Origin of the sequence: Paraflavitalea devenefica (assembly GCF_011759375.1) — a bacterium.
In the GTDB taxonomy this organism is placed as follows: domain Bacteria; phylum Bacteroidota; class Bacteroidia; order Chitinophagales; family Chitinophagaceae; genus Paraflavitalea; species Paraflavitalea devenefica.
Genome location: NZ_JAARML010000001.1, coordinates 807399 through 922741, shown reverse-complemented (window position 1 = coordinate 922741; position 115343 = coordinate 807399). Strand labels below are relative to the sequence as shown.

General features: G+C 45.0%; 107 protein-coding genes, 4 tRNA genes and 1 pseudogene (1 of these 112 only partly in view). 65 read left to right on the top strand and 47 right to left on the bottom strand.

The window, feature by feature from the left end; genetic code table 11:
- Positions 1-136: 136 nt before the first annotated feature.
- The 4 genes from tsaB to HB364_RS03665 all read left to right on the top strand — a co-directional run bounded on the left by tsaB (position 137) and on the right by HB364_RS03665 (position 3247).
- Positions 137-838: a tRNA (adenosine(37)-N6)-threonylcarbamoyltransferase complex dimerization subunit type 1 TsaB gene (tsaB, locus tag HB364_RS03680; RefSeq protein WP_167286534.1), complete on the top strand. Its 702-nt coding sequence runs from the start codon at positions 137-139 to the stop codon at positions 836-838.
- Between the two features lie 103 nt (positions 839-941).
- Positions 942-1289 carry an ArsR/SmtB family transcription factor gene (locus tag HB364_RS03675; RefSeq protein ID WP_119052909.1) on the top strand — a complete coding sequence of 116 codons (348 nt, stop codon included), beginning with the start codon at positions 942-944 and terminating at the stop codon, positions 1287-1289.
- Positions 1290-1379: 90 nt separating this feature from the next.
- The gene (locus HB364_RS03670; RefSeq protein WP_167286533.1) at positions 1380-2786 is read left to right on the top strand and encodes an MBL fold metallo-hydrolase; all 1407 of its coding nucleotides are present in this window, start codon (positions 1380-1382) and stop codon (positions 2784-2786) included.
- Between the two features lie 110 nt (positions 2787-2896).
- Positions 2897-3247: a hypothetical protein gene (locus tag HB364_RS03665; protein WP_167286532.1), complete on the top strand. Its 351-nt coding sequence runs from the start codon at positions 2897-2899 to the stop codon at positions 3245-3247.
- Positions 3248-3253: 6 nt separating this feature from the next.
- On the opposite strand, the gene HB364_RS03660 is transcribed toward HB364_RS03665, so the two are convergent.
- Positions 3254-4654, bottom strand: coding sequence for a clostripain-related cysteine peptidase (locus HB364_RS03660; protein WP_167286531.1), 1401 nt, complete (start codon positions 4652-4654; stop codon positions 3254-3256).
- On the opposite strand from HB364_RS03660, the pseudogene HB364_RS33630 reads away from it, so the two are divergent.
- Positions 4626-4826, top strand: a pseudogene (locus tag HB364_RS33630) (hypothetical protein); the annotation flags it as partial. The gene HB364_RS03660 and the pseudogene HB364_RS33630 overlap by 29 nt on opposite strands.
- A gap of 270 nt (positions 4827-5096) precedes the next feature.
- Complete coding sequence (locus HB364_RS33470) at positions 5097-7679, top strand: sensor histidine kinase (protein ID WP_317170667.1); 2583 nt, start codon at positions 5097-5099, stop codon at positions 7677-7679.
- On the opposite strand, the gene HB364_RS03650 is transcribed toward HB364_RS33470, so the two are convergent.
- The 11 genes from HB364_RS03650 to HB364_RS03600 form a co-directional block, all read right to left on the bottom strand.
- Positions 7676-8338 carry a response regulator transcription factor gene (locus HB364_RS03650; protein ID WP_167286529.1) on the bottom strand — a complete coding sequence of 221 codons (663 nt, stop codon included), beginning with the start codon at positions 8336-8338 and terminating at the stop codon, positions 7676-7678. The genes HB364_RS33470 and HB364_RS03650 overlap by 4 nt on opposite strands.
- 12 nt (positions 8339-8350) lie before the next feature.
- Positions 8351-9001: a sensor histidine kinase gene (locus tag HB364_RS03645; RefSeq protein ID WP_167286528.1), complete on the bottom strand. Its 651-nt coding sequence runs from the start codon at positions 8999-9001 to the stop codon at positions 8351-8353.
- 184 nt (positions 9002-9185) lie between these two features.
- Positions 9186-10001, bottom strand: coding sequence for a sensor histidine kinase (locus HB364_RS03640; RefSeq protein ID WP_167286527.1), 816 nt, complete (start codon positions 9999-10001; stop codon positions 9186-9188).
- Positions 9977-10648, bottom strand: a complete 672-nt coding sequence (locus HB364_RS03635; protein WP_167286526.1) for a hypothetical protein — start codon at positions 10646-10648, stop codon at positions 9977-9979. The genes HB364_RS03640 and HB364_RS03635 overlap by 25 nt, the downstream gene beginning before the upstream one ends.
- Before the next feature lie 16 nt (positions 10649-10664).
- Positions 10665-11198, bottom strand: coding sequence for a hypothetical protein (locus HB364_RS03630; RefSeq protein ID WP_167286525.1), 534 nt, complete (start codon positions 11196-11198; stop codon positions 10665-10667).
- 242 nt (positions 11199-11440) lie between these two features.
- A complete protein-coding gene (locus HB364_RS03625; RefSeq protein ID WP_167286524.1) occupies positions 11441-12337 on the bottom strand; it encodes a lysophospholipid acyltransferase family protein in 897 nt (298 codons plus the stop codon).
- A gap of 88 nt (positions 12338-12425) precedes the next feature.
- A complete protein-coding gene (locus tag HB364_RS03620) occupies positions 12426-13880 on the bottom strand; it encodes a RapZ C-terminal domain-containing protein (protein WP_167286523.1) in 1455 nt (484 codons plus the stop codon).
- 58 nt (positions 13881-13938) lie between these two features.
- Positions 13939-14664 carry a nucleotidyltransferase family protein gene (locus HB364_RS03615; protein ID WP_167286522.1) on the bottom strand — a complete coding sequence of 242 codons (726 nt, stop codon included), beginning with the start codon at positions 14662-14664 and terminating at the stop codon, positions 13939-13941.
- 15 nt (positions 14665-14679) lie between these two features.
- Positions 14680-16293, bottom strand: a complete 1614-nt coding sequence (gene nadB / locus HB364_RS03610) for an L-aspartate oxidase (RefSeq protein WP_167286521.1) — start codon at positions 16291-16293, stop codon at positions 14680-14682.
- Between the two features lie 56 nt (positions 16294-16349).
- The gene (locus HB364_RS03605) at positions 16350-17141 is read right to left on the bottom strand and encodes a hypothetical protein (protein WP_167286520.1); all 792 of its coding nucleotides are present in this window, start codon (positions 17139-17141) and stop codon (positions 16350-16352) included.
- Positions 17142-17171: 30 nt separating this feature from the next.
- On the bottom strand, positions 17172-18125 hold the full coding sequence (locus tag HB364_RS03600; RefSeq protein ID WP_167286519.1) for an aldose 1-epimerase: 954 nt from the start codon (positions 18123-18125) through the stop codon (positions 17172-17174).
- A gap of 41 nt (positions 18126-18166) precedes the next feature.
- On the opposite strand from HB364_RS03600, the gene galK reads away from it, so the two are divergent.
- The gene (gene galK / locus HB364_RS03595) at positions 18167-19312 is read left to right on the top strand and encodes a galactokinase (RefSeq protein WP_167286518.1); all 1146 of its coding nucleotides are present in this window, start codon (positions 18167-18169) and stop codon (positions 19310-19312) included.
- Between the two features lie 49 nt (positions 19313-19361).
- Here the strand turns inward: galK and HB364_RS03590 are convergent, their stop codons facing one another.
- From HB364_RS03590 to HB364_RS03520, 15 genes are all read right to left on the bottom strand, one after another.
- Complete coding sequence (locus tag HB364_RS03590) at positions 19362-19811, bottom strand: GyrI-like domain-containing protein (RefSeq protein ID WP_167286517.1); 450 nt, start codon at positions 19809-19811, stop codon at positions 19362-19364.
- A 66-nt stretch (positions 19812-19877) separates the two neighbouring features.
- Positions 19878-20825, bottom strand: a complete 948-nt coding sequence (locus tag HB364_RS03585) for a helix-turn-helix transcriptional regulator (RefSeq protein WP_167286516.1) — start codon at positions 20823-20825, stop codon at positions 19878-19880.
- Between the two features lie 20 nt (positions 20826-20845).
- Positions 20846-22864, bottom strand: a complete 2019-nt coding sequence (gene ispG / locus HB364_RS03580) for a (E)-4-hydroxy-3-methylbut-2-enyl-diphosphate synthase (protein WP_167286515.1) — start codon at positions 22862-22864, stop codon at positions 20846-20848.
- Positions 22865-23032: 168 nt separating this feature from the next.
- Positions 23033-24142 carry a Fic family protein gene (locus HB364_RS03575; protein ID WP_167286514.1) on the bottom strand — a complete coding sequence of 370 codons (1110 nt, stop codon included), beginning with the start codon at positions 24140-24142 and terminating at the stop codon, positions 23033-23035.
- Positions 24143-24287: 145 nt separating this feature from the next.
- The gene (locus HB364_RS03570; RefSeq protein WP_167286513.1) at positions 24288-24926 is read right to left on the bottom strand and encodes a tetratricopeptide repeat protein; all 639 of its coding nucleotides are present in this window, start codon (positions 24924-24926) and stop codon (positions 24288-24290) included.
- A complete protein-coding gene (locus HB364_RS03565) occupies positions 24923-25924 on the bottom strand; it encodes a VWA domain-containing protein (RefSeq protein WP_167286512.1) in 1002 nt (333 codons plus the stop codon). The genes HB364_RS03570 and HB364_RS03565 overlap by 4 nt, the downstream gene beginning before the upstream one ends.
- Before the next feature lie 40 nt (positions 25925-25964).
- A complete protein-coding gene (locus HB364_RS03560) occupies positions 25965-26786 on the bottom strand; it encodes a class D beta-lactamase (protein ID WP_167286511.1) in 822 nt (273 codons plus the stop codon).
- Between the two features lie 46 nt (positions 26787-26832).
- Positions 26833-28428 (bottom strand): alpha,alpha-trehalase TreF, encoded by a 1596-nt coding sequence (gene treF / locus HB364_RS03555; RefSeq protein WP_167286510.1) that lies wholly within the window; start codon positions 28426-28428, stop codon positions 26833-26835.
- A gap of 135 nt (positions 28429-28563) precedes the next feature.
- The gene (locus tag HB364_RS03550; RefSeq protein WP_167286509.1) at positions 28564-30117 is read right to left on the bottom strand and encodes a phosphatase PAP2 family protein; all 1554 of its coding nucleotides are present in this window, start codon (positions 30115-30117) and stop codon (positions 28564-28566) included.
- 1 nt (position 30118) lies between these two features.
- A complete protein-coding gene (locus HB364_RS03545) occupies positions 30119-31069 on the bottom strand; it encodes a hypothetical protein (RefSeq protein ID WP_167286508.1) in 951 nt (316 codons plus the stop codon).
- Positions 31070-31109: 40 nt separating this feature from the next.
- Positions 31110-32204: a transporter gene (locus HB364_RS03540; RefSeq protein ID WP_167286507.1), complete on the bottom strand. Its 1095-nt coding sequence runs from the start codon at positions 32202-32204 to the stop codon at positions 31110-31112.
- Positions 32205-32241: 37 nt separating this feature from the next.
- Positions 32242-33585, bottom strand: coding sequence for a vanadium-dependent haloperoxidase (locus tag HB364_RS03535; protein ID WP_167286506.1), 1344 nt, complete (start codon positions 33583-33585; stop codon positions 32242-32244).
- Positions 33586-33740: 155 nt separating this feature from the next.
- Positions 33741-34295 (bottom strand): hypothetical protein, encoded by a 555-nt coding sequence (locus tag HB364_RS03530; RefSeq protein WP_167286505.1) that lies wholly within the window; start codon positions 34293-34295, stop codon positions 33741-33743.
- A gap of 99 nt (positions 34296-34394) precedes the next feature.
- Positions 34395-36437, bottom strand: coding sequence for a glycosyl hydrolase family 95 catalytic domain-containing protein (locus HB364_RS03525; protein WP_246228305.1), 2043 nt, complete (start codon positions 36435-36437; stop codon positions 34395-34397).
- A 27-nt stretch (positions 36438-36464) separates the two neighbouring features.
- Positions 36465-37289: an amidohydrolase family protein gene (locus HB364_RS03520; RefSeq protein WP_167286504.1), complete on the bottom strand. Its 825-nt coding sequence runs from the start codon at positions 37287-37289 to the stop codon at positions 36465-36467.
- A 127-nt stretch (positions 37290-37416) separates the two neighbouring features.
- Between HB364_RS03520 and HB364_RS03515 the strand changes: the two genes are divergently transcribed.
- Positions 37417-40776 carry a methylmalonyl-CoA mutase family protein gene (locus HB364_RS03515; protein ID WP_167286503.1) on the top strand — a complete coding sequence of 1120 codons (3360 nt, stop codon included), beginning with the start codon at positions 37417-37419 and terminating at the stop codon, positions 40774-40776.
- A gap of 10 nt (positions 40777-40786) precedes the next feature.
- Here the strand turns inward: HB364_RS03515 and HB364_RS03510 are convergent, their stop codons facing one another.
- Positions 40787-41287, bottom strand: coding sequence for a DinB family protein (locus tag HB364_RS03510; RefSeq protein ID WP_167286502.1), 501 nt, complete (start codon positions 41285-41287; stop codon positions 40787-40789).
- A 329-nt stretch (positions 41288-41616) separates the two neighbouring features.
- On the opposite strand from HB364_RS03510, the gene HB364_RS03505 reads away from it, so the two are divergent.
- Positions 41617-41871 carry a KTSC domain-containing protein gene (locus HB364_RS03505; RefSeq protein WP_167286501.1) on the top strand — a complete coding sequence of 85 codons (255 nt, stop codon included), beginning with the start codon at positions 41617-41619 and terminating at the stop codon, positions 41869-41871.
- A 67-nt stretch (positions 41872-41938) separates the two neighbouring features.
- Here the strand turns inward: HB364_RS03505 and HB364_RS03500 are convergent, their stop codons facing one another.
- Positions 41939-42517, bottom strand: a complete 579-nt coding sequence (locus HB364_RS03500) for a type 1 glutamine amidotransferase domain-containing protein (protein WP_167286500.1) — start codon at positions 42515-42517, stop codon at positions 41939-41941.
- A gap of 435 nt (positions 42518-42952) precedes the next feature.
- Between HB364_RS03500 and HB364_RS03495 the strand changes: the two genes are divergently transcribed.
- The 4 genes from HB364_RS03495 to HB364_RS03480 all read left to right on the top strand — a co-directional run bounded on the left by HB364_RS03495 (position 42953) and on the right by HB364_RS03480 (position 49095).
- Positions 42953-45442: an outer membrane beta-barrel protein gene (locus tag HB364_RS03495; protein WP_167286499.1), complete on the top strand. Its 2490-nt coding sequence runs from the start codon at positions 42953-42955 to the stop codon at positions 45440-45442.
- A 177-nt stretch (positions 45443-45619) separates the two neighbouring features.
- Positions 45620-46837: a DEAD/DEAH box helicase gene (locus tag HB364_RS03490; protein ID WP_167286498.1), complete on the top strand. Its 1218-nt coding sequence runs from the start codon at positions 45620-45622 to the stop codon at positions 46835-46837.
- 39 nt (positions 46838-46876) lie between these two features.
- On the top strand, positions 46877-47713 hold the full coding sequence (locus HB364_RS03485) for an N-acetylmuramoyl-L-alanine amidase (protein WP_167286497.1): 837 nt from the start codon (positions 46877-46879) through the stop codon (positions 47711-47713).
- Positions 47710-49095 (top strand): deoxyguanosinetriphosphate triphosphohydrolase, encoded by a 1386-nt coding sequence (locus HB364_RS03480; RefSeq protein WP_167286496.1) that lies wholly within the window; start codon positions 47710-47712, stop codon positions 49093-49095. The genes HB364_RS03485 and HB364_RS03480 overlap by 4 nt, the downstream gene beginning before the upstream one ends.
- Before the next feature lie 6 nt (positions 49096-49101).
- On the opposite strand, the gene HB364_RS03475 is transcribed toward HB364_RS03480, so the two are convergent.
- From HB364_RS03475 to HB364_RS03465, 3 genes are read right to left on the bottom strand one after another with little or no spacing between them, the layout of a single operon-like run.
- Complete coding sequence (locus HB364_RS03475; RefSeq protein WP_167286495.1) at positions 49102-49314, bottom strand: hypothetical protein; 213 nt, start codon at positions 49312-49314, stop codon at positions 49102-49104.
- A 27-nt stretch (positions 49315-49341) separates the two neighbouring features.
- Positions 49342-49749, bottom strand: a complete 408-nt coding sequence (locus HB364_RS03470) for a hypothetical protein (protein WP_208419842.1) — start codon at positions 49747-49749, stop codon at positions 49342-49344.
- A 17-nt stretch (positions 49750-49766) separates the two neighbouring features.
- Positions 49767-50345, bottom strand: a complete 579-nt coding sequence (locus HB364_RS03465) for an RNA polymerase sigma factor (protein ID WP_167286494.1) — start codon at positions 50343-50345, stop codon at positions 49767-49769.
- A 161-nt stretch (positions 50346-50506) separates the two neighbouring features.
- Between HB364_RS03465 and HB364_RS03460 the strand changes: the two genes are divergently transcribed.
- Positions 50507-51439, top strand: coding sequence for a DUF72 domain-containing protein (locus HB364_RS03460; RefSeq protein ID WP_167286493.1), 933 nt, complete (start codon positions 50507-50509; stop codon positions 51437-51439).
- Positions 51440-51465: 26 nt separating this feature from the next.
- Here the strand turns inward: HB364_RS03460 and HB364_RS03455 are convergent, their stop codons facing one another.
- On the bottom strand, positions 51466-52740 hold the full coding sequence (locus tag HB364_RS03455; protein WP_167286492.1) for a Y-family DNA polymerase: 1275 nt from the start codon (positions 52738-52740) through the stop codon (positions 51466-51468).
- A 222-nt stretch (positions 52741-52962) separates the two neighbouring features.
- Positions 52963-53397: a LexA family protein gene (locus HB364_RS03450; protein WP_167286491.1), complete on the bottom strand. Its 435-nt coding sequence runs from the start codon at positions 53395-53397 to the stop codon at positions 52963-52965.
- A gap of 72 nt (positions 53398-53469) precedes the next feature.
- On the opposite strand from HB364_RS03450, the gene HB364_RS03445 reads away from it, so the two are divergent.
- The 3 genes from HB364_RS03445 (at position 53470) to HB364_RS03435 (ending at position 56012) form a co-directional block, all read left to right on the top strand.
- Positions 53470-54111 (top strand): 2'-5' RNA ligase family protein, encoded by a 642-nt coding sequence (locus HB364_RS03445; protein ID WP_167286490.1) that lies wholly within the window; start codon positions 53470-53472, stop codon positions 54109-54111.
- A 24-nt stretch (positions 54112-54135) separates the two neighbouring features.
- Positions 54136-54798, top strand: a complete 663-nt coding sequence (locus tag HB364_RS03440) for a 2'-5' RNA ligase family protein (protein ID WP_246228303.1) — start codon at positions 54136-54138, stop codon at positions 54796-54798.
- Between the two features lie 137 nt (positions 54799-54935).
- A complete protein-coding gene (locus tag HB364_RS03435) occupies positions 54936-56012 on the top strand; it encodes a PA0069 family radical SAM protein (protein ID WP_167286489.1) in 1077 nt (358 codons plus the stop codon).
- A gap of 11 nt (positions 56013-56023) precedes the next feature.
- Here HB364_RS03435 and HB364_RS03430 read toward each other — a convergent pair whose 3' ends face one another.
- Positions 56024-56287: a hypothetical protein gene (locus HB364_RS03430; RefSeq protein WP_167286488.1), complete on the bottom strand. Its 264-nt coding sequence runs from the start codon at positions 56285-56287 to the stop codon at positions 56024-56026.
- 258 nt (positions 56288-56545) lie between these two features.
- Here HB364_RS03430 and HB364_RS03425 point away from each other — a divergent pair, with 258 nt between their 5' ends.
- A complete protein-coding gene (locus HB364_RS03425) occupies positions 56546-57061 on the top strand; it encodes a hypothetical protein (protein ID WP_167286487.1) in 516 nt (171 codons plus the stop codon).
- A gap of 285 nt (positions 57062-57346) precedes the next feature.
- Here HB364_RS03425 and HB364_RS03420 read toward each other — a convergent pair whose 3' ends face one another.
- The gene (locus HB364_RS03420; protein ID WP_167286486.1) at positions 57347-57541 is read right to left on the bottom strand and encodes a hypothetical protein; all 195 of its coding nucleotides are present in this window, start codon (positions 57539-57541) and stop codon (positions 57347-57349) included.
- Between the two features lie 200 nt (positions 57542-57741).
- Between HB364_RS03420 and HB364_RS03415 the strand changes: the two genes are divergently transcribed.
- From HB364_RS03415 to HB364_RS33040, 9 genes are all read left to right on the top strand, one after another.
- On the top strand, positions 57742-58488 hold the full coding sequence (locus tag HB364_RS03415; protein WP_167286485.1) for a sensor histidine kinase: 747 nt from the start codon (positions 57742-57744) through the stop codon (positions 58486-58488).
- Positions 58489-58504: 16 nt separating this feature from the next.
- A complete protein-coding gene (locus tag HB364_RS03410) occupies positions 58505-59176 on the top strand; it encodes a response regulator transcription factor (protein WP_167286484.1) in 672 nt (223 codons plus the stop codon).
- 524 nt (positions 59177-59700) lie between these two features.
- A complete protein-coding gene (locus tag HB364_RS03405; RefSeq protein WP_167286483.1) occupies positions 59701-59838 on the top strand; it encodes a hypothetical protein in 138 nt (45 codons plus the stop codon).
- A gap of 75 nt (positions 59839-59913) precedes the next feature.
- Positions 59914-59986 (top strand) — tRNA-Ile (locus HB364_RS03400).
- A gap of 12 nt (positions 59987-59998) precedes the next feature.
- Positions 59999-60072: transfer RNA gene (locus HB364_RS03395), tRNA-Lys, on the top strand.
- A 238-nt stretch (positions 60073-60310) separates the two neighbouring features.
- Positions 60311-60381, top strand: a tRNA-Asn gene (locus tag HB364_RS03390).
- A 4-nt stretch (positions 60382-60385) separates the two neighbouring features.
- A tRNA-Phe gene (locus tag HB364_RS03385) sits at positions 60386-60457 on the top strand.
- An 87-nt stretch (positions 60458-60544) separates the two neighbouring features.
- Positions 60545-61789, top strand: coding sequence for an RtcB family protein (locus tag HB364_RS03380; RefSeq protein ID WP_246228301.1), 1245 nt, complete (start codon positions 60545-60547; stop codon positions 61787-61789).
- A gap of 3 nt (positions 61790-61792) precedes the next feature.
- On the top strand, positions 61793-61990 hold the full coding sequence (locus HB364_RS33040) for an RtcB family protein (protein ID WP_246228299.1): 198 nt from the start codon (positions 61793-61795) through the stop codon (positions 61988-61990).
- Between the two features lie 4 nt (positions 61991-61994).
- Here HB364_RS33040 and HB364_RS03375 read toward each other — a convergent pair whose 3' ends face one another.
- Positions 61995-63092, bottom strand: coding sequence for a metallophosphoesterase (locus HB364_RS03375; protein WP_167286482.1), 1098 nt, complete (start codon positions 63090-63092; stop codon positions 61995-61997).
- Positions 63093-63291: 199 nt separating this feature from the next.
- Here HB364_RS03375 and HB364_RS03370 point away from each other — a divergent pair, with 199 nt between their 5' ends.
- Positions 63292-63849 (top strand): hypothetical protein, encoded by a 558-nt coding sequence (locus tag HB364_RS03370; RefSeq protein WP_167286481.1) that lies wholly within the window; start codon positions 63292-63294, stop codon positions 63847-63849.
- Here HB364_RS03370 and HB364_RS33625 read toward each other — a convergent pair.
- Positions 63772-64368, bottom strand: a complete 597-nt coding sequence (locus HB364_RS33625) for an acyltransferase family protein (protein WP_167286480.1) — start codon at positions 64366-64368, stop codon at positions 63772-63774. The two genes, HB364_RS03370 and HB364_RS33625, sit on opposite strands and share 78 nt — an antisense overlap.
- A 12-nt stretch (positions 64369-64380) precedes the next feature.
- Entirely contained in the window at positions 64381-65721 is a 1341-nt protein-coding gene (locus tag HB364_RS03355) for an acyltransferase family protein (protein WP_246228297.1), read from the bottom strand.
- 718 nt (positions 65722-66439) lie between these two features.
- Here HB364_RS03355 and HB364_RS03350 point away from each other — a divergent pair.
- The 35 genes from HB364_RS03350 to HB364_RS03185 all read left to right on the top strand — a co-directional run bounded on the left by HB364_RS03350 (position 66440) and on the right by HB364_RS03185 (position 102103).
- The gene (locus tag HB364_RS03350) at positions 66440-66952 is read left to right on the top strand and encodes a UpxY family transcription antiterminator (protein ID WP_167286479.1); all 513 of its coding nucleotides are present in this window, start codon (positions 66440-66442) and stop codon (positions 66950-66952) included.
- A gap of 27 nt (positions 66953-66979) precedes the next feature.
- Positions 66980-67786, top strand: coding sequence for a polysaccharide biosynthesis/export family protein (locus HB364_RS03345; protein WP_167286478.1), 807 nt, complete (start codon positions 66980-66982; stop codon positions 67784-67786).
- A gap of 3 nt (positions 67787-67789) precedes the next feature.
- The gene (locus HB364_RS03340) at positions 67790-70174 is read left to right on the top strand and encodes a GumC family protein (RefSeq protein WP_167286477.1); all 2385 of its coding nucleotides are present in this window, start codon (positions 67790-67792) and stop codon (positions 70172-70174) included.
- A 50-nt stretch (positions 70175-70224) separates the two neighbouring features.
- Entirely contained in the window at positions 70225-71082 is an 858-nt protein-coding gene (locus HB364_RS03335; RefSeq protein ID WP_167286476.1) for an ABC transporter permease, read from the top strand.
- Positions 71083-71099: 17 nt separating this feature from the next.
- Positions 71100-72380, top strand: coding sequence for an ABC transporter ATP-binding protein (locus HB364_RS03330; RefSeq protein ID WP_167286475.1), 1281 nt, complete (start codon positions 71100-71102; stop codon positions 72378-72380).
- Positions 72381-72383: 3 nt separating this feature from the next.
- Positions 72384-73040, top strand: coding sequence for an acyltransferase (locus HB364_RS33465; RefSeq protein WP_167286474.1), 657 nt, complete (start codon positions 72384-72386; stop codon positions 73038-73040).
- On the top strand, positions 73031-74200 hold the full coding sequence (locus HB364_RS03320; protein WP_167286473.1) for an N-acetyl sugar amidotransferase: 1170 nt from the start codon (positions 73031-73033) through the stop codon (positions 74198-74200). The genes HB364_RS33465 and HB364_RS03320 overlap by 10 nt, the downstream gene beginning before the upstream one ends.
- A 5-nt stretch (positions 74201-74205) precedes the next feature.
- Positions 74206-75243, top strand: coding sequence for a glycosyltransferase family 2 protein (locus HB364_RS03315; RefSeq protein ID WP_167286472.1), 1038 nt, complete (start codon positions 74206-74208; stop codon positions 75241-75243).
- On the top strand, positions 75233-76204 hold the full coding sequence (locus tag HB364_RS03310; protein WP_167286471.1) for a glycosyltransferase family 2 protein: 972 nt from the start codon (positions 75233-75235) through the stop codon (positions 76202-76204). Before HB364_RS03315 ends, HB364_RS03310 begins: the two co-directional genes overlap by 11 nt.
- Positions 76205-76220: 16 nt before the next feature.
- Positions 76221-77060 carry a glycosyltransferase family 2 protein gene (locus HB364_RS03305; protein ID WP_167286470.1) on the top strand — a complete coding sequence of 280 codons (840 nt, stop codon included), beginning with the start codon at positions 76221-76223 and terminating at the stop codon, positions 77058-77060.
- The gene (locus HB364_RS03300) at positions 77050-77712 is read left to right on the top strand and encodes an acyltransferase (RefSeq protein ID WP_167286469.1); all 663 of its coding nucleotides are present in this window, start codon (positions 77050-77052) and stop codon (positions 77710-77712) included. The genes HB364_RS03305 and HB364_RS03300 overlap by 11 nt, the downstream gene beginning before the upstream one ends.
- The gene (locus HB364_RS03295; protein WP_167286468.1) at positions 77696-78721 is read left to right on the top strand and encodes an acyltransferase family protein; all 1026 of its coding nucleotides are present in this window, start codon (positions 77696-77698) and stop codon (positions 78719-78721) included. Before HB364_RS03300 ends, HB364_RS03295 begins: the two co-directional genes overlap by 17 nt.
- Before the next feature lie 212 nt (positions 78722-78933).
- Positions 78934-80079 (top strand): N-acetyl sugar amidotransferase, encoded by a 1146-nt coding sequence (locus HB364_RS03290; RefSeq protein WP_208419841.1) that lies wholly within the window; start codon positions 78934-78936, stop codon positions 80077-80079.
- Positions 80079-80696 (top strand): imidazole glycerol phosphate synthase subunit HisH, encoded by a 618-nt coding sequence (hisH, locus tag HB364_RS03285; protein ID WP_167286467.1) that lies wholly within the window; start codon positions 80079-80081, stop codon positions 80694-80696. The genes HB364_RS03290 and hisH overlap by 1 nt, the downstream gene beginning before the upstream one ends.
- The gene (locus HB364_RS03280) at positions 80693-81436 is read left to right on the top strand and encodes an AglZ/HisF2 family acetamidino modification protein (RefSeq protein ID WP_167286466.1); all 744 of its coding nucleotides are present in this window, start codon (positions 80693-80695) and stop codon (positions 81434-81436) included. The genes hisH and HB364_RS03280 overlap by 4 nt, the downstream gene beginning before the upstream one ends.
- A 16-nt stretch (positions 81437-81452) precedes the next feature.
- Positions 81453-82466: a Gfo/Idh/MocA family protein gene (locus tag HB364_RS03275; protein ID WP_167286465.1), complete on the top strand. Its 1014-nt coding sequence runs from the start codon at positions 81453-81455 to the stop codon at positions 82464-82466.
- Positions 82463-82930: an acyltransferase gene (locus HB364_RS03270; RefSeq protein ID WP_167286464.1), complete on the top strand. Its 468-nt coding sequence runs from the start codon at positions 82463-82465 to the stop codon at positions 82928-82930. The genes HB364_RS03275 and HB364_RS03270 overlap by 4 nt, the downstream gene beginning before the upstream one ends.
- 89 nt (positions 82931-83019) lie before the next feature.
- A complete protein-coding gene (locus HB364_RS03265; RefSeq protein WP_167286463.1) occupies positions 83020-83775 on the top strand; it encodes a class I SAM-dependent methyltransferase in 756 nt (251 codons plus the stop codon).
- A gap of 32 nt (positions 83776-83807) precedes the next feature.
- Positions 83808-84914 (top strand): DegT/DnrJ/EryC1/StrS family aminotransferase, encoded by a 1107-nt coding sequence (locus tag HB364_RS03260; protein ID WP_167286462.1) that lies wholly within the window; start codon positions 83808-83810, stop codon positions 84912-84914.
- 6 nt (positions 84915-84920) lie between these two features.
- On the top strand, positions 84921-86078 hold the full coding sequence (locus HB364_RS03255) for a glycosyltransferase family 1 protein (RefSeq protein WP_167286461.1): 1158 nt from the start codon (positions 84921-84923) through the stop codon (positions 86076-86078).
- The gene (locus HB364_RS03250) at positions 86075-87298 is read left to right on the top strand and encodes a glycosyltransferase family 4 protein (RefSeq protein WP_167286460.1); all 1224 of its coding nucleotides are present in this window, start codon (positions 86075-86077) and stop codon (positions 87296-87298) included. The genes HB364_RS03255 and HB364_RS03250 overlap by 4 nt, the downstream gene beginning before the upstream one ends.
- Entirely contained in the window at positions 87274-88602 is a 1329-nt protein-coding gene (locus tag HB364_RS03245; RefSeq protein WP_167286459.1) for a glycosyltransferase, read from the top strand. The genes HB364_RS03250 and HB364_RS03245 overlap by 25 nt, the downstream gene beginning before the upstream one ends.
- Entirely contained in the window at positions 88586-88909 is a 324-nt protein-coding gene (locus tag HB364_RS33620; RefSeq protein ID WP_394353203.1) for an acyltransferase family protein, read from the top strand. Before HB364_RS03245 ends, HB364_RS33620 begins: the two co-directional genes overlap by 17 nt.
- 186 nt (positions 88910-89095) lie before the next feature.
- On the top strand, positions 89096-89980 hold the full coding sequence (locus HB364_RS03240; RefSeq protein WP_167286458.1) for an FkbM family methyltransferase: 885 nt from the start codon (positions 89096-89098) through the stop codon (positions 89978-89980).
- A 16-nt stretch (positions 89981-89996) separates the two neighbouring features.
- On the top strand, positions 89997-91181 hold the full coding sequence (locus HB364_RS03235) for a glycosyltransferase family 4 protein (RefSeq protein WP_167286457.1): 1185 nt from the start codon (positions 89997-89999) through the stop codon (positions 91179-91181).
- A 27-nt stretch (positions 91182-91208) separates the two neighbouring features.
- On the top strand, positions 91209-92651 hold the full coding sequence (locus tag HB364_RS03230; protein ID WP_167286456.1) for a hypothetical protein: 1443 nt from the start codon (positions 91209-91211) through the stop codon (positions 92649-92651).
- Between the two features lie 42 nt (positions 92652-92693).
- Positions 92694-93719 carry a glycosyltransferase family 4 protein gene (locus HB364_RS03225; RefSeq protein ID WP_167286455.1) on the top strand — a complete coding sequence of 342 codons (1026 nt, stop codon included), beginning with the start codon at positions 92694-92696 and terminating at the stop codon, positions 93717-93719.
- Positions 93720-93979: 260 nt separating this feature from the next.
- Positions 93980-94819: a transglutaminase domain-containing protein gene (locus HB364_RS03220; protein ID WP_167286454.1), complete on the top strand. Its 840-nt coding sequence runs from the start codon at positions 93980-93982 to the stop codon at positions 94817-94819.
- Between the two features lie 48 nt (positions 94820-94867).
- Positions 94868-96727: an asparagine synthase (glutamine-hydrolyzing) gene (gene asnB / locus HB364_RS03215; protein WP_167286453.1), complete on the top strand. Its 1860-nt coding sequence runs from the start codon at positions 94868-94870 to the stop codon at positions 96725-96727.
- Positions 96728-96773: 46 nt separating this feature from the next.
- Positions 96774-97913 carry a glycosyltransferase gene (locus HB364_RS03210; protein WP_167286452.1) on the top strand — a complete coding sequence of 380 codons (1140 nt, stop codon included), beginning with the start codon at positions 96774-96776 and terminating at the stop codon, positions 97911-97913.
- Positions 97910-98479: a WcaF family extracellular polysaccharide biosynthesis acetyltransferase gene (locus HB364_RS03205; RefSeq protein WP_167286451.1), complete on the top strand. Its 570-nt coding sequence runs from the start codon at positions 97910-97912 to the stop codon at positions 98477-98479. The genes HB364_RS03210 and HB364_RS03205 overlap by 4 nt, the downstream gene beginning before the upstream one ends.
- The gene (locus HB364_RS03200) at positions 98476-99222 is read left to right on the top strand and encodes a glycosyltransferase family 2 protein (protein ID WP_167286450.1); all 747 of its coding nucleotides are present in this window, start codon (positions 98476-98478) and stop codon (positions 99220-99222) included. Before HB364_RS03205 ends, HB364_RS03200 begins: the two co-directional genes overlap by 4 nt.
- Positions 99223-99227: 5 nt before the next feature.
- Positions 99228-100343, top strand: coding sequence for a GDP-mannose 4,6-dehydratase (gmd, locus tag HB364_RS03195; RefSeq protein WP_167286449.1), 1116 nt, complete (start codon positions 99228-99230; stop codon positions 100341-100343).
- 39 nt (positions 100344-100382) lie between these two features.
- Entirely contained in the window at positions 100383-101318 is a 936-nt protein-coding gene (fcl, locus tag HB364_RS03190) for a GDP-L-fucose synthase (protein ID WP_167286448.1), read from the top strand.
- Positions 101319-101362: 44 nt separating this feature from the next.
- The gene (locus HB364_RS03185; RefSeq protein ID WP_167286447.1) at positions 101363-102103 is read left to right on the top strand and encodes a tyrosine-protein phosphatase; all 741 of its coding nucleotides are present in this window, start codon (positions 101363-101365) and stop codon (positions 102101-102103) included.
- Between the two features lie 7 nt (positions 102104-102110).
- Here HB364_RS03185 and hemL read toward each other — a convergent pair whose 3' ends face one another.
- Genes hemL through hemA form a run of 7 tightly spaced genes read right to left on the bottom strand, consistent with a single transcriptional unit; the run spans position 102111 to position 109504 of the window.
- Positions 102111-103400, bottom strand: coding sequence for a glutamate-1-semialdehyde 2,1-aminomutase (gene hemL / locus HB364_RS03180; protein ID WP_167286446.1), 1290 nt, complete (start codon positions 103398-103400; stop codon positions 102111-102113).
- Between the two features lie 49 nt (positions 103401-103449).
- Positions 103450-104424, bottom strand: coding sequence for a porphobilinogen synthase (hemB, locus tag HB364_RS03175; RefSeq protein ID WP_167286445.1), 975 nt, complete (start codon positions 104422-104424; stop codon positions 103450-103452).
- Between the two features lie 48 nt (positions 104425-104472).
- A complete protein-coding gene (gene hemF / locus HB364_RS03170) occupies positions 104473-105408 on the bottom strand; it encodes an oxygen-dependent coproporphyrinogen oxidase (RefSeq protein ID WP_167286444.1) in 936 nt (311 codons plus the stop codon).
- A 27-nt stretch (positions 105409-105435) separates the two neighbouring features.
- Positions 105436-106512, bottom strand: coding sequence for a uroporphyrinogen decarboxylase (hemE, locus tag HB364_RS03165; protein ID WP_246228295.1), 1077 nt, complete (start codon positions 106510-106512; stop codon positions 105436-105438).
- A gap of 16 nt (positions 106513-106528) precedes the next feature.
- Positions 106529-107263 carry a uroporphyrinogen-III synthase gene (locus HB364_RS03160; protein WP_167286443.1) on the bottom strand — a complete coding sequence of 245 codons (735 nt, stop codon included), beginning with the start codon at positions 107261-107263 and terminating at the stop codon, positions 106529-106531.
- Positions 107264-107266: 3 nt separating this feature from the next.
- Positions 107267-108253 (bottom strand): hydroxymethylbilane synthase, encoded by a 987-nt coding sequence (locus HB364_RS03155; RefSeq protein ID WP_167286442.1) that lies wholly within the window; start codon positions 108251-108253, stop codon positions 107267-107269.
- A gap of 9 nt (positions 108254-108262) precedes the next feature.
- On the bottom strand, positions 108263-109504 hold the full coding sequence (gene hemA / locus HB364_RS03150; RefSeq protein ID WP_167286441.1) for a glutamyl-tRNA reductase: 1242 nt from the start codon (positions 109502-109504) through the stop codon (positions 108263-108265).
- Between the two features lie 350 nt (positions 109505-109854).
- On the opposite strand from hemA, the gene hemH reads away from it, so the two are divergent.
- Both hemH and HB364_RS03140 read left to right on the top strand, forming a co-directional pair.
- Positions 109855-110880 (top strand): ferrochelatase, encoded by a 1026-nt coding sequence (gene hemH / locus HB364_RS03145; protein ID WP_167286440.1) that lies wholly within the window; start codon positions 109855-109857, stop codon positions 110878-110880.
- A 73-nt stretch (positions 110881-110953) separates the two neighbouring features.
- Positions 110954-111496, top strand: a complete 543-nt coding sequence (locus HB364_RS03140; protein WP_167286439.1) for a CopD family protein — start codon at positions 110954-110956, stop codon at positions 111494-111496.
- 496 nt (positions 111497-111992) lie between these two features.
- Here HB364_RS03140 and HB364_RS03135 read toward each other — a convergent pair whose 3' ends face one another.
- On the bottom strand, positions 111993-115343 hold the 3' portion of the coding sequence (locus tag HB364_RS03135) for a T9SS type B sorting domain-containing protein (protein ID WP_167286438.1). Its footprint extends 456 nt past the window's final position; 3351 of the gene's 3807 nt are visible here — the last part of the coding sequence; its start codon lies beyond the right edge, outside the window; it ends in the stop codon at positions 111993-111995.

The window sequence follows — 115343 nt, the reverse complement described above, 5'->3', positions numbered from 1 at the left end:
TTATTGATGACAAATGGGTATTATTCGCGACAATACCAACCCTTTCGATTGATTTTTATGTATTTATTATAGGACGGCATCATAGCAACAAACCGGGCATGCGATTGCCGTCAAACACCGACTATTCGCGTTAACAATGGGGCTTATATTGAATATTGATACAGCTACTGAAAATGCCAGTATTTGCGTGGCACGGGATGGCATGGCAATTGCGACTATGGTAAACCGTGAACAGAAGGACCATGCAGGATGGATCCAGCCGGCTATTGCCCGGTTGATGCAGGAGGCTGGTTTTGCGATGCAACAACTGCAAGCCGTGGCTGTTACAGAAGGCCCGGGTTCTTATACAGGCTTGCGTGTGGGGATGGCCACTGCTAAGGGATTGTGCTATGCGCTTCATATTCCGCTGATTACAGAAAGTACGCTAAAAGTGATAGCTTATGCAACGCGGGAGGCTATTGGGTTGTCAACGGGCGAACCTCATCTGTTGCCAACTTTGATCTGTCCTATGATTGATGCGCGCAGGATGGAAGTGTTCACTGCCGTCTATAATATGGACTTGGAGGCAGTTATTCCGGGTGGTGCGCGTATTTTAGACAATAATTCTTTTAACAAAGAGTTAGAGAATAATCGTTTAATTTTCTGCGGAAATGGCAGTGTTAAGTGGAAACCCCTATGTGGTAAGCATTCAAATGCAGTGTTTTATGAAGGGGATGGATATACGGCAGCTCACCTTGGATTGCTGTCTGAGCAAAGGTTTCAGCAGGAGATATGGGCAGACCTTGCGTATGCGGAACCCGCCTATCTCAAGGAATTCTACTCTCATATAAAAAATTGACCTAAGTGAAACTTTTATGGGTCTTTAATTCACATAGTATTTTTTTTCTTGTAAATTTGGCACTCGCTTATCCTATTAAATTTTTAAAAGCTCTGATGTGCACATGAACGTAACAAGCAACTACTCCATGGTGCTGAATGCAGACGGCGTACATGGGGATTCCGTAAAGGTTGACTTCCTAAACCTGAAAAAGGCCGCAATGATCCTGCGGGCGCTCAACCACAAGTTGCGCCAACAGATCCTAAAGCTCATAGATGAGCAAAAGCGCCTCACCGTCACTGAAATTTATGTTCGGCTCCGGCTGGAACAATCAGTAGCCTCACAACACCTGGCGATCTTACGCCGGGCTGGTATTGTGAAGACAGAGCGGGATGGCAAGTTCATCTATTATTCTGTGAACAGTGCCCGTGTGGCACACATCATGGAATGCGTAGAGGATCTGAATAGCTGATCATCCGGTTTAACCTTTTGATAATCTGCTTATAAAGCAGGACATGGCCTCCATGTTCTGCTTTTTGCTTTTTAGGGTTAACTTTGCTCCATGTTTATAAAACAATTATATACAGGCTGTTTAAGTGAAGCCGCCTATTACATTGAAAGTAATGGGGAAGCGGCTATTATTGATCCGCTGCGGGATATTGACGCTTACCTGGAGCTGGCAACAGAAAGAAAAGCTTCTATCAAATACATTTTTGAAACACATTTCCATGCCGACTTTGTAAGCGGGCACCTGGACCTGCAGAAGGCTACCGGGGCACCGATCGTATATGGCCCTGCCACGGAAACCAATTTCCCGATCCACCTGGCCAAGGATGGCGAGCTGTTCAGGTTAGGAGCCCTGACTATTGAGGTGTTACATACGCCGGGCCACACGGTGGAGTCTACCTGTTACCTGCTGCGTGATGAGCACGATATGCCACATGCGTTATTTACAGGCGACACGCTGTTTGTGGGTGATGTAGGTCGCCCCGACCTGAGCAGCGGTAACCTTACCAAAGAGGAACTGGCTTCTATGTTGTATGATTCCCTGCAACAAAAGGTTGCTACCCTGCCCGACTCCGTTATAGTATATCCCGCCCATGGCGCCGGCAGCAGTTGCGGTAAGAACTTGGGTCCGGAAACTTATAGTACGATCGGCGAGCAGAAACAAACGAATTATGCCTTACAGCCACAGACACGTGAAGATTTTATTAAGGCGGTAACAGATGGTCTGGGCCTGCCTCCTCAATATTTTCCGATCAATGCCCGCATTAATAAGGAAGGGTATGATAGCCTGGAAGGAATACTGAATAAAGGACTAACACCCCTTTCAATAGCAGCATTCAAGGAATGGATGCAGCAGGAAGAGGTAATTGTGTTGGATACACGCAAAGCGGCTGAGTTTACCCAGGGATTCGTTCCCGGTTCCATCAGCATTGGCCTGGAAGGGCGTTTTGCCGAATGGGCGGGTAGCTTGCTGCCTTTTGACAAACCAATTGTATTGGTTACGGAAGCCGGTCAGGAACAGGAAAGCGTAGTGCGCCTGGCGCGGGTAGGCTTTTCGCAGATGGAGGGCTACCTGGAAGGGGGGCTGGAAGCCTGGAAAGCTGCCGGCGAAGCCATTGACCTGATCATTGATGTGGAAGCCGATGAACTGGCCATGGACCTGCCCTTTGACAAAAACCTGGTAGTGGTAGATGTGCGCCGGGAAACAGAATTTGCCGACGGGCATGTGGCCGGCGCTGTGAATATTCCCCTGAATGAGATGACCGATCCCGGTTCGATGGCCAATATACAGGAGAACCAGAACCTGTATGTGCATTGCGCCGGTGGTTACCGCAGTGTGATCGCAGCCTCCCTGCTGAAGCGTCAGGGCATTCATAACCTGCGCAATGTAGTGGGTGGCTGGGGTGTTATCAAAGACCAGAAAGGGATTGATGTGGTGAAGGAGAATAGTGTGTTGAATTAAGGATAGGGGAAATACACCCATAAATATTCCGTTTTTATCTCCCCTGCCGGTATATGGTTAAACGCATACATTCGTCGTAAATAATTGTTTTAATCCTAAAAACATGTTTTATGACGAAAAGAGATACGACAACAGCGGGGATACCTTTTTTCCCTTCATCAAGCGCTGATACATTTTCCCTCGATATTACAAGAGTGGGGGTTACTTCTGTCCGTAAGGATCAGGGCGCCAGTGTTGCGGTAAAATTCGACATTGAGAAGACTAAGGTCCCTGCCGGAGGAGCCGGACCAGGTGACGAAGATCTTAAGATTGCAACATTTCCTTTAATCGAGGATGACAGTGGCGCTTTATTCATTGACCCTGCTAATATACGGATCAGGTTTACGCCCCCTCCTACAGTAGATGCGGGTACTGCTACTATTCAGATTGAGTTTGTTGTTCCTGGCGTAGAAATATCTTAATGAATTTTAAATGATGAAGGGGAAGTGATAGTATGTATCAATAAACTCGTCCCACGTGGAGTTGTCCAAAAACCTGTTCGTTACGCCTGCTTCTCTTTCAGGGAGATAAAAGGTATCCATAAATAGGCGTATAAATTGATCGGCTACACTTTCTCTTCTACTATTAGGAAAAAAGATGGAAAATCCCTGCGGGCATATTGAATCTCCTGCAGTGGGAACGCATAAGATAGGAGGATGCAGTTTTGCAACCACCACCTCTTTGGTATTTGTCACAAAGTTTATCAGATCATTCAACTTATCAATTAACTCCTGTTTACCGGCTGCTAACGGAAGAAGTGATTTGCAAAAATGGATCATGTCTATAATCCCAAAGGTAGGGCCCGACACTTTCCTGCATTTTAATCTTGCTGCTCTTATTAAGTTGTATAGTTCTTTTGATTTATGGTCTATAAAGTAAGTTGCAATGGTGTTTATTTTTGTATTTACCTGTTCGTATTGCTGCAGGTTATTTATTGATAAGGAAGCGGTATCAAATGCCTGGAGTGGGGTTTGATAGATATCTATAAATTGTCTTCTTATTACGGGGTCTTTATAGCGAAGATCAAAGTCGTTTACTATGCTGGTTGATAATGTTTCCATTGATAACGGATCGGCAGGAGTATCCTGGTGTAGTTTTTTGAACAACTTATTATAATCAGGCCCAAAGAAAAATTGAAAGTTCTCCGATCCGGCCAGGTAATTCACATTTTCACTAAGAAAATAACCAGTTTCCAGCATTTGCATATAGCAATTCATCGAATAGAACAGGTCAATTTTCTTGCCTGCGCTTCCGAATGTTTTACCAATCAGATCATTTAATACTTTTACAGTAAGTACTTTGAAAGACTCCTGGACTGCGTTAGCACTAAAGTTATTAAGGAATAAATTATTTCTGTTAAGATGCCTGGTAAAGTTTTCGTTTATCGTGTCAAATCCCATTTGTATTATCCCGCTGGAATGCATAAGATTTGTATGCCTTACCATGCCCGGAGGAATGTCGTTGTCTCTTAGGGTTCCTTCGCTGAAAAAACCGAACCCTGCACCATGCCCCCAGGTAATGAGAATATGGCGGTCGGAATCAGTTTTCAGGGAACAGGAACTAAAGAAGTCAGTCAGACAGGTCCCTTCTGTATGAAAGTCATTGGCGTCTACGCGGGGTTGCTGCACTATTTGGAGTTTCCCCTGCTGATCGGGGGTGGCCGTTAGAATATCTGCAAGCTTTTCTTCATGATAATACTTGAAAATATAATAATTTACAGTAGAAGTATCGGTTTGATCTTTTATTGCATTTAGCAATTCCTCAAAAGCTTGTTTATGACCATCCTGGAATTGGGCAATTATGGAAACAGTCCATTTAACGTTACTCATGAAAGTTAGTATATTAGGTTTAATTATTTTTTGGGAGGTGGTATTATCCTCCTATGCCTATGCGCAGGATCAGCAATTGGTAAGCTTTATAAAGATAGATAATATTAAGGGACTTTCCAGCCCTAATGTAAGGCGAATAATAAAGGATAAATATGGATTTGTCTGGATAGCTACTCAAGATGGGGTTAATCATTTTGATGGTTCTGGTTTTATTCAGTTTAATGGAAATTCAAGTGTGCGTGATCGTATCACAACCGGTACGGATTTTCATGATATAATAGCGGATGATGAAAGGAATACCATTTGGGCAGCCAGCTCGAATGGCGCAGTGAACGTAATTGATGTTGTTTCATGTAAGGTAATTAGGAAGTATGCTCTGCACCGGACCGTAAAGAGCGGACCTGCCTTGTGGTACAGGTGCATGTTCAAAAGGGGTAATTATGTGTTTATAGGAACCCAACAAGGGTTTGTTTTTCAAATTGACCTAACCACAGGCAATGTTGCGAGGTACTTTGATGTGACTTCTCTGATAGGGAAAAGAGCCATTATTGACAAGCTATATGTTGACAGTAATGACCGGGTTTGGGTGTTTGTCCGGCAGGAAGGTGTTTATTTATTAGATAGCAAGTCCGGGAGTTTAGCCAATGTTGTTTCTACGGATATTGTCAGGAAAGGGGATACGGCTGGTAATATTATTTATACCGCCGCTATGGAATACGATGGTGATAATATCCTTGTAGGTTCCAATTATGGAATTATGTGCCTGAGCATTATTAATCGTTCCCTTTCTGTAAACACTCCAATATTGAAAGAGATGCCCGGGTTCCTTTCCGGGTCAGAAACGTTTGCTTTAGAAAAAGACGGAACATTCTTATATATTTCAAATAGTAATGGCGTATTTAAGTATGATCCAGGACTGAAGAAATATACGAGAATTGTTGCCGCTTCCGGTTATGACGACAGGCATTGGTTTACTAATGTGTATAATCTTTTTTATGATAAAAATCAATTATGGCTGGGCAATCAGCAGGGGGTGGCCTGGGTAAGAAATTTAGGGTCGCCCTATATCGCTTACCGGTCTTCTTCTGATGGAACTAATGTAAAGATTGATCACTCTTACCAGTTATTTGCTTTAAGTGATTCTTCTGTTATTTCCTGTGCTTCAGATGGCTTGTACCGGGTGAATACGAATAATGGTAATATTACAATACTCGATAAAAGTCAGGCATATTACCAGGTAATTAAAATAAAGGACGGACCTGTTATTGCTTCAGGAGAAAAGAGGATGATGTGCTTTAAGGATGGTATTGCAAGAGAAGCTGTTTTGTGCTACCCCGAATTGAATAAACTTGATAACGATTTTATTATTGCTTCGATAGTTTACAAGGATTCTCTTGTGTTTATGGCCAGTGAAAATAAAAAGGGTATATATGTGTGGGATGTTAAAGGGGGACGTATAAAGGTAATTAATGACACAACTGCTCCTATAAGACTTAGAAACCTGAGTATTAACTCATTTTATATTGATGAGAACAACAAGCTGTGGATCATCGGCGATGATTTGATAAGTATATATGATTTTCAACGTGAAAAGATAGAATATAAATATATCAGGGACCCCATTACTATGGAACCGCTTAGTATTTTAATGGACCTGTGTCCCTATAAAGACAAGTATATTATGGCCGTGTACGGGTATGGAGTAGTGGTGATGAATAAAAAGTTTGGCATTGATTATACACTTTCATCTGCTGATGGTGTTTTGAATACCGGTTTGTATAAAACGTATGTATTGAATGATTCAATTGTTGTTTGTAGTAGTAACAACGGACTATATTTATGTAATTTACATAAACGAAAGGCGGTAAAGGTAAGCGAGATCGAAGGCCTTCATTCAAATAGTTTTGATGAAACAAGTGGGAGTAAGATTGGAACAAATATTTATCTGGGAGGATTAGGGGGATTTACGGGAATCAATAGTTTGAAGTATGAAAAGAATACTGAAAGACCTGCGTGCTATTTCTTAGATGTGAAGGTGAAAGCTGTTGAATATGTCCGCGATACTTTTGATCTATTTCTGAAAGAGATCACCGTACCACAAGACTATACACAACTTATTGTTGGTTTTTCCGGTCTGTATTTATCGGCCCCGGAAAAACAGACTTTTTTTTATAGGATAAAGGAACTACATAGTGAATGGTTAAGTCTTGGCAATCAAAACTCATTGTCGCTTACCGGTGTTTCGCCTGGTAAATATGTTCTTGAGGTGAAGTCTGTTAGTGAGGCTTTAACGGAATCTGAGCCTATCAGTCTTTCACTCATCTTCCTTCCCAAATGGTACCAAACCTGGTGGTTTAAAACGATGATCGCTCTGTTGCTGATGGGCATACTATACAGCCTGTACCGGTACCGGCTGGCGCAGATCAGGAAGGAGCAACAGATCCGGCAACGTATTGCCAGCGACCTGCACGATGACATTGGCAGCACCCTGAACAGCGTAAAGGTATTTACCAACCTGGCCCTGATGAAGCCGGAGAATAATATCACCTACCTGCAACAATTGAAGGAAGGCGTACAAAACGCTATCGTAGGCGTACGGGACATGGTATGGGTATTGGATGATAAACAGGATACCCTGGGGCACCTCCTGGAACGGATCGAACTGTTTATTAGTCCCCTGGCTTCCGCGCAGGACATTCGATTTGAAAAGACCCTGGATGCACCCCTGGCATATATCCTGCTCAAGAAAGAAGAAAAACGGAACCTCTACCTGATCATTAAGGAAGCCTTGAACAACAGCATTAAATATGCGTCAGCCACTACTTTGCAACTGATTGTTGAAAAGGTATCCCATGACAGGTATGTCATCACGATCCGGGACGATGGAAAAGGATTTGATATGGACCTGATCCAGAAAGGAAATGGATTGAATAACCTGCAGTACAGGGCCCAACAAATAAAATACGCTATTGAGATTGATAGTGTGCCCGGGAAAGGCACCACTATCATCCTTACCAGGCCCTAAACCTGGAAGATACCGTTGCGTATGGCATACAACACCAGCCCCACCCTTGTTTTGGCATTCAGCTTATCAAATAAAGCATCCCGGTAGCCATCAATGGTGCGGGGGCTCAGGTGCATTTTATCGGCAATTTCACGATAGGTGAGCTCCGTACAGGCCAGCTTCAGGAACTCTATCTCCCGGTCGTTAAGGGAAATAAGTGGTTTGATGCTGTAGTTATCATCTTCGAGGTTGTTGAGCGCATGGATCATTTTGCCAGTCACCATCTCCGAATAGTAATACCCTTTGCTGATAACAGAGTCCAGGGCGCATTTGAATTCCTTGGGTTCTGTTTCTTTGAGTATGTAGCCGCGGGCGCCGTTTTTCAACATGCGGATGATGGATTGCTCATTGTCATACATGGAAAGCGCCAGCACCCGCACGTCGGGATGGTGCTGTTTTAACCACAGGGTCGTTTCAAAACCATCCATTTCCGGCATATTAATGTCCATCAGTACCAGATCGGGCACCGTATTTTTTTTAAGCTGCTCAATGAAATGCCTGCCATTGTTTGCTTCCAGCAGCACAGCATAGCCGTCGAAGTTTTTTACCATACTGGCCAGTCCATTGCGTAGTAAGATATGATCGTCAATAAGCGCTACATGGGTTTTGGTCTCTTGCATAATAATGCCGGTTTAGTAGTTTGAAAATGGAAATATGATATGGATGGTCGTTTCATGGTTGCCGGGATGGTCAATATGCACACTGGCGCCAATGAGCGCCGAACGGTTATAGATCATTTGCAGGCGCGTATCTTCCAGGTTATCCTGCTGCTCTTCCGTGTGCTGCATGGTGTTGAATAGTTTGATGTTTAGTGTATCCGGTTGGCATTGGACCTGGATGGATATGAATGAATTGTTATCCTGCTCCAGGAAATACCTGATCCCCTCCTGCACCATCCGGAAAAGCATCAGCTCTTTTTCTTTATCCAATGCCCCTATATTACCGGTTACCGTTAATAACGGATCACCTGCCCTTTCTTTGGGCAGAAAGCCAAGTTCATGGTCCAGCGATTTGAGTAAGCCGATCCGGCTGACATGATCTGCATCAAGGTGTTTGGCCAGGTTGCGCAGGTCTTTAATCGCTTTGCCTATGAGTTGGTTACTGTTAAACGTTTTTTGAGCTACTTCTTCAGGCTTTGAAAAATCCAGGGTCCCTAAATGTAATTTAGCCAGACTTAGTATTTGGCCAATATTATCATGAATTTCCTGTACGATATTCTTTAGTGCCTGTTCTTGTATTTCAAGCTTCGTTTTGATAATCTCATGTTCGTGTATGATCCCCATTTCTTTTTCATTTGATACGAAAAGACGCTTGGTGTAATTTACTGAATTGGCTACAGGTTTGATCTATGTCATATAAAAACCGTGTTTTTTGGCGCGAAATACGAGAAAAACACCTTAGCTATAATAAGCTGAAATACGCGATGGTACAATGAACCTACATAGTTCCATGTAGAAGGGCTGATCATCAGCTATTGCCGGAGGCGCCTGCTGTGAGTGGCAGTACGAGGGTAACGGTGGTGCCGGCGCCCAGGGTGCTGGCGATGGTAAAATCGGCGCCGATAAGGTTGGCCCGCTTGTGCATGTTACGGATGCCCAGCCCAAATTTGCTGTTTTCCCCGGCATTGAGCGGGGTAAGGTCAAAGCCCGAACCATTATCATTGATGGATATACTAAAAGCATGCGGTTCATAGGTCAGTAAAACAAGGATGGAATTAGCCCTGGCGTGTTTAATGATGTTGTTAATGACTTCCTGGATGATGCGGAAGATGATGAGCTCTTTTTGGGCCTCCAGTTTAATGGGCAGGCCATTGGTTTGCAGGCTGGCTGTGAACTCCCCGCTTTTACGGATAAGCTCCAGTTCATAGCCTATGGCTTGAGTGAGGCCCATTTCTGAAACATAATCGGTGTTAAGGCTTTTGGAAATGTCGCGCAGGTCCTGGATGGCTTTCCCGATGAGCCCCTTGGAGTCATCAATTTTCTGCTGCAACTGATCGGGTTTGGCAATGTCCATGGTGCCCAGGTTGAGCTTGGCAAGACTTAATACCTGCCCTATATTATCATGAATTTCCTGTGAAATGGTTTGGAGGGTTTGCTCCTGTATTTCAAGCTGGGATTGCAGGAGGATCTGCTGAAACCCGGTTTGAAGGTCTTCCTTCTCTTTCAGGAAGCCCTGGTGCCGCTTCTGGTATATGACAATGAATATGATGATGAATGAGATGATCAGCAGCGTGAACAACGTGCCTAAAATAATAGCAATTATATCGTGTGAGAGGTTTGGCATCTGAATCCTGTTGAAAAGGCAATACACATGGGCACGAACATAATGTTATGAAAAGTCCATAATGATGAAACGTGTGGATCTTTGCTCAGGGTAAGGAACTTAAAACTAAGAAAAATAAAGAAGCACCCGGCATAGTATACAAAAAGTCCGCTCACAAACCAGAACGATCTCGTGGTAGTGATTTTGGCGATATCCGGTTTTTTCAATTTAGCATAGTAGTATAATATACACCAGGTACAAATGAACAAAGCGGTAAGGCTATAACTGTAGCTGTTAAATGCATTGTCCTGGCCATCAAAATAGATGAAGGCGAGTATGATGAGAGACAGGATGCCGATGATGATGCGGGCCTTGAGGTGATTGGCCGGCGAAATATAAGACTTCCATTTACTAAGGAAGTACAGGCTGAGCGTAATGAAAGAAAGAAGGCAATTGGTTTTGTACAGGTAGATGTTTGTAAGACCACAATTGCAATGCATGATGACCTTGGCCCAGGTATTCAGGCTTAACTGGATGAACAGGAAAATGACGATATAAATATGCTCCCCCAGCCGTTTTTCTTTGCGGAATAAGGCAAAGAAAAGCGCCGCCAGGGGAGCAATGATGTCCAAATGAATGGCAATGGTATGTAATAGATTTTTACTCAATCGGTTTACTGATCGGTTATCTTGTGGGAACGGGCTTCACACTGGGGGTAAATGCAGTAGCCTTTTTACCGGCTAATTTAGGTATTCTGGTCTTCCCCAGACAGTGAAAAGATAAAACAGGCTCCATTCCATCGTGGGTCATTTCTGCTTCAAGGTCTGCCAGTACCTGGTTCATCATTACGTCCTGCTCGTGTTCGTCTCTGCCTATCATTTCAAATTCGTTCTGATCCACCAAAGGCAACAGGTCGCTTTTTGCCATGGAGAACCTGGGCACCAGCTCCAGTTGGCTTGGTGTGATGGGAGGAGGAGTAAGATCGCACTTCCAGCCTGGAGGAACGGGACAGCCTTCTTCACCATCAGGCAGTATGTCCTGGCTGCGGATGGGTTCGCCTCCATCGTCATACGCCTGCACATAAATGTACATATACGCTTCTTTGTGTGGTTTTTTGATAAGGTTGACGAGCGAAAAAACAACTGTTGCACAACCGGGTCTGTTGATCAGTTTCAATAGCCGTTCGCGGTTAAATGCGTAAGTCAATGGAGTAGCCATAGATTGAAAATTTAAATGTGAATGAATGAAGTTGCTGCGCCGAAGGTAGTGGGCAAAGCATGCCTGCCGGTTCAGATAAAACACCGTTTTATTGGCCTTTATTCATCCTTTAAACAGGGAGTAAACACGGTAGAAATACCCGGTTTTCACCTTATATGGGGAGGGTGTTATACCGATTGAATATGTGCCGCAGAGTCCCCTGCGGGAGACTCTGCGGGGAATCTTAAATAGTTCGGGAAAGCTTATGGCAGCGGTTCCTGCCCGATCCACATTTTGCTGTATTCAGGTTTCCAGTCATGTTTCCATCTTCTATGGCTCCAGAGCCACATGTCGGGATGCTGGCGGATGGCTTTTTCGAGGAAGGCGATGTAGCGGCGGGTAAGTTCGCCTTCGGGCAGTTCGCGTGGATTGTCGGCCCCCACTTCGAGGTAGGCCCGGTAATAACCACGTTTTACCTTGTACAGTTGAACGAAAACGACCGGTATGTCCCCGACGCGGGCGCCGCTTTCCGGTCCCCGTACAAAAGGGGTAGGACGGCCAAAGAAGTTTAACCAGTAGGCTTTGGATACATCGCCCGGCGCCTGGTCGGCTACCAGCGCCAGCATGTATTGGGTATTGCGGTAGGGAACAATCGCATTGCGCATGTCGGTAGCAGGTAACATGACCGATCCTGTCCTGGTACGCAGGTGCCTGAACAGCCTTTCCATAGCCTTATTCTTAATAGGCATATACACTACTATAAAAGTATAGGAAGTGTAAAAGGGCATGACCACATTCGCGATCTCCCAGTTGAAATTATGGCCCAGGTGAAGCTGGCATTTACGGCCTTCCTGGTAAAAAGCCGGGAATGGGTCGCTGTCTAATTTGAGATGATTAGTAATAAATTGCCGGCTGGCAGAGAGTAGCTTAAGGGTTTCAATGAAGTTATCTGTAAAGTTCCGGTAGAATTTTTTGCCAATGGCCCTGCGCTCCTGTTCGGTTTTCTCCGGGAAGGCAATGCGCAGGTTATCCAGCACCACTTTTTTCCGGTAGCCAATCACATGCCATGTCAGTGCCGCCAGGAAGTCGGACAGCAGGTACAACACCGGCATGGGCAACAGCGATAACAGGTACAGCGGAATGTAAACGAGGTAATACATGTTTAACGCACTATAGTTCCTTAATAAACACGTAAAGCTATAAATGGTTGAATGTGTCAGTGGTGAATTGTGACTCACCACTTACTGCTCACCCGTTTATCCAATTCTTCGCATCCTGGATATGGTGCCTGAGCTGGATCTTTACTTTGAATTTGTTGCGCAGGTGGCGTGCCAGGGCATCTGCCGCATATACACTGCGGTGTTGTCCGCCTGTGCAGCCAAAGTTGATCATGAGGCTTTCGAAGCCACGGCGTATATAGTCTTCCACGACAATATCTACAATATCGAATACACTGTTGAGGTATTCGGGCATACGGGTCTGTTGTTCCAGGAAATCTTGCACCGGTTTATCACGCCCGGTCTGGGTCTTAAACTCTTCCAGCCGGCCCGGATTGAGGATGCCCCTGCAATCAAAAACAAACCCACCGCCATTCTCACTGGGATCCGGCGGTATGCCGCCTTTCTTGTAAGAGAAACTGCTGATATGTACTACCAATGGGGTTTCTTCTGTAGCAGTAAGCGGAGTAAAGCGTTCTATGATATCATCTCCCACACAGATCTCCAGCACTCTCCTGAATTCCGGGACAGCTATGCCGATGCTTTGGTTCTCGATAAACCATTGCAGGTTATAGAGCGCCTGCGGAATACTGGTGAGGAACTGGGCTTTGCGTTCAAACAAGCCACGGAAGCCGTAAGCACCCAATACCTGTAAGAGGCGTATCAGCACATAACCATTGTACTGGCTTTTGAAGATGGCCCTGTCGAGCGGCTGGCCAATGATGGATTCAAAAGAATCCATGTAGTCGTTCAGCAGACTGTCTTTCCAGTCATCTGGCAAGTTGGCGCGCGCCTGCCAGATCATACTGGCGGCATCATATTGCGGTGCTCCCCGCATACCTCCCTGGTAGTCTATAAAGTGAACAGTGTTATCGGGTTTTACGAGGATATTGCGACTTTGAAAGTCGCGGAACATAAAGTATTTGTATTCGGTAAAAGTGAGGTAGGTGCTCAGTGCTTCAAAATCATCAATGAGCTTCTGCTTGTCGTAAGGCTTGCGCAAAGCATCGAGGAAGTAATACTTAAAGTATAAGAGATCGGCCATGATCGCCTGCTTGCCAAACTCCTGGTTGGTAAGGCAGCGGGTATAGTCGAGTCCCTCATGCCCTTTTACCTGCAGCAGGGCCAGTTGATGCAGGCTGTTGCGGAAAAGCTCATACACAGCATCACACAATCCTTCTCCTTCCAGCCGGTTCAATAAAGAAATGTCTCCGAAATCTTCCTGCAGGTAAATGGTCTTATCCTCATTGATGGCCAGTATCTGGGGTACCGGCAATTCTTTTTCCCGGAAGTGCCTGGAGAAATAAAGGAAGGTTTCATTTTCCGGGATATTGTTGCCATAGGTAGCAATGAAAGTTTTGTTGCTGGTATGGATACGGAAGTAGCGCCTGTCGGAACCTGATTGTGGCAGTACTTCTACCCGGTCACAGGGTTGGCCGTTCAGGGAAGCATATAGGTCTTTGATGGATTCTATAATGGATTGCATGTAGGTTGGTATGGAAGGTAAAAATAATGTTTGCAGGAGCGATGACAAAATAAGTTACCTATGGAAACAGGTCTTCTGCGATGGCCACTGCTTCCGGTTTCCCGACATCAATGAATTTGGAATAGCTATGGTCAAAACCTTTGATGGTGTGCTCCCTGGCCAGTTGCAGGTATACATCCACAATGGAGAATTTGCCTTCCTGTGTGATCAAGGGGAAAAGGGCTGGCTCTATAATGTGAACACCGCTGAAAGCTTTGGGTATAAGGGGTGTAGCCGACCGGCTGATCTTTTCTTCCCCTGTTTTGGTATTGCGCCATCCGCACAAGGTATTGCATTCATCGAATAAAAAGTAACGGGAGGTAACCCGGTTAGTGATAGCCAGTGTAGCCAATGGCGCTTCCAGTTGATGAAAATGTATCATGGCTTCCAGGTCAAAGTCGGTGAGAATATCCACATTGATGATAACTACCGGCGTCTGGCCAAATAAGTGGGCTGCTTTTTTAAGACCGCCGCCGGTTTCCAATACGGCATCTGTTTCATCACTGATGGTGATCTGGCTGCCCCATCCTTTATTTTGCTGAATGGCCTGGGTGATCTGGCCGGCAAAATGATGCACATTCACTATGACCTTATCAATACCATATTGCTGCAGGTATTCAATGTTCCGTTGTAAAAGACTTTTGCCATTGATAACTGCCAATGCCTTGGGATGTTGGTCGGTCCATGGCTTGAACCGTGTGCCCAGCCCTGCGGCAAAGATCATCCCCTGCGTTATGGTATTCATAGTTGTATAACGTATTTACAGCACAATATTTTGTACCAACTCACTCTTTTGCGGGTAATCTGTATTGAAATGCAGGCCACGGCTTTCTTCCCGGAAGTTGGCGCATTTGACAATGAGGTAACTGACGGTGATCATATTGCGCAATTCACAAAGCTGTGGTGATAAGGTAGTGGTTTGGTACAGTGCTTCCGTTTCTTCCCACAGGAGGTCCAGCCTTTTCAGGGCGCGGGCCAAACGGGTATTGGTACGAACAATGCCCACATAATCACTCATGATCTGTTGTACCTCTTTCAGGCTTTGGGTAATAAGGATCATTTCTTTCGGCTTTGTGGTGCCGGCAGCATTCCAGTCGGGAACAGCCCCCCCCTGGCCCCCCCCGGTAGACTCTTTCGTTTGTAGTTTTTGCGTGGCATCCATGAAGCTGCGATGGGAGAATACCATGGCTTCCAGCAGTGAATTGCTGGCAAGGCGGTTGGCGCCATGCAATCCTGTACTGGCACATTCTCCGGCTGCATACAGGTTCTTGATGGAGGTGCGGCCCCATTCATCAGTTTTGATACCGCCACAGCTATAGTGGGCTGCAGGCGCTACGGGTATCAGGTGCTTTGTTACATCAATCCCAATGGATTTGCATTTTTCATAGATGTTGGGAAAGTGTTCTGTGAATTTCTCCAGGGGAATATGCCGCACATCGAGGTACACATGCTCGGTACCGGTGATCTTCATTTCACTATCTATGGCGCGGGCTACAATATCACGGGGAGCCAGGTCCTTCCGGCTGTCATAGCGTTCCATAAAGGCCTCGCCATTCTTATTGCGCAGGATACCGCCATCGCCGCGCACGGCTTCCGTGATGAGGAACGACTGGCCACGCACGCCGGGTTCATAGAGGGCGGTGGGATGGAATTGAATGAATTCCATGTTCTCAATACGGCCTTTGGCGCGGTATACCATGGCCACCCCATCGCCGGTGGCAATATAAGGATTGGTAGTGGAGCGATACACCTGCCCGTTGCCACCAGTGGCCAGCAAGGTAATGTTGGCCAGTATTTTTTCGATCTGGTTGGTTTCCCGGTTCAATACATACACACCATAGCATTCGATATCGGGGGTAGATTTGGTAATGAGGTAGCCAAGGTGGTGCTGGGTGATGAGGTCTACCACAAAGCAATGCTTGATCACTTCAATGTTCTTATAGCTGTTGAGGGCTTCCAGCAAGGCCCGTTCCATTTCACGGCCGGTTACATCTTTGTGGTGAAGGATACGGAATTCGCTGTGACCACCTTCTTTACCCAGTTTATAATCGCCATCCGCTTCCTTGTCGAAGCGTGCGCCCCAGTCAATGATCTCGCGGATGCGGTCTACCCCTTCTTTCACGACTATTTCCACCACGGCTTTATTACAAAGTCCGTCTCCGGCAACCAGCGTGTCTTCAATATGTTTATCGAAACTATCTTTTTCAAAATCAGTAACTCCTGCAATGCCTCCCTGGGCGTACTTGGTATTGGTTTCATCGGCCTGCGTTTTGGTGATCACCAATACTTTTTTATCCGGGAATTGCTGGGCGGCTTTCAACGCAAAAGTGAGGCCGGCAATACCGGAGCCTATTACTAAGAAATCTGTTTGCATATTGTGCGGTTAGAATCGCCAAAATTATGGAAAAGGGAGAAGTCCGAAGCCTGATCTCAATATTCCAGTGTGTAAGAAAATTTGTCCGGGGTTTCCAGCAATTCCAGCAGGTTATACCGCATGGTAGCGGTTTTCTTGTCCGCAGATAATGTGATGAGGGGATTATCTGCTTTCTTTACCGGGCGGGGCAGTTTAATGGTAGTGGTATATAAGATCTCCATGCCGGAGGTGCTGAGTTGTTTTATCTGGGCCATCTCCGGGCGTGCGGTGAGGGCTTTGAATTTCTCGTTGTTTATTTTTTTGCTGATCAGCCCGTTCTTAACAGTCACGTCGTAGATATTGGCAATGTCCTGCATGTCGGGCTCTTTGGCTTCATCTATGATCAGCGAGGTATCAGTTGCCGGATTTTTATCGCCGCCAAAAAACCTTTTAAATACGTCGGCCAATCCGGCGCCGCTGTTACCTTGTCCGGCCATCAGCTTCTGTAGGTTATCATAGCCTGAATAAGGAAAGTTCAGGTCCATTTTGAAGAGCTTCCGCTTAATGTCCATCTGCATCTTCATGGTGCCGTTGGCCATCAGTGCTTTTTGTTCTGCAGTCATGTCCTTGGCAGAGTCCAGCATATCTTTCAGGCGGATGACCGTATCAATGCCTTTATCCAGACCTTCCTTACTCAGTTCTTCTTCTCCTGCAAACGATTGCATCATTTCAAGAAGCTGGCCCATGTCCATTTTGGTAAGATAGGTGCCGCTGCCATCTTCATTGATCACGATCTCTTCATTCACTTCATAACAGCTTACCAGGAAACCGAGCAGCACAAGGACAAGGATATACCTCAGGCATTTCATAATCACTATTTTGGGGGCAAAATACTCGTTTTATTCCACACTCAACTGGTACCGTACGTTAAAAGTAGCCGTCTGGCCGGGTTCCAGCAAAGTTAGGCCCATACCGTTGTTAAAGCAATCCGGCGCACCGCTGAGGTTCTCAATGGCAATGCTTTTACGGTGGCCGGGGGTATAGATCTGCAGGTAGCTATAATTATCATCGGGATACAATGATAAAGTAAGTCCGTTGTGCGGATTGCGCAGGATACAGGAGGAAGCATCTGGCTGTATATCCAGCATAAAACAATTATCCAATTCCCGGCTGCCAAGCAGGGCAGGCTCTCTGAAAGCGATATTGGGCAGCAGCTTTCCGGTCGGGATCAGGTAGTTATCAAACTCCAGCATGGCAGGGCCGTTGAACTGCAATTCATAGTCATCGATAGAACCGCCCAGGGTAAAGTAAGGATGCCAGCCGTCGGCAATGGGAAGGTTCCCTTCTTCCCTGCTCCTGACGATGGTTTGTAGCTGTAGTAGCCAGCCGGGATAAAGGGTATAGCGCACCTCACAACTGTAATTGAAGGGATAACCCGGATCTTCGGCGTGGTAATGATAATACAGGGTGGCTGAAGCAAACTGATCATTGGCCGCCTGGTGCAGTAACCCGAATGGTTTATCGGCCAAAAGCCCATGAATGGCGGTACCATCCATGAATTTCCGGCTGAACGCAAAGTCCTGGCCTGCAAAATTGTATTTACCGCCGGCGATACGACATACAAAAGGAGAAAGCTTGGCGCTTTTGTAGGAGGTGGTAAGTCCCTGCTCAATATCCGGCTTACCGGAATAGTTGTCAACGACATTAAAGCTTTTTCCCTGAAGGGGAATTTCAAAGGCATGCAGGAGGGCCCCATAATCAGGTAAAATAGCTACCATTGCTCCTGTTGCATTATCTTGCAGCCGCAATAACGATAGGTCGTTGATCTTGTCATTGTCAATAGCAAAACGCATACTCCAGTTAATAGAAAACTAAAATTAATTTTTTTGTAGATATGGTCGCAGAACAATTACGCCGGCAATTCCAGGAGAGATATAATAAGAACCCGATGATTATTGCCGCTCCGGGCCGTGTGAACCTGATAGGAGAGCATACAGATTATAATGAAGGTTTTGTATTGCCTGCCGCAGTAGACAAAAAGATGTATGTGGCGATGGCAGAGAATAATTCAGGTACTATTCATGTATATGCCAACCAGTTTAATGAAACCCATTCCTTTTCCCTCGAAGGCATACAGCCGGTGGATGGCTGGGTGAATTATTTACTGGGGGTAACATATCATATCCAGGACCGGGGGAAAACCATCCGTGGGGTGGATGTGATCATTGATGGTGATGTGCCCGTGGGAGCCGGTATGAGCTCTTCCGCCGCCCTGACCTCAGCCTATGGGTTTGCCTTGAATGAAATATTTGGCCTCGGCTTCAGCCGGATGGACCTGGCTTTTATCGGACAAAAAACAGAGCACACTTTTGTGGGTGTGAAGTGCGGTATTATGGATCAGTTTGCCAGCCTGCACGGTAAGAAAGGGCATGTAATGAAACTGGACTGCCGCAGCCTGGAGTATGAATATATCCCGTTCGATTTCCCGGATTATAAGATCGTATTGGTAAATAGCATGGTAAGCCATTCACTGGCAGGCTCTGAATACAATGTACGGAGGCAGCAATGTGAAGAAGGCGTGGCCATCCTTAAAAAGCATTACCCGGACATCAATTCTCTGCGTGATGTGAGCATAGAGGTATTGAGCTTACATAAACAGGAACTGCCTGCTATTGTGTATGACCGCTGCTGGTATGTGGTGAGTGAAAAGGAGCGCCTGACAAAAGGTTGTGCTGCTTTACAAAAAGGCGACCTGACCACTTTTGGCCAGATGATGAATGCCACGCACCAGGGCCTCAGCAAACAATACAGTGTAAGTTGTACGGAGCTGGACTTCCTGGCCGAGCGTGCCGGTTTTATTGAAGGAGTAGCTGGCTCACGGATGATGGGTGGCGGCTTCGGCGGCTGCACCATCAATATTGTAAAGAGTGAAGCTGTAACCGATTTTACCAATAAGATACAGCAGTCCTTCAACCAGTTGTTCAAAGTGGTGCCGCATGTGTATGTAACACAGATTGAAGACGGCGCTAAAGCGATATAAGAAGAGGGAGCGGTTAAGCTCCCTTTTTTCATAGCTATCGTTAACATATTTAGAGCACGCCCATTTGTACCTGGGTCACATTGTATTCCGGCTGCTGAAAGTCAATATTGAGGTACACTTCCCTGCATTCCTCATTCATGGGTATTTTATTGGCGTCAATATGCTGCATGATCTCCTGGTAGGTGTTGGTCAGGGAGCTCCAGGTGCCTTCGTGGGTATGGGTCACTGCCTTAAAAGGTTGTAATTGTTTGATAGCGAAGCGGGAAGATTCAAGATGCCCCTGGATGGGAATGGCAATATCGAGCGTGAAAACGGTATCCGGCTTGCCATCGGCGCCATGATAGATCCAGATGGGGGCGCCGCTGATGAGTACATTGTGCTGAACAGCTTCCGCATATAGCTCCTTTACAACGTTTCCTACGAACTGGCTTAATTGTGGTATCGTGGTCTGATGCCGGCTATACAGAATGGTGACCGGGGGATGTGTTTTGACATACATAAGAGGTTGATTTGTTTATACAAAGCAACTATCGGGTAGTGACAGCCCTATGTCAGTAGGGAAAAATTATTGATAATGGTCCTTCATTTCGGCGCAGAACTGCTGCATCATGGTTTGGAGGGAGGCAGGGGATTCGACCCTGACGGTATTGGTATACATGAGCAGCCAGCGGCCAAAGCCATTGAGCGAGGAAGTTACAAAGTGCATACGCACAAAACCGGCTTCTTCCTCTTCCCGTACGAAGCCGTGCCAGTATTTCTGGCTGCCGAGGTATTTTACCACGTCTTTATCAAAACGGACCACCACTTCCTGCAGGTCCGATTCATGGGTCATGGTTTCGATATATTCTTTTAAGGAAGGGTGCGCATCAATGTCAAATTGTTCATCCTTTATCTGCAGCCGTTTAATACGGCTTACCCGGAAATCGCGGTAACCATTCCGTAAGCGGCACCAGCCAATGAGGTGCCAGTTGGCGCTGTAGTGGCATAAGCCGATGGGTTCGATAACACGCTCGCTCACCTGCTCATTATAGTTGGAATAATAGAGGATGAAAATAGCCCGCTTATCGGCGATGGCTTTTTGCAAGGCGGTGAGGTGCTGGCTGGGAGTTTCTTCTTCGGGTACACGGGAACGCAGTATTTCAATATGATCGGCCAGGATGTCCATCTGGTCTTTATCGGTACTGCGCAATACGGCCTTGATCTTGAAGAGGGCTGTTTCAAAGTGTTTTTTAACAGAGTCATCTGTCATGTGGGCCGCCAGTTTGCCGCCCAGCAATAAAGCGGCGGCTTCTTCCTGGGTAAACATGACGGGGGGAAGGCGGTAACCTTCCATGATGGTATAGCCACTGCCGGCTTCGCCAATAACCGGTACGCCGCTTTCATCAAGAGCTTTTACATCCCGATATACAGTACGCAGACTGATGTTGAAGCGGTCTGCAATTTCCTGGGCAGTAACCAGCCTCTTACTTTGCAGGTGCGTAAGGATGGCGTGCAGTCGGTCTATACGATTCAAGGCAATTTATTGTTTTTGGTTTATGGCTCTACCCATGCTTCATTATCTTTCAGCAGGTTGATCAGTTCTTCCACAGCGATATTACTGTCTACATTTCTTTTCACCACTTCTTTTCCTTTATACAAGGTGATCTTTCCTGGTCCGCTGCCTACGTAACCAAAATCGGCATCGGCCATTTCACCGGGGCCATTCACAATGCAACCCATAATGGCGATCTTAACACCTTTGAGGTGATTGGTAACCGAGCGGATCTTAGCGGTTGTTTCCTGCAGGTCGAATAACGTGCGGCCACAGGAAGGACAGGAAATGTACTCTGTTTTAGAGATCCTGGTACGGGTAGCCTGTAGAATAGAGAACGCGGTATTGTTGGTGAACTGGTAAAGGTCCTTCATAGGCAGATAGGTCCTGCCGGTAACCTGTATATTTTCCATTTGCGCTTTACTGCCATAACCCAGGCAGATACCATCGCCAAAACCTTCCAGTAATAAGGCGCCGGTTTCGGTAGCAAAGTGGATGAGGTGTTCATCGGGTGTTTGCCAATTGCTGTCCGTAATCAGCACTACCGGGTTTTTGATCTTCCGGGCTTGCAGTTCCATCATCATGCGGCGAACCGATTGCATGGCATTTTGATTGGTGCTGCTGAGGCAGAGCACTACTGTAGGATCATTGGCCAGTACATCGAGGTAAGTGTAATTGTTAACAGCGGTTGCATCATTAAAACAATCCACCATTACAAAGTTCAGGTGATCGCTTTTGCCGGTAGCTGCTGCATAACCGCTGTCGCCAAAAATGGGGAAGTATTTGGCTTTATCAGTGGCTTCCTCCCAGGTGGCGGGATAGGTGATCACTTTCAAGGTGCCGGGTAAGGCAAAGGGAACCATTTTATTACCGGTAAAAATATAGTCTGCCGCTGCATCACTGATATTCCATTTATCAGAAGGCTCATCATATAGGTAACCCACGCTCTGCAGACTTTCGGGGGTAATGGCCTCCAGCTTGCTCAGGTCGGCAATCACTACCGGTACATGCCTGGCTCCTATATTATCTACGGCAAAGGTTTCCCTTCTTTGGTATGCAAATGGGTTATACGTGATCTTTTCAGTAGAGGGAACTGTTGATGGTTGATTGCTCCGAAGGAGTCCTTTCGGACTGGTTGCCGGTTCGTATCTTTTCAGCAGGTCCTTACATACCGGTATTTCAAACTCAGGGTCTTCTGTGAGTGATACCCGGATGGTGTCGCCAATGCCATCTTCCAGCAAAGTACCGATGCCGATGGCCGATTTGATACGTCCGTCTTCCCCATCTCCTGCTTCGGTAACGCCCAGGTGCAGGGGATAACATTCATTAAACTCTGCCATCATGTTTTGTACCAGCAGGCGATACGCCTGTACCATTACCTGCGGATTACTGGCTTTCATGCTCAGGATGATCTGGTGGTACTGTTCATCGCGGGCAATGCGCAGGAATTCCATCGCACTCTCCACCATGCCAATAGGAGTATCGCCATAGCGGCTCATGATACGGTCGCTGAGTGAGCCATGGTTGGTGCCAATGCGCATGGCTGTTCCATATTCCTTACAGATCTTTACCAGGGGCGTGAACCTTTCCCGGATGCGTTCTATTTCTTCTGCATATTCCGCATCGGTATAGTCAATCTGCTCAAATTTCTTCTTGTCTACATAATTGCCGGGATTCACACGCACCTTTTCTATGATGCGGGCGGCGATCTCGGCGGCATTGGGCGTAAAGTGGATATCAGCTACCAGGGGAGTATGGTATCCTCTTTTATGCAGTTCATTTTTTATGTGGAGGAGATTTTCTGCTTCTTTTTTACTGGGAGCAGTGATGCGCACCAGTTCGGCGCCCGCTTCAATACAGCGAATGGATTGTTCCACGGTAGCGATGGTATTCATCGTATCGGTGGTTGTCATTGTTTGTACGCGGATAGGATGAAAATTACCGAGCAACAGGTGGCCGATCTTTACTTCACGGGTCGGGAGTCGCTTATATTCTGTCAATGATTCGCAGTAAAGCTGCATGTTCTAATGTAATTGAGTGGCAAAGGTACAAAGAAGCTGTTAGGTGTTAGCTATTAGCTTTTAGCAAAGAAACAATCACTATTTGATTGGAATTCAGCCAATAGCTTTCCGGAGTTACCTGGAAAGGATACCCAATCAGGTTGAGAAGACGCTTTAAATAATAGCCGATCAGACATTCTCTATATTTAGTGCATAGCTTGTGCTACGTCCCCCGGCATCTTCCTTAACCAAGATTCCTTTCTCAATCAGGTCTTGTATATCCCTGGAAGCAGTATCCTGTGATGCTTTAGTCATTTTCGCCCATTTGGTAGAGGTGAGTTTCCCCTCAAAACCATCAATTAATGCATTCAGTATTTTTTGCTGCCTGTCATTCAGAGAATAGGTTTTGAGATCTTCCCAAAGTTTGGCCCTGCGGATAACCTTTGCCAATGTTTCATCTGTTGCGCTCAACGCGCGATCAAGGCAATTCACGAACCACATAAGCCATTCGGTAATGTCCAAAGTGCCTTTCTGTGTATTTTCCAGCATATCGTAATAGGTTTTGCGTTCGTTCCTGATTTGTGCGGACATGCTGTAAAAGCGTTGTGAGGTTTGATCTGCCCTTGCCAGTTGCATATCTGTAATTGCGCGGGCAATCCGCCCGTTACCATCGGCAAAAGGGTGAATTGTTACAAACCACAAGTGGGCAACGGCAGCTTTGAGAATAGGGTCAAGGTCAATGTTTGAATTGAACCAGTCAAGAAACTTTTGCATTTCACTACCAACCAATTCGGAATCCGGTGCTTGAAAGTGGACTGTTTCCCGGCCTGCCGGGCCTGATACAACTTGCATCGGATCTTTTTTGTCGTTGATTCGCCATGCGCCAACGACAATTTTGAATATGCTGCTTCTCCCAGCCGGGAATAACGCCGCATGCCAGCCAAACAGCCGGTCATCGGTCAATGGCTTATCGTAATGTTGTGTTGCATCCAACATCATTTCAACAACACCTTCAACATGTCTGTCGGCTGGTATCAATCCGGCAATATTCATCCCCAGGCGCTGGGCAATGGATGATCGTACCTGATCGGGATTGAGGATTTCTCCTTCAATTTCGCTGGATTTCAAAACGTCTAAGGTGAGGGTTTGTAAGGTGGCTTCTGCTTGTAAATTAAAACCCATGCCCTCCATCCGGCCTATCAGTTTACCTTGCCGGTAACGGACTCCTAATAAAAGCCGTGAGACTTTTTCTTTTTCCCACTGAAAATCAGGCCATTTATCTAATTGATGGATATACATAGACTTAATCTCCGCATAATATGCGGTAAATATAGTATTAATCTCCGCAAGACCAATCAAAAGTCCGCAGAAAGTGCGGAGAATAAAGGAGCTAATCTCCGCAAACAAAAGGCATTGCGGGCAGCCAATAGCTAAAAGCTCCTCTTTACCAATCCTTTTCCGGCTGGGTGGTGGCGCGGGTGCGGTTTTGCTGCATTTTGCGCTGTACTTCCTGCTCCTTCTGTTCCAGCGACTTGAGGAATTGCTCTATTTTTTTCTTATCGAGGGTTTGCTTTGGCTTTGGCTGTTGTTTTTGTTGTTGCTTCTTCTGCTGCTGGTTCTGTTTGGGTTGCTGCTGCTCTTTCTGCTCGTTCTGTTTTTTCAGTTCAGATAAGGCTTTTTCCAGGTTGTACCGGGTATCCTTGTCGTTCGGGTTTAAACGCAACGCTTTTTTATAGGCATCAATGCTTTCCTGCAGTTTCTTTTGTTTGGATAAAGAAACGCCTTTATTGTAGGTGGATTTTTGTTTAAGCTCATTCGTAGTGGCAGTGCTCACGGCCGTGTCAAAATTCTTTTCCGATGCTGTAAAGTCTTCCTTGCGGAACTGTGCATTGCCCAGGTTATAATGGCTTACAGGATTGGCCGGGTTTTGTGTAGCTGCCTTTTCATATTCGGGCAAAGCCTTATCATATTTCCCTTCCTTGTACAGCTTATTGCCGGAGCGGATAGCCTTATTTTCTGTTTGCGCCTGCGCAACAACAGCAAAAGCTCCCAACCCTATGAATATGAAGAGGTGCTTGCTCATGCGGTTTTCCATTTACGTTCAGGATAAAAGAATTCCAATACCAGCAGCAGTAAGGCGGCGCCCAGGAACCAGGGGAAATAGTTCTTAAAGTTCTTGAAAGCGCTGTCGTCCATGGAGGTTTGCTCAATAGTGCCCAGTTGCTTTTTCATGGCGGTTACAGCAGCATCAATGTCTGTGAGCCTTACATATACGCCTTTTGTAGCGGCAGCCAGTTGCTGTAACTCAGTTTCATTCAACTTGGAAATGACGGTATTGCCGGCCTGGTCTTTTTTATAATCACCGGTAGCGGGATCGGGAATAGGTGCGCCATCCGGCGATCCGATACCAATGGTATTGATCATTACGCCATCATTGGCCATTTGCTGTGCCAGTGGCACAGAGCCCGGGTCATGATCTTCCCCGTCGGTGATCAGTATAATGGACTTGAATTTTCTTTCCTTGCTGTTGAAAGCGGTATTGCTCATGCGCAGGGCTTCTGTGATCACGGTGCCCTGCGTAGGCACTACATCGGGGCTGGCCTGTTGTACAAACATGCGGGCGGCGCTGTGATCGGTAGTGAGCGGCATCTGCATGTAAGCCCTGCCGGCAAATAATACCAGCGCAATGCGGTCGTCCGGTAACTGGTCCATGAGTTTATACACCAACTGGCGGGCCCTTTCCAGGCGGTTTGGCTTGATGTCATCCGCCAGCATGCTCTTGCTTACATCCATGGCCACCACGATATCTACGCCTTTGCGTTGTACCTGTTCCATAGCGCCTGGTTGCTGCAGGTTGGCGGCTGCCGCAATAATGGCGGCCAGCGATACGGCTACCAGTAAGAATTTGAACAGGAAGTTTTGGGGCGAATAGCTGCTGATCAGTTGGTGTACCAGCTTCTCATCCCCGATCTTTTTAACGGTCTTTTTCTTCCAGCGCAATACCCACCAGAATAAGGCAATGACCAGCGGGATGGCTGCCAGCCCAATAAGGTATTCAATATGTTGAAAACGAAGGTCCAAGGGATCAATTTAGGGATATTGAATCAATAATCAAACCAGATTATTTCTTGCCTTGCATAAAGCCATACTGCTTTAATATATCCTTCAAAATCTTAATACGGGCGGGCTTCATATCAAAATTGCGGTCGGGTGAATCCAGTTGCAGCACAAAAAAGTAAGGATGGGTATTTTCCTCTATCCATCCAACGATCCAGCCGATAGCATGGTTCTTTTCATCGAAGCCCCAGCCGGTTTTATAGCTCAGGGAATAATTGGCGTCTTTTTCCCACAGCATCATGTTTTTCACAATACGCTGGGAGCGGTGCTGAAAAGGAAGCTGGTCGAAATAGAGTTTCTTCACAATACCCAGTTCCTCATCGGCTGTTACTTTGGCCGAATTATCCAGCCAGAAGGTATCGAGGTTATTGCCAATGGTGAACTTACTATAGCGGCGGGCATAACCCAGGGTATCCAGCCATTTCTGCATCACGGGCTTGCCAATGCGGCGTGCCAGTTCCTGGTACCAGGGTGGGCAGGAGATACGGAAGGCATCATACATACTCATGTTCCTGTTGCATTCGGCACGCCTGCGCTCAATGCTGTCCCAGGCAATAACGGTGCTGCTGTCCAATACCTGGCCGGTTTCCAGGCCAATGAGGGAATTGATGATTTTAAAGGTAGAAGCCGGTAAATAAACACTGTCGGTAAAACGGGGCAGGTTGTATACGGTAAAGCTGCCTTGTCCATTGTCAAATAAACCAAAAGTGCCCTCTATTTTATGCTCATCGAAGTATTTCTTGAGGCTGTCATCAACAGTAACGTTATTGGGTGAGCAGGCAAAAAAGATTATTGGCAATAAAAGACAGATCATCCAACGGACCATGATTATGAAATTTATGCGAAGGTATTTGAAATGGCCGTTTAAACGATTATTTCGGTAAGCCATATTTGCTGATCAGCTTCAGCAATACGCCATTGGTCCAGCCAAAGCCATCCTGCCCGGCGTATTCACCGCCACCGGCTTCCAGTTTGGTATCAACGACATTGTATTTTTCCATCAGCTTGCCGGTACGTTGGAATACATCGATGTTCAGTTTCATCCAGCGGTCGGCAATATCCCTGGCCAGTTCCCGCTGACCGCTGCGATCAAGTCCCCAGATCGTCATCCATTGGAGGGGTGCCCACCCGTTGGGGGCATCCCACTGTTCACCGGTAGTATTGGCTGTGGTGGTAACACCGCCATCTTTCAGGAGCTTTTCTTTGATCACTTCACCAGCCCGGCGCGCCAGCAGGCTCATATAATCCGGCTTTTTGGTAAAGACGCAGAAGGGATACATACCTGCCGGTGATACGATGGTAGATTGTTTCCGGGTCCTGAAATTATAATCTGTATAAAAATTGAGTGTTCTGCTCCAGCAAAACTTGTCAATGGCTGCCAGTCGCCGGTCAGACTTTTTACGGAACAGGCTGGCAGTGCTGTCATCATGTTTTACCATAGCGCCTTTCGCAATCACCAGCTCCAGTTTGTAGAGCAGGGCATTCAGGTCAACGGGGATATAATGGGTTGTTTGAATAGTGGCAAGGCTTTTCTTATCGGCAAACCAGCGACTGCTGAAATCAATGCCACTTTCCGCGCCTGCCCGCAGGTGCTGGTACATCTCTGTTTTATTACGCTTTGATCTTTCGGCTGTTTCCACATCTTCGCGGTAGCTTTCCTGGCGGGGTGCGGGATTATCATCCCAGTAACGGTTCATGACCGTGCCGTTGGGCAACTTCACCACCCTTTTGGCAAACTGCCCGGGAGCCAGTTTATCAGCGCCTTCCATCCAGAAGCTGTATTCTTTTTGCAGGGCAGGCAGGAAGTCGGCATAGATGGAATCGCCTTTTACTTCGGCCAGCAATTCTACCATCAACGCAAAAAAAGGAGGCTGGGAACGGCTGAGGTAATAGGTCCTGTTGCCATTGGGGATATGGCCGTAGGTCTCTATGAGATAGGCAAAATTTTTCACCATATTTTCGATCATAGCTGTTTCTCCACTTTCTTTCAGGCCCAGCATGGTGAAATAGGAGTCCCAGTAATAGATCTCCCGGAAGCGTCCACCCGGTACTATGTAGGGATAAGGTAATGGCAATAAGGAAGTAGCCCCCTGGCCGCTCCCGGTGGGGGAGATGGTTACACTATCCGGCTGCCGGCGAAGTACACCCCAGAGGTTTTTGATGTGCATCACCACGTCTTTTTCGCGGGTAACATAATTGATCTGCGGCGTATGTGGTAATTCAAAATTCTCTTCTACAAACTTCTTCAGGTCAAGTTGCGGGCCTTTGCGCAGGCCGTAATCGTACATGATGTCTTTGGGAGCGCGTTTGGGAATACAGTCTACAAAAGTTTTTCCATCCGGAAATATCTTACTCATCTGCACCTGGTGGAATAAGTCGCCATAGATCTTATCGGGAGTGGCAGGCGACTGGGCAACAGCGGCCAATAAATACCCTATCAACGAAAAAAGTCCTATCGTTTTTTTCATACGCCGACCGGTTTGGATACTTCTAAATTAAGCATAATATCTGCCACATAAAAATGCGCCCCCGTGAAAACGGGGGCGGTGCCATTTATAACTACTATAGACTAAAGACGAAGTATTGTTGGTTGAATACAAAGTTTAATCACCTGCACCATCTGTTTTGGCGCGCTCTACAGCATAGTTCCCTACGTTTTTACCTACCTGCAGGCCCACTTCACAATCGGCCCGGTAGTGGATACCACCATACATGCGCGACAGGGATGCTTCCTTCGCCATGTCATTATAAGCAGTTGCTTTTTCAGGCACGATGTGCGCCAGGATGGCTGCGGCTGCCCCGCTGAAAGTGGAGTGGCCGGATATATAGGCCGGGAAATTGGGAACGCCGGTGAGCGTTTTTATCCGTGGGTCCAACTGGGAGGGGCGGGGATTAAAATAATAGAACTTGGTATCCCAGCATACAATGGCGGCGTCCATCAACGACATATTCAGCAAGGCCATATTGCGGGCCCAGCGCAGCTCACTGTAGTTCTTTTTAATAAAGTCTTCCGCGGCAATGGCATCCCAATGCCCGGCAGGGGTATAGGTACCTACCCCATCGGCCCAGAAATGAACAATGCGTATACGTTCACGGGTGGGATTGTTTACATATTCATAGATCTCTTTTGTTTCTTCCTTCATTTTGTCGCTGCCGGTTAATGGCGGTGGTCCGGGGCGCAGCGCAATACAAGTGAGTGAATCGAAGAGGAAAGCCTTTACTTTCCCAAAGATGGGCAGCATAGGAGGGCGTTTGGGCGTTTCCAGGCTATACCAGGGCGTTTCTCCTTTGGCAATGCAATCTGTTTCCAGTTGGGTCCAGTAGGCCTGGTTGCCGCCTGCAACACCGGCCCTGTCGCCCCTGGCACGGGTCACAAACTTTTGTGCTACTGCCCTGCCAAGCGCTTCACCGGCTTCTATATCACTACGCACGTTGGCGCCTGCGATAATGCGGGCCCGTTTGTGCTCTTCGGCTTTTTGCTGTATAAAATCCTGGTCGCCGGGAAACAACAGCTTCATCATTTCCACGGCAGCACCGGCTACTACTGCATCCTCTGAAGGGTACGATGGCAGGTCGCTTTGCGGTATCAGCACTTTCAATGTGGCATCTGTTTTATAAGGCGCCGGGCGGTTATACAGTTTTTTATAATGCCAGGCCGCTACCAGTGCATCGTATTGGGCGGCGCTCACATAAGCATACGCCCGGGATGCAAAAGGCGGGTTGGCAAAGGGAAATTGCGGATAAGCCAATGGGTTATTGGCATTGGGAACCGGGTAAGTGCCATCTTCATTTTGATAAGGCGGCAGGTTGTGTTTGGCTACCAGTTCGCGCAGGATCTCATTCCAGCGAAGCACAGCGCCTGCACTCCAGTATTTTACCAGGTCTTTTTCCCGATCGGTAAGATCGGCCTGCCAGGTTTTGATCTCATTGATCTGGGCAATGTAATCCGGTGTGGTAACAGCGGCCGGTACCGGTACCGCAATCTCTCCTGCCGTAGTAAGCAGGATGGGTTTCCAGGCGCCGCCATCAATATCTGTTTTGGCTGGTTGTAAGGGTGGCAGGTTATCCGTTCTGCCATCCACATCCTTGGAACAGGAGAGTGGTATGATAATACCAACAGCTATTATAACAATAGGGAAGAATAACAGCTTTTTCATGTCAGTTAGTTTTGGGAGATGAAGGTTTGACAGATGACTTCCTGCCTTTGAAATTGATGATGTAAAATATACCGCCATTCACACTGGTAGCCTGTCCCACATTCCTGCCGGCAATCGTATAATTGCCGCCACCAATGAAAGAAAGGCCGGGTACAGCGGCCAGTTCATATTTGAAATTGACGCCCAGCCTCGTGGCATTCATCTCATTGCTCGGGAAGGGCATATTGTTGCGGCTAATATCAAATCCTCCCAGTGTGGTCCAGTTGTCCACAACCGCTTCGGCAATAAGGTTGCCATGCCGGTAACCGCCTCTCAGATTGAAGGCTGCGGCATCGGGCATCTCTACCTCATTGGTAAGGTGCATTTCTGTGGTATAATAGGCCGTGCGGTCAATCTTAATATTGCTGCGTTGCACATAGGTGCCGGAGCCAGTCACGAAAAAGCGGCCGAACTGTTGATCGGCCATGGCGCGCAGGTAGATATTACGGCTGCGCAAACCGATAGACAACGGTAAGAAATCTGCTGTATAATTGGAAACCGGGAAAGAATAACCGCCAATGGCATACGCCGAAAAATCACCCTTGCTGATGACCATCCATTTTATGTACAGGCTCAGGTCCTGCACACCTTCCAGACCATGCAGGGTACCTGCAGAAGCTTTGGTGGAAACATAAGGCAAACTGAACAGTACATTGAGCTTATCGGTAATGCCATAATTACCCATTATCCCGATCATTTGGGTAGATACCCTGCCGAGGTTTTCATTATCCCGTTTCAAAGTACCTTCCCAATAATCTGTCCAGCTACTGTACCCATACATAAGGCCGGTACAGAAATTATTTTTCGTCATCATGATCCCATCTATATCCGTTTGCGACCTGGCCGGCGTATATAGCAATGCCAGGCAGCCAACAATGATACAGATGCGCTTGTAATAGTTCAGGCAGTTCATACAATGGTTTAAGCAGTTAAGTAATGGTTGGCTGTAATACTTACAGCTTGAAAGAACATCCTATGTTAATAGAGTAATCGGCAAAGGCGGCATCCCCCTGTGCATACACGCCGGTTATCCTTGTTCTTTGTTTGTCGGCATAACTTTGGGTGCGGTCGCGTTTCAGGGCTATGGGTACGGTAGCAAAGGCGCCGAATTTTTTAAATTGATAAGCGAGGCCTGGTTCTACAGAGAGCACATATCCCGGCCTTCTGAAGCCGCTGCTGCCACCGATCAGGTCTGTTGAGGGAACACATTCCATGCGTGCGCCGGCCGAAAAGCTGATCCCATCCAGTGATGCAATGACGCCGGCCCTGGCCATGTATTGATCGGGAACGCTCATCACGCTGCTGCCGTAAGTGATGGCAGTAGCCGAGGGTGTGCCACCGCGGGCGGTAGATACCCCATTCTGTTCCCTGGGATTGAAGAGGTAATAGAAGTTGCCATACACACCGATGTTCTCTGAAAAATTATAGTAGGCATTGACTTCTGTGGTGAACCCGGTACCACCGTCGCCCAATTGTATGGACTGGTCTACCGGTCCCAATATCTTTGTACTATCATTCTTCACAAAGAAATCCTGGTATTTATAATCACCGGTGGGCAGTTTAATACCAAGTCCCACCTGTATATTCCCCTTACGCGATTTGGCGGGATCAAGCAGCCAGTAATAACCGGTGAACCGGATATCCCCTACTCCAAAAGAACGTGTTTTATTGCGGGCATTTTTGCCGGCATTATTACCACCATGCTCATACAGTGAGGAGCGTACATTGGAAATGATGGGCATGTTCATGGCCAATGACCAGCGGCTGTTGAAATGACGCACCAGTGCCAGGTCCAGGCTATGCTGCCAGTTGATCACCTCGGTATTATGCTCCAATCTTTCTTTTTGCTCTTCTGTTCCTACAAAGTGGCGGAATGACCGGAAGTAACGGTAAGAGGTATTGAGCTGCCATCCTTTGTGGGCATCAGCAGTAGCATCCGGCTTCATACACATAGCTCCGGTGCTGCGAATGGCTACGCAGCCTTGTGCATTCGTACGCTCAGGAGCAATCATCAATACGATCATCAAAATGGCAAGAAACTTTCTCATACGCAGTGTGTTAAAAATTTACAGGTGTTATTGGTTGTTATTGGGCAGCAAGTTTGGTTTGCTGCTTGTCGGTTTGCAGTTTGGTCATTACATAATTGCCAAGCCGGATGCCCTGGTCTCTGGCTACTTCTATAGAGCGCCTGTAATGGATGCCCCCATAAAAGCGGCTGAGGCCCGCTTCATCAGCGGCTTGCCGTACGGATTGAAAATGGCGGTCGGGCCAGCCCCAGGCGCGTTCTGTAGAATCACGGAAAGCTATCGCCGTACCATATAAATGTTCCAGTACGGTGGCGGCAGCGCTGGATATCTCTGAGTGACCGCTGGTATATTCAGGGAAAGGAGGGGTTTGTAAAAAGGGTTTCCAGTTGGGATCAATGTATTGGTTGATGACTGATTCGGGTCGTATCAGGTTCCAGTTAAATTTGGCATCCCAGCAGGAAATAAAAGCATCCATCAATGCGAATGAAACGGTAGCATAGGTTTGTACCGTTTTGGCGAAATCAGTTTTTTTGTCTTTGCAAATAATGCCTACAATGCCCATCCAGTGGCCACCCGGTGTCATGGCCTTGGTGGCAAACATGGCATGGCCAACAATGTTTACTTTAAACCCATTACAATCCCAAAAGCTGGCAATGGCTTTTTGTTCATCGGTAAGGTTATTTACGGTATCATATACCTGCTTTGCCCAGTTGTAAAATTCGCTGGTGGAATCTTTACTGAAAGGAACAGGAGGCGGTGGGGCAAACTGGCTGGCGCTGTCTATGGCAATGGTGCGAATAGTACGCCAGTGCGGTTCTACAGCCTGGATATAGGCCGGCGGGGTAGGTATCCATTTCCCTTCTTCTTCAGGTACGGTGTATTTGGCTGCCGACCGGGTTTGGGCATAGTTGTCTTTCTTGCTCCAGGCTAGTATTGCTTTGGCCACGCTGAGGCCATAAGCTGTTGAATGCGCTTCCATTGAGTCGGGCATGCCATGCTCTTTGGCCAGCAGCTTGAGCGAGTTAACAATGCTGTCCATAGTGGCATTGGAAAAAGTGAGTGTTTTGCCCACTTCCATAAAAGCGATCATGGATGCATATGGATAATCAATCAGCTTGCCGGGTCCGGGGGCAGGAATATTTTGTAAACCCTTCAACTGTCCTTCGAGTGAAGCATAATTGCTGTCGCCCTTTGCCGTCACTTCATACGCTGCCAGGTGTGCATAAGCATATACCCTGCTGGCCACCGGCGGCGTAAATATGTTGAAGGTCATGATCTCTGTTACTTGTCCGGTGAGGTGGCTGTACAGGCTTGGGTCATGTAATACCTGTTGGTAATCATTCGCACGGTTACAGGATGCTGCTATCGTCAGCACTATAATGGCATGGATGATCTTGCGCATGAAAGAAACGGATAATTGTGAATGGCCGGATATTGCACGTAAGACATGAAACCTCCAACGTGAAATACCAGGACGTCAAAAAATAAACGCCGTACTAATAAAAGTGAAATGCGGTTTCGGGGCATAATGCTGCCCCAGGGGAAAAGGCGATCCCCTCAGGCCTCAGGAGGTTGCCCGGGCGTGGAAGTATAGCAGCCCGTTTTCAGGATGTCATTCGCATTGCGGTAATGCAATGGCTCATCTGATAGCGCGGTGAAATACCAGTCATTTTTCTGCGACCAGTATTCTGTAGAGAAACTATTAAAGGAAAAGGAATGGTTGTCAGATTTCTTATTCTGGGAGGGATGTTGCAGGTCGTTGACCAGTTTGAAAAAATCATCACGGGCTGTTTGCAGGCGCATCTTTTCCTCATTGGGCAGGCATAGTAAAACCAGTTGCCCCTCTTCCACCTTGCGTTTTACATATTTATAATGGATACCATTAATCTCTATTTCTCCATCTACCCGCTCGAAACCGGTCCAGTTGGTTTGATAGGGCAGGTTTAGGGTAACCCGCAATTCAATCAGGCTCGACTCATCATAATCAGCCTGGTCAAGACGTGCTTCCAGTTCAATATCAGCTCGTTGTTGTAGTAAATCGGCCAGGATGCGGTAGCCGAACCAATTGAAGAAAAGGATTCCCAGTAGTAGTATGGCAGCAATTCTTTTCAAAGCAGTCATTAGTGTTCTGTATACACAATATAAGAAATTTACTAATAGAATAAATAAATTATTTGTGTGTGAACAGCTATCGGAGCAATGGCCTGGAGCTTACCTGACTACAAATGTTTTCTTTTCCATGCCTACTCCTGTAATAGTGAGGCGTTTCCACTGTGCAGGCAATTTTGACTTTACCTGGATGATGCCTTTGGGTGTAATATCCAGTCCGCCAAAGCCCATCAGCATGCACTGGATCATACCGCCGGCGCCTGTAGCGAAGTAAGGATTGGTGCCTCCTTTCGTTTCTGCAATGACCCGGAAAGGCGGATTAAGATTGGGCAGGTACGCCTCTTTGAAAACGGTGTAAGCTTTTTCTCCATCGCCCAGCCTTGCATACAGCAGGGCAAAAACAGCCTGGGTCATAGCCGGTGTGCCCTGGTCAGGAATGCGGGTTTCATAATAGGTCAGGTCTTTGCGGACCTGTTGGGGATCAGTGATCTCTTTAAGTGGATAGGCCAGTAAATTCACATCAGCCTGCTTAATGCCCTCTCCCTTATAAGCAGCATGCTCTCTGGTAACGCCATCTTCCATCTTTAAAATAGGGATATTCGCGGCCACCTGCATCCAGTCAGCGTCGGGCGTAAGCCCCAATATTTTGGCGGCTTCTGTGGCATATTGCAGGTTGGCTTTGGCGGCTGCATTGGTAAATGCGTTGTTGTCTACATTCTCCGCCCATTCATCGGCAGCCACTACATTTTTGATATCATACCGGCCGGGACCATTACGCTCTACGCGGCTTGCCCAAAAGTCGGCCGTGGCCGAAAGCAGTGGCCAGCCTGTGGTACGCAGCCAGTTTTTATCCTGTGTTACTGCATAATAATTCCAGGCGGCAATGGCTACATCGGCTGTAATATGATGTTCAAACGGCCCGCTCAATGCCCATACCGGTGTTTCTTCCACACCGGTGCCGGCACTTTCCCAGGGAAACATGGCGCCCTTATAGCCATGGGCAAAAGCATTGCGCCTGGCTGCTTCGAGGCGCTGGAAGCGGTATTCTACCATGGACCGGGCGATTTCAGGATGCAGCACCAGCAAAGCCGGGTACATCCATAATTCTGTATCCCAGAATACATGTCCATTGTAACCCAGGCCACTTAACCCCATCGGTGAAGGAGATAAAGCTGTTCCGGCACGGCTGAAAGAATAGAGGTGGTACAACATGCTGTGTACATCCTGTTGACTTTGCGGGTCGCCTTCAATGGTAATATCGCTCTTCCACAGATCGTCCCAGGCTTTGTGGTGGAATTGCAGCAGGCGATCCCTTCCTTCCAACCGTGCAAAGATGGTAAGCCGTTCTGCTTCATTCAGCGGATCATCATGATGTGCGGAAGTAATAGAACTGCCGGCAATGGAGAACCGGTAGGACTGGCCGGCTTGTAAAGTGCGGCTGAATTTCATCAGGTGCATATTGTTATCCCACATCTCATGGATCACCCGGGGTTCCTGTCCATGTGGCTCAGTAAACAGGAAGGTATTGGAGGCGCATAGTTGCAGTTTGCCGGTAGGACTTTGCGCGGTAGAAGTGAGCAGACTGACTACCACATGCGGCCGGTCTATTTCATTATAATAATTCTGTACGTCCTTTAAAGCATCCGGCGCTTCCATTACACTGGCCGCGCCTAATGTAATGTTTTGCTTCGCGATCACCGTGATGTCCATCAATACCGTAAAAGGTAAATGCCGTAAAGAATAATACGTGTAAGAAATGGAAGCCTTATCGCCATAATCAAAAGAGGTGGTAAAGCCGGCATGCCGCAGATCGAGCTCCTGCCTCCTATTCGAAACTCCCTTGCTGCCTAACCGCTGGCCGTCAATATCCAGGTACATATTCAGCAGGTTAAAGCTGCGCAGGAAATTACTTACCCGCCCCCTGCCATACAGGTCATACGCCCCGGCCAGCACTACATCTTTTACTTTGAAAGGTTCCGGCGATGATACTACGCCGATCATGCCATTGGCTACTGTGATACCATAATAATCGGCCGGATTAATATTCGCAGCACTCACCTTCCAGGGGTCTTGCCCCTGCATATACTTTGGAAAGATCAATACAATACATAGCAGGCACCGGCAACAAAGCAATCGTATTGACATGGTAAAAGATTTTCGCAAAACACACAGCTACAGATCATAGAACCTCACCGCATTCAACCCAAACACTTTCTCCTTCTCCTCCTCCTGGAAACGCTCCATGTATTTCTCCAACAGGCTCTTCCACTGCACATAAATGCCACTCACCAGTATCACCGGCCAGTCGCTGCCAAATACGAGGCGATCGGTACCAAATGCTTCAAACACCACATCGAGGTAAGGATAAAATTCAGCCGCGCTCCAGGTTTTCCAGGCTGCTTCTGTAAACAGTCCGGATAGTTTACAATACACATTTGGCTGTTGTGCTATCTCCTTCATCAGCACCTTCCATTCATCTATCTTCTTATGCCTGATATCGGGTTTGGCACAGTGGTCTATAATCAGTTTTTGATCGGGAAACTTCGATACAAATTCAATAGCCGGCTTCAACTGGCTATGATAGATCAATACATCATACGTATAGTTGTACGACTGCAAGGCCCGTACGCCACGCTGGAAATTGGGCCGTAACAGAAAGTCATCCGGCTCTGCCTGTACTACATGGCGGTAGCCCCTGATGCTGGTATACTGGGTAAAATGTGCCAGGCGTTCAGTAATATTATCGGCCTGCAGGTCAATCCATCCCACCACACCCTTGATAATAGGGTGGGTTTTGGCCAGCTCTGCCAGGAACCTTGTTTCTACTTCTTCCTGACTGGCTTGTACGGCTACTACGCCATCCACGCCATTTCTTTTCAGGGTGGATGCCAGGTGTTCCGGCAGGTAATCCTGTTGCAGGACCTTCATATCATCGGTGATCCAGGCATCTCTTTGCTTGTCGAACTTCCAGAAATGGACGTGTGCATCTATAACCATGGGCAAGTATCATTTATACGCCTAAGCTACTCCTTTTTAACCGTTTAGGAAACCAAATTATGAAAAGCTAACACTCATTAGCTTTTTGATTTAACTTCGCCCCTGGATCGCAATTACTACCATTGATATGAGCTTCACCAATAACACAGTTCGCATTGTAACAGCAGCCTCCCTGTTTGACGGGCACGATGCTGCTATCAATATTATGCGCCGCATTATGCAGGCCAAAGGCGCTGAGATCATTCACCTTGGTCATAACCGTTCCGTGGCTGAGATCGTAGAATGTGCCATTGAAGAAGATGCCCAGGGTATTGCCATTACGAGCTACCAGGGCGGGCACGTAGAATTCTTCAAGTACATGAAGGACCTGCTGGAGGAGAATGGCTGCGGACACATTAAAATATTCGGTGGTGGTGGAGGCACCATCCTGCCCCAGGAAATAGAAGAGCTGCACCACTACGGCATCACCAAGATCTATAGTCCCGATGATGGCAGGAAGCTGGGCCTTGAAGGGATGATAGAAGAAGTAATAAAACTGTGTGATTTCCCTGTCAATGGCAATCCCACCAATTTCAATACGGAGCTTAAGCTGGGTGAGTGGAAAGATATCCGGCGTATAGCCAGGAGTATTTCTAATGTAGAGAACAGTAAAAACAATAACGGAGAAGTTGCTACACCCGCAACGGCGAACCCGCCAGTTTTAGGCATCACTGGCACCGGCGGCGCCGGTAAATCATCTGTTACCGATGAAATTGTACGCCGCTACCTGAATGCGTTTACTGATAAAACCATTGCTGTTATTTCTGTTGACCCTTCGCGCAAGAAAACCGGTGGCGCTTTGCTGGGCGATCGTATCCGCATGAACAGCATCCATTCTCCCCGCGCCTATATGCGCTCCCTGGCTACCCGAGAAAGCGATGTGGCATTGAGTAAGTATGTACAGGATGCGGTGAATATCTGTAAGACTGCCGGCTTTGATTTTATTATCCTTGAAAGCGCCGGCGTAGGACAAAGCGACGTCAGTATCCTCGATTATTGCGATGTGAGCCTATATGTGATGACGCCGGAATACGGTGCGGCCTCCCAGTTGGAAAAGATCAATATGCTGGATTATGCGGATGTGATCTGCATCAATAAGTTTGATAAAGCAGGCGCGCTCGACGCCTTGCATGATGTGCGCAAGCAATACAAGCGTAACCATAATCTCTTCATGGCAAAAGATGAAGAGGTACCGGTTATTGGCACCATTGCCGCACAGTTTAATGATGCCGGCGTAAATGAGTTGTTTGAAAAACTGATGGTGGCCTTAAAGAAGAAGACCGGTGTTGAATTTGGCGCTATTGAATTGCACCGGCATACCAAAGATACCAGCACCAAAAGCCAGATCATCCCGCCTAAAAGGGTCCGTTATTTATCAGAGATAGCCGAAGCCAGCCGTGGCTATGATGCCTGGGTACAGGAACAATGTGCCATTGCCTCCAGGTTATACCAAATACAAGGTGTTATTGAAGCTGGTGGCAAAGAGGCGACTTATGCGGCTGACCTGGAACAACTCAAAAAGAACTTCGAAGCCAAACTCAATCCTGCCTGCAAGCAACTTATTGATCAGTGGCCGGCAGAAGTAAAAAAATACCAGGGCGACTATTTTGAATACCAGGTACGGGATAAAGTGATCAAACAACCGCTTACTACTAAAACACTCAGTGGCACCCGCATTCCCAAGGTAGTACTGCCTAAATACAAAGACTGGGGTGATATCCTGCGCTGGCAGTTGCAGGAGAACCTACCCGGTGAATTCCCTTATACAGCCGGTGTATTTGAACTGAAAAGACAAGGAGAAGATCCTACCCGCATGTTTGCCGGAGAAGGCGGCCCCGAACGTACCAATAAACGGTTTCACTATGTATCGGTTGATCAGCCGGCCAAACGATTGTCAACCGCTTTTGACAGCGTGACCCTCTATGGTGAAGACCCGGCCCACCGTCCCGATATTTATGGTAAAGTAGGCAACAGTGGCGTAAGCATTGCTACGGTAGATGATGCCAAGAAGTTGTACAGTGGTTTTGATCTTTGCGATCCAAAAACATCCGTGAGCATGACCATCAACGGTCCTGCTCCTATCCTGCTCGCTTTCTTTATGAATGCAGCCATAGACCAGCAATGTGAGAAATGGATGGAGGCCAATGGACAGTGGGATGCGGTCAGTAAAAAGATAGCTGATAAATTTAAGAGTCTGCCCAAACCGGTTTACTATAACCCTTCTTCTCCCGAGCGCCTGCCCGAGGGCAATAGCGGGTTGGGATTGAAACTGCTGGGGCTAAGCGGCGATGAAGTACTGCCGACTGATGTGTACGCGAAAATAAAAGCAGAAGCCTTATCACAGGTGCGGGGTACGGTACAGGCCGATATCCTCAAAGAAGACCAGGCGCAGAATACCTGTATCTTCAGCACTGAATTTGCCCTGAAGCTCATGGGCGATGTGCAGCAATATTTTATTGAACAGAAAGTACGTAACTTCTATAGCGTCAGCATCAGCGGTTATCACATTGCCGAAGCCGGCGCCAACCCTATCACTCAATTGGCTTTTACATTGGCCAATGGATTCACTTATGTAGAATATTATCTCAGCCGGGGCATGCACATTGATGATTTTGCACCCAACCTGTCCTTCTTCTTCAGTAATGGCATGGATGCGGAGTACAGTGTTATTGGCCGCGTGGCCAGGCGTATCTGGGCCAAAGCCATGAAGGATAAATACAAGGGTAATGACCGTTCCCAGAAATTGAAATACCATATTCAGACATCAGGCAGAAGTTTACACGCACAGGAAATAGACTTCAACGATATACGCACCACCCTGCAGGCCTTGTATGCTATTTATGACAATTGCAACAGCCTGCATACAAATGCCTATGATGAAGCCATTACCACGCCTACGGAAGAAAGTGTGCGCCGGGCGATGGCTATCCAGCTCATCATCAATCGTGAACTGGGCACTGCCAAAACAGAGAATTTTATACAGGGCTCCTTCCTCATTGAAGAACTGACCGACCTGGTAGAAGAGGCAGTACTGACGGAGTTTGACCGTATTACCGATCGTGGAGGCGTGCTGGGGGCGATGGAACGCATGTACCAGCGTAATAAAATACAGGAAGAAAGCCTGTATTATGAAAGCCTCAAACATAGTGGCGAGTTGCCCATAGTAGGTGTCAATACTTTCCTCAATAAAAAAGGAAGTCCTACCATTATTCCACAGGAAGTCATACGCAGTACCACGGAAGAAAAAGAGCAGCAAATACAGAACCTGCAGGCATTTCAAAAACGGAATGAAGCGAAACGGGATGAAATGCTCAACAGGCTAAAGAATGTGGCTATCAACAACGGCAACCTTTTTACTGAATTAATGGAAACAGTAAAATACTGTTCCTTGGGCCAAATTACCAATGCCCTGTACCAGGTGGGGGGACAGTATCGCCGGAATATGTAAACTGCTATCGCTAATATCCCTTTTCATCGGCTGAAGGCCCATAGATGGAGGGCACTGCTATATCATTCAGGCGCATATAGACCGTCAACTGACCACGATGATGCACCCAGTGATTAATGGTGGAGCCGATACTTTCCAGTTTGGGAGCACGGAACAATAACTGTCCGCCGTTTTTAAGTTCGAAAGGCTTTTGTAAACTCTCTGCTGTAATGCCAGACAGGGAGCGAATGGCGCCTGCCAGGTTTTCGTCGTAATGGGCCAGCAGTGTATCGGTGGTGCTTAACTGGAAATGTTTGTAGGTGGCAAAGTCAATAATGGAATCTTCGATCATATCCCGGATCCATTTGGGTATTTCAGCTACCAATAAGGTCAGGTAGCCCATTTCCATGGACTTCTCATGCGGCTTGAATTGATAAACACTTTCCGGTATTCTTTCAAGGCATTTCCTGGTGGCAGTAGATTCGGCCCTGATCTCATTAATATACACTTCACAAAGTTGTTTGCCGTCCATAATTGCTGGTTTTAGAGGAACTGCTTAAATCTTGTGCCAGCAGGTTACACTTCAACCATTCAATCATGATAAAATGCGGCCCGCTTTCTCCGCGAAATCCTAAAAAATCTATAAATCATAGCTCAGGCTGCACGGCACCAAATTTTTACGGTTATTATACAGGCAAAAGCAACATACATGGTTACCTATATAATAAAAAACTGGCTGCCAATTACATTACTGATATTGGGATTATTTAACGATTATTATTATGTGAAATCTGATAACAAAGAGGGATGGGTTATGAAGTAATACGAACTTGGAAAAACACAACAGAAAATTAAATACCTATGCGACGCAAACGACTTACCAATAGAAACAAAATATATACACCTTCTTCTGAAACCACTGTATCGCTCAACTATTCTCCTGTATCCGAAGTACTGGAAGTGGAATTTACCGGTGGTAAAGTATATCATTACCTGAAAGTGGAACCTGAAATATGGGATGAATTTGTAACACTCATCAAGTCGGGCGGCTCAGCGGGAATATTTGTAAATAAGCGGATCAAGACCTACTATGATGATGTAAGGCTTGAGTTATAAAAGCAGGAAAGCCATAGTTGGGTCTAACTATGGCTCAGGTCCTGTGAGTGATCATACACATAAAAAATCAATGCGCCGGTCCCGGTGTATAGGCTGCAGGGGAGTGCAGGCCTTCCCTGATCTCTTCAATCATCTTTTTATTAAATGCTTCCAGGTCTTTCGGGCTTCTGCTGGTAACAAGGCCATTGTCTGTCACTACCTCTTTATCTGCCCAGATCACCCCGGCATTTTGCAGGTCGGTCTTGATGGATAGGTACGAAGTCATATTACGGCCATCTATCATACCTGTTTCGATCAGTAGCTGCGGGCCATGGCAAATGGCTGCCACCGGTTTACCTGCTTCGAGGAATTGTTGGGCAAATTCCACACAATGTTTATTGGTACGCATCTGATCGGGGTTAATAACACCACCGGGTATCATCAGCGCGTCATAGTCTTCCACCTTAGCTTTTTCCACGGATACGTCTACCGGCAGGTCAATAGACCAGTGGTCATGGTCCCAGCCTTTCACCTTTTCTTTTTGTGGCGATACGATATCTACCTGAGCGCCTGCTTCTTCCAGCGCTTTTTTAGGGCTGGTCAGTTCCACTTCCTCAAAGCCATTTTCAGTAAGGATGGCTACTCTTTTCCCACTTAACGTTGCCATAAAAAAATATTTTAAGGATGAAACAATGCGTGTAAAGGGGATAATATTTCAAAAACGATACCCGGCCCCAGACAAGGTGAAGGGTAGCACAATTGTCCTATCATTATCCTATCATCTTCAGGTTTAGGTAGGGTTATCATAAGGTCTTCCTAAGGTTTAAACCCTAGGAAAACCCCAGGAAAACCCTAAGATGACCCTAGGATGACCCCAGGATGATGGGAGGAAGGCACTGGGATGAGGCCAGGAAAACCGGATGTCGGATATAGTCCGTCAGAGGCTTTTTCTGACATCTTGTTGATTAATAATCCCAATTCAGGAAATAATGTTCAAACACCCTTTGCCACTGGTGGGCGATTTTTGCCGCTGATGTATAGATTGTCATGAAAGTGTAACATGCTGGTAGCTTTGCCGACCAAATTTGAAAATAAATTAGCCATGAGAAAGTTGACCTTATTGACTTTATCCCTACTACTATGTGCTGCCATCACCCAGGCGCAGAATATTACGGGAAATGTCAAGGATGAACAAGGAAAAAGCCTATCCGGTGCTTCTATAGCACTCAAAAATGTAAAAGATTCCTCCACTGTTAAATTGGGTGTCACCAACGCTTCAGGTCAGTACAGTTTCACAGGTATCGCTTCCGGACAGTATTTTGTAAATGCCTCTTTCGTAGGCCATCAACCCAAAAACTCTCCTTCTTTCGAATATAGCGGTAGCGGTGATGCCAAAGGCCCTGACTTTTCTTTGGCCAAAGCAGCCGGCAACCTCAAGGAAGTAACAGTTGCCTACCGCAAACCGGTGATAGAGGTAAAAGCTGATAAAACCATCCTCAATGTGGAAGGCAGCGTGAATGCTGTAGGCCAGGATGCCCTGGAACTCCTGCGCAAATCACCCGGTGTATTGGTGGATAAAGACGATAACCTCAGCCTGAGTGGTAAAAATGGTGTGCAGGTATACATTGACGGCCGCCCTACTCCCTTATCAGGTAAGGACCTCTCCGATTACCTCAAAACCATTCAGTCTTCTTCCATAGAAGCCATTGAGATCATTACCAACCCTTCGGCTAAATACGATGCAGCGGGCAATGCCGGTATTATCAACATAAGGCTCAAAAAGAATAAATCTTATGGTACCAACGGTTCGGTAAATGCAGGCTATGCCATTGGCGCTTTGCCCAAATACAATGCCGGTATTTCTTTGAACAACCGGAATAAGTTCCTGAACGTGTATGGTAATTATAACTACAACAAGAGCGATAACAGGATGAATATGTGGTTGTACCGGGCAGTGGAAGTAGAACCATATGATGGAATTAAAGATACCCTCTTTAATGGCGCTACAAGAATGACCTCGAACAACGAAACCCATGCATTCAAGGTAGGCGCCGATATGTCGCTTTCCAAAAGAAGCACCCTTGGTGTTATGATCAATGGTAACCTGAATGAAAATGGTTTTAATAACTACAGCCGTACCCCCATCAGCCATATGCCAACCAACACCGTAGACAGGATATTGGTAGCCAACAATACCAGCAGTGGTAAAAGGGATAATGGCAACTTTAACCTCAACTATCGCTATGCTGATACATCCGGCAGGGAGCTGACCATGGATGCAGACTATGGCCTGTACCGTATTAAGAACGATCAGATGCAGCCCAACACCTATTACAATGCTGCAGAAACAGCTGTATTAACACAGCGTATCTACAACATGGTGTCGCCGTCTGATATAGACCTGTACACGTTTAAAACCGATTACGAGCAAAACTTCAAAAAAGGCCGTCTCGGTGTTGGTGGTAAATTCTCTTATGTACAAACAGCCAATGATTTTGCTACCTACAATGTGCTGAATACCGGTAAAGAACTGGATAAAGACCGCAGCAATGATTTCGATTACAAAGAAAACATCAATGCGCTGTACGTAAACTATAACAGGCCCTTTAAAGGATTTATGGTACAGGTTGGTGTACGGGCCGAAAATACCAATGCCAAAGGGCATTCAACCGGGTTCACCTGGGATGATGACACGGATGAGTATGTAGTTTATGATTCTACTTTCGAGCGTAACTATACCGACCTCTTCCCCAGTGCGGCCATTACCTTCAACAAGAAGCCAATGAGCCAGTGGACCCTGTCTTACAGCCGTCGTATTGACCGTCCGGCTTATCAGAACCTGAATCCTTTTGAGTTCAGGCTCGATGAGTACACGTACCAGAAGGGTAATACCCGCCTCATGCCGCAGTACACCAATAGTTTCGGGATCACGCATGTATACAAATACACGCTCACCACTACCCTGAACTATAGTCACGTAAAAGACATCTTTTCCCAGATACTGGGCGTTACTGAAAAATCAAAAGGTTATATCACTTCGGATAACCTGGCTACCCAGGATATCGTGAGCCTTAACATCAGTTATCCCTTCCAGTACAAATGGTACAGTGTGTTTGCCAACGTCAACACTTTCTACTCTAAATATAAAGCCGATAAAGGTCCGATGGGTAAAATAGACCTCGACGTATTCTCTTTCAACGTATACGCCCAGCAGACCTTCCGCTTTGGCAAAGGCTGGACCGGTGAATTGAGTGGATTCTATACTGCTCCTTCCATCTGGCAGGGTACTTTTAAAAGCATCGGCATGGGTGGTCTCGATGGTGGCTTATCCAAAACAGTGTTGAAGAACAAGGGAACCGTGAAAATAGCCGTAAGCGATATGTTCAAGACCATGAAGTGGAAAGGGACCAGTGAGTATGGTCGCCAATATACCAGGGCCAATGGCAACTGGGAAAGCCGTCAGTTCAAGATCAACTTTACTTACCGCTTTGGTAGTAATGAAGTAAAAGCGGCCCGCCAGCGTAAAACCGGCCTCGAAGACGAGAACAAGCGCGTCAACAGCGGCGGCGGCGGTCTCGGTGGCAGCAACTAATTAGTTAATGAGCATCTTGTTGGGCCCGGGGCCCGCAGAGCGGGACAGGCTCTCCCGGGGCCTCCCAGATTCAAATAGAAACTTACCCAATCCCCCTTTTTCACAAAGGGGGATTTTTTATGTTATCTTTACAGGAATTGGTCTTAATAACATAGTCTTTTTATATTAATTGGTTTAATGAATTTCACAGAATTTGGACTTGATCCCGCCTTAATGGAAAGCATAGAATCCACTGGTTATGAGGTCGCTACCCCCATTCAGGAACAAGTAATCCCTATCATTTTGCAAGGCCGGGATATCATTGCATGTGCCCAGACGGGCACCGGTAAAACCGCCGCCTTCCTGCTGCCTATTATTCACCGCCTGCTGCAGCACAGCAACGACGGACAGGTAAACTGCATCGTTCTGGTACCCACCCGGGAACTGGCCATCCAGATTGCCCAGAACCTGGAAGGGCTGTCCTATTTCACTTCTATCAGTTCCATTGCGGTATATGGCGGTAACGATGGGATGAACTTTGCCACGGAAAAGAATGCGCTCTCCAAAGGAGTGGATTTCGTCATCTGCACCCCCGGCCGGCTCATTGCCCACCTCAACATGGGTTATGTAAAGCTGAGCGGCCTGCAATACCTGGTGCTGGATGAGGCCGACCGTATGCTGGACATGGGTTTCCATGATGATATCATGAAAATCATCTCCCACCTGCCGGCAAAACGCCAGAACCTGCTCTTCTCAGCCACCATGGCCGAAAAGATCCGCTCACTGGCCCGGAAGATCCTGCACAATCCGGAAGAAGTGAACATCGCTATTTCTAAACCACCAGAAAAGATCATACAGGAGGCTTTTGTGGTTTACGAACCCCAGAAACTGCCCCTTATTCAATACATCCTGCGGCATACGCATTTTAAAATGGTGCTCATCTTCTGCTCCCGCAAGCAGAATGTAAAACAGCTCAACCGGGAATTACAAAGGGCCCGCTTCAAAATAGCTGAGATGCATTCCGACCTGGAACAGGCCGATCGTGAAAACGTATTGCTGGATTTCAAAAGCGGTCGCATTCCTATATTGGTAGCTACTGATATTCTCTCCCGGGGTATTGATATAGACAATATTGACCTGGTGATCAATTATGATGTGCCACATGACGGGGAAGACTATATTCACCGGATCGGCCGTACAGCCAGGGCCGAATCGGACGGGATGGCCATCACCTTCATCAGTGAAAAAGAACAACGCCGTTTTGCCGATATTGAAGCCCTGCTGGGTAAGCCGGTAAAAAAAGCGATGGTTCCCCAGGAGCTGGGACCTGTGCCTGATTACCGCGCCCATAATAATTCGTCCAGACCCAAGCATAAAAACAAAAGAAGATACGGCCCTCCGCAACGCAAGCGGTAAAACCTGTTTCAGTTATTCCGATCAAATCCATACTGTATTATGCACGCTTTCGCCCGAATAATACCGGCCATCTGTATAATATTGTCACTTACAGCCGCCGTGCACAGTTGTGCCCACAACCCCTACGCAGCTACCAACAGGACTTATAAAAAGCAATCCAAAACACTGTCCAAAAGCCTGCGGCCCCTGCCGCCGCCCATGACATTGGATTCGATTGTGTCGCCGTCTTATGCCGTAGGTACTGTCAACTTTGATCTGCGCAAGCCCAACTTTGTGATCATTCACCACACTGCCCAGAAATCCTGTGAGCAAACGCTTAGGACCTTTACGCTGCAACGTACTAAGGTAAGCGCTCACTATGTGATCTGTGAAGATGGGACCGTGCACCACATGCTCAATGATTACCTGCGCGCCTGGCAGGCCGGTGTGAGCAAATGGGGTAATAATACAGACATTAATTCGTCCTCAATAGGTATTGAGTTGGATAATGATGGGTATGAAACGTTTGCCGAGCCGCAGATCGTAAGCCTGATCAAACTCCTGGATACACTGAAGCGGAAATACAGCATTCCAACGGCCAACTTTATCGGGCATGGTGACATAGCGCCTAAACGTAAGAATGATCCCAATGTATTCTTCCCCTGGCAGCGCCTGTCGCAGCGCGGCTTTGGTCAGTGGTATGACGATACCACCAACATCATTATACCGCCTTCCTTCGATCACCTCACCGCATTGCGGCTGGTGGGATATGACCTGGCTGATACGACAGCCGCTATCCGCGCCTTCAAACGGCATTTTCTGCAGGATACGCTGGGGCGGGTACTTGACGCACCGGATGATAAGATCCTTTACCAGTTAATGAAAAAATATCAATGAACTGGCAGCAACTCTACAGCACCCGCCGCACAGGTGGTGAAAACAGATCGGCCACCTATACCGATGCCCTTCGTACCTCTTTCCTGCGGGATTATGACCGCATCATATTCTCTTCCGCCTTCCGCAGGCTGCAGAATAAAACACAGGTATTCCCATTACCCGGCCCTGTGTTTGTGCACAACCGTTTAACCCATAGTCTTGAAGTAGCTTCCGTAGGGCGTTCCCTCGGGAAAGCCGTGGGCGATGCCCTGGCTGCCAAATATCCTGATGCGGGAGAAGATTTCAGGGAGTTTTATAAATATGAATTGCCATCGGTCATTGCTGCCGGCTGCCTGGCGCATGATATTGGCAATCCTCCTTTTGGCCATTCCGGCGAAGAGGCCATCCGCACCTTCTTTCGCGAATTGGCCGGTGAAGCGAAACAACGTTTTGAAGATACACTAACACCTAACCAGCAACGGGACTTCCTGTACTTCGAAGGCAATGCCAATGCATTCCGCACACTCACCCATAGCTTTGGAGAGGATAGTACCGGTGGCTTCCGGCTCACCTATGCTACGCTGGCTTCTATTGTTAAATATCCTTCCGATTCACTGAGCGGATTCAATAAACAGCAGCTCATCACCAAAAAGTCGGGTTTCTTTGATTCGGAGATCAGCACTTACCAATACATTGCGCAGGAACTGGGCATCCCGCAGCAGCATGCGCAACAAAATGTATATGCCCGCCATCCTTTTGTGTACCTGGTGGAAGCTGCCGATGATATCTGTTACCGGGTAATAGACTTTGAAGATGCACACCGCCTTAATATTATTTCCATTGATACCCTTAAAGACCTTTTCCTTGCTTTCTTTGATCACGCAGCAGGTTACGATGCCCGCGACCGGGTGGAAGAATCCTGCAATAAGATCAAAGATGACAACCGAAAGGTAGAATTTCTGAGGGCAAGGCTTATCAATCTCCTCATCAACCGGGTGAGTACAGTGTTCATGGAGAAAGAGGCCGAATTGCTCAATGGCAAAGTAGCGAAATCATTAATAGATTACCTGCCGCCCCTTGAACTGGAACTGATAAAGAAGATTGATGATTTTTCGGTGGAACATATTTATAATCACCGTTCGGTAGTGGAGATTGAAATTGCCGGGTACAATGTGATCGGCGAATTATTGAAAGAGTTTTTTACGGCTGTTATCACACACAAAGCGGCTAAGTCCAAAAAGCTGTTACAACTGATCCCGGAACAATTTGTGGTTACCGGCCAGCCGGATAAGCTTTACCAGGATACCCAATCTGTAGTAGATTTCATTGCCGGCATGACCGACCTCTATGCAGTAGATATTTTCAGGAAGGTAACAGGGATCACATTTCCGCAGATCAAGTAAGTACAACTATTCCAGTTCCTGGCAGGAATACCCTGCATGGCTCAGCGTATGCTCAATAATCCGCGGACTAAGGTTCTGCGCCTCGATACGCAATATCTTGTCCTTATCGTGCAGGTCTACATTCCATCGTATAATACCCTGCAGGTTATTCAGGTGCGTACCAATATGGTGAATGTTTTTCCGGTAGCGCAAATTGGTTTTAAAAACGAGGATGTCCATATATAGCAGTTGAATCAGGAATATCGTTTATTCAGCGCCGGCACCCGCACCGGCCTCATCTTTGGGTGTCTCTTCCTTCCGGCGCTCATACTTTTCATCAGGTACACACCAGCGGCGGCCAAAACGGCCTTCAAATCTTTTTTCCAGTGCTTCCTTAAAACGGTTCCTTTCTTCAGGTGTCATATGCTGCCACTTGTCCTGCATCTTTCTTTTCCATTCCTGCTTCTTATGGCCCCAACCGCCAAAGCCGCCAAACAATATTTTAGACAGCACCAATATGCCCATTGCCTGCCAGAAATTGATCGTACTTACGTGCAATACATCCGGTAAAATGGCATTCCATAGCTTCATCACAATAAAGCTGAACAGCGAAATAAACGCTACTACACACACCAGGATGAGGAATCCTTTACCGGCTCTGGATCTACGTTTCATAACACTCATTTATAGGGTTAATAATTTAATAATTCATCTTTCAATATACTAAGCCGCTCACGCAAATGAAGTACCGCATAACGTTTCCGGCTGATCAGGGTATTCACCGTTTCGCCGGTTTGCTCAGCCAGCTCTTTAAAAGGAACACCTTCCAGTTCATGGCGGATAAACACCTCCCTTTGTTCGGCTGGTAACTCTTCCAATGCGGCATTCAGTTCTTCCCAGAATAGTGTACGCAGGTATTCACGTTCCGGGTTATTGCTGCTGTCGAACAACAATTCACTCCAGTTAATAGCTTCCTCCCCATCTTCATCCCTGAATACATCTTCCAGCGCTTCCGGCTTATGCTTCCGCTGCCGGTCGGTGATCTTATTACGGGCTACCGTGAATAACCAGGCGCTCATTTGCTCAATGGGCTGTGTATTACCAATAAACTGGTAAAACACATCCTGCAATACATCCTCTGCATCAGCCTCATTGGTTACCCGCTTACGTATAAAACCCATCAGCCTTTTGCTGTAGTCATTAATGACCTGGGTAATATTGCGTTTAGGTTCTCCTGCCATGCCCGGTGATATCGTCAGGGTCTTCTCCATTGTATAAGAAGGTAGACGCACGAAGACCCGATATATTTTAAAGGTGCGAAAAAAATGCTAACCAATTGATTGTTTGATTATTATCCTGCACCCGTAAGATTGCGCTAAACAATTGTATCCTAAAACATTATAAGTTAGATTTGAGCCCTTAAAATAGTTATATGGATTTTGGAAAGATCCCCCAGGACGAGTTAAATACCGTTGATTTTACCCTTCCGGCAGAGCCCGTGGATAACCGTCTGGTATTGACCGGCCAAAAAACCGGTAAGCCACAGGTATACCTGGGAGTGCCCCGTTGGGGACACAAATCCTGGGTAGGCAGGGTATATCCAAAGGGTACAAAGGAAGCCGGCTTCACGGAACAATATGTAAAGCACTTCAATTGCGTAGAGCTCAATGCCACCCATTATAAAATATACACACCTGCCGAAATTGGTAAATGGGCAGCAAGGGCTGCAGGCAGGGATTTTAAATTCTGTCCCAAAGTACCACAGCTCATCAGCCATTACAGCAACTTCAACAATGTCTTTGACCAAACCTCTGCTTTCCTGGAAGGCGTATTGGCATTTGGAGAACACCTGGGCCCTATTTTTTTACAGGTCAGTGAAAGCTATGCGCCCGGCCGTAAAACACCCTTGTTCAACTACCTGGCATCCTTACCCACAGACCTGCCATTTTTCCTGGAAGTGCGGCATCCGCAGTGGTTTTCCGATCCTGTTATCAGGAAAGAGCTTTTTGATACCCTGCGTTCTTTGAATATCGGGGCCGTTATTACCGATACGGCCGGCAGAAGGGATTGTGCGCACATGCACCTTTCGGCGCCCAGAACATTTGTACGCTTTGTGTGTAACCTCCTGCATCCAACCGATTATACCCGTGCGGATGCCTGGGTACAGCGTATTACTTACTGGATCAACAATGGTCTGCAGGAGCTCTATCTTTTTGTACACATGCCCGATGAAATGTATTGCCCGGAACTGATAGCCTACATGATTGATAAGCTCAATCCGGCCTGTGACCTGCACTTGCAAAAGCCACAATTCATTCAGCCCGGCAAATCAACTGCAGGTACCCAGATCAGTTTCTTTGATTGAATAAATTAAGAAGGGTGAGCGGCCGGTTATCTCACTTCAAACAATTCTTCCCAGCGGGTGGTAAAGCGGGAGCTATGCAGTTCCTGCCGCATCTTCCAGTTACGGGTAGTGCCTACCGTGCCAAACTTTACCATATCATCCCGCATGCTGAAGTTTACATTGTCAACCACATCCATTAAGAACCGGTTATTGTTCTTTGCGGGCGCCGAAAACAGGTTGCCTTGTATAGAGGTATCGGGCACCAGTCCGCTGAGCATAACACCGGCTTTCTTGTATTCTTTGCCATGCGTGTACAACTGATTGACCAGTTCAACCGCCGGCTTGATCAGTTCCTGTGTAACCGAAGTGGCAGCGGGTAAAGTAATATGGGTGCTGATCGAAGGGCCGTAATGGAAATCAATCAGGTGATCTTGTTCTTTGCTTACAATAAAAACGCTCACTACTTTGGCGGCGCTTTGCTGCCGGCGCAATTTTTCTGCGGCACGGGTAGTATAAGTAGCTACTGCTTCCCGGATGGCGTTAATATCCCCTACAGGCTCGCCAAACATGCGGGTAGTGGCAATCATCTTTTTCACTTTCAGGGGCTCTTCCAGGTCAATGGCAGGAATACCTTTTAATTCCCGTATAAGGCGTACGCCGGTAATGCCGCCCATATGGCGGTGGGCCCATTCTTCGGGCATGGTGCTGAGCTCCCAGGCGCTGGTGATACCCTGGTTAATGAGCTTATTGGCAAAGGCGCGGCCTACACCCCATACATTGCCCACGCGTACCGTTTGCAGCGCTGCTGCCAGTTCCTCTGGCTTAGCAAGCACTGTAATGCAACGGGTTACTTCCTTGTTTTTCTTGGCGAGGTAATTAGCCAGTTTGGCCAGTGTTTTGGTGGGCGCTACGCCGATGGAAACAGAAATGCCTGTCCATTGTTCCACGGTGTGACGGATATGGAGCGCTGTGGCTTCCAGCTCATCGGCAGGAACATGGCTAAGATCCAGGAATGCTTCGTCTACAGAGTACACTTCCACCATGGGTGAAAGCGTGCGCAATGTTTCCATCACCCGCCAGCTCAGGTCACCGTAGAGATTATAATTGGAAGAGAAAACGGCAATATTGTGTTGCTGAATAAGCGGCCGTGCCTGGAAATAAGGACCGGCCATTTGTACGCCCAGGTCTTTGGCTTCATCACTGCGCGATACAATGCAGCCATCATTGTTGCTGAGCACCACTACAGGCTTCTTTTTGAGATCGGGCCTGAAAAGCCGCTCACAGGAACAATAGAAACTGTTACAGTCAACAATTGCCTTCATGATTCACCATTTATTGTTAACCATCAGGCGCGCCTACTCGCTACTTGCCATTCACCACTCGCCATTTAATAAAAATGGGCCGACCAAAAAGTGTTCGAACAAATAAGTTGATTCGGGTAATAATGAAGATGCTTTCCGGTCACACTAATCATAATCTTCATCCACTTTTTAGCCGGCCCCTGCCCTTAGGATAGGTTTAATGGAATGGACAGTGCGTTGTATTTACGGCGCATGTATCACCCAGGTAACTACACCCCATACTTCAAAAGAATCACAGGCGGCATCTACTTCTATTGGGGCCAGTTTAGGGGTATCCGGTACCAGCCGTAATTTATTAAATGTTTTTTCCAGGCGGCGGATCAGCATTTCACCATTCAGTACCGCAATGATCACCTTGCCGCTCACCGCTTTAATACTGCGGTCCACAATAACAATATCGCCATCATGAATACCTGCTCCGGTCATCGCATCACCCCGTACCCGCATAATGAAAGTGGCCGGTTTATTATGGATCAATTGCTCATTAAGGTCAATGCCCCGCTCCATATAATCATCGGCTGCAGCGCCAAAGCCGGTGGCATCGGCGGTCTTTATCTCCCACTGGTTGTACTTTTTGGAGCCCCGGTAGGAGGGATTGTAATAAACTTCGTCCTCCATAAAATTAATTTTGATCTACTAAAAGATTTAGTAAATTTATGCTAAAATAATGATCAGGTAAAAATTTATTTTATGGAACCGGCTAAAAATAATACCAGCCCTGGCTGGACCGAATACGGCCTGTATGAGTACCTGCTGGTAGTGAACCCTGATGCGGCCGTGCAGGATAAAGTGTTGGCGCAGAAGCAGGAATTTGACGACGAGTACCGGATTGGCGCCCCATCGGGACAACTGTCTGGCAGGACTGCCGCCCGGTCAGGGTCGCATATCATCGTGGCCAGTTTCCTGGCCCGGGAAGCCATGGAAGAAACCCTCCTGCGCTGGATCCAGCGTATCTGCGACCAGCAATCCCCTTTCCTGGTTACGCTTAATAATTATAGCGGGTTCCCGCCACATACTATTTACCTGAGGATACAGGACCCCCTGCCTTTTATGAACCTGGCGCAAAAGCTCAAAGCCGTGGATGACCTTGTACGGTCATCTTCCTGTCCGCCTGTCCGGCTCATCGCCAAGCCACACCTTAGTATTGCCCGGCGCTTGCCCGAACCGGTATACACAAAAGCCATGTTCAGCTATTCGCAAAAAACCTTTCATGAATCCTTCATGGTAAATGAATTGAGGTTATTGCGGCGATCCCATCAGTTTGACGACTGTAAAACAATCAACGTATTCCCCTTTGCCCGTGGCGCCCAACCCTGGAGTGAAGTGGCCTGATCATAACTATTTAAAAGAAAAACTATGAAAAAGAATATGCAAACAATACCCGCTAAAAAAGTGCATGGAACACCCAGGGCATTTTATGATGACTATACCAGTCAGTTGAGGTTGAGTGAATACATGCTGGTATTACTGCCGCATGAAGAGTTGCGTAACCGGGTATTACAGGTGCGGAAGGATTTTTATGAAACCTATCAGGCACCTTCGGCATTGGGCAGCAAAGTACACCTGGCGCTGGTGACATTTACACAACTGGAAATGCTGGAAGAGCGCATCATCAATCGCCTTAAAACAGTAGCCATGGGGTATCACCCCTTTAAGGTAGAGCTAAAGGATTATGGAAGCTTCCCCAGCCATACCCTGTTCATCAATATCACTACCAAAGAACCCATACAAAACCTGGTGCGGGAGATCAAAGAATCACAGCGGCTCATGAAGCTGGACAATGAACACAAACCACATTTTATAGACGAACCGCACCTTACCATCGCCCGCAAACTATTGCCCTGGCAATATGAAAAAGGGTGGCTGGAATATTCACACCGGCATTTTACAGGCCGTTTCATTGCGGACAGTATGTTATTGCTGAAACGAAGGGCAGGTGATAAAGCGTGGCAGATTGCGCAGCGGTTTGAGTTTCAGAACCTGCCCATAAGCACCAAACAAGGGGAGTTATTTGTTTGAGTCTTTTCAGCAGTCTTACACACCCGTCTGAGTCCTGTCCCGCTGTGCTGCCTGTTTCTACAGGTGCCTGCCGGGACAGGAGGGTGTGTTATTATTAGTGTCAGGCTGAGCCTGTCGAAGCCTTAAAAATTAAAACTATGGAAACACCACAAGAGGAAAGAAAGGATACCTATTTTAAAGGTCGTGGCGCACAGATCAATACCAAAAACAGGTTTATCAAAAATGAACGGGTAAGAGAACATATAGAATCCATTGATGATTGGACAGAAGCAAATGTAGCCACCCAGTACCTGGAGGAACAGTCAAAAAGCTTCGTCAATAAAGTAGACAGTCCCGATGTGGGCATGTACTACAGCATGAACCCCTACCAGGGTTGTGAACACGGCTGTATCTATTGCTATGCCCGTAACTCTTTTGAATACTGGGGCTATAGCGCCGGTCTTGACTTTGAGCGTAAGATCATCGTAAAGAAAAATGCTCCCGAACTGTTGCGGAAGTTCCTGATGAACCCCAAATGGCAATGTGTACCACTCAGCCTCAGCGGCAATACAGACTGTTACCAGCCTGCAGAAAAGAAATTTGAACTAACACGCCAGTGCCTTCAGGTATGCCTGGAATTCAACCAGCCGGTAGGCATCATCACCAAAAATGCCGGCATTTTACGGGATAAGGACATTTTGCAGGAAATGGCCAGGCGCAACCTGGTGAGTGCACTGGTGTCTATTACTTCCCTGGATGAAGATCTCCGGCGTGTAATGGAGCCGAGAACCACCACGGCCTCGCAACGTTTCCGGGTAATTAAGGAACTGAGTGATGCAGGGGTAAGGATGGGCGTCATGCTGGGGCCTATGATACCGGGTTTAAATGAGCATGACATGCACAACATCATCAAAAGGGCCAGCGAAAATGGGGCTACTTTTTCGGCCTATACCTTCATCAGGCTCAATGGGGCCATCAAATTACTGTTCCATGACTGGCTCTATAAGAACTTCCCCGATCGTGCCGATAAGGTATGGCATATGATCGAAAGCAGCCATGATGGTAAAGTAAATGACAGCCGGTTTGGCGTGCGTATGCGGGGAGAGGGCAATATTGCAGAAATGGTGTCCATGCAATACAGGAAATACACTCATAAATATGGCTTGAACCATGAAAGGCTGGAACTGGATTGCTCCCGTTTCAGGAGGCCCGGTGAGCAGGGGAAATTGTTCTGATCCTTCCTATCTTAAGCCAGGTAGCCGGCCCTGACAGATAGCTTACACAATGCCTTTTTGGCCCGGATGATCTCATGGCAGATCGTTGCAATCTCCCGGGCATCCTCCAACAGGTTTAACTGCTGCAGTCTTTCATTATGCTCCTGGATCTTTTCCAGGTAATAGCTGCTCATCACATTCCATGCATCTGCCGGATTGAACAGGAAGGGAGAAGTACTGCTATGGAAAGTAAGTGCAGGCGTCTCTGGGGCAACAGGTGGGTGTTGGCGTCTCATTGTACGTGGTTTTAAGTGGTATATTCAATCACATAATCCTTTCTCCACAGGTTAGGGTTGAGGGGAGTAATAAAGTTGGTGGGTTAGAGGGTCAGGTATGCCAAAGTTGTTATAATAAACAAAGGCAGGCAAGCGATGAAGTACCGGATATGAAAAGTACAGTCTGTAGGCAAATTAAGTACTTCTACGTAAGGTGGCTGACTGATTACCAATATCTTTAGCCAATGTTTGACTGTTTAAACCTCAAAAATCAGTTTTATGACAACTAACCTCAGAAAGTCACTTTTCCCCTTGACCCTGCTTATGACAGGGGCCGTTTGTTTATCGTTTTTTATCGTTTCCTGTGGTGGGCCTAAAGGAGACGGCGTATGGATCCCAATCCCTAAGGATACCTCCCAGCTTGGCATCAGGGACCACTTTATCCCTAAAGATTCTATAGCCGTTTACAGAAAGCGCTATAACCAGGAAAGGGACACCCTGGAAAAAAGGATGCCTCACTTGTTCATTCCTAAATCTGAAGCTTTCAACAAGCCGAGTGTATTGGATCTATTGAAAGATTCTACCTGCGTAGGTATTAAGGTCTATTATGGTGCTTCACCAGTTGACAAATATGGTAAGACACAGATAAGGCTTATACTTGTAGGCGTGGACGCGCAGGGTAGAGATCTTTTTGTAAGGAAGGGCTCTACCGTTGCTGCACAGTCTGGCGATCCTATTGAGGGCGGTTTTGAATACGGCCATTGCGATCCGCCCTGCTACGGCCCGGAAAAATAATTTCGCTTGTCATGTCGTGTACTCATTAATTTAATACCCAATGATATTTTGCTAATGGACATTACTGTTCGTTTTTATCTGAGCCTAAGTATCATTTTTGCCGTAATAATCGGGATAGTAAGATATCGTAAGATTAATACGTCTTACTATCCCTTACTTTATAATGTATTCCTGGTATTGCTGGTGGAATTATCTGCTATGGCTTTGATGAGTAGTGGGAAGCCGAAAACTTTTACCGCCTTACTGAATTTGTTCTCAATTACAGATTTTATTTTGTTCACCTGGTTATTCCATAACTGGGGATTGTTCAACCGGCGGAAGGATGTGTTTATTTTTATTATTGCCACCTTCTTCGTTGGCTGGGTTATCCTTACGCTTCTTCTTGATGGGCTTACTTTCCCTAATTTCTACTTCCGCATTCTTTATTCTTTTGCATTGATCTTTTTCAGTGTTAATACCTTCAATAAAGTGGTGGTGCACGAGCGGGGGAATATTTTCAAGAACCCAAAATTTCTCATTTGCCTGGGTATAATTATATTTTATACCTTTTTTGTAATGGTATGTGTAACAAATGTATCTGTCGTGCGGCAGAGCGTGACCAAATTATTTCGTTCCCACCTGCAGGAAATAAACGTATATTCGAATTTATTGGTTAATTTATTGTACGCAGTAGCGATCTTATGGATACCTCGGAAGCAAAACTTTACGACTCCCTTCTGATCGTAGTAGCGGTGGTAGGTATCATTCTTCTCTATTATATCATTACCATTATCCGCTACCAACGAAGAAGCCTGCGCATGCATAAGGAAAAGATCCAGGCCGAAATTGATACGCTGGAAAAGGAACGTAAACGCATAGCTTCCGACCTGCACGATGAATTAGGCCCTCTCTTATCGGCCGTTAAACTACAGATCAACAGTCTCGATACCAACGATCCCGGCGATCAGGAGATTATCGGCAAATCCAGCACCCATATAGATTCTATCATTCGTAAGCTGCGGGAGATATCCAACAACCTCATGCCCAATACACTGGTCAGAAAAGGGCTGCAAAAGGCCATAGAGGAATTTGTGAACAATAACCAGCAGATCTATGGCCTCCAGATTAAGTTCATCTGCGAAAAGGAGCTGCACCTGGACCAGCACAAGGAAATCAACATCTACCGCATTATCCAGGAGATCCTGCATAATACGGTAAAACATGCGGAAGCTACCTGGCTCATGATAAAAATTGTGATAGAGGAAGACCGCCTGTTGCTGATGACAGCCGATAATGGAAAAGGTTTCAATTATTTTACAAAAGTAAGAGACAATCCAGGCCTCGGACTTCGTAACTTGCAAAGCCGGGCCGAAGTGATGGGCGGGGAATTGAGTTGTCAGTCTGAGCCCGGTAAAGGAACGATGTATACATTTGAAATCCCTGTCTGAACATAACCTGATTGCTATGAAAGTACACGGCAATATAAAAGTGATTATTGCTGATGATCATGAGATATACCGCGATGGCTTGCGCATGGTATTGGCAAAACAACCCGATATAGAGCTCATAGCCGAAGCTGCCGACGGTAAAGAGCTGATAGACCAGGTAAAAGCCATGCAGCCTGATATCGTGATCAGCGACGTTAAAATGCCCAATATGGATGGGGCTACAGCCACGCGCCATCTTGCGGAACACCATCCGGAAGTGGGGATCATTGCGCTTACGATGTTTGATGAAGAAGATCTTATCATTGACATGCTGGAAGCAGGCGCCAAAGGTTACCTGCTCAAGAATGCTGATAAATATGAGATTGTAGAGGCTATCAAATCAGTCTATAACCAGCAACCCTATTACTGCCGTCATACCTCCAACAAGCTGGCGCAAATGGTGGCCAAAAGCAAATTCAATCCCCACAAGCTGCACAACAAGCCCGAATTCAGTGAGCGGGAATTAGATATCATAACCTATATCTGTAATGGGCTTACCAGCAAAGAGATCGCCGAGAAAATATTCCTGAGCGTCCGCACAGTAGAAGGTCTTCGTATGAAGATCATGGAAAAAATGGACGTGAAAAATACCGCAGGCATCATCATCTATGCTATCCGTCATCACCTGTACAAACCGGGAAGAGCATAGGCATTGGATCTTATTCATGATTGCCTGAAAAATATTTTTCAGAAAAAGTTGGCGCGAATAAAAAAATAATTACACCTTTGCATCGTCAATAAAATTTTAAACAGAAGAACATGTTACGCATACAGATGCATATTGAAACAGCGAAATGGTTTAATCCCAGTGAGGATTATATCATGAGTGCGGGGCGTATCATGTTGCCTGGTAATTTGTAGAGAGCTACGAAACCTAGATACAACGAAAGCCCCGCCTGAAGCGGGGTTTTTTGTTTTTAATCCATGCTGAAAACAATACAATCCATACGGTTGATGGCACTGGCAGTTGAGCATACACTGCCTGCAGGGTCTTCCTGTGCCATAACCAGACGCTTTACAAATGCCAAACGCATGGATCAGGAACATATACATAAACGACCGGAGTCTATTCCAGTACAGTGATAAGCTGTGTTGTGAAACATACAGAACCCGGTCCATTCAATGACCGGGTTTTTTGTTGTCCCGTATAAGCAACACAGAAAGGAGGTAATTATGAAACTGGTGATGGCTGTTTTAACAATCCGGTTGATCATGGAACTGATAACAGGAAAAAAGACCGGAAAGAATAAAGCCATAAGCAAAAAAGGAACGGGTAAAATACAGCACCCGGCAGAATTTGAGTTGCGGTAAACATGTTATGTGCAGAAAGGAGGATACAGTAGTTCTCCCGCGATGCTGCGGGAGGCTACTTTTCCAAAACCATCCTGGCCTGTAACTCAATGGTTAGAGTAACTGCCTTATACGCAGGAAGCTCCGGGTTCAAGTCCCGGCAGGCCAACAGAAACCATATTGGCTCGTAGCTCAAACAGGCAGAGTAAGGGACTTTTACTCCCGGGGTTGTGAGTTCGATTCTCACCGGGCCAACTTTACCGGATAGTGTAACCGGCTAACATATCACACTTTGACTGTGATGTTCTCAGTTCGAATCTGAGCCCGGTAACAAAACGTTGTCTTTAGTTTAACTGGTAAAATACCTCACTGTGAATGAGGAGAACAGGGTTCGAGGCCCAAAGACAACCAACCGCTTATAGTTCAAAGGAAGAATAGTACGCTACGAACGTACAGATAGAAGTTCGAATCTTCTTAAGCCGTCATCGACAAAGGGAATATAGTTCAATGGCAGAACGCTCCGCTGTTAACGGAAAGACGGATGTTCGAATCATCCTGTTCCCTCAAAGGACAAATAGCTCCAATGGTAGAGCAGCCCGTTGAAGCCGGGTGTGTACAGGTTCGAATCCTGTTTTGTCCACTAAAACGGTTTGACCTGACACGAAATGAATTCGGTAAATTGAGAATAGAAGGTTCACAGTTAACTGATTATTGAAAACCAAGAAGTATGGCAAAGTTAAAATTAAAAGGAAAGGATTTAAGGGTAATTGGTTATCCGGAAGGCCCGGTGATCAGCATTGCCATGAATGTGATGGAGCGCAACTATAAACATCATACAACCGAACAGGCAATAGATATCTTGAAAGACGTACTGACTGCTCCGGCTGATTATATGGAAGATGCTGTACTGGCGCCCGTGGCGCAACAACTATTGCCCAAGCCTGCGCCGGAAGGTGTGGAGATATCGTTGAACACAACAGGTATATCTTTCAATGTATTTGGCAGCGAGTTCATTGAGCCCGGCGCGATGAACCAGATGTACCAGGCAGCCAAACTGCCGGTATCGCTGGCAGGAGCCTTAATGCCCGATGCGCACGCCGGATATGGACTGCCTATTGGAGGTGTACTGGCTACAGAGAATGCCGTAATACCATACGGAGTAGGTGTTGACATCGGATGCCGGATGTGTTTATCTGTATTCGATATAGATCCGAAAGAGCTGGTGCAACGGGAGCCATATTTTACCCGCGAGCTGAATGAAGCCACCCTATTCGGTGGAGGACGGCAGTTTGACAATGCTACAGAACATGAAGTGATTGACCGTCCTGAGTTTGATCAACTGCCTTTGCTCAAAGCATTGCAGGGAAGGGCGGCAAAGCAACTGGGATCTTCCGGTTCCGGGAACCATTTTGCTGAGTTCGGGTTGGTAGAGATTAAAGAGAAAGATCCTGTTTTAGGTATAGAAGCCGGAGCCTACCTGGGATTGCTCACGCATTCCGGTTCCAGGGCATTGGGCGCCAATATTGCCAACCACTATACCAAAGTGGCCAAACAAAAAAGGCGGCTGCCGGGAGAAGCGAATAACCTGGCCTGGCTAACGATGGATGAGCAGGAAGGCATTGAATACTGGATGGCCATGAACCTGGCCGGCGATTATGCAAGTGCCTGCCATCATGTGATCCATGCTAAAATTGCAAAGCAGTTGGGGCGGCAACCACTGAAGATGGTAGAAAACCACCATAATTTCGCCTGGAGGGAAATGTATCAGGGACGGGAAGTGATTGTGCATAGAAAAGGAGCTACACCGGCAGGTAAGGACGTATTGGGTATTATTCCGGGGTCTATGACCGCGCCGGGCTTCATTGTGAAAGGAAAAGGTGAGCTGGCTTCTGTTAATTCGGCATCGCATGGAGCCGGAAGAAAAATGAGCAGAACAGCAGCCCTGAATACCATTACACGGCATGCCTTATAGGAAATGCTCAGCAAACATGGGGTTAAGCTCATCGGTGGTGGATTGGATGAGGCGCCACATGCGTATAAAGATATTTATACTGTAATGAATGCGCAGCAACACCTGGTGGATACTGTCGGTTTGTTCTATCCTAAGATCGTGAAAATGGATGGCGCGGCACCTAAGCCATGGATGAAGAAAGGAGAGATCGAAGGAGAATAAATGCTTACACCAGTGAATCGAAAATATAGTAGAGGGGCGACTCTTCGAGAACTTTTCGTACAGGGCCTTTGTCATCCGATTCCCACTTAATGAGGCGGATAAAGCCTTCGGTTATTTCGATGCCGGTAATATCTCCATCACTGAAACAACAGCAACCACTGTTAAAATAACTGGGATGCGCCATGGTTTTGACAAGTTTCTTACCGGCGTATTCCAGTTTTCTTTTTTCTATTTCACCGGCAATCTCTTTGCCTCTTGCTTCATCACCGGTAGTAATGGCTTTTTCCAATTGTTTGGTAAGACGATCTATATGGTCAAGAGAAGCAAAAACAGGTTTATGCGTATGCCCCGAAATAAAGATCAGGTTCTTTTGGGTGGCGCTCCATTCATACATCATGATATTGTGACGGTCTACAAGATCAAAAGAGTCGGCTGTCGTGTTGATACTTACTTCCAGGAAACGCTGGATGGGTGTCCAGATAGCAGCTACTACCCATTTGCTGAATGGATTGCCATCACTTTTTTTGTCACCCTGGTGGCCATGTGCAAGGAAAACTGCATATTCCTGCTGGTTGTAGGTCGTTTTCAGTAGCAGGCCTTCATACACTTTTAGTTTATCCCCAAAAATGGGCTTCAGGTATTGGTTCTGTTGAATGAGGTAATTCCATTCCAGGTCATGATTGCCAAAAATACGGTAGTAACGGTCCTGTTGCAGGAACCTTGCCTCTTCCAGCAGGGCGAGCCGGTTCTTTTCTATTGCTACCTTAGGTGTATTCTCCCACAGCTCTTCACAGTCGCCGATATTAATAAAAGTAAAGCCTTCATTATAATAGTATTGCAGCGCTGTCCGGTAATTGGCTTCGGCAGGTGCAAAATCGTCCGCGAGATCCCTGCCTCCCTTATGCTGATCGGAGAGGATAATGAACTTGCTGCTATCAATATTGAAAGGCAATACAATACCATTACTGCCTTTCTTCTTTACAATGTCTTCCTGTAGTTTAGACAGGGAAGCAAATACCGCCTCTTTATCTGGTGAGGAAGAAACCTTCTCTGCCAGCCAGGCTACAGGTTTACGGAACAGCCACTGAAGGAGCTTTTTCATAGTATAATATATACAAATTAAATGGATTGTGAGAGGGAGTATAAAATTTAAGCGGCTACCCGGAATAAAACAGACTGGCATACTATTGAACTGGTAAAAAATGAGCTGTGTCGAACTGTCGTAAGTGTTCCGTGGAAATTGTTTATTTTTAAAGAGACGATTGTCTTTTAATCAGGCTTGCTTTTAATTTCCATTGATCATGAAAATTACCTACGCGGCTCCTACTGCTTCTTTGCAACGCTGGTTCTGGTGGCTATTACTGGTCAACGTTCTCTTTATTATTTGTTCCAGGTTTTACCTGCAGCCTCTTACGTCGGGAGATATTGTACGGTTTGAGGTGGCGAAAGAGGCCAGTGTGGCCGAAAGCATTGTGCATGAATGGAAGCAGGTGGGAAAATACAATAAGGCTGTTCAGAGTATTTACATTGACTACCTGTTTATTATTTTGTATACATCGGGCCTGGCAGTGGCCTGTGCCTTCCTCTCGAGGCTGACAGGACATGAAATACTCATCCGTTCCGGCAAAGGGGCTTCCTGGTTGTTGGCCATCGCAGGCATCTGTGATGTGATCGAAAATGTGACCATGACGAAAAGTCTGCAGGGTGCTATTACCCATTGGAATGTAATGCTGACTTATGATATGGCCGCTGCCAAATTTTCTGTCATTATCCTATGCTTATTATTTATACTGGTTTGCCTTATTTTCTGGCTGAGCAATAAGCTCTTCAGCAAGCGTAATTCTTCTATGTTTTTTTAAGGATAAAGCTTTCTTTTCTACCAGGAACCAGGATGTCAGGGCAATGTATAATTTTATTTCTAACGGTATGGTCCATAAAGAGACGTTGACTGCCCGCTCATTAAATACACCGGGCAATTTAAAGACCACCTGCACCGGGAAGGAATTTTGTAACAGGAAGTGCCAGGTGCCAGGATGTAACAGAAACTCTCTCAGGGGTAAAGTTGTAAAAATACAGCCAGGTATAATGACCATGAGCAGGGAGCAAACAGCTAAAGCCGGGCAAATCCGCAAAAAGCGGTTCCAGAAATAATCCCTGAGAGAAGACCTGCTGATACTGCGGCATACCAGGAAGCCGCTTAGTGTAAAAAAAATAATCAACCCCCAGGAACTGAGGGTATAGGTGCCGCCTGTTAGTCGCGAAATTGGGTCTATTGGAAAGCCATAGCTATGGGTAATAAAAACCATGAACGCTGCAAGCAGGCGCAGGGCATCAAAATTGTTCTGTTCTCTTTGAAATTTGGCTTCAGTAATATACATACGGCAAAATCCTTACACCTTAATGTAGATCCTTTTCTTATCAAGCCAGTATACGATAGACCAATAAAAGGCGATCATGCAAAGCGCGTATAATAAAGAGCCGTTTTTAAGATTATCTGAAAGGGGTTTGCAAATATGCTCATAGAACCAGGGGAATGCACTGGTATACACCTTCTTTCCATTTTCCGATACATGGTCTACCCATCGGAACAGACCGAGAAAACGGGGAAGAAAACCACTCAACACAAAAATGAACAATGGATTTTTACCAAATACATCAAAGAACTTGCTCCAGTTATTGCTCAGCAACATAAGCGCAACGGCACCCAGAACCAGTAAGGCGAGGGCTATACTGACATAAGAGGCATCCAGCAAAATTCTCAATGGCCAGGCAAGGACTAAACCTGCAGCCAGTGTAATAAGTGCTTTTGTTTCTGTGCGTACCAACAATTTTTTCTCATGTGCTTTTTTGAACTCAATGAGAAACATCAATAAAGAAAGCACAAAAATGGCGAGACCTGTTGTATACAATACAAAGGAGCTTGTCCATATTTTCTTGTTAATGGGAAAAACCATGTCCCAGGCAAAGCCGGCAAAAATGAAGAGGCTGCCCGCTACGAAAAGATGGGCAAGCATATCATAGGTTTTCCCTTTTTGCTGGATAGAATGTCCAACAAAATATCCAAATATAACCTGTACAATGGAAGTAAGCGTACTGGTGAGGCCTTCCGGATCAAAAGGAACGCCTTCTCCTTTATACATATGCGCCTCGCCCAATACATCTTTATCAATCTGTATCCCAAAATATCCTTCCAGGCTGAAGGGGTCAGCGGGCTTACCCAACAGCAGGCAAAGGGCCCAATACCCCAATAGCAGTAACATAGAAGTAAAGAGGGCGCCCCGGATCTTAAAAAAATAAATGATCAGTGAAGCAAAACAATAACTGAGGGCTATACGCTGAAGTACGCCCAATATGCGGATGCCGGTGGGGAAACGTCCCTCAACAATGGGATCGGCCCAGGGCTTGAATGCCAATGTTTCGTCAACCCACTTTACAAAGGGCGACCAATTAAGAAAGAGGCCAATGGCAAAGATCAGCAATGTACGGGTGAATACCTTCCGGAGAAACACCGCCGTGCCGGCCGCTTCAAGCCGGGGCATCACAAACGACAAGGCATTTCCTACGGCAAAAAGAAAGAAAGGAAATACGAGGTCGGTGGGTGTGCAACCATGCCAGGGAGCATGCTCAAGAGGGCCATAGATATTCCCCCAGCTACCGGGATTATTTACAAGGATCATAAGGGCTACTGTAGCGCCCCGGAATACGTCGAGGGAATAGAAGCGTTGGGTCAAAGCGATGAATTTTAAAGGGAAAGATAAGGAAGATGAAGCAAGAAGTAAGTTAGAAGTAACATATGAATGTCCACTATTTGATTTTTGGTCTGTCGTTTGTAATGGGTGGACTGCTGTTTTGCTGGTTACTGGTTATTTGCCATGAACAAAGGAGGGCCGAGGGAAAGAATAGCGTTTAATCTTGTAGTTCATCAATGGCTGGCAGACATGAACAGGGAAATAGCCGGGATCAATCGCATAGCAACTTGTATAAGTTGAATATATGTATCATAGATTATTTCAAATGGCCATATCTGCCAATATGGGCTTTATCGAATTTGTGACTGAGGAGGTTGCTTTTTTTATTGAAAAATAATGATTTAAGTATTTTAAAGGCGTGATTTTGCACATTAAAAATCTCCTATATTTGCAATCGTCGAGCGAAAAGTTGGCAGTCCAATGATTTTGTAGAACTGGAACTAATATCTGTGAAAAGACAACAAACGCATTTTATTACAATACAGTGGAAGGGTATAAGGAGTACTTCTCAGGAAGACTCACTTGTACCCTTTTCGCTTGTATAGTGCCCATACTTTTAAGTTATACGTTAATAATCAGTCACTTACAATCAGAGGAATGTGACTGAGGTGGCGAAGCCCTGCCCTGCCAACGGAGAGAAAAGTTCAAATAAATCCGGCAATACAGTGGTTAAAAGTGCGTTAGCAGATTCAATTAATCCATGAGTAATGGTTCAATAAAAAAATGGTATGCAGTGTACACCAAACCGCGTTGGGAGAAAAAGGTACACCGCTTATTAGAGGAAAAGGGGGTGGAGTGTTACTGTCCGCTCAATAAGGTACACCGTAAATGGAGTGACCGGATCAAGATTGTGGAGGAGCCTTTGTTCAAATCCTATGTGTTCGTGCGGGTAAATGAGGAGGAGAAAACACCTGTACGTATGGTGAATGGAGTGGTGAATTTTGTGTACTGGCTGGGAAAACCGGCTGTTATTAAGGACAAAGAAATACAGACTATCCGTAAGTTCATGAATGAGTTTGAAGACGTGGAGGTAAGACAAATAAATGTGGAGTTGGATGACAAGGTAATGGTGAATCAGGGTGTGCTGATGGGAAAGAAGGGAACCGTAAAGCGTGTATTACACAAAAAAGTGGAGGTTTTGATCGAAAGTATAGGTTTCACGCTGACGGCCTATGTTGATAAATCGAAAATCGTGGTAATTGAAAAACAGTAGATTTGATAATTACTTAAAATAATCTTCATGCAACGCCTGCCTGGCATTTTACCGATAACCATTATTATTGTATTGGGGAGCTCTTGTGGCAATGTAAAGAACCTGCAGTATGTGCAAGGTGCTTTTGATACTGCGAAGCTGAGTAAGGTTCAGTTTGCAGATCCGGTTATTCAGAAGGGGGATTTGTTGGGGATCACGCTCTACAGTGATGATGCAAAGGCTACAGCCGCCGTAATGGCCCAGCCGGTAACGATAAATACAGGAGGGGGGCAAGATGCAGATGCCGCTATCACAGCCGTACCTGCTGCCGGAACCGCTTCAGGATATCTGGTAAACGAGGACGGGTTTATACAGTTGTATAAAATAGGCAATATCCGGGCAATAGGAATGACTAAAAGGCAACTGGCCGATTCGCTGGCGCAACGGTATGTGAGTCTGGACCTATTAAAGAATCCCTATGTGGAAGTAAGATTCCTCAACTATAAAATTACATTGATTGGAGAGGTGAGCCGTCCGGGTACGTATAGTTTTCCTGCGGAGAAGATCAATATTTTCGAAGCTATCGGCCTGGCAGGGGATATTACCGTATATGGGAAGCGCAATAATGTATTGGTGGTACGGGAGGCGAATGGGGTGCGTCAATTTGCACAACTTGACCTCAGCAAGCCGGATATTTTTGCCTCTCCCTATTATTATTTGCAGCAAAATGATATGGTGATCGTGGATGTGACAAAGAATAAGGCTGCCGTGAACGACCAGGCCACCATACGAAATATTACCCTCGCTACCAGCATATTGGCAACGATTGCTATTTTCATTAATATATTCAAATAGATCATGGCAGAAGAAATTATAGATCATCAACGGGCTAAATCTTCAATCACGCCCCGAGAGATCATTTTTAAATACATACGTTACTTTCCTTGGCTGATTGTTTCTGTAGCATTAACGCTTGGGGCAGCTTATATTAAATTGCGCTATTCAACACCTGTATATAATGTATCAGGCAAGTTGTTAGTGAACAGTCAAACGCCTTATAGTAATGCGGGAGAAAAGTTCGATGATATCTTTATGATGCAAAAGACAGATAAACTGAATGATGAAATTGAGATTATCAAATCCCGCTCCATGGCTAGCCGGGTGGTCCGCAGCCTGAATCTGGAAATGCAGGTATATAACAAGGGGAATATTCGTTCTACGGTTATTCACCCCAGAGACATACCTTTTAATTTTGATATTGTAGCTACGGATTCGTCAAAAGGATTCAGTGTATTGGTGACGCTGAGTGATAATGATCAGTTCACGCTGAATGAGGGGATTAAAAAATATTATTTCAATGAAGTGGTAAAATTACCTGGTTTTAGTTTTCGGATAACACCCAATAACCTTGACAGGAATGCATTTGCTAGCAAGGAATTTATGGTTAGCTGGGTGCCTACCGAAATCCGTGCTGCGGGACTTGCAGCGCGCATTGGTGTAGCCAGGGTTACAGAAGGGACCAATGTGCTAAACCTTACCTATCAAACTGAAAATATTAGGCTGGGAATGGATATCGTGAACCGATATATGAAGGAGTATCAACAAGGCAGCTTGGAAGATAAGCGGGAGATAGCCGGTAAAACCCTTTCCTTCATCAACAGCCAGCTGGATACGGTATTCCGTGAATTAAGAGGTGTGGAAAGAAACCTGCAGGATTATCGCCAAACAAACCGATTGTTCAATGCGGAGGCACAGTCAAACCTTCTTTTTGAAGAGTTGTCCGAAAGTAATAAAGAAGTGGTTAAACAAGGAGTAAGCCTGAAAGTGATCGATCACCTGGTGGCCTATCTTTCAGACAAGCGCAATGAGTTCAGGATCATTTCTTCCATGTTGGGTATTGAAGAGCCATCACTGATGGAACAAGTAAGTGCTTTCAACAGGCTGCAATTAGAGCGGGAAACGACGCTGAAAACAACGCCGGCCGGTAACCCCACCATCATGGGCATGGAGGCGGCTATTGAAAAGCTACGGAAGGATATGATTGAGACTTTGCGGAATGTGCGGCAAACCTATGTTTTGGCATTGGATGAAGTAACACGTCAAAACCGTAGTGCAAACCAACTGATCAGTTCTTTACCCGCTAAAGAAAAGCAGTTACTGGAAGTTACCCGTCAGCAGGCTATTTTGCAGGAACTGTATTCGTACCTGTTACAGAAAAAGCTAGAAACCGCATTGGCTTCCGCCTCTACTATTTCCAATATCAAAGTAGTGGAGCCTGCGATGGGGTCGGGCGAGCCGGTAAGTCCTAACCGTAAGGGGTTATACGTTATGGCAATCGTTATCGGAATAGCCATTCCGACAGGTATAATATTCCTGCTGGAGTACCTGAATGATAAAGTAAAAAGCAAGCATGAAATACAGCAAATAACTGCAACTCCCATATTGGGAGAGATTGGCCATGCGGATCAGGCAGGAGCTTTGGTTGTAACCAGCAACAGTCGTAAATTTTTAGCGGAGCAGTTCAGGATTGTTCGCTCGAACCTACAGTATATTTTGCCCAAGGTAGAGAAGCCTGCCATCATGGTTACCTCTTCATTCAGTGGAGAGGGTAAATCATTTGTAAGTACCAACCTCGGGGCCGTGCTTGCCTTGTCCGGTAAGCGTACCGTGATCCTGGAATTTGATATCCGCAAGCCTAAAATATTGAAAGGGCTTGGATTGCATGAGCGTAAGGGGATCACCAATTATGTTGTAAGTAATATAAAGCTGGAAGACATGATCCATCCTGTGCCGGGGGTTGAAAACCTGTTTGTGATACCCTGCGGACCTGTACCGCCTAACCCGGCTGAAATGCTGCTGGATGAAAGAGTGGAGCTCTTGTTCCGTGAACTGCGTAACCAGTTCGATGTTATTATTGTGGATACGGCGCCGGTGGGCCTGGTAAGTGATGCGATGACCCTGGGTCGCTACGTGGATGCTACAGTGTATATTGTCCGGCATAATTATACGCTGAAAAAACAGATTCAACTTATTGACGACATTTATCAACATCGCAAGCTACCCCATCTTTCCATCATTATTAATGATATTACGATGCGGGGTGGTTATGGATATTATGGTTATGGATATGGTTATGGATATGGGTATGGAAGGGCCAATGGAACAGCCGATGGGTATTTTGAGAATGTTTCCACAAAGTCCCGCTTGTGGCGCAGGTGGTTTGCAGGATTCGGGAAGAAATAAAGGATTTTTCGGTTTTTCCCATTAAAATTTGATAACAGCCCGTATAAATCATGGATGTGCATTCAGAAGAGAAATGGACAATTGAGATAGGTCCCCATCGCAGCGTTTTTAACATTGATCTCAGGGAGTTATGGCATTACCGCGACCTCTTGCTATTGATGGTCCGGCGGGATTTTGTTGCTTTTTATAAGCAAACAATTCTTGGCCCGATCTGGTTCTTCATTCAGCCTTTGTTAACTACGCTAATGTATTTGCTGATTTTTGGCCGTATTGCAAAGTTGTCAACAGACGGAGTGCCAGGTATTTTATTTTACCTGGCAGGTGTAACCTGTTGGACATATTTTTCAGAATCGTTAATTAAAACATCAGATACGTTTATTTCCAATGCTAATATTTTCGGGAAAGTATATTTCCCCCGGTTAATTATCCCTTTATCAGTTGTCGTTTCGAACCTTATCAGATTGGGTATTCAGGTCATTTTATTTTTATTGATATTCGGGTATTACTTGTTTTTTACTAAAGAAAATGTACGACCTACACAAGCTTTGTATTTGTTACCTTTGTTAATAATATTGATGGCCCTATTGAGCTTGGGGTTGGGTATTATTTTTTCTGCCCTTACTACCAAATATCGTGATCTTCGCTTTCTGCTTACTTTCGGCATACAACTTCTCATGTTTGCTACTCCTGTGGTCTATCCTTTATCTATGGCTCCGGAAAAGTACAAGTGGTTGATCATTGCTAATCCGTTTACCGGTATTATTGAAACGTTTCGGTATGCATTTCTGGGGTCAGGCTCTTTTAGCTGGCTGTACTTGGGATATAGTTGCCTTGCCACTGTTGTTATATTAGGTATTGGTATTGTTATTTTCAATAAGGTTGAAAAAAGTTTTATAGATACCGTATAGGATAGTCTAATCACATTATGAGTACAATAGCAATCAGAGCAGATAATATTTCCAAATTGTACCGCCTTGGCCAGATAGGAACGGGAACGCTGTCACATGACCTGAACCGTTGGTGGAGTCGTTTGCGTGGCAAAGAAGATCCTTACCTGAGATTGGGAGAAGAGAATTATCGTGATAAGGGAGGAGGTGAATGGGTATGGGTATTAAAAGATGTGAGCTTTGAGGTGAAGCAAGGTGAGGTTTTAGGTATCATCGGAAAGAACGGAGCAGGTAAATCCACTTTGTTGAAACTATTGTCCCGGGTAACTACGCCTTCAACCGGTAGAATACGAGCAAATGGCCGTATAGCTTCTTTACTGGAAGTTGGAACAGGCTTTCATCCGGAACTAACCGGTCGGGAAAATATTTTCCTGAACGGCGCTATTTTGGGAATGACGAAAACCGAGATCAAGCGTAAATTCGATGAAATCGTAGATTTTTCAGGTGTGGAACGCTATATCGATACACCTGTGAAACGGTATAGCAGTGGTATGTACGTGCGTCTGGCTTTTGCGGTGGCGGCACACCTGGAACCTGAAATACTGATCATTGATGAAGTGTTAGCGGTAGGAGATGCTGAATTTCAGAATAAATGTCTTGGCAAAATGCAGGAGGTTTCAAAGAATGATGGACGTACTGTATTGTTTGTAAGCCATAATATGGGAGCCATAAAGAATCTTTGTCCTCAAACGCTTTTTCTGGAACGTGGGAAGGTGACTATGTTAGGAGAAACCGGAGACGTAATTGGAAGGTATCTTTCCGGTGACGCAGAAATAGACAGATGTCGGGTTTGGGAGAAAGATTTTCCCGGGGGGAAGGATATCCGGTTACATGCTATAAAAATTCTTGATGAACAGTCCTCTATTGAGAATAATTTAACTTCTGCCAGTACAATACAAGTTGTTATTGAATACGAGATCCTGAATAGCGTGAAGGATTTACGGGTAGTGGTGAATTTCTTAACTTTTGATGGAGAGGAAATTTTTTCTTCCAGTGATTTTAACTACCAGGGGAAAGGTCGTATACGGGAGGCTGGAATGTATACGTCAATTCTCACAATTCCTCCTGATTTTTTAAATATGTCCCGCTATTACGTGTCAGTGGATATTGATATACCCCGTACAGAATCTTTTGTAACGGGAGAATCGGTTGGGTTTAGTATTGATGAGTTGATTAAAAATGAATTAGGAATAACCATTGCCAAAAAACCTTCAGGAATTATCCACCCGGTATTGAACTGGAATGTTTCAAAGAGTTAGGAGATGGCCAATATCATAAAAAGAGGATTTAATTTTTTGTATCGTAGGTCTAGTTCCTTTTGTTACAAAATGTTAATAAGTATCCCTTATTTTAGATTTATCAAAGAAACCAGAAATACACAAACCCCCTGTACATTTGAAATGTGGTTTTATCAAAGGGTGTTGGGATTTAATAAACAAGTGTATTGGCCTGTACACTTTACCAGTAAAGTGAGCTGTCATAAAAATATTTATGCCGGTATTGAAACCTGCCCGGGATATGAAGGAGGTTGTTATATCCAGGGGATAGGTAAAATATATATAGGAGATTATACCCAAATAGCCAGGAATGTAGGTATTATCAGTGCTAATCATGATGTGTATGAAAACCGAAATCATATAACAGGTGAGGAAGTGCGTATTGGTAAGTATTGTTGGATTGGTATGAATTCAGTGATATTACCTGGTGTTACTCTTGGAGATTTTACTATTGTAGGAGCTGGTTCAATAGTTACCAAGTCCTTTCCTGAAGGATATTGTGTGATTGGTGGCAATCCTGCCAGGGTGATCAAAAAACTTGAGCAGGGGAAATGTGTAGCGTATAAAAGTGATTTTGAGTATAATGGATATATTCCTTCAAATAAATTTGAAACATTCAGGAAAAGGAATCTATGGATATAAATCAGAAAAAGGGAATAGTTTATTGTTCCAAATGTATTCTGGATAGTACAGATGATCCTCAATTGATTTTGGATGCAAATGGGGTTTGTAACCATTGTTATTATTATGAAAAGGAGAAGCAGTTACTGGTGTTGGAGGGAGAAGCAGCTCGTCAAAAACTGGATCAAACAATTCAACTTATAAAGGAGCATGGGAGGAATAAGTCATACGATTGTTTAATTGGCTTAAGTGGAGGTGTTGATAGCAGTTTTGTGGCCTACCTGGCAAAACAATATGGATTACGGCCTTTGTGTGTTCACTTTGATAATGGTTGGAACTCAGAGCTGGCTGTTCAGAATATTGAGAGTATTGTAAATAAGCTGGGTTTTGATCTATACACTTATGTTATAGATTGGGAGGAGTTCAAAGACCTGCAATTAGCTTACCTGAAAGCTTCGGTTATAGATATTGAAGTGTTAACTGATCATGCTATTTATGGGAGTATGTTCAAAATAGCCAAAGACAATGATATTAAGTATGTTCTAGGCGGGCATAATGTGGCAACTGAAGGTATTTTACCTTACCACTGGACGTATAATAAAATGGATTATATAAATATCCAGGCCATTCATAAAAAGTATGGGACCCGAAAATTAAAATCCTTTCCATTCTTGGATAAAAAGATGAAACGATTTATAAAAAAATCAGGAGTTGAATTTGTGAATTATCTCAACTGGGTACCTTATGTCAAAGATGAAGTAAAGAAGACGCTCATTAATGAATTAGGGTGGCGGGATTATGGGGGAAAGCATTATGAATCTGTATGGACTCGATTCTACCAGGGGTATATTTTACCTCTTAAATTCGGGGTAGATAAAAGAAAAGCTCATTTGTCAACTTTGATTTGCTCTGGGCAGATGACTAGGGAACAGGCGCTGAAGGAGGTGAAGCTCCTTCCTTTTGATGCTGAACAGCTAAAGATTGATATAGAGTTTGTTCTGAAAAAGCTGAGCCTGACGAAAGAGGAATTTGATTCAATTATGAATTTGCCTATACAGAACCATCGTGAATTTGATACGGAAGGCTCTTTTTTTAATTACTATCCTGTTCTGCGTCCTTTAAGGCCACTTTGGCATTCGTTTAAGGCATTACTGCGTATTAATTATGTTTATAAATCCTGAGTAAGATGGAGAATAACCCCTTGGTTTCCATTATTACTCCCAGTTTTAACAGGGCTGATATAGTCAGTGAAACTGCTCTTTCTATTTTTCGGCAATCTTACGTTTATTGGGAATGGATTATTGTTGATGATGGATCAACAGATAATAGCTGGGATGTGCTACAGCAATTTGCAGCCCGGGATAGCAAGGTAAAAGTTTTTCAACGTGATAGGGAACCGAAAGGAGCTTGCTCCTGCCGTAATATAGCCGTAGAAAGATCGTCAGGGGAATATTTATTATTTCTTGATACAGATGATCTGCTGGCACCTTATTGCCTGGAACAAAGAATAAAAGCAGCAAAGGAGTACCAGGTTTTCGATTTCCTGATTTTTCCTATGTTGTTGTTTAAACAACATCCCGCGGACCTGAGATTGCTTTGGAATATTGATAAGGAGGTTGACGAAGTTGACCGATTGCTTTTCGGTGACCCTGTATGCCAGGGAACAGGCACATTATGGAAAAAAGATTCGTTTGTTAAAATGGGAATGTGGGATGAAAGTTTGCTGCTCTGGCAGGATATTGAGCTTCATCTACGGGCATTTACAAGAGGGCTTAATTATGTGAAGTGTCTGCACCTGAAGCCTGATGTTTTTCTGCGGATAAGTGATGTAAGCCTTAGCCGCACAGGTTACCACTCTATTCCAAAACTCAGAAGCAGGTTACAGGTATTTATGAATACGGCGAATACTCTTTTTGAAAAAAACAGTATTGGTACTTACAGACAAGGCTTAAGGTATTTGTTCATTGATCTTTTCCTGAATGCGATGCGCGTTAATTATTTTATACTGGCAGATGAGCTTTTCTCAGTATCAAACAAGTACAATTTGTTTTCGGTCCGGGAAGACCGTGTATTTAAAAAATGTATGTTCCTGTACCGTCTGAAGTTATACAAAATGCCGGGTGTGCAGGGGCGGCTGTTGAATAGGGTAATGCAACTGGAAAAAGCCAGGGAAATAACGCTTGGTAAGCAGATCTATAGTGAAGGGATTGTTTGTGAGAGATAACGACACAATATTGGTTTCAGTTGTAGTGCCTGTAAAAAACGGGGATTACTGGCTTGCCAAAACGCTAAAAGGGATATTAAGTCAAAAAATAGAAAAGCTGTTTGAAGTTATAGTCATTGATTCCGGTTCTACGGATTTGAGTCTGGAAATAATACACCAGTTCCCGGTACGCTTAATACAGATTGCTCCCGAAAAGTTTAATCATGGCACCACGCGAAACTTGGGCGCACAGGAAGCTGTAGGGGAGTTTGTACTGATGACAGTTCAGGATGCACAACCCCTTGATGAATACTGGATGCAACGGTTATTGGACGGATTTGATGAAGAATGTGTAGCGGCTGTATGTGGGCAACAGATAGTTCCGCATGATATAGATAAAAATCCTGTGGAATGGTTTAGGCCGACATCATTACCTAGTATTATTAAATACAAGTTTACAACACAGGAGTTTGAAAAGCTATCGCCTTCTGTAAAGCGGCAGATTTGTGGTTGGGATGATGTAACGGCTATGTATCGTAAAACGGCGTTGATGGAAACTCCTTTCAGGGAGGTAATGTTTGCAGAAGATGCATTGTGGGCGAAGGACGCATTATTGAAGGGGTACACTATAGTGTACAATCAACATGCGCGTGTACATCACTATCATCTGGAAGATCCAAAATATACGGTGAAGCGGCTATTTACGGCGCATTATCATTTTTATAAGTATTTTGGTTTTACGCCTGCCTATGTTAAGACTGACATACTGCAGAAGTTAAAAGTTGTTAAGTTACTAGCACTGGAAAGCCGGATAGCGTGGTCGGATAAATGGAAATGGTTTCGTTATAATGTTCGTGTGAGGAAGGAAATAAATAAGGCGGCAATGCTTTTTTATCAATCATTAGCAGAAGGCGAAAATATTTTGGAAGAAAAGCATAACCAGTTATGCAAACAGATTCCTCAGGCAATAAAGCCTTTATAAGTCCCCTGATACTATTATGCAAAGACCCTTGGTAAGTGTGTTAATGACTGCATATAACCGGCAAAAATATATTGCCAATGCGATAGATAGTGTATTAGCATCTACCTTAACAGATTTTGAATTAATCATCACGGACGACGGTTCAAAAGATGAAACGTTGGCTATTGCAAATAAATACAGATTGGCCGATAGCCGTGTTAAGGTTTTTGTAAACGAAAACAACTTGGGCGATTACCCAAACAGAAATAAGGCTGCCAGCTATGCCAGTGGCAAGTACCTTAAATATGTCGATGCGGACGATTATATTTATCCTTGGGGCCTTCAAATACTGGTGGAAATGATGGAGCAGTTTCCTGAAGCCGGGTGGGGATTGTGTTCTCTTGATCAGTTTTTAGAGAAACCATTCCCTTTTTTGCTTTCTCCGGCCGAAGCGTATTTGTATAATTATAAAGGTCCTGGTTTATTTCATAAAGCGCCACTTTCCTCGATAATTAGAAAAGATGTGTTTGAGGCAATAGGAGGATTTAATCCTATCCGTATGGCTGGTGATTTCGAAATGTGGCACCGCCTTGCGCAGCGATATCCTGTACTATTGATGCCTCATGGTATTGTTTGGTACAGGGAACACGGTGAGCAGGAGGTGAATCATTATCGTCAGCATATTAAAATATACGAAGAGATAAAGATCCGATATCTCCGGGATGAAAATATTCCGTTAGACGCAGCAACAGCGGGTGGATTGTTAAAATCAGAGAAAAAGAAGATTCTGAAGAATCTATTATATGCTCTAGCAATGTTCAGGTCGTATGCTGTTAAAGATAATTTTGTCAGAATGACCCAGTATTATGTTAGGTAAGATCCGCTATTTTTTTAGAAGACCTTTGCAAATACCGATCGTTTTGATCACCAAGTTGCCATATTTCAGGTTTATTCATGAAACAAGCGACTACCAGGGGCATGTTAATTTTGCGTTCTGGTTTAAACAGAAAATACTGAATCTTGGAGGGAATAGTAAAGCTTATTGGCCGGTGCATTGGACAAGTCAGGTATATGATGTGGAAAACATCATGGTTGGGGTCGACGCTTACCCTGGAATTATGAAGGGGTGTTATATAACCGGAAGAGGGGGGCTATCGATTGGCGATTATACGCAAATAGCGCCAAATGTTATTATTGTAACAGCTAATCATGATTTGTATGATAGCCGGAAACATATATGTGCGTCTGTAAAGATTGGGAAGTATTGCTGGATAGGTGCAGGAGCTAAGATTATGCCAGGTGTTGAATTAGGCGATTGGACAATAGTGGGTGCTGGAGCAGTGGTTACTCAATCTTTTGCTGAAGGGCATTGTTTAGTTGGTGGTGTTCCTGCCAAAAAAATCAAGGAGCTTGAAAAAGAGAAGTGTATACCCTTTGAAGTAAAGGTGAGGTATCATGGGTACATTAGGGCCGATAAGTTCGAAAAGTATAGAAAAAAACTGGCTGTCTCATATGGAGAAGACAATTGACCGTCCCCTTGTTAAGATGGATATTATTGATCTGGAAAATGAACAGATTGGCGCTTCACGTTTAAAGCTTTCGTATTACAGCCAGTTAGACGGCTTACGTTTTGTTAGTATTTTTGGAGTACTTTTTCAACATTTTATTAATCCTCATGTAAGTCATTTTTTTCTGTCAGGAAATGCGGGAGTGGATTTGTTTTTTGTTATCAGTGGATTTTTGATAACAGAGAGTTTATTGAGTTTAAAAAAGCGACATTCTGTAGCTAGTGGACTTAAGGTATTTTATGTGCGTCGTACGTTGCGCATATTCCCTTTGTATTATTTATATTGGTCAATTCTGTTGATTTTTTTCTTTTCACAGGTAAATGACCATAAATGGTGGGGACTGTTTTATAGTATCAACTTTTATGATATATACGACGATGGTTCTACTTTGACAGGTCATTTATGGTCGCTGGCTGTTGAAGAACAGTTTTATATTTTATGGCCTGTTATGATGTTGCTGATCCCTTCTAACAGGATAATAGGTTTTATCATAAGCATACTGCTCGTGGCTACAGGATTTATATTCTTCAATTTTAATAATTTAAACCAGAATTATAATTACTTCCATACGTTGTCCTGCTCAATTGCTTTAATAACAGGAGCCGCGCTGGCCTGCATTAAAAATATCATTCCTCAGCAACTGCCTAAACTGATCCGGTATGCCAAGTGGTTATCTATACCGGCATTTCTCACTTTTTTATACATTAGTATTATTTATGGGCAAGGAAAATCGGAAGACCGTTACCTGATTTTTATACGTTTTTGTATATGTGTAATTGGCTTCTTTTGGGTTGGGCGAGTTGTAACAAGACCATTTACAGGGATATGGGGAAGGTTTTTGCAGAATAAATGGGTTCAACGCGTCGGACAGGTTTCATATGGCATATATATATCACTACCTGGTGTTAGTCCTTCTTCAGCCATACCTAAAAAATTCAATGGACAAGTTATTTTCTGCTCAGGTATTTGATAGCGGTTTTTTACGCTATTTTAAGTATAATAGTTCGATAGTAAGTTTTCCTTTCATAATAGTTGCTGTTTTCCTAGTGTCTTTGTTTTCTTATAAATTCTTTGAATCATACTTTTTATCTCTGAAAAAATATTTTGTATAAATCGGAGTTTTTAAAAAGAAACAGAAGATGCTTCGAAAGCCTTTGTATCAATTTATAAATTAAAAGATTAGTGGAGCATATTGACCAGGATTATCAGCAGTGCACCGTTTCTGTAATGGATACCATTGCGGATCCAAGTATCCGTTTTGATGAGAAGGGTATCAGTAATTATTACTATGCATATAAAAAGGCAGAAGCTGGAATAATACTACATGGGGAGCAGGCTAAGGCGAAGCTGGAAGCAATAGCCAATGAGATAAAAGAAGCCGGTAAAAACCAGCCATATGATTGTATTATGGGTTTAAGCGGTGGTGTAGACAGCACCTATATTGCCTACCTGTCAAAGCAACTAGGCCTACGCCCTCTTGCTGTTCATTTCGATAACGGCTGGAATTCAGAGTTGGCCGTACAGAATATTGAAAATATTGTAAACAGGTTAGGGATTGACCTTTTTACTTATGTGATTAACTGGGAGGAGTTTCGCGATCTGCAAATAGCGTATTTAAAGGCATCAGTGGTGGATATCGAAGCGATTACTGATCATGCCATTTTTGCTACAATGTATCGTCTGGCGGGTGAAAGAAAAATCCGATTTATCCTTAGTGGTACAAATGTGCAGACTGAACAGACGCTTCCCTCAAGCTGGATCTATTCTAAAACAGACCATATTAATATAAAATCGATTCATAAGCGTTACGGGACTTTGCCATTGAAGACTTTTCCGTTCATGGATGCCAAGGTGAAAAGATATTATCAGCAGATAATAGGCATACAATCTGTTTCGTTATTAAATTACGTGGATTATAATAAGAAAAGGGTAAAGGAACTTATACAAAATGAATTGGGGTGGCGTGATTATGGAGGAAAACATTATGAATCAGTATGGACACGTTTTTATCAGGGATATATTTTGCCTACAAAGTTTAATATTGACAAGAGGAAAGCGCATTTGTCTGATTTAATTTTTGGAGGTCAGTTGTCTAAGGCAGAGGCCATAGAAGAGTTAGAAAAACCAATATACGATTCGCAACAATTTATAATTGATTATGAGTTTGTATTGAAAAAGTTTGGCTTTAGTGCTGAAGAGTTTGATGCTTTGATGAAGCTACCACCGCGTAGCCATTATGATTTTGATTATGAGAAACCAATTGATATCCGTTATCCTATTTTGAAGCCATTTAAAAAAATTTACCGCACTTTTTTTCCTGTTAAATAATGGTAGCTATCGTAAATTATGGTTTAGGTAACCTGACGTCTATTCTTAATATGCACAAGCGGCTGGGATTACAGGCCATTATTACTAGTGAGCCGGATGAAATCCGCAAAGCGGATCGCCTGATTATTCCCGGGGTTGGTCATTTCAAAAAAGGAATGGATAATCTGCATGAGTCAGGATTAAAGCAGCTGCTGGATCAATTGGTATTGGAAGAAAGGAAACCGGTACTGGGGATTTGCCTGGGTGCGCAGTTACTTACCAAACATAGTGAGGAAGGGAATGTAGATGGCTTGGGATGGGTGGACGCAGTTACAGTACGTTTTGATCAGAGCCGTTTACATGGCCTGAAGGTCCCTCATATGGGGTGGAGCGATATAAAACTGGCTGATGAAAGCCCTTTGTGGATAAATCTACCGGTAGAGCCACGTTTTTATCATGTACATACTTTTCATTTTTTGTTTGAGCAGCTTGGTGAAATAAGTGCCACTGCCATGTATGGGTATGAATTTGTGTGTGCATTCCGTAAGAACAATATTTATGGTACACAGTTTCATCCTGAAAAAAGCCATAAGTTTGGGATGGCTGTATTAAAAAATTTTTCCAAGATAACTGTATGAGTCGTATAAGGATCATCCCGGTTCTGTTATTGCGCAAGGGCGGTTTGTATAAAACAGTAAGGTTTAAAAATGCTGCGTATGTAGGTGACCCGATTAACACAGTTAAGATCTTTAATGAGAAAGAAGCGGATGAGCTGGTAGTGCTGGATTATAATGCTTCTTTAGATGGAAGTGCCATTGATTATAAAAAAATTACTGAAATAGCAGGAGAAGCCTTTATGCCGATGGGATATGGGGGGGGGATTAAAACATTGGAAGATGCGAAAAAAGTATTTGATGCCGGGTATGAAAAGGTGGTGTTGAATTCCATTTTGTTTAATGATATATCACTAATAGAAAAAATTGGACATATTTATGGCGCCCAGGCCGTAGTTTGTGCTATTGATGTAAAAAAGAATTTATTTGGCAAGTATAAAACCTATTCTCATTCGGGGACTAAAAGTACCAACTGGACCCCCGTTGAATGGGTGAAGCAACTGGAGGCGAATGGCGCCGGTGAAATTCTGCTCAATTCAATTGAGCAGGATGGTACATGGGGTGGGTATGATCTGGAACTTGTCAAGTTGGTAGCACCAGCAATCGGCATTCCGTTGATTGTCTGTGGCGGAGCCGGTAATACCGGTGACTTTATCAAAGCAGTGCAAACAGGGGCTTCAGCGGTGGCTGCAGGCAGTATGTTTGTGTACCAAAAGAAAGGCATGGGCGTTTTAATAAGTTTCCCTACAGGATTCAGTATTTAATTGGTTATGAAATAACATGAAAAAAACAACATTGCAATTTGGTATTATTGGCTGTGGGCGAATTGCCCAGCGCCATGCAGAGCACATTGAGAAAACAGGTACGCTGGTGGCAGTGTGCGACACTATTAAAGAAAAGGCTTTCGAACTGGGCGAAAAATACGGGGCCGCTTCCTATGTGCAATTAGCTGATTTGTTTCTGGCACACCCTGATATTGATGTGATTGCTATTTGTTCACCCAATGGATTACATGCCGAGCATGCCATTCAATCGTTAAAGGCAGGTTTTCACGTATTGTGTGAAAAGCCGATGGCGCTTAATGTACAGGATTGCGGGGAGATGATCAATGCGGCTGAAAAGGCTAACAGGCGTTTGTTCATTGTAAAACAAAACCGTTTTAATCCGCCTGTGGCTGCAGTTAAAAAAATAATTGAAGAAGGACGGCTGGGTAAGATTTACAGTGTGCAGTTAAATTGTTTCTGGAACAGGAATGATGCTTATTATAAAAATTCCTGGAAGGGAACCCGTTTATTGGATGGCGGAACTTTATATACCCAGTTCAGTCATTTTATAGATTTATTGTACTGGCTGGTAGGTGATGTAAAGACGGTGCATGCATTCGGTAATAATTATCATCATGAAAATATTATTGAATTTGAAGATGCAGGAACGGTATGCATGAAGTTTTATAATGGAGTTATCGGGACGATTAATTATACGGTTAATTGTCATGAGAAAAATATGGAAGGGTCTCTTACCATTTTTGCAGAAAAAGGAACGGTGAAGATAGGTGGACAGTATTTGAATGAACTGGAATACCAGAAAATAGAAGGACTCGAAATTAAAGACCTGCCACCTGGCAATCCTCCAAATAATTACGGCCAGTACCAGGGGTCTATGTCTAATCATGATAAGGTGTATCAAAACCTGGCAGACGTATTGACAGGTAATGGTGTAATAGCAACTAATGGTTTTGAAGGCCTTAAAACAGTAGAAATTATCGATAAGATTTATACTGCTATGCAATTATGAACAATCCTATAATTTTTGAAAGCGCTATCCGGAACGATGTAATATTCGGCGAGCATGTAAAAGTGGTAAACCCGGTTAATTTGTATGGCTGCAAAATTGGGGAAGGGTGCTTTATTGGCCCTTTTGTGGAAATACAGAAAGACGTGGTCATTGGCGACCGGACTAAAGTGCAATCCCATAGTTTTATATGTGAGCTGGTTACGATCGGTGATGATTGTTTCATCGGGCATGGCGTGATGTTTATAAATGATTTGTTCGAGACAGGGGGGCCGGCACGGGGCGATAAAACAAAATGGAAGAATACTGTTATCGGTAATAACGTTTCTCTCGGATCGAATGCAACAATTCTTCCCATTTCTATTTGTGATAATGTCGTGATAGGCGCCGGAGCTGTGGTTACAAAGGACATTACTGAGCCTGGTATTTATGCCGGTAATCCAGCTGCCCTGTTGCGAAAAATATAATCACAAATAGTTATGTCCGGATGCGATTGTAAAGTCGGTTAGCCTTATTAAAGAGTTCAACATACTGTATTGCTTATATAAGAATTATTATGAAAAATAAAGTAGCAGAAATTATCAAGGACCAGGCTTATCAGAAAAACGGTTCTAAAGTGGTATTTACTTCTGCCATAGATTTTGAAGAAGCAACATTTATTGACAACCTGATACGGGAATTACGACCCCAAAATACTATTGAGATCGGTTGTGCAGAAGGGGCTTCCAGTTTAGTGATAATGGATGCGCTTGCATCAAGTGGAGGACAACATACTATCATTGATCCGTTTCAGACCACTTATTGGGAAAGCAAAGGAATCAACCTGTTGCAAATGTTTGGTCATGATCAATACAAGCTTATTGAAAAGGGGTCAGAAATTGCATTGCCTGCCTTACTGGATAAAGCGGAGAAATTTGATTTCGCCTTTATTGACGGCTATCACACTTTTGATCATACTTTATTGGATGCATTTTACCTGGTGAAAATGCTCAAACCAGGCGGAGTATTAGTGATTGACGATGTTCAGATGCCGGCGATTAATAAATGCCTCCGTTACCTGTACAACTATCCCTGCCTTCAATATAAAGGATCTTCAATGGGGACATCAGCAACAAAAAGCCGGAAACTGTTTGACAAGGTTAAAGGAGGTGTTCAGTTGATATCGGGTATTATACCTCAAAAATGGCGTTCCGAGTTGTTGAATGATTCGGTATTGAGAAGCGATGTGAAGCTGGGGCTTCGCTCCAGCATGGTGGCTTTTCAAAAAACAGCAGAAGATACGAGGGAGTGGAACTGGTGGAAATCTTTTTAAACAAGGATATTTAATTACCAATATTTCATTGAATGCAAGTACCATTTGTCGACTTGAAAAAGCAATATGATTCTATTAAAACGGCTATTGATGCCGCTATTGAACAGGTTATTGAGGAAACAGCTTTTATAGGCGGGGTTCATGTGAAAACATTTGAGCGACTTTTTGCCGAAGCTTATGGGGTTAAACATTGTATCGGTTGTGCAAATGGTACAGATGCTATTTATATCCTGTTAAAAATGTTGGGTATTGGCCCTGGCGATGAGGTGATCACTACTGCCTGTAGCTGGATATCTACTTCTGAAACCATTGGACAAACGGGGGCCACGCCGGTGTTTGTGGATATTGAAGCTGATTATTTTACCATTGATATAAAAAAGGTAGAAGAAAAAATTACACCGCGTACAAAAGCCATCATACCTGTACATTTATATGGCCAGATGGCTGATATAGAAGTGCTTGCTCAGCTTTGCGAAAAAAGAGATCTTTATCTTATTGAAGATTGTGCTCAGTCTCATTTTTCTCAGCATAAAGAACGTAATGCGGGAACCTGGGGTATTGCCGGAACCTTGAGCTTTTACCCCGGGAAAAACCTGGGGGCTTATGGCGATGCCGGCGCCATTATTACTAACGATGATGTATTGGCTGAAAAGTGCCGGATGTACGCAAATCATGGGGCCCTGATAAAGCATCAACACCATATAGAAGGGATTAACAGCCGGCTGGATGGTATGCAGGCAGCTATTCTCGGCGCCAAATTGCCTTATATTCACCAATGGACAGAACAACGTATTGCTAATGCTGCTTATTACAATGAATGCCTCAAGGATATTCCTCAAATAAAAATACCAGGAAAGCGACCGGATTCCCGTCATACATGGCATTTGTATGTCATCAGGGCAGAACGGCGTAATGAACTGGCCGCTTACCTGAAAGCGCATGGTGTTGAAACTGCAGTACATTATCCTACCCCCCTGCCTTTTTTGCAGGCATATCGGCACTTACAAGCCATTCGTGAGGATTTTCCGGTTTCAGCGGCTTACCAGGAACAGATACTTTCCCTGCCCATGTACCCTGAACTTACCAATGAGCATATTCAATATGTTGCTCAAAGCATTGCTGAATTTTATAACTCCTAAAGAGATATGGGTTTCCTGTTCAAGGATAAGACGGTCTATATACTTTCCTCTGAGAAGTGGGGTACCATGCGTATTTCCAAGCATCATTATGCAATCGAATTGGCAGAGAGGGGGAATGAAGTTTATTTTATCGAACCTCCCGACTTGAACAATAAAGGTATTCGTATTGTACCTTCCGGAGAACACGCATCATTATATGTCGTAAAGTACCGGCCAATTTATCGGGGAAAACGATTCTTACCGGGATTTATTTACAGAGTACTCATTTGGGGACAGATCACGTATTTAAGAAAAGCGATTGGTAAACTTCCGGATGTGGTTTGGTGTTTTGACCCTTATCGGTTCCTGAACCTTACATGGTTTAAGGCCCCTGTCAGCATCTTTTTTGCTGCAGACCTTTTTAGCCAGCACTTCCTTCCTGAAGAGTCTTTAACGGCAGATATTTGTTTTGGCGTTTCTGATTCCATTATTGACTTATTAAAACTGACAGGGAAAAATGTTCAGTTTATCAATCATGGCCTGAACCGTTTTTTTGCCGAGACCGCCACAGGTTATTTAAGTGAACTGAAAAATGACCAAAGCCATCCGAAAGAAGATATAACAGTAGGATATGTTGGTAACCTGCTGATGGAAGCTCCCGACAGGGAAACAATGCGGCAGGTTATAACAGCTCATCCAAATATTAAATTTATTTTTTGGGGTCAGTATGAAAAGGAGGGAAATTTAGTTGCTTTCAACAATCCCCAGGTTTTTGCTTTTATTGAGTTTTTGCGATCACAGCCCAATGTCATATTACGCGGTGCGGTGCATCCATCTGTATTGAGTGAGGAATGTAAAAAGGTAGATATTTTCTGGCTTTGCTGGCAGCTTAATATCAGTAAAATATGGGATGGTTCCAATTCCCATAAAGTTATGGAATACCTGAGCACCGGTAAGCCGGTGGTTTCTCATTATATATCTACCTATAAGGATTCAAACCTGGTCGATATGTTGAAAACCAGGGATAATAGTGGTTATGCCGATCTGTTTGCCCGGGTGGTCCGGCGTGTTAAGGAAGGAGAGCCGGTGGATAGACAAAGGGAGCGCATAATTTTTTCGATGAGTAATACCTATCAGTCACATATTTCAAGTATTGAGGCCTTGGTAGCAAGGCAATGTTCATGAAGCATATCCTGTTTATAACCAGCACCAATCTGGCCAGTAATCCCCGCTGTCGTAAAGAAATTGAAGTAGCACAACAACTTGGATATGCAGTAACGGTGTATGCCTTTGATATGGCCAACTGGACCCGGGAAATGGAGAAGCAAATCAGGCAAACACTTAATGGGATAAAATATTATTCTTTACAAACATCAAGAAAGCCCTTTTTCCCCTGGTTAATGAATTCTCTTTTAGGAGCAGGGGCGAAAATTCTATATCGGATGGGTTGGCATTCCACGCTTATCAGTGCTGTTGCTACTGATAAAAGAACATTTACATTACTCCGGGCTATGCAAAAGGAAAGACCTTCGTTTGATCTGATTATTGCTCACAATCCCGGAGCGTTCTATCCTGCCTGGTGGTTTTCGCGTAAAACAGGAGTTCCCTTTGCAATAGATGTAGAAGATTTTCATCCAGGTGAGAATAACGACCCTTTAATCAGAAGGGCGGTTACTGGATTAATGAAAGTAATTTTACCAGAGGCTTCCTACATTTCTTTTGCATCTCCTATGATTTACGATGCTACATTATCTCTCTTCAATGAATTGAACTTAAAGAATACAATCAAAATTAATAACGTTTTCCCTGCAAAGGAATTTGCATTATATAACCAACCTGACAAGGCTTCTGATGAAAAAATGAACCTTGTTTGGTTTTCCCAGCATATAAGCTTTAATAGGGGACTCGATGGAATACTACCTTTATTGGGGCATTTTACCGGGCGTCTTCAGTTGACACTGATAGGAAATCTGGACCCTGAATTTTATGAAAAGGTTCTTAGAAAATACGAGTTCGTTGAAGTCAAACCGCCAACGAGCCAGGAATTATTAAACAGCACACTGGGAAAATATGACATTGGCCTGGCACTTGAGATAAACGGCGTGGATGAGAATCGTAAGATATGTCTTACTAATAAAATTTGGGCTTATCTGCAGGCTGGTCTTTATATCTTAGCCAGCGATACACCGGCTCAAAAACAATTTGCGCAGCAATTTCCTCTTCATACGTGTATCATTGATATAAGTGATAAAGAAGCATTAATTTCTTCAATTCAAAAAACATTGGATTTCTTACCTGAAATAAGAAAAAATAAAGCTTCACGATTTAGTATTAATCAAAATGTAAGTTGGGAAAACGAGCATAAAAAGTTATCCCAACAATGGGAAAATTTGATGGTAAGATGAAGAGAGTGTTGATCATAGCACCACATTTTCCGCCAGTGAACAGTGCCGATATGCACCGCGTACGGCAGAGCCTTCCCTATTTCAGGGAAATGGGCTGGGAGCCCGTAATTATTACCGTGGATGAGCGATATATAGAATCCTATAGTATTGATCCATTACTGTCACATACATTTCCTGCTGATATTGAAGTACACAAAGTAAAAGCCTTTGATGTACGCTATACAAGAAAACTAGGGTTAGGCAGCTTATCTATACGTTCCTATTTCCAGATAAAACGGAAAGGCAATGAGTTGTTGAAAAAGCATAAATTTGATTTAGTCTACTTTTCAACCACCGCCTTTCATGTAATGGCGCTGGGACCCGGCTGGAAAAGGAAGTTTGGTGTACCTTTTATACTAGATATCCAGGACCCGTGGAGAAGTGATTTTTACCTCGATAAGCCTAGGTCCGAGCGTCCCCCAAAATTTTTTATTTCTTATAATATTGATAAATACCTGGAGGGTAAAACAGTTCCTAAAGCTAATGGCATCATCAGTGTTTCACAGGGGTATTGTGATATGTTCCTGCAACGTTATACTGGTATGCAAAAGGAACAATTCCGGGTGATTCCATTTGGTGTTTCGGGTAAGGATTTTTCCGTGATGGAAAAATACGTGCAGGAGGTGGATAAGATTAACTTTTCTACAGATCGGACTAATATAGTATATGTTGGACGGGGCGGGCATGATTTAAAGTTTGCGCTGGAGATCATTTTTCGTGCTCTGGCAAAGGGAATTGAACGTATGCCGGAAGTTTTTGGTAAAGTGCATTTGTGGTTTGTGGGGACAAGCTATGCTCAGGCTGGCAAGGGCCAAAAGACTATTGAGCCGTTGGCCAGGGCGTTGCAGGTTGGAGACTATGTTACCGAAATTCCTGACCGGTTACCTTATTTTGAAACTTTGTTCCTTTTAAAGAAAAAGGCGGATATGTTACTGGTGCCGGGATCGACAGATACTTCTTATACAGCTTCCAAGATATACCCTTATATAATTACTCAGAAAACGTTGCTGGCTGTTTTTTATAGGGAAAGCAGCGTACTGAAGGTGCTGAAAGAGGTATATCCCCAAAGTGTGTTGGCTTTTGATCATTTGCATCATTCTCCAGAAGAATATGTGGATGCTTGTATGGAACAGTTCAAAACTCTGTTAAGCAGCCTGGAAGCCGTACCGGTTAATATGCCGGCCTTTGAGCCCTATATGGCGAAGCAGCGAACAAAAGAACAGGTAGAATTCTTTAATAAAGTAATAAATGGGTTTCGGAATTAAGAAGATAGACCTAACCAAGGAAATCCTCTCCATTGAATTATTGCGCGGAATAGCTTCAGCGATGGTGTGTTTTTTCCATCTAAGTGCCGGCAATAAGCATTTTTTGCCTGAGGATAATACCATGCGGAAAATCGGATCGTACGGATGGACAGGTGTAGAAGTATTTTTTGTGATCCCATATGCAATGTTTGTAAAAAATTATACTCCCAATAACCTGGGTACTTTCCTTAAAAAGAGGGTTATCCGTATTGAGCCGTGGGCGGGAGCATCATTAATCTTTGTGAGGCACGCATTCAAAATGTATTGATCAGGGAAATCGTTGTAGTAGCGGCATTTTTAGTATGTATTGGTTTCAGCTTCCTTTTTTATAGGTTTATCGAACAGTACTTTAAAAAACTTTCCACCTCTATCAGGTATAAATCTGATAAAGTTGCCATGAATCCGGCTCTTGCCGAGCGTTGATTTTATTTTCATTACTTAATATTTCAACTATATGTCTGTTGTACAGGTGCTGAAGTTTATTATTAATCATCCGCTGAACAGGAATAACCGGCTGGGTTCTGTCAAACGGTTCCTGAAGTGGCAAATAGGTTCACGCCTGTTACCTTATCCCATAACCTACCCATTTATTGGTAATACAAAGTTGATCATAAAAAGAGGAATGACCGGAGCTACCGGGAATTTGTATGCGGGTCTTCATGATTTTGAAGATATGGGTTTTCTATTGCACCTGCTGAGACCGGAAGATCTATTTGCGGATATTGGGGCTAATATTGGCAGTTATACTTTACTGGCTTCAGGTCACAGAGGCGCCAATGCTATTGCTTTTGAACCCATTCCTGCTACTTATGAAATCTTAAAGAATAATATCGCTATTAATCAAATCGAAAGAAAGGTAACTGCACTGAATATCGGACTTGGTTCGAAGCTTGGGTCTCTTAAATTTACGAATGGACTGGATACTATGAATCATGTTGCTAAGGAAGACGATTGGGAAACATCGGTACTGGAAGTAAAAGTGGATACTCTCGACAATGTTATGGAAGGAAGAGTCCCGTTACTCATGAAGGTTGATGTGGAAGGCTTTGAAACGGAGGTACTGAACGGTGCAGCAGCTACCTTGAAAAATCCGGCATTAAAGGCGATCATTATTGAATTGAACGGATCGGGTAAGCACTATGGATATGATGATGCAGATATAAAACGGAAATTAGAATCGCTGGGTTTCAATGCATATCAATATGAGCCTTTTAAGCGGAAGTTGATCAAAATGGATACGCAGCAGCATGGTAATATGCTCTACCTCAGAGATATGGATTTTATTAATGAACGAATTAAAACGAGTCCTGCCATTCAGGTATTGGGCCATACTTTCTAATTTCGAGGATTGATCAATGAAACGGTTGGCGATCATTACAACACATCCCATTCAATATAATGCACCCTGGTTTGAGTTATTGGCTCAATCAAAGAGGTTGACAGTGAAGGTTTTTTATACATGGGGGCAATCGATAAAGGGTGGTAACTTTGATGCAGGGTTTGGGAAAGTAATACAGTGGGATATCCCTTTGCTGAAGGGATATGATTATACATTTGTTGAGAATACTTCAGCCAGCCCTGGGAGCCATCATTTTAAAGGGATTGTCAATCCCGGATTGAATAAGGAAGTAGCTACCTGGCAGCCGGATGCTATACTCATATTCGGTTGGAGTTTTCAGAGTCATTTGAATTGTATACGTTATTTCCATAAGAAAGTGCCCGTATTGTTCAGAGGGGATTCTACGCTGCTGGATGAAAAAAGTGGTATTAAAAGAGCGGTTCGGAGAATATTCCTAAAGTGGGTGTACCGTCATATTGATATTGCTTTATATGCCGGAACGAATAACAAAGTTTATTTCACTACGCACGGCCTACGAGATCAGCAGCTTGTATTTGCACCCCATGCTATCGACAATAACCGTTTTGCGGACCCTCATGGTGAACTTGCCCGGCAGGCAAAGGCATGGCGTACTAAATTAGGGTATTGTGAAGATGATATAGTTGTTTTGTTTGCGGGCAAGCTAGAGCCCAAAAAGAATCCGGAAATATTGTTGGAACTGGCGAAAAAAATAACCAATAACAAGATTAAATTTCTGTTGGTCGGAAATGGCGAAATGGAACAGCAGTTAAAGGAAAAAGCTGCTAATATGCGAAGTGTTAAATTTCTGGACTTTCAGAATCAAAGTGTTATGCCGGTAGTATATAGATTGGGCAATATTTTTATATTGCCATCGAGTGGCCCTGGCGAGACCTGGGGATTGGCATTGAACGAGGCCATGGCATGTGGGATACCGGTTATTGCCAGTGACAAGGTGGGAGGAGCTATAGATCTCATTAAACCTGGCGTAAACGGTTTTATTTTTAAAACAGGCAATGTTCAGGAGTTATATTCGCAGTTAAGTGGCTCTATTGATCCTTTGAAGTTGATTGCCATGGGCAATCAATCTAAGGAAATTATCAGACTATGGAGTTTTGAGCATATTCTGCATGCTATACATGCTATATTCTATTCCGGAGTACGTGTTGAGATGACTGATTAAGCATCGTTTGTAAGCTTAACAAAAATAATGAAAGACTTCAGGTCATATTTACTGGCATCCCTTCAGGTAGTAATATTTATTCTGTCATTATTAACTGATTGGTATTTCCCTCTTACGCTACTATTCCTTGGCGTATTGGTAATAATGATATTGGATAAGCTGGGAACGGGCATTGTATTACGGGAAATGATAGCTTTACATGCTTCTTTTATTTGCTTAGCTATGCCTGCATTGGGATACACTTTCTATATAAAAGAGGGCGCTTCACTGAATTTCGGATTTTGGATAAAGAAAATGGCTGTTTCTGAAAGCGTTTATTTTGGTTTCGCCTTACCTGCCACCATAGCTTTCACAACTGCTTTATGCTGGCCGCTTAATAGAAAACACAAGACAGATCACGGTGCCATATTAAAGCAAATTATTGAACGAGCTAAGCTTGTATTGGAAAACCCTGCTATGAAAAAAATCAGCATCTCGATACTGTCTATTGGGGTTATGATGTTTTTTATCTCCGGGTTCCTGCCACAGGAGGTACAGTTCCTCTTCCTTTTATTTTATTTCTCAGCATTTGCCGGATTGTTGTATGTCTATTACCTGCCTTCTTTTCCGTACAGATGGGTTATTCTTTCAGGGTTTACATTATTTATAATTTTTAATGCGCTGCGTACCGGGATGTTTACAATAGTAGCGTATATGGGGATCACACTGTTTTCGTTTTTCTTTCTGGGATCCAAAACAAGCTTTCTTAAAAAAATACTCCTGTTTTTTGTTGGCGCTTTTATATTAATAATCGTACAGAATATCAAGCCGGAATACAGAAATGAAACATGGAAAAATAAGTATACTGGTAATAAGACGGAGCTTTTTTTAAATTTGTTTTCTGAGCAAGTGTCAAAGGGTAGCTTCTTCTCAGCAAAAGCTTATTATCCGGTTTATTACAGGACGAACCAGGGATTTAATATTTCCATGGTAATGCACCGGATACCCCAGATTCAACCCTATGATAACGGGGAAAAACTTTTTCTTTCCTTTTCTTCTGCATTTGTGCCAAGGGTTTTATGGCCGGATAAACCGGAGGCGGGAGGGAAATTTAACATGAAGTATTATGCAGGAGTATCCATAAAGGGATGGTCAACAAATGTCGGCCCGCTGGGAGAAGCTTATGGAAGTTTTGGCGTAAAAGGTGGTATTGTATTCATGTTTATCCTGGGTTTTTGTATACGATGGGCTTATGGAATGGTTTTTTCGATCAGCAGGAGACTGCCTTTAATAATATTATGGATTCCTGTTTTATTTTACCAGATTACCTATTCAGCTGAAACGGATACTTTGCAGATATTTAACTCTTTAATTAAATCAGCATTTTTTATCTGGTTATTGTATAAGATAGTGCCGGTATGGTTTGGTGTACAAAAGGAAAAAAGAGGGTTTAGCCGTAGAAGAGAACTTCCCTCTTATGGGACGCAGTAAAGCTAATATCAAACCAACTGCTTAACTACAAGTTTATTTTATTTGGAAAAAGAATTAAAGGCATATAGAGCCTGCCTGATCCATCGTCCAAAGCGCGAAGGGTTCTTTAGCATCGAAAAAGTATTCAACCAGGTTATCACTTCACTTAAGCAAAAAATAAGGGTTGAAGAGATGTATCTGCCGTATGCCCGATTAATACCATCCGCTGTCTGGAAGAATATTCGGGCAGTGCGTAAAGTTTCTGCAGACATATTCCATATTACCGGTGACATTCATTATATGGCATTGGTGCTTCCGTCATCAAAGACCATTCTTACAATACATGATTGTGGTTTTTTGCATAACACAAAAGGTATTAAACGCTGGGTGCTAAAATTGTTTTTCCTGAATTTACCCGTTCGGCATTCCCGTATCATTACCACCATTTCAGAAAGATCACGGAATGAAATCATTCAATATTCCGGATGTTCTCCTGAAAAGGTAATAATTGTACCTAACCCGGTGGGAGGGGTTTTTTATTTTGCGCCCAGGGCTTTTAATGAAATCCGTCCCGTATTGCTTTTTATTGGCTCCACCCCTAATAAAAACCTGGAAAGGGTCATTAACGCTCTTGAAAATATCTCCTGCCATCTTTTTATTGTAGGCTGGGTTAATGAACAGCAAATTGACTTGCTGAAAAAAAAGAATATATCGTTTCACCGGTTTTGGGGATTATCGGAACAAGAATTAGCCGATGTATACGCACAGAGTGATATGGTATTGTTTCCATCCACTTACGAAGGATTTGGTCTGCCCATTATCGAGGGGCAAAAATCCGGACGCCCCGTGATCACCAGCAATATCAGCCCAATGAAAGAAGTAGCTGGTGAAGGAGCCTGTTTGGTAGACCCTCTGAACGTCGCCTCAATAAGAGCAGGTGTTGAACGGGTTATACAAGACAAATCTTACCGGGAGGCTATCATACAAAAAGGCCTGAAGAATGTGAAGCAATATGAGGCAATAGCCATTGCGGAAAAATATTTTCAGGTATATAAGAATGTTATAGGACAGGGTAATTATGATAGATAATATTATTTAATATCATTTTAATTCCACGTCCACAACAAAGAGGCTTAATTTTTGTAGTATGCGGATTCATACTTCCGGCAATAGAGATTATATTTTATGCAAATATGTAAACTGGTATTAAATATGCAGAAGTACACCCCCTGAATCCGATACCGGTATGAACCTATTCAACTAATGTCGTTATCCTTATGAACCTGTTTCGACGCATAATGCGGTCAAATTCATTCCTCGGCCGAAAAGGAAAATACATTCTTGTTTTTTTGAATGGACTCCTGTTGGCATCGCTGTTTTATTTCTATACAGAAAAGCAGTATGAAAATAACCTGTTTGCCTCCATGGCTGCCTATGTACGTGGACTGGTGCCCACACCTGGCTTATCCTCCTTTGTGAATACGGAAGATAGTTTGCTGACAAAAAGCGTAGAGGTGGTGTACCTGCTGGGTGAAAGGCGATTAACTGTATTTGGGCCACATCAGGTAAAGGGAATAAAGGCAGACTTTATTCAACCGGTCAGCATTGATTTAATGACTGGTCAGGGAGCCTGTGGAAGCCGCGCCTATGTATTAGGCCGCTTGTTGCAGGAAATGAGTATTGATGTGCGCTTCCCGCAGATGACGGTAAATGATCAAAAAGCAGGACATATCCTGGTGGAAGCCAAAACGTCTTATGGTTGGGTAGTATTGGATGCTTCTTACAATACCTTTTTTAGAAAACAGAATGGGCAATTGGCCGGCTTTGCCGATGTAAAAGCTGACTGGGCACATTATCAACAACAGGTTCCCGCTGATTATAATATGGCCTACCGCTATGAGGACGTACGTTATACGAATTGGGATAAGATCCCACTTGTGATGCCCTTGATAAAGAATGTTATGTATTGGACAATGGGCAAAGAGAAGACGGATAGCTATTCTCTCCGGAGCCTGGTACTCAGGAAATTCAATGTCTTATTCAATATCACCCTGGGCGCTTACCTATTGGTGACGCTGTTTTCTCTCAATATATTTATAAAGGCCAGGCGTAAAGTGGCTGTTACCGCCGGGGTAAAACGCTTTTCCCATGACAATAGCACTGCAGTGCCGGCTCAGCAAGTAAGTTAATCTATCTGTTGTACTACTACCCCTCATCCAAAACCATTACTATATTCCATGTGCGGCATTGCCGGTATCCTATATTTTAATCGTCTTGTCCCGGATCCGTCTGTTATAAAAAAAATGACGGATGCCATGGCGCACCGGGGGCCCGATGCTCATAATGACTATGTGCAGGGCCGGGTAGCATTGGGACATCGTCGTTTATCTATTATTGACCTGTCTAATGCCGCTAATCAGCCATTTGCCGACCATACCGGCCGTTACAGGATCGTTTTTAATGGCGAGATCTACAATTTCCAGGATATTAAAGCGCGTATAAACGACTATCCTTTTACAACCAATGGCGATACGGAAGTATTACTGGCTGCTTATATTAAATGGGGCATAGATTGCCTGACTTACCTGAAGGGGATGTTTGCTTTTGCCGTTTGGGATACGGTAACAGAAGAATTGCTCGTCGCGCGCGACCGGATGGGGGTTAAGCCGGTATATTATTTTATTAATAAGGAGTGTTTTCTTTTTGCATCTGAGGTCAGGGGTATCGTAGCCAGTGCGCTGGTGCCCAACAAGATCAACACTGCTGCTGTAAGGGAGTTCCTGAGTTACCAGTCTGTTGGTTTCCCGCTCTCTATTATTGAAAATGTTCAACAACTGGAAGTCGGCTCCTGTATCAGGATCCGGGGTACAGAAGTAGTCACTAAAAAATATTGGGACATTACGGAGGCCAGTGCAGAACAGCCTTATCATGATAAAGAACAGGTATTAAAGCAGGTCCGTAACTTGTTAAGAAATGCTGTGGAGCGCCGCTTGGTAAGTGATGTGCCCATTGGAGCATTTTTGTCCGGAGGCATAGATTCAAGTGCCGTGGTAGGCCTTATGGCTGAAGTAAGTCAATCCCGGCCCAATACCTTTACGATTGGTTTTAGCGAGAAAGAGTTTGACGAATCGGAATATGCGGCCCGGATAGCAAAGAAATTCAATACCTACCATAACCAGGTATTACTGAAGCCTTCCGTTTTCCTGGATGAACTTACGAATGCATTGGATGCGATGGACACGCCCAGTGGAGATGGTGTTAATACTTACGTGGTATCAAAAGCCATCCGGCAAAGCGGCCTTACCGTAGCCCTGTCTGGTGTCGGGGGCGATGAACTGTTTGCAGGATATCCTTTTTTCCGGCAATACCTGCAATTGAAGAAGTTTGACAAAATATGGGGTGCTACTGGTTGGGCGAGGCGGCTGGCAGCTACGGTTTATTCGCTCAAAGGCTCTAATAAGGCCGGTAGATTACAGCAGTTGCTTAAAGCGCCTTCCTGCTCTGTGAATGCTTTTTATCCCTCTTTCAGGAGAATATTTACACCATCCCTGTTGTCAAAGCTCACCCGATTGGGAGATGATATAACGGCGCTTGAGAGTAACCTGCTGTCGCTAAATGGTAATCTTGAAAAATTCCCTGCATTAAGCCAGGTCTCTATAGCAGAATACCTGGGTTATACGCAACACACTTTATTAAAAGATACTGATCAGATGAGTATGGCAGTATCCCTCGAAGTACGTGAGCCATTCTTTGATCATGACCTGGTGACGTATGTATTGGGAGTGCCTGATGCGCTTAAGTTCCCTCATACCCCAAAAAGTTTGTTGGTAGATTCCTTGCAGGACCTGTTGCCTCCTGAAATTGTTCACCGGCGTAAGCAGGGATTTCTGTTCCCCTGGGCGATATGGATGAAGCGTGAATTGTATGATTTTTGTGACCAGCGACTGAAGCGTATGGCATCGCGTGATTTTATACAGGGAAAACAACTGTTGGATTATTGGGCGCGGTTTCTGAAAGGTGATCCGGAAGTGCGTTGGATGGAATTATGGTTGTTTGTAGTACTGGAATATTGGATGGAAAAGAACAGTTGCAACTAAGATTTTATTACACGGGCCTTTTATGCCTGTATATTGTATTTGATCAGTGCGAAAATCTATTTTAGTCTTTATAGACTGGTTCGATCCGGGTTTTAAGGCAGGCGGACCTATACGTTCGGCAGTTAATTTTGTCCGGCACCTGCAACATCATTATGATGTATATGTTTTTACCAGCGACCGCGATCTTGGTTCTTCCGCCCCTTACGATGGTGTAAAGACTGATACTTGGATTTTCTATGATGGGCCGGCTAAAGTGTTGTATTGCTCACCCGGAAATCTTCATTGGAAATATATACGGGAAGTTATCAATGACATCAACCCCGACCATATTTATCTCAATAGCCTTTTTTCAAAATTCTTTACCATCTATCCTTTGCTGATTAGCAGGTCTGTTGGATGGAAGAGTCATGTTGTGCTGGCGCCAAGGGGGATGTTGAGAAAAAGCGCGCTTCAGTATAAATCCCTTAAGAAGAAATTATACCTCCGTGTTTTCAAATGGCTTTCCCTGCACCGGCATATTTCTTTTCAGGCAACCGATGATACGGAATTCAATGATATTAAAAAGGAATTTGGAGATACGGTACGTGTAACGCAGATCCCTAATTTCCCTGCTTATGTACAGGCATATCCGGGCAGTTTGCCCAAAAAGCCCGGTGAATTAAGTATTATTTTTGTGGGCAGATTGCATCCTATTAAGAATCTTCATTTTTTATTGGAACGTTTGAGAGGATTAAAAGGCAGGGCTTTATTGACGATAGTGGGCAGTGAGGAAAATAAAGCGTATGTAGGTCAATGCCGTAGTTTATCAGCTTCCCTACCTGGTAATGTTAGGGTGAAATTTGAAGGAGAGAAACCCAACCATGAGTTGCCGGTCATCATAGCGGCGCATCATGTTTTTTGCCTGCCCACGCAGGGGGAGAATTTCGGTCATGCTATCTTTGAGGGCCTGTCGGCCGGGCGACCGGTCATCATCAGCGATCAGACGCCTTGGCGTGAACTAGTAGCTGTAAAGGCCGGATGGGATGTTTCGCTGACAGACAGCATTGGTTTTGAAAGGGCTTTACAGGATATGCTGGATATGGAGCAGGTACAATACGACGAATGGTCCGGGGCAGCCTGGAAGTATGCACATCAGTTTAGTACTGCTTCTGATGCATTGTCGCAATACACCTTATTATTTCAATGAAACAGGTAACAGATCTTTCGGCTTACTCAAATAACTGGTATAAGGCTGAGATCGGTGCTTCAGCCATTAAAAGAGGCTTGTGGTATTTGATCAATGTATGCTTTTTTATCAACCCGCTGAATCCCTTTTCCTCCCTGAAACGCATATTGCTGCGTTGGTTTGGCGGAAAAATTGGTAAAGGAGTAGTCATAAAGCCGGCGGTTAATATTAAATATCCCTGGAAATTAACCATTGGAGATCATTCCTGGATTGGCGAGAAAGTATGGATTGATAACTTGGCTAATGTTACTATAGGTAATAACGTGTGTATCTCCCAGGGAGCCATGCTTCTGACAGGTAACCATGATTATACCAAATCCACTTTCGATCTGATGGTAGCTGGAATTATTTTGGAGAATGGGGTGTGGATAGGAGCTAAAGCCTTGGTTTGCCCAGGGGTGCATGTTGAATCGCATGCTGTATTATCGGCTATGTCGGTGGCCAATAAAAGACTGGATGCTTATACTATTTATCAGGGGAATCCTGCTGTACCCGTGCGCGAACGACTTATTGAGGGAGCGTTATGAAAATAACCATTATTACCGCTACGTATAATAGCGCTTCCACGGTGCGCGATACGTTGGAGAGCGTTTCACAACAGCAATACCAACCTGTTGAGCATATTATTGTGGACGGGCTGTCAAAGGATGGAACACTGGATATTGTGCGCACTTATCCGCATGTGGCGCGGGTGGTTTCGGAAAAGGATAAGGGCATTTATGACGCCATGAATAAAGGATTGCAACTGGCTACCGGAGAAGTGGTGGGAATCCTAAATTCAGACGATTTCTATAATGATCGCGACGTACTTTCGCAGGTAATGGAAGCGTTTAAGGATCCCGCTGTGGATGTTGTGTATGGGGACCTGCAATATGTGAAACAAAACGATATACAGACGGTTACCCGTTATTGGAAGAGCGGAAAGTATAAAAAGAGATATTTTTATTATGGCTGGATGCCGCCGCATCCGACTTTTTTTGTACGCCGCAATATCTATGAAGCAATAGGGCTTTTCAATACCGACCTGCGGTCGGCAGCCGATTATGAAATGATGCTGCGCATTATGGTGCGGCACAATGCCAGGGCACATTATATTCCCAAGGTGTTGGTGAAAATGCGGGCCGGCGGTGTAAGCAATGCCTCTATAAAGAACAGGCTAAGGGCAAACCAGGAAGACAGGAAGGCCTGGGCCATGAATGAATTAAAACCATTTTTTTTTACGACCTGGCTTAAGCCCGTGCGTAAAGTTATTCAATTTATAACCAGATAAATACTATGGCAAAAGTTGCTTTGATTACCGGTGTTACCGGGCAGGATGGAGCTTATTTAACTGATCTGTTACTGAAGAAGGGATATATTGTGCATGGAATTAAACGCAGGAGCTCACTGTTTAATACAGAGCGTATTGATCACCTGTACCAGGACCCCCATGAGAAAAACGTACAGTTAACGCTGCATTATGGTGATCTGACCGACTCCACCAACCTGATCCGGATTATACAGGAAACGCAACCTGATGAGATCTATAACCTGGCTGCCATGAGCCATGTGCATGTTAGCTTTGAAACGCCGGAGTACACTGCCAATGCAGATGGTATCGGTACTTTACGCATCCTGGAAGCCGTACGTTTGCTGGGCCTCACGAAGAAAACAAAGATCTACCAGGCTTCTACCTCAGAATTATATGGTAAAGTGCAGGAGATTCCCCAATCGGAGAAGACACCATTCTATCCGCGTTCACCGTATGCTGTAGCAAAAATGTATGCTTATTGGATAACGGTCAATTACCGGGAAGCCTATGATATGTATGCCGTAAACGGTATTTTGTTCAACCACGAGTCACCGCTGCGTGGCGAAACCTTCGTAACCCGCAAGATCACGCGTGGTGTGGCCAAGATAGCACTTGGCTTACAGGAAAAGATCTACCTGGGTAACCTGGATGCTAAACGCGACTGGGGGCATGCCAAAGACTATGTGGAGGCCATGTACCTGATCCTGCAACAACCCAAACCGGAGGATTATGTAATAGCAACTGGTGTAACTACTCCTGTGCGCGAATTTGTGCGCATGGCTTTCAATGAGGTAGGTATTCAGGTTGAATTTAAAGGGAAGGACGAGAAGGAAGTAGGAGTGGTAACTGCCTGCAATAATCCTGATTTCCAGGTGAAAATTGGCAAAGAAGTAGTGGCTGTGGATGCGCGCTATTACCGCCCTACAGAAGTGGATCTGCTGATCGGTGATCCTACCAAGGCGCAACAACAATTGGGCTGGAAACCTAAATACGACCTGGCGGGGTTGGTAAAAGAAATGGTAGTCAATGATGTAGAGCTATTCAGAAAAGAAGTTTTACTGAAGGATTCTGGTTATTACGTGCGTAACCAGTTTGAATAATAATGAGCTAATTTTGCAAGCTATTACCAGTTGTAACTTATGAATAAGTCAGATAAGATATATGTAGCAGGGCATCGTGGTATGGTAGGGTCAGCTATTGTGCGTAAGCTGAAAGGCGAGGGGTTTACCAACCTGCTTTTGCGAACATCCGGGGAACTAGACCTTCGCAACCAGCAGGCTGTAGATGAGTTTTTTGCCAAAGAAAAGCCTGATTATGTTTTTCTGGGAGCCGCCAAAGTAGGCGGTATACAGGCCAATAATGTATACAGGGCGGATTTCATTTATGAAAATATAATGATCCAGAGCAACGTGATCCATGCTTCCTATGTACAGGGAGTTAAAAAGCTCCTATTCCTGGGATCATCCTGCATTTATCCCAAACTGGCTCCCCAGCCATTGAAAGAGGAATATCTCTTAACGGGTTTGTTGGAACCTACCAATGAGCCTTATGCTATTGCAAAGATTGCCGGTATTAAAATGTGTGATGCTTACCGGGCCCAGTATGGCTGTAATTTCATTTCCGTCATGCCTACCAATTTATATGGTCCGAATGATAATTATGACCTCAATAATTCACATGTATTGCCGGCCCTGATCCGCAAATTCCATGAAGCCAAAGTCAACAATGAACCGGCTGTAGTGATGTGGGGAACAGGAAATCCGCGGCGTGAGTTTCTGCATGCAGATGACCTGGCCGACGCCTGCTATTTTCTCATGCAGACCTATAATGAAGAAGGATTTGTGAATATTGGTGTCGGAGAAGACGTAACTATCAAAGAACTGGCATTACTGATAAAAGATATTGTAGGTTATAAGGGCGAAATACAACATGACCTGAGTAAGCCGGATGGTACGCCCCGCAAACTGATGGATGTAACAAAGCTGCATAGTATGGGCTGGAAGGCGAAGACAGCATTACATGCAGGGATACAAAAAGTATACAACGATTTTGTAAAAGCTGAGCCGGTGGCTTAGCAACTATTGCTTGCCAATTTAATAATACACAACAAAACATTGGCATGTTCTCTATTTTCAGGAAAAAGAACAGTGGTAGCGTTGACCTGAGTGCATTGGGTACCGATATGCACTCGCACCTGTTACCGGGAATAGACGATGGCAGCCCTGATGGCGCTACTTCCCTGGAACTGATAAAAGGCTTACAGCAACTGGGCTATCAGCAATTTGTTACTACGCCACATATTATGTGGGGTGTGCATCAGAATGATACAGACAGTATCGGAAATGCCCACAGACAGTTACAGCAATCCCTGCAAGGGGAGCGCATGGGTGTTCCTGTCAGAGCGGCAGCAGAATATTTCCTGGACGATCATTTTGATGGATTGTTGAGAAAGGACGTTCCCCTGCTCACAATAAAAGATAACTGGGTATTGGTCGAGTTTTCATTTGTTACTACCCCGATGAATGTAAAAGAGACCTTATTTGAAATGCAGATAAAAGGTTATAAGCCCATTCTGGCTCATCCCGAGCGATATAACTACCTGGTTTCCCGGAAGCAATGGTATGATGAGCTGAAAGAGGCCGGCTGTTATTTTCAACTCAATCTCTTATCACTTACCAGCTATTACGGTAAGATACCGCAGGAGCTGGCCCAGTACCTGATTAAAAAGAAGTATATCGATCTGCTGGGCACCGACCTGCACCATCAACGTCACCTGGATGCATTACGATCCTCTTCTTCCCTGATGGATAGCGTTAAATCACTCCTTGATTCCGGCAGAATTTTAAATTCCTCCCTGTAAACGGCTGTTATAAGATTTCAGCCAGACTCTCTTTAGCTGCCTGTAAGGTAGCATCAAGATCTTCCCTTGTAAGTGCATTATTTAAGAACCAGCTTTCAAATGCGGAAGGCGGTAGGTAAACGCCTCTTTTCAGCATGCCATGGAAGAATTTATTGAATAACTGGTTGTTGGCAGCGGCAGCAGTGGCAAAATCAGTTACCGGGCGATCACTGAAATGAACGCTGATCATAGAACCCAGTTGATTGATTACATAAGGTGTGCCCGTTGCTGCCAATATTTTATGAAGCCCTTCTTTGAGATAAATAGTCTTCTCTTCAATTTCCTGTAACAACTGAGGTTGTTCATTCAATACGGTAAGTAGTGTATAACCGGCAATCATGGCAATGGGATTACCACTTAGCGTCCCTGCCTGGTATACATTTCCTAATGGAGAAACTACTTCCATAATATGCTTCTTTCCCCCAAAAGCGCCTACTGGCATTCCGGCGCCAATTACCTTACCATAAGTTACCAGGTCTGCATTAATGCCCAACCGCTCTTGGGCGCCGCCTTTTGCCAGGCGAAAACCTGTCATCACTTCATCAAATATGAACAGGATGCCTTCTGCATCGCATATTTTTCTAAGCCCTTCCAAAAAACCGGGTTCCGGTAAAATACAACCCATATTGCCGGCTACCGGTTCAATGATAATAGCGGCAATCTGTTGTTTGTTTTCATTGACCAGCTTTTCTACGGCTGCAAGGTCATTATAAGCGCAGGTGAGGGTATCAGTAGCTACACCGGCTGTTACGCCTGGAACTGTTTGGATGTTGAAGGTGGCTACTCCACTGCCGGCCTTTACCAGGAAGGAATCGGCATGGCCGTGGTAACAACCTTCAAATTTGATGATCTTGTTACGTCCTGTATAACCACGGGCTACCCGGATCGCGCTCATGCAGGCTTCTGTTCCGCTGCTCACCATGCGGATGAGGTCTACATTGGGTACCATGCTTTTGATAAGCTCTGCCATCTTAATCTCCAGTTCAGTGGGCGCGCCATAGGAAGTGGAATAAACAGCTTGCTCCCGGATGGCATTTACTACAGGCTCATAAGCATGTCCCAGTATCATGGGGCCCCAGGAAGCGATATAATCAATGTACCGGTTGTCATCTGCATCATACAGGTAAGCACCTTGTGCCTTTTTGATAAATAAAGGAGTGCCGCCTACGCTTTTAAAAGCTCTTACGGGAGAGTTAACGCCGCCGGGTATGGATTGCTGGGCACGCTGGAACAGTTCGATGCTTTTGTTGATGCTCATGGTATAAGACTCAGTATTCAGTAATATTTGTTAGGGTAGTTGTATTTCTTTAGCCAATCAGCTTTACGGCATCTTTGGCAAAATAGGTGGCTATCAGATCGGCGCCGGCGCGTTTGATAGCTGTTAATGTTTCAAGGATGGCTTTTTCTTCATTGAGCCAGCCCATCTTGGCGGCAGCCTTGATCATGGCATACTCGCCACTGATATTATAGGCGCTTACAGGAATGTCCACATTGTTTTTTACATCACGGATAATGTCAAGGTAAGCCAGAGCTGGTTTTACCATCACAATATCTGCCCCTTCCTGTATATCCATCAGCGTTTCTTTCACAGCCTCTGTACGGTTGGCGTAATCCATCTGGTAAGTCTTTTTATCGCCGAAGCCGGGTGCTGAATCCAGTGCATCCCGGAAAGGACCATAAAAACAGGAGGCGTACTTGGCGCTATAGCTCATGATGCCTGTTTTGGTAAATCCGTTTTGTTCCAGGGCAGTACGAATGGCACCGATGCGCCCATCCATCATGTCACTGGGTGCTACGAAATCTGCTCCTGCCTGTGCATGGCTCACGCTCATTTGTGCCAGCACTTCTACCGTGGCGTCATTTACAATTTCCTGTCCTTCCACAATACCATCATGCCCAAAAGAAGAAAAAGGATCAAGTGCTACATCGGTCATGATCAGCATATCCGGACAGGCATCTTTGATGGCCCGGATACTTCTTTGCATTAACCCCTGCGGGTTAACCGCTTCTGTCCCCTTGTTGTCTTTCAACTCATCTTTACATTTCACAAAAAGCAATACACTCTTTAATCCCATGTTCCATAATTCCTTTACTTCTTTGACGGTATTGTCCAGGCTAAGCCGGTAATAACCGGGCATGGAGGAAATCTCTTCCTTTATATAAGTTCCTTCTACTATGAATAAGGGTACAATGAAATCATTGGGGGTAAGTAGGGTTTCCGCTACCAATGAACGGATAGCCGGCGATTGACGTAAGATCCTGTTCCTTCTTTGTAAATACATACATATATGTTTTAATGCTCCGGGAGATTGTCCCGGTGCCCGGTAATATTAAACCCAATCAACTGGCTGCAAACATACCTGTTGCAGCTTTTCTTCCGGCGTTCCTGGCGCCGGCTGGTAATTGTAATCAAACCGCACAGTGGGAGGCAGGCTCATCAGGATACTTTCAATACGTCCGTTGGTTTTGAGACCAAAGATAGTACCTCTGTCATGTACCAGGTTAAATTCTGTATACCTGCCACGCCGTATTTCCTGCCAGTATTTGTGGCTGCTGGTATAAGGCGTGTTCTTCCTTTTTTCTACAATGGGCACATAGGCCGGGATAAAAGCATCACCGCAGGATTTCCCGAAATTCATCCAGAAGTTTACATCCTGCTGGTCAGTGGGACGTTGATAGTCATAGAATATGCCGCCAATGCCCCGGCGCTCATTGTTCCGGTGCTTGTTCACAAAGTAATCATCACACTCCTTTTTGAATTTCGGGAAAAAGGATTTGTCAAATTGATCACAGACATTTTTATAGGTGCCATGAAAGTGAACAGCGTCTTCTTTTATTAAATAATAAGGCGTTAAGTCAGTGCCACCACCAAACCACCGGTCAATGACCTCGTTGTTGGCATTGTACAGTTCAAACATACGGTAGTTGCAATGCACCGTAGGTACAAACGGATTGTTGGGATGCAACACCAGTGAGAGGCCGCAGGCAAACCAGTTATCGCCATCGATCTTTAGCTGGCTGCGCATCAACTCTGTTACAGGACCAAATACGATAGAGGTATTAACGCCGCCCTTTTCAAATACTGCTCCTCCTGTCATCAACCTTGTTTTACCGCCACCACCTTCGGTACGTTCCCATTTGTCTTCTTTAAAAGTAGTCTGTCCGTCTACTTGTTCAAGGGCCTGGCAGATACGGTCTTGCAGGTCATGAATATAATTGATCCAGCTTTCTTTTATGCCTGGGGTTGATATTGATGCAGCGTTCATGATTGAAGAAATTGTAAAGGGATTGAATCATGCTTTGTGCCGGTAGTTCTTTACCGTATTCACAAAGGCGCGGGCGTGATCTACCGGAACATTGGGTAAAATACCATGCCCCAGGTTAGCAATATGGCCATAGCCTCCGAAGGCTTCCAGCATTTGTGTAACTTCCTGCTCAATGACAGGTATGGGCGACAGTAATTTGGCAGGATCAAAATTCCCTTGCAGTACTACTTTAGGCCCTGCCATCTGACGGGCGAGCGCCGGGGTGATACACCAGTCAATACCCAGGCCATGGGCGCCGGTAGCAGCCATGCCTTCCAGGGAATGCCAGGCGCCTTTGGCAAAGACGATGGTAAGTACTTCTTCTTTAAGCGCTGCTACGATCTGGCGGATATACCGCAAGGAGATGTTCTCAAAATCAGCAGGGCTCAGCAATCCTCCCCAGCTATCAAATATTTGTATAACGTCGGCACCTGCTTTTACCTGCTCCTTTAAATAAGCAATGGTCGTATCGGTGATCATCTGTAAAAGGCGGTGGGCTGTTTCGGGCTGTGTATAGCAGAATGCCTTGGCGTCATCAAATGTTTTGGAGCCTTTGCCCTGTACCATATAGCACAGCAGGGTCCACGGAGCGCCGGCAAAGCCAATTAACGGCACCCGGCCATTGAGCTCTTTTTTAGTGAGGCGCAGGGCGTCGAACACATAGCCCAGCTTTTCCTGTACATCAGGGATGTGTATCCTGTTGAGGTCACTGGCTTGTTTGATAGGATCTGGCAGGAAGGGGCCTTTACCTTCCAGCAATTGTACTTCCAGGCCCATGGCCTTGGGTACTACCAATATGTCGGAGAAGATAATGGCGGCATCCACCCCTACCTGTTCTACCGGCTGGATGGTTATTTCTGCAGCCAGCTCAGGCGTTTCACAACGCTCAAAGAAGGAGTATTTCTCCCGGAGCTTGATGTAATCCGGCAGGTAACGACCTGCCTGGCGCATCATCCACACAGGTGTACGTTCTGTTTGCTCGCCGCGCAAGGTGCGTAATAACAGGTCATTTTGTAGTTTCATGTTGTTGGTGGTGGCTGAAATGTTCTGTATGGAGGATGTCATTTTTTATAGATTCTTGCTATTTATATAAATCAATGTTTTGCAGGTAAAATAATACACTGGCCAGCATGGTTTCGGGTGAGGGAGTATCACTGGTAATAACCTTGTTGTCTGTATACTCACCAATGGCAGCGGCTGTAGTAGCGCCGATGGCGAAGCAGGGAGTGTCTTTTTTCAGTGTGTTGACTGAAAAAAAGCTCTTCACTGCACTGGGACTAAAGAACAACACCGCATCGAGGTTATTGGTAGCCAGTACAGGCGTTGCAATGGTTTCATACACGACTATTTCTACTACTTCAATACCGGCTTCCTTTAATAGGCGGGGTAGTTCTTCGCGTCGCTGGTTGCCACAGAAAAAAACCACCTGCTTAAATTGTCCGTGTGCTATGATCTTTGCTGCCAGTTCGGTCGCGTTAGGAGCCGTATCAATGAGTTGCTCTGCCAGGATGTGTTGCTGTGCCGATTCTTTGGTAGCTCCACTCAAACAAAATACCCGCCAGTTGCCGGGAATAATATACGTATCAAAAGGACGCAGGTATTTATTTACGGTAGCTGCTGCATGCTGGCTGGTAAATACAACAGCTATTTCAACAGGGTGCTCAATCCAGGGCTTTATTTCTACCTGTTTAATTTGGTTAAGGATTGGCTTAATGGTAATGAACTCTTCTTCCAATACATCAATACCCCTTTGCACCATTTCTTCTTTAAGAGTTGGTGCAATTTTTTTGGTACTGAGTATGGTGTATTGAGCCATATACTAATGAGCAGTTCCCGTTTTTTGAATACTGTCGGCAATAGCCTGTCCGCCATTGGCGAGTAATTCCTTGGCAAAAAGGTTTCCTGCCCCGCTGGCGGCATCGCGCGCTATTGTTTTTTCAATGGATGCTTTTTGCTGCCCATCAATAGACAGGATATTACCTTGGAAATCTACTTGCCCATTTTTTACTTCCGCCAGTGCACTGATGGGGGTGGAACATCCTCCCAGCAAAGCACGCAGAAAGTCACGTTCTATTTTGGTGCATAAGGCAGTATCGGCATCATTGAAAGCCTGGCAGATGCCTGCTATGGCTGTATCTTCTTCCCGGCATACCACCATGATGGCCCCTTGTGCCGGCGCCGGTAACATCCAGTCCAGTTCAACAGATTGCTCCGGGCGCAGGTCAATTCTTTCCAGGCCTGCTGCTGCAAAGATGGCCCCGTTCCAGTTGCTGCTGGCCACTTTTGCCAGCCGGGTATTGACGTTGCCGCGCAGGTTATCTATGTTATGATGTGGGTAGCGGTGTAACCATTGCGCTTTGCGGCGGATGCTGCTGGTGGCAATAGTGAGTGGTGAGTAGTCCCGATAGCTATCGGGAGTGAGTGGGTTCGCCCACTGGCCATCTGCGTATCCTAATTGACTACTTAACTCTTGCCAATCACCTTTGTAAACCAACAGGTCCTTCCAGGAGGCTCTTTTCAGGGCGGCGGCAGGTACAATCCCGGGAGGTAACTGCGTGGGCACATCTTTCATGGAGTGCACGGCAATATCTATCCGGTTATTGAGCAAGGCAATATCCAGGCTGCGGGTAAAGATCCCCTGCACCCCCATTTCATATAAGGGTGTTTTGAGGTCAATATCGCCTTCACTTTTAATGTACACCAGTTCGGCGGCTACGTTTTGACCGGCTAACAGCTCCTTTACCTGCATAGCCTGCCATACGGCCAGTTGACTTTCCCTGGTGCCGATGCGAATCACTTGTTTCATGCAGCAAAATTAGTTAGAACCCGTGGCAATAAACTCATTGATGGCTTCTATGTAATAGCAGCCGCGTTGGTTTACCCGGCGCATTTTGGAAGCCATGCCATTGATCACGCGCTGGATTTTAGCATCAGCGTCGGTAGTGCAGGTTGCTGAAACGGGAGAAAGGCCCTGTAAGTAGGGAGGGAACGCCTGGATTTCCTGTAATTTGGTTTTTACCGCTTTCAATACCGGTACGTGCTTGCGCATTTCGAACCAGTCCATGAATTCTGCCATGTGTTCATCAATGATGACCCTGGCTTTGGGAATTTCCGCTTCACGCTTCTGCAGCGTCTCGTCTTTCAGTTTTGACAGTTCATCTACATTTACCAAATGTACATTGGGTAAATCCTGAGCGGCCATCTCTACGTTGTAGGGAATGGACAGATCAATGATCAGTTTGTCTGTCTTGCCTTCGAGGTGCGATTTTAATATGGTAGGGTGTGCCGCGTTGGTGGCCACCAGTATAATATCGGAGCTTTCAATGTAGCCAGCCAGTTGCTCAATAGGGGCATGGTGCAAACCAAGTTCACCGGCCAGCGCTGCCGCTTTATCAGCAGTGCGGTTAATAAGCGTAATAGCGGTGGTATCGAGGTAATCTACCAGGTTTTTGCAGGTGCTGCGGCCTATTTTACCAATACCCAGCAACAGGATCTTTTTACCGGTGAGGTTATTGAACTGTTGCTTGATGTATTGTACAGCGGCAAAGGAAACAGATACGGTACCATCACTGATGGCTGTTTGGTTTTTTACCGCTTTAGAGGCCTGTAGTACGCCATTTACGAGACGATCGAGGTAGGTGCCGATGAAGTCTTGTTCTTTGGCAAATTTAACAGCGGCTTTCAGTTGACCTACGATCTCATAATCGCCCAATATCTGTGAATCAAGTCCGGCGCCTACAGCAAACAGGTGTTCAATGGCTTCGGTTCCTTTTTTGATATAAGCTAATTGCGTAAAAGTGTCCTGGCCGCCTTCGGTCTGGGTGCAAAGCAGGCTGATAAGTTGTCCGGCATGCTCGGCAAAACCATAAATTTCTGTGCGGTTGCAGGTAGAAAGAATAAATAACTCATGCAAACCATAAGAGGGTGCGAGGGCAAGAAGGGAGGCATATTGTTCATCGCTGATTGCAAACTGGCCCCTGATCGCTGCATCGGTTTTCTTATAGTTGATCCCTGCTATAAAAAACTTTGATATGTCTTTACTACTATGTCCGTGCATGAGGTATATGGTTCAGAGAATTGACACGGCAAAATTACTTTCGCAAGCGTCAACTACCTAATATATCTGTCATTTCACTGTCATTTTACCCCCTGATTTCCATCACATAAAAGGGTGATTCAAGTCAACCGTTTTTGGGGATGCTATTGCCGTAAGCAGCCATGGTACAGCGTTTTAGCGGATGCGGGATGTGGTGCAAACGTTTCCGATTACAGGAAAGTTTTATGGTACGAACACTTGTTTGTAACATCGCGCAGCTTTCCGGTGTTATTGTGTGGAGTAAAAAAGAAAATGGATACGCCGCTTTTTGAGTGGCTGGCTGAATTACTTTTGCAAACTATTTTATTCGTATGAGTGCAACTAAAAGAGGCATTGTTTTGATGAACCTGGGTTCACCGGATTCTACCGAAGTAAAGGATGTGCGCCGGTACCTGGATGAGTTTCTGATGGATGGACGGGTGATTGATACGCCTTTGCTGCTAAGGGCATTGCTGGTAAAGGGGCTTATTGTTCCTTTCCGGGCGCCCAAATCGGCCGCCGCTTACCGCTCTATATGGACAAAAGAAGGATCACCCCTCATTGTGATCAGCAAGCAATTGCAGCAGGCCCTGCAGGCGCAGGTGGAGGAGCCGGTAGCGCTGGCCATGCGATACGGCAATCCTGCTCCCTGGACAGCTTATGATGAATTGCTGCAACAACAGCCCGACCTGGAAGAAGTAGTGCTGGTGCCTTTGTATCCGCATTATGCGATGTCGAGTTATGAGACGGCTGTGGAATACGCTAAAAAGATCCACCGCAAAGGGAAGTATTCTTTTAAGTTATCTGTTGTACCGCCTTTTTATGACGATCCTGCTTTTCTCGAAGCGCTGATTGACAGTATAAAACCTTACCTGGAAAAAGAATATGATCATATTGTATTCAGTTACCACGGTATCCCTGAACGGCACGTACATAAAAGTGATGTAACCGGGCAGCACTGCCTGAAGGCTGATAACTGCTGTGCTGTTGATTCCGAGGCGCATAAAACCTGTTATCGCCATCAGTGTATTGTGACCACCAACCGTGTGGCGCAGGCATTGAATATTCCTGCTTCCAAATACAGTTTCTCTTTTCAATCAAGGCTGGGACGTGATGAGTGGCTGAAGCCCTATACAGCCATCCGTTTGACCGAAATGCCTAAGGAAGGAATTAAAAAATTGCTGATCCTCTGTCCGGCCTTTGTGAGTGACTGCCTGGAAACGTTGGAAGAGATGGGAGAAGAAGGACGCGAAATATTCCTGCATGCCGGGGGAGAAGAATTTACATTGATACCTTGTTTGAATGTGCATCCTGCCTGGGTGAGTGCGTTGAAGGGATTGGTGGAGCGTGCAGTGTAAGCTGTCAATGTGAGGCGATCGCTGACTAACGGCAAGATATACTATTTAGTAAGTTCCATTTGAACTACTCACCATGTACTTATACATCAAAGCGCTCCACATCATTTTTATTGTCACCTGGTTTGCGGGTATGTTTTATATGCCGCGGTTATTTATTTATAATGCCGAGACGGCTGACAAACCAGAAGCGGTACGGCAGGCTTTGAGAGAACAATTTGGCGTGATGATGAAAAGACTGTGGTATGGCATTACCTGGCCATCTGCTGTTTTGACATTGGTACTGGGTTCCACTGTCTGGTATTTATTGGGTGTCACGCCACAATGGCTGGTAATAAAGCTCATTTTCGTGGCAGGATTGTACGGATACCATATTTCCCTCCATATTATATTCCGGCAGCAGCAGCGGGGTATTTTTAAATACAGTTCGCAGCAACTCCGCATCTGGAATGAAGTAGCTACCATTTTCCTGGTAGCCATTGTGATACTGGTAGTGGTAAAACAAAGCCTCAGCTTTGTGTGGGGTATTGTTGGATTGCTCCTCTTTGTGATCGTACTGATGAGCGCCATCAGGATTTATAAGTACCTGCGGGAGAAGAAGAAAGGCAACAAGGCATAAAGGCATTGAGGCAACGAGGGGGTGCCAGAGGTCTTGCTTTTTCTTTTAAATCAATGAGTTACAGTGGTAAGCACAAGCTTGTAATACAAAACCAGATAATAGTATATTACCGTAATGAATTGTAAAACAATAAAATAGGAGGAGATTGAAAACGGGAAGTATATAAAAGAGAAAAACCTTTCCAACGCCTGTAGAGTTTTTAAAGGAAAGGGGAGCAGGAATACTCCCCTTTTTAACCCCTAAACCCTAAACCGTAGAAAAGGTTTTTCATGTAATGCATTATAAAAATAATTCAAATATCTTAAATAACCGCAGTAAAATTTCTTAGGATTTGTTGCAATTTTAAACCACCGTAAAAACACTCTCTCTGCTCGCTGGTTTAACTCTTACTGCATCATTGCAACGTGAAATATATTTCCATAAATTATGCCAAACGTGAAGTTTTGGGAAAAACTATTTTCTAATGAATAAGTTTGTTAAAGGTTTTAATGCCTTTTTAACGAATCAATGTAACAGAGCCCGACTGCCGCAAAAACTTACCATGTAGGTCAATGCCCTCAATTACCCAATAATAGGTAGCAACTGGTACATTTTGTCCATTTTTTTTCCCATTCCACACTAATTGGAGGTCTTTGCTCTCAAATACTAACTGTCCCCAACGGTTGAAGATCTTTAGTCCGTTTAATTTGAAATACCCAGTTACACTGATACGGAATTCGTCATTAATACCATCATTATTAGGGGTAAAGGTATTGGGTATGTCCAATTTTGTTTCATCTATGACCTTCACGCTCACCCGCCCTGGTTCGCTGGTACAGGGTCCGGCCTGGTATATAATATAATAATGTGCGTCTTCCGGAACTTTTTTGAGGATGAACAGGCCCGTCTGGTTCTGTTCAAGGAGTGTATTGGTAGCAGCATTATACAATGCGTAGCCAGCGCCGGTTATGGGGTTTTTTACGGTTAGGGTGGCATCTGTGTTCCGGGGGATGGTAATATTATCATACCGCGGTGCAGGTAAGGTACTGACAACCTGTGTAATAGTATATACACTACTCCTTAATGTGCAACCATTAATATCTGTTATAAGTAACTGGTAACCGCCTTCAGTTAAACCAGTGATATCTTTTTGCCGGCCAACCGGCGCATTATTGCTGTTATACCATTGATATTGAAGCGTTCCTGCGGCGCTGGTGGCTTGTATGCCGGTAATACTGCCGGTGCCAAAACCACATTTATCGGGCTGGGTGATCGCTCCGCTTTCATCCATGGCCGGAAGCGGCTGCATACGGATGGTCGCTTTATAGATCGCTTGCTCACAGCCGTTGGTGTCGGTAGTGATAAGGAAATAGTTGGCCGGGTTCAGGTTGGAAATTGACAAGCCGGTGCCTGCCTGGCTGATGCTATCCTGCAGCCAACGGAAACTGAATAAGGCCGCATTGTTATTTAACTGCCCCACATTGATACTGCCGTTGGATTGATTACAGGTAGCATCTTTTACCACTGCCTGTGTTACGGAAACCGGTAAAGGACTGGCCATACCCACTGTATAAATATGGCTAAGGACTGTGCAGTTGTACGTGCTGTTAATGGCCGATAGCTGGTAATTCCCCGCGGGTAAATTAATGATGTCTGCATTGTTACCTACCACCTGGTTGGTATTTACATTGCGCCATTGCCAGGTGGTAGCGCCGGCTATTTGCATACCGGTAATGCTGCCATTGATCCTTGTACAACCGGTGGGATGAATGGTGAGCGCCGAACTATCAAGCCTTACTTCACCATTACTCAGTACTTCAAAGATGGCAGATGCCACGGTATCGCAACTACTTTGGTCTTTGATCTTGAGCTGATACCTTCCTGCTTTTACATTTTGCAGGTTCAGGTTATTACTTACTATTGCTCCTGTTGCATCTTTCCATAAAGCCACTACCGTTCCCATGGTATTGATGGTGGTAATATTAAGGATGCTGCCATTGGCATTGCCACAGGTAGCATGATTGATCTGTGCGTTGGTGGTAACCAATGTTGGCGCCGGTGTGGCGGCTACGGTAATATAAACCGTGGAATCTCCGCAGCCTGCTGTATTGTCCAGCACAATTAATTTATAACGGCCGGCAGGCACATTGACCAGGTCACGGGTGGTGGCCACTACATTCCTGCTATCATCTATCCATTGTATGGAAGAGAAATCCATCCCCGACAAGGTGATACCGGTAATAGTGCCATTGGCTTTGTTGCAGGTGGTAGCCGTTGTTTGTACATTGGTGGCATCTACGTCCGGAGAGGTATTGGTGACGGCATAGAACCTGGTGACCTTGCTGCAGGAGCCATCGCTTACCCTGAACCGGTACATGCCGGGTGGTACGTTGGTAAGACAGGCATTGGTGCTTACTGTAACACCCGACGCATTTTCCCATGCCCAGCTTACAGCGCCGATGGGCGTGAGACCGCAAACAGCACCATTGTTTTTATTGCAACGGGCATTGGTGATGGTAATGCCTGCGCTGGAGTCAATGTTGAGTGTGTTATCCGGGATCACAAAAGTAAATTCTTCCTGGCAGGTGCCTGTTCCTATCGGCAGCCACAGGGTGTAAGTGCCGGCCGGTACATTGTTGAGGCAGGTATCACGGCCCACCACGGCGCCGGTTTCATCCCGCCATTCCCAGCCCGAGCCGCTGATGATCTTCAATCCGCAAACAGATCCCAGGGCATTGCAGCTCACGGGCGTGATGAGCAGGTTACCATCTTCCAGCCGGGGCGCTGAATATTCAGAAGTGGCGCCCAGGGGATCGGTGGCTGTAGCAACAATACTTTTACCGGTAAGTGTGGGATGGGTATAGGTCCATTGACCGGCAGCATCGGCGATGGTCACGAGGCCGAGATGTGTTTTGCCTTCACAGTTGGGACAATCATCATCGGCGTAAAGATCAATGGTAGCGTTGGGCAGGGCTGTTCCGCGAATGGTGCCGGTAGCCTGGTCAAGGCCATTGATGGTAACAAAAGGTTGTGGACGGGCACCGTTGAACGTGGTCCAGTTATCAATGTATATGCCTCTTTTGTTATTGTTACAATACGTGCTATTGTAGCGGAAAGTGATATTGGACGAACCATTGGGTGTAATGGCCATCTGGCTGCAATAACGGATGAAGTTTTCATTACCAGGAGCGGTACCGCCAATGATGCCCATGGTGCAGCCTGCTATAGAAATGCCAACAACGAGGGTAGCACCCCGGAAAGGAGCGTTTCGTTTTTCACCACCAATGAGGTTTTGTTCAATAGCAAAATAGCTTTTAACATCCGCGAGAGCGATACCAATGTTGCGCGATCTGCCAGCCATGTAATTTTTGCGGATGATGATGCCGGCATCGGCCCTGGTGAGAGAGTTCAATTTGGTGTAAGACTGTATGGCGATACCCATGATGGAAGTGGCTGCCAGCATATCACCATTTATATCTATCCCCAGTTTATTATTGACGATGACGATGCTGTCATTGAGTGCCGCATTGGGATGGCCAATGCAAAAAATATCGTCGAGTGCATTGGAACGATTGCCTTCTTCCGGGGCCTCCCCTCCTATAAAGAGATCGGTGGCGCGGTCAAAATACAGGCTATAGTCATTGGTGGCCGGTACACCAGGATCCCCGGGGCGGGAGCCGGCAATCAGTACCGTGGAAATGCCATTTTCATGCACGCCCATGAAGTTGGATTGCACGGTAATGTGGTGGCAGGCGGTACCCCGGAAGTTTTCGGCAAATACACCTCTTTTCCAGCCACTGATGAGGTTGCCCTTACCCGGAGCGCCAATGATCACTTCACTGCAATTGCGCAGATCGATGGCATACAG

Excerpts from the sequence above, each read along its gene's own strand:
- HB364_RS03295 (WP_167286468.1), top strand. The coding sequence starts at position 77,696 with ATGGAGAAGACAATTGACCGTCCCCTTGTTAAGATGGATATTATTGAT.
- HB364_RS03270 (WP_167286464.1), top strand. The coding sequence starts at position 82,463 with ATGAACAATCCTATAATTTTTGAAAGCGCTATCCGGAACGATGTAATA.
- HB364_RS03615 (WP_167286522.1), bottom strand. The coding sequence starts at position 14,664 with ATGAATACCATAACGCAGGGGATGATCTTTGCCGCAGGGCTGGGCACA.
- HB364_RS03485 (WP_167286497.1), top strand. The coding sequence starts at position 46,877 with ATGCACGCTTTCGCCCGAATAATACCGGCCATCTGTATAATATTGTCA.
- HB364_RS03470 (WP_208419842.1), bottom strand. The coding sequence starts at position 49,749 with ATGAAACGTAGATCCAGAGCCGGTAAAGGATTCCTCATCCTGGTGTGT.
- HB364_RS03320 (WP_167286473.1), top strand. The coding sequence starts at position 73,031 with ATGGATATAAATCAGAAAAAGGGAATAGTTTATTGTTCCAAATGTATT.
- HB364_RS03540 (WP_167286507.1), bottom strand. The coding sequence starts at position 32,204 with ATGAGAAAGTTTCTTGCCATTTTGATGATCGTATTGATGATTGCTCCT.
- HB364_RS03575 (WP_167286514.1), bottom strand. The coding sequence starts at position 24,142 with ATGTATATCCATCAATTAGATAAATGGCCTGATTTTCAGTGGGAAAAA.
- hemA (WP_167286441.1), bottom strand. The coding sequence starts at position 109,504 with ATGCACGGACATAGTAGTAAAGACATATCAAAGTTTTTTATAGCAGGG.
- HB364_RS03455 (WP_167286492.1), bottom strand. The coding sequence starts at position 52,740 with ATGAAGGCAATTGTTGACTGTAACAGTTTCTATTGTTCCTGTGAGCGG.
- HB364_RS03240 (WP_167286458.1), top strand. The coding sequence starts at position 89,096 with ATGTCTGTTGTACAGGTGCTGAAGTTTATTATTAATCATCCGCTGAAC.
- HB364_RS03275 (WP_167286465.1), top strand. The coding sequence starts at position 81,453 with ATGAAAAAAACAACATTGCAATTTGGTATTATTGGCTGTGGGCGAATT.
- HB364_RS03380 (WP_246228301.1), top strand. The coding sequence starts at position 60,545 with ATGGCAAAGTTAAAATTAAAAGGAAAGGATTTAAGGGTAATTGGTTAT.
- HB364_RS03250 (WP_167286460.1), top strand. The coding sequence starts at position 86,075 with ATGAAGCATATCCTGTTTATAACCAGCACCAATCTGGCCAGTAATCCC.
- HB364_RS03515 (WP_167286503.1), top strand. The coding sequence starts at position 37,417 with ATGAGCTTCACCAATAACACAGTTCGCATTGTAACAGCAGCCTCCCTG.
- hemE (WP_246228295.1), bottom strand. The coding sequence starts at position 106,512 with ATGACATCCTCCATACAGAACATTTCAGCCACCACCAACAACATGAAA.
- HB364_RS03425 (WP_167286487.1), top strand. The coding sequence starts at position 56,546 with ATGACAACTAACCTCAGAAAGTCACTTTTCCCCTTGACCCTGCTTATG.
- HB364_RS03645 (WP_167286528.1), bottom strand. The coding sequence starts at position 9,001 with ATGGGGATCATACACGAACATGAGATTATCAAAACGAAGCTTGAAATA.
- treF (WP_167286510.1), bottom strand. The coding sequence starts at position 28,428 with ATGAAAAAAACGATAGGACTTTTTTCGTTGATAGGGTATTTATTGGCC.
- HB364_RS03375 (WP_167286482.1), bottom strand. The coding sequence starts at position 63,092 with ATGAAAAAGCTCCTTCAGTGGCTGTTCCGTAAACCTGTAGCCTGGCTG.
- HB364_RS33465 (WP_167286474.1), top strand. The coding sequence starts at position 72,384 with ATGGCCAATATCATAAAAAGAGGATTTAATTTTTTGTATCGTAGGTCT.
- galK (WP_167286518.1), top strand. The coding sequence starts at position 18,167 with ATGGTCGCAGAACAATTACGCCGGCAATTCCAGGAGAGATATAATAAG.
- HB364_RS03510 (WP_167286502.1), bottom strand. The coding sequence starts at position 41,287 with ATGGACGGCAAACAACTTTGTGAAGTGTATATTAATGAGATCAGGGCC.
- HB364_RS33625 (WP_167286480.1), bottom strand. The coding sequence starts at position 64,368 with ATGTATATTACTGAAGCCAAATTTCAAAGAGAACAGAACAATTTTGAT.
- hemF (WP_167286444.1), bottom strand. The coding sequence starts at position 105,408 with ATGAACGCTGCATCAATATCAACCCCAGGCATAAAAGAAAGCTGGATC.
- HB364_RS03155 (WP_167286442.1), bottom strand. The coding sequence starts at position 108,253 with ATGAAACAAGTGATTCGCATCGGCACCAGGGAAAGTCAACTGGCCGTA.
- HB364_RS03505 (WP_167286501.1), top strand. The coding sequence starts at position 41,617 with ATGCGACGCAAACGACTTACCAATAGAAACAAAATATATACACCTTCT.
- HB364_RS03620 (WP_167286523.1), bottom strand. The coding sequence starts at position 13,880 with ATGCAATCCATTATAGAATCCATCAAAGACCTATATGCTTCCCTGAAC.
- HB364_RS03520 (WP_167286504.1), bottom strand. The coding sequence starts at position 37,289 with ATGGTTATAGATGCACACGTCCATTTCTGGAAGTTCGACAAGCAAAGA.
- HB364_RS03465 (WP_167286494.1), bottom strand. The coding sequence starts at position 50,345 with ATGGAGAAGACCCTGACGATATCACCGGGCATGGCAGGAGAACCTAAA.
- HB364_RS03230 (WP_167286456.1), top strand. The coding sequence starts at position 91,209 with ATGAAAGACTTCAGGTCATATTTACTGGCATCCCTTCAGGTAGTAATA.
- HB364_RS03640 (WP_167286527.1), bottom strand. The coding sequence starts at position 10,001 with ATGCCAAACCTCTCACACGATATAATTGCTATTATTTTAGGCACGTTG.
- HB364_RS03245 (WP_167286459.1), top strand. The coding sequence starts at position 87,274 with ATGGGAAAATTTGATGGTAAGATGAAGAGAGTGTTGATCATAGCACCA.
- HB364_RS03435 (WP_167286489.1), top strand. The coding sequence starts at position 54,936 with ATGGAAACACCACAAGAGGAAAGAAAGGATACCTATTTTAAAGGTCGT.
- HB364_RS03330 (WP_167286475.1), top strand. The coding sequence starts at position 71,100 with ATGAGTACAATAGCAATCAGAGCAGATAATATTTCCAAATTGTACCGC.
- HB364_RS03560 (WP_167286511.1), bottom strand. The coding sequence starts at position 26,786 with ATGGTCCGTTGGATGATCTGTCTTTTATTGCCAATAATCTTTTTTGCC.
- ispG (WP_167286515.1), bottom strand. The coding sequence starts at position 22,864 with ATGCAGCTTTACTGCGAATCATTGACAGAATATAAGCGACTCCCGACC.
- HB364_RS03500 (WP_167286500.1), bottom strand. The coding sequence starts at position 42,517 with ATGGCAACGTTAAGTGGGAAAAGAGTAGCCATCCTTACTGAAAATGGC.
- HB364_RS03185 (WP_167286447.1), top strand. The coding sequence starts at position 101,363 with ATGTTCTCTATTTTCAGGAAAAAGAACAGTGGTAGCGTTGACCTGAGT.
- HB364_RS03350 (WP_167286479.1), top strand. The coding sequence starts at position 66,440 with ATGAGTAATGGTTCAATAAAAAAATGGTATGCAGTGTACACCAAACCG.
- HB364_RS03630 (WP_167286525.1), bottom strand. The coding sequence starts at position 11,198 with ATGGCTACTCCATTGACTTACGCATTTAACCGCGAACGGCTATTGAAA.
- HB364_RS03495 (WP_167286499.1), top strand. The coding sequence starts at position 42,953 with ATGAGAAAGTTGACCTTATTGACTTTATCCCTACTACTATGTGCTGCC.
- HB364_RS03550 (WP_167286509.1), bottom strand. The coding sequence starts at position 30,117 with ATGAAAAAGCTGTTATTCTTCCCTATTGTTATAATAGCTGTTGGTATT.
- HB364_RS03335 (WP_167286476.1), top strand. The coding sequence starts at position 70,225 with ATGGATGTGCATTCAGAAGAGAAATGGACAATTGAGATAGGTCCCCAT.
- HB364_RS03650 (WP_167286529.1), bottom strand. The coding sequence starts at position 8,338 with ATGCAAGAGACCAAAACCCATGTAGCGCTTATTGACGATCATATCTTA.
- gmd (WP_167286449.1), top strand. The coding sequence starts at position 99,228 with ATGGCAAAAGTTGCTTTGATTACCGGTGTTACCGGGCAGGATGGAGCT.
- HB364_RS03405 (WP_167286483.1), top strand. The coding sequence starts at position 59,701 with ATGAAACTGGTGATGGCTGTTTTAACAATCCGGTTGATCATGGAACTG.
- HB364_RS03525 (WP_246228305.1), bottom strand. The coding sequence starts at position 36,437 with ATGTCAATACGATTGCTTTGTTGCCGGTGCCTGCTATGTATTGTATTG.
- HB364_RS03200 (WP_167286450.1), top strand. The coding sequence starts at position 98,476 with ATGAAAATAACCATTATTACCGCTACGTATAATAGCGCTTCCACGGTG.
- HB364_RS03535 (WP_167286506.1), bottom strand. The coding sequence starts at position 33,585 with ATGCGCAAGATCATCCATGCCATTATAGTGCTGACGATAGCAGCATCC.
- HB364_RS03140 (WP_167286439.1), top strand. The coding sequence starts at position 110,954 with ATGTACTTATACATCAAAGCGCTCCACATCATTTTTATTGTCACCTGG.
- HB364_RS03490 (WP_167286498.1), top strand. The coding sequence starts at position 45,620 with ATGAATTTCACAGAATTTGGACTTGATCCCGCCTTAATGGAAAGCATA.
- HB364_RS03345 (WP_167286478.1), top strand. The coding sequence starts at position 66,980 with ATGCAACGCCTGCCTGGCATTTTACCGATAACCATTATTATTGTATTG.
- HB364_RS33620 (WP_394353203.1), top strand. The coding sequence starts at position 88,586 with ATGGGTTTCGGAATTAAGAAGATAGACCTAACCAAGGAAATCCTCTCC.
- HB364_RS03440 (WP_246228303.1), top strand. The coding sequence starts at position 54,136 with ATGAAAAAGAATATGCAAACAATACCCGCTAAAAAAGTGCATGGAACA.
- HB364_RS03340 (WP_167286477.1), top strand. The coding sequence starts at position 67,790 with ATGGCAGAAGAAATTATAGATCATCAACGGGCTAAATCTTCAATCACG.
- HB364_RS03430 (WP_167286488.1), bottom strand. The coding sequence starts at position 56,287 with ATGAGACGCCAACACCCACCTGTTGCCCCAGAGACGCCTGCACTTACT.
- HB364_RS03160 (WP_167286443.1), bottom strand. The coding sequence starts at position 107,263 with ATGGCTCAATACACCATACTCAGTACCAAAAAAATTGCACCAACTCTT.
- HB364_RS03665 (WP_167286532.1), top strand. The coding sequence starts at position 2,897 with ATGACGAAAAGAGATACGACAACAGCGGGGATACCTTTTTTCCCTTCA.
- HB364_RS03600 (WP_167286519.1), bottom strand. The coding sequence starts at position 18,125 with ATGCGTTTTGCTATTGACAATGACAAGATCAACGACCTATCGTTATTG.
- HB364_RS03445 (WP_167286490.1), top strand. The coding sequence starts at position 53,470 with ATGGAACCGGCTAAAAATAATACCAGCCCTGGCTGGACCGAATACGGC.
- hemL (WP_167286446.1), bottom strand. The coding sequence starts at position 103,400 with ATGAGCATCAACAAAAGCATCGAACTGTTCCAGCGTGCCCAGCAATCC.
- HB364_RS03205 (WP_167286451.1), top strand. The coding sequence starts at position 97,910 with ATGAAACAGGTAACAGATCTTTCGGCTTACTCAAATAACTGGTATAAG.
- tsaB (WP_167286534.1), top strand. The coding sequence starts at position 137 with ATGGGGCTTATATTGAATATTGATACAGCTACTGAAAATGCCAGTATT.
- fcl (WP_167286448.1), top strand. The coding sequence starts at position 100,383 with ATGAATAAGTCAGATAAGATATATGTAGCAGGGCATCGTGGTATGGTA.
- HB364_RS03450 (WP_167286491.1), bottom strand. The coding sequence starts at position 53,397 with ATGGAGGACGAAGTTTATTACAATCCCTCCTACCGGGGCTCCAAAAAG.
- asnB (WP_167286453.1), top strand. The coding sequence starts at position 94,868 with ATGTGCGGCATTGCCGGTATCCTATATTTTAATCGTCTTGTCCCGGAT.
- hisH (WP_167286467.1), top strand. The coding sequence starts at position 80,079 with ATGGTAGCTATCGTAAATTATGGTTTAGGTAACCTGACGTCTATTCTT.
- HB364_RS03305 (WP_167286470.1), top strand. The coding sequence starts at position 76,221 with ATGCAAAGACCCTTGGTAAGTGTGTTAATGACTGCATATAACCGGCAA.
- HB364_RS03670 (WP_167286533.1), top strand. The coding sequence starts at position 1,380 with ATGTTTATAAAACAATTATATACAGGCTGTTTAAGTGAAGCCGCCTAT.
- HB364_RS03415 (WP_167286485.1), top strand. The coding sequence starts at position 57,742 with ATGGATACCTCGGAAGCAAAACTTTACGACTCCCTTCTGATCGTAGTA.
- HB364_RS03475 (WP_167286495.1), bottom strand. The coding sequence starts at position 49,314 with ATGGACATCCTCGTTTTTAAAACCAATTTGCGCTACCGGAAAAACATT.
- HB364_RS03545 (WP_167286508.1), bottom strand. The coding sequence starts at position 31,069 with ATGAACTGCCTGAACTATTACAAGCGCATCTGTATCATTGTTGGCTGC.
- HB364_RS03315 (WP_167286472.1), top strand. The coding sequence starts at position 74,206 with ATGGAGAATAACCCCTTGGTTTCCATTATTACTCCCAGTTTTAACAGG.
- hemB (WP_167286445.1), bottom strand. The coding sequence starts at position 104,424 with ATGTATTTACAAAGAAGGAACAGGATCTTACGTCAATCGCCGGCTATC.
- HB364_RS33040 (WP_246228299.1), top strand. The coding sequence starts at position 61,793 with ATGCTCAGCAAACATGGGGTTAAGCTCATCGGTGGTGGATTGGATGAG.
- hemH (WP_167286440.1), top strand. The coding sequence starts at position 109,855 with ATGAGTGCAACTAAAAGAGGCATTGTTTTGATGAACCTGGGTTCACCG.
- HB364_RS03265 (WP_167286463.1), top strand. The coding sequence starts at position 83,020 with ATGAAAAATAAAGTAGCAGAAATTATCAAGGACCAGGCTTATCAGAAA.
- nadB (WP_167286521.1), bottom strand. The coding sequence starts at position 16,293 with ATGCAAACAGATTTCTTAGTAATAGGCTCCGGTATTGCCGGCCTCACT.
- HB364_RS03300 (WP_167286469.1), top strand. The coding sequence starts at position 77,050 with ATGTTAGGTAAGATCCGCTATTTTTTTAGAAGACCTTTGCAAATACCG.
- HB364_RS03235 (WP_167286457.1), top strand. The coding sequence starts at position 89,997 with ATGAAACGGTTGGCGATCATTACAACACATCCCATTCAATATAATGCA.
- HB364_RS03280 (WP_167286466.1), top strand. The coding sequence starts at position 80,693 with ATGAGTCGTATAAGGATCATCCCGGTTCTGTTATTGCGCAAGGGCGGT.
- HB364_RS03480 (WP_167286496.1), top strand. The coding sequence starts at position 47,710 with ATGAACTGGCAGCAACTCTACAGCACCCGCCGCACAGGTGGTGAAAAC.
- HB364_RS03570 (WP_167286513.1), bottom strand. The coding sequence starts at position 24,926 with ATGAGCAAGCACCTCTTCATATTCATAGGGTTGGGAGCTTTTGCTGTT.
- HB364_RS03255 (WP_167286461.1), top strand. The coding sequence starts at position 84,921 with ATGGGTTTCCTGTTCAAGGATAAGACGGTCTATATACTTTCCTCTGAG.
- HB364_RS03675 (WP_119052909.1), top strand. The coding sequence starts at position 942 with ATGAACGTAACAAGCAACTACTCCATGGTGCTGAATGCAGACGGCGTA.
- HB364_RS03660 (WP_167286531.1), bottom strand. The coding sequence starts at position 4,654 with ATGAGTAACGTTAAATGGACTGTTTCCATAATTGCCCAATTCCAGGAT.
- HB364_RS03605 (WP_167286520.1), bottom strand. The coding sequence starts at position 17,141 with ATGAAATGCCTGAGGTATATCCTTGTCCTTGTGCTGCTCGGTTTCCTG.
- HB364_RS03590 (WP_167286517.1), bottom strand. The coding sequence starts at position 19,811 with ATGTATGTCAAAACACATCCCCCGGTCACCATTCTGTATAGCCGGCAT.
- HB364_RS03410 (WP_167286484.1), top strand. The coding sequence starts at position 58,505 with ATGAAAGTACACGGCAATATAAAAGTGATTATTGCTGATGATCATGAG.
- HB364_RS03460 (WP_167286493.1), top strand. The coding sequence starts at position 50,507 with ATGGATTTTGGAAAGATCCCCCAGGACGAGTTAAATACCGTTGATTTT.
- HB364_RS03370 (WP_167286481.1), top strand. The coding sequence starts at position 63,292 with ATGAAAATTACCTACGCGGCTCCTACTGCTTCTTTGCAACGCTGGTTC.
- HB364_RS03260 (WP_167286462.1), top strand. The coding sequence starts at position 83,808 with ATGCAAGTACCATTTGTCGACTTGAAAAAGCAATATGATTCTATTAAA.
- HB364_RS03625 (WP_167286524.1), bottom strand. The coding sequence starts at position 12,337 with ATGTATTACCTCGTTTACATTCCGCTGTACCTGTTATCGCTGTTGCCC.